Below are 115,343 nucleotides of genomic sequence, written 5' to 3' on the forward strand. Positions count from 1 at the left end.
CGCCGCCAAGCCGTACGTCCTGCTGCGCGAGGCGCTCAAGCGGAGCGACAAGGTCGCCATCGCCAAGTACGCGCAGCGCGGGCGGGAGCGGCTGGGCATGCTGCGGGTCGTCGGCGACACCATCGCGATGCACCGGCTGGTCTGGCCGGACGAGGTGCGCGACGCCTCCGGCATGGCCCCGACGGTGAAGGTCTCGATCAAGGACGCCGAACTCGACCTGGCGGACACCCTGATGGCCACCCTCGGCGAGGTGGAGCTGGAGTCGCTGCACGACGAGTACCACGAGGCCCTGGAGGAGCTGGTCGCGGCCAAGGTGTCCGGGGCGACGCCCGCTGTCGAGCCCGGCGAACTCCCGGAGACCGGCAAGGTGGTCGATCTGATGGCGGCGCTGAGAGACAGCGTGCGCACCGCCCGGAAGGCGCGCGGGGAGGAGGGCGAGGAGCGCGCCGGGGCGGAGGCGACGGTCACCGCGCTGCGGGACCGGAAGGCGGCGAAGAAGGCCCCCGCCAAGCGGGCGGCCTCCGGCGGCGAAGGCAAGAAGACGGCGGCCGCGAAGAAGGCCACGGCGTCCGGCGGCGCGCGGAAGACGGCCACCGGGAAGACGGCGGCCGCGAAGAAGACCGCCGCCAAGAAGGCGGCGCCGAAGAAGGCGGCCGCCGCCAAGCGCAAGACCGGGTGACCGGCGCGCGGCGCCCGAGGACGCCCGGGCGCCGGCCAGTCGGCCGGATACGGCCCAGGCGGCCGGTCAGGCGAAGAGGGCCGGGGCGCGGTCCGCTGCCCACTGGGCGAAGGTGCGGCCCGGGCGGCCGGTGATCCGCTCGGTCTCCGGCGAGATGTCGGCCGGGCGGCCGACCCCCGCCGCGAACACCCGCAGCAGCGACTCGGCGACCTCGGCCGTCATCCACCCGCCGGTCATCCGCTCCAGCGCCACCTCCGGCGCGATCTCCTCGTACCGCAGCGGGCGCCCGATGGCCTGGCCGATGAGGCGCACCTGCTCGGCTTGGGTGAGGGACTCCGGCCCCGTCAGCAGCGGGGTGCGGCCCACCAGCTCGTCGCCGAGCAGGGCGCGGGCGGCGACCGCCGCGATGTCGGCCTCGTGGATCGGGGCCAGCTGCGCCTGCGCGTACGGGCCCTCCACCACATCACCGGCCCGTATCTGGTCCGCCCACCCGGCGGCATTGGCGGCGAACCCGCCCGGCCGCAGGTGTGTCCACTCCAGGCCGGACGCCTCGATGGCCGCTTCCAGCTCCCGGTGGTGGGTGCCGATGGGGTTGTGCGGGCCCGCGTCGGCGGCGGCGGCCGAGGAGAGGGTGACCACGCGGCGCACGCCGTGCCACTCGGCCTGGCGCAGGAACGCCTCGGGGCCGTCCGCCCAGACCACGGCCGGGTTCAGGAAGACGGCCCGCACCTCGCACATCGGCAGGTCGCCGGCGCGCGCCACCAGCACCCCGGCGGGGAGCCGGGCCGACTCCGGATCGCGGCTCAGGGCACAGACCTTCGCGCCGGCCTCCACCAGCTCCCGCACCAGATGACGGCCGACGTTCCCGGTGGCTCCGGTCACCACGATCATGATCTTCTCCCCGCTGTCCGTGCTTGCGGCCGAAAGGACGGCCGCGTGCCCCGTTGACACAGCACTCAGGTTCAACCGTTTGGATGAAGCTGTCAAACAAATAGATGGTCAAGGCTTCCGGGGGGCCTGACCGGCCCGTTAACCTGAGCCGGTGACCGGAACCCCCCGCGCGCCGCAGCCACCGAAGCGGCCCCGCCGTACCCCCGCCCCCGAGGAGCGCAAGCTCGACGCCGAGCGCTCCCGGCGGCTGCTGCTGGACGCGGCCAAGGAGGAGTTCGCCTCCAAGGGGTTCGCGGGCGCCCGCGTCCAGGACATCGCGGACCGGGCCGGGCTCAACAAGCAGCTGATCAACTACTACTTCGGCGGCAAGGAGGGGCTGTACGAGGAGCTGGGCCGGCTGTGGCTGGAGAAAGAGGCCGCGATCAACGACCCGGCGCTCTCCCTGGACGAGCTGACCGCCGCCTACCTCCAGGACACCTTCGCCGACCCGCGCGGGGTGCGGCTGGCGGTCTGGCAGGCGCTCACCGGCGACCCGTGGGACCAGCGCCCGGAGGACCTGAGCGACCTGCGGCGGCGGCAGGCGGCGGGCGAGCTGGCCGAGGACCTCGACCCGGCGGCGGTGCTGCTGCTGCTCATAGGAGCGGTCAGCGTCCCGGTCAGCATGCCGCACGCGGTCCGCCGCATCTTCGGCGTCGGGCCCGACTCGGCGGAGTTCCAGGAGCTCTACACCGACCAGATCCGCCGCATCGTCCGCCGCCTCGCCCAGCCCTCGGCCCAGCCCGCGCCCCCACCCGGTCCGGAATCCGGTGATCGCCCGGCAGCGGACTCCCCCCGCTCGTAGAATGCCCGGATGACCTCCCCCGACCTGGCCGACGGACCCGTGACGAGCGAAGCCCTGCGGGTCCTGCGCCGCGTCTTCGGCTATGACGCCTTCCGCGGCGACCAGCAGGAGATCATCGAGCATGTGGCGGGCGGCGGTGACGCCCTCGTCCTCATGCCGACCGGCGGCGGGAAGTCGCTGTGCTACCAGATTCCCGCGCTCGTCCGGAAGGGCACCGGGATCGTCATCTCACCCCTGATCGCCCTCATGCAGGACCAGGTCGACGCGCTCCGGACGCTCGGCGTGCGGGCCGGATTCCTCAATTCCACGCAGGGCCCGGACGAGCGGCGCATGGTCGAGGCGGAGTTCCTCGCCGGCGAGCTTGACCTGCTCTACCTGGCGCCGGAGCGGCTGCGCGTCGAGCAGACCCTCGCGCTCCTGGACCGGGGCACCATCGCGCTCTTCGCCATCGACGAGGCGCACTGCGTCGCCCAGTGGGGCCACGACTTCCGGCCCGACTACCTGGCCCTGTCCGCGCTGCACGAGCGGTGGCCGGACGTACCCCGCATCGCCCTGACCGCGACCGCCACCGAGGCCACCCACGCCGAGATCGCCGCCCGGCTCCGGCTCCAGGACGCCCGGCACTTCGTGGCCAGCTTCGACCGGCCCAACATCCAGTACCGGATCGAGCCGAAGAACGACCCCAAGCGGCAGCTGCTGGAGCTGCTGCGCACCGAGCACCCCGGCGACGCCGGCATCGTCTACTGCCTCTCCCGGGCCTCGGTCGAGAAGACCGCCGCCTGGCTGGTGGAGCAAGGGGTGGCGGCCCTGCCCTACCACGCGGGGCTGGACGCGGCCGTCCGCGCCGAGCACCAGTCCCGCTTCCTGCGCGAGGACGGGCTGGTGATGGTCGCCACCATCGCCTTCGGCATGGGCATCGACAAGCCGGACGTCCGCTTCGTGGCCCACCTGGACCTGCCCAAGTCGGTCGAGGGCTACTACCAGGAGACCGGCCGCGCCGGGCGTGACGGCCTGCCCTCCACCGCCTGGCTGGCGTACGGCCTCCAGGACGTCGTCCAGCAGCGCAAGATGATCGGCACGTCCGAGGGCGACGACGCCCACCGCCGCCGACTGACCGCCCACCTCGACGCGATGCTCGCGCTCTGCGAGACGGTCGAGTGCCGCCGGGTCCAGCTGCTCGGCTACTTCGGCCAGCGCGGCACCCCCTGCGGCAACTGCGACAGCTGCCTGACCCCGCCCGCCTCCTGGGACGGCACGGTCCCGGCGCAGAAGCTGCTGTCGACCGTGGTCCGGCTGAAGCGCGAACGGAACCAGAAGTTCGGCGCGGGCCAGATCATCGACATCCTGCTCGGCAAGAAGACCGCCAAGGTCATCCAGTTCGACCATGACGCCCTCAGCGTCTTCGGCATCGGCACCGAGCTGCGCGAGGCCGAATGGCGCGGCGTGGTACGGCAGTTGCTCGCGGCCGGACTGCTGGCCGTGGAGGGCGAGTACGGAACGCTGGTGATCACCGAGGCCAGCGGCGAGGTGCTGCGCGGCCAGCGCCAGGTGCCGATGCGCCGCGAGCCGGAGAAGGCACCGCGCGCCGCGAAGGCGGGGAAGACGGCGGGCGGCCGCCGGACCGCGCCCGCCGCGGCCGACCTGCCCGAGGAGGCGGTGGAGGTCTTCGAGCGGCTGCGCGCCTGGCGGGCCGCGACCGCCAAGGAGCAGGGCGTGCCCGCGTACGTGATCTTCCACGACGCGACACTGCGCGGCATCGCGACGCTGGCCCCGGGAACCCTCACCGAGCTGTCCACGGTGAGCGGCGTCGGCGACAACAAGCTGACGAAGTACGGACAGCAGATCCTGGACGTACTGGGCGGCGGCCCGGCGAACGCGGAGACCGGCGCAGACACCGCTCCCCGAGTCCCCTCCCCCGGACGCCCGGGCGACGACCTCTTCCCGGACGACTTCGTCCCCGAAGACGAACCGGTCCTCGACGAGGAGCCTCCGCCGGAGGACGACATCGACTGGTGACGGGTGCCGGGCCGTCGGAGGGTCGGGGCCACCGGGGCGTCTCTCCCCCAGCTACCGCTGGGAGGTGCCCCCACGCCCGGTGAAGAACACTGGTCGACCGCTGGGTGCGGCTTCGATTACTTCACCGCGCTGCGGGGAGCGCCCCGATGTCCCCTTCCGCCGGGGGCAGCCGCGCGCGTGAGCGCCGGTAGCGGTCCGACGGGCGCACGCATCCGGCCACCGGGGCCTACCTCAGACCGCGATGCCCGCCTCCCGCAACCGCCGCTCGATCACGGACCAGGACGGATCCACCGGCTCCACCGGACGACCACCCACCCCGAGATCCTTGAAGCCGGACGAGGTCGAGACGCACACCACCGGCCCGTCGATACCGCTCCGGCCCAGCGCGCGCAGCGCGGCCAGTGACGCGGCGCTGGAGATCTCCGCCCACAGCCCCTGACGGGCCATCTCCGCCTGCGCCGCGGCCATCTGCTCATCGCTCACCAGCAGCGCCTCGCCCTGGCTCGCCCGGACCGCGACCTGGGCCCGGTAGCCGCTCACCGAGCAGTCGATGCCGTACGCCGCGGTCGGGCCGACAGCGATCCGGGCGGCCGGGCGGCCCTGGCGCATGGCGGCGGCGAGCGGGCCTCCGGCGGCCGGTTCGCAGGCGTGGATCCGGGGGACGTGGCCGGCCAGGCCAAGGCGTCGCAGCTCGGTGAAGCCTTTCCACACGCCGAAGAGCAGCTCACCGTAGCCGGTCGGCACGAACACCGCCGCGGGCACGGCGCCGAGTTCCGTGAAGATCTCGTACGCGACGGTCTTGTACCCCTCGGGCCCGAAGGGATGGCCGGTGTGCGTCTCGGTGAGGTTGCTGACCGGGTGGTAGCCGGCCCGCTCGGCGATCCGGCGCAGCAGCGGCCAGCGGTGCTCGGTCGGCACCGGCAGCACCACCGCCCCGTAGGCGTGCAGGAAGGACGCGACCGCCGGAGGCACGTCGGCCGAGGCCAGCAGCACGCAGCGGAGCCCGGCGCGAGCCGCGTAGGCAGCCGCGGCGGCACCGTGGTTGCCGGAGGAGGCCACCACCACACCCTCCGCGCCGACGGCGACCGCCGCGCTCACCGCGCACCGGTTCAGCCGGTCCTTGTGGCTCCAGGTGGGGTTGCGCGACTCGTCCTTGACGAAGACTCCGTCGCCCAGGTCGATCAGCGGGGTACCGCCCTCGCCGAGGCCGGGCGCGGCCAGCGGCGGAAGCAGCGGCGCCCAGCGGTCCAGCCCGCGCGGGCGAGGTCCCGCCCCGCTCGCGGGCGCGGCGTCGAAGAGGTCGGGCGGCACCTCGTCGTAGGCGTAGTCGATCTCCAGCGGGTAGGAGATCTCGGAGGTGCTGGTGCGCGGGCAACCGGCCGTCAACGGCGGCCACAGCGGGTAGGTGACGGCCGGATCGCCCAGCGAACGCTGGCCGATGGCGAGCGATTCCGATGCGGTCATTCCCCCGAGTCTAGGCAAGATCCGGGGCCGGAGCCCGGGCCGGCGCCGGGGACGGCGCCCGGGGACAGGGCACGTCGATCCGACCGGTCCGACCGCCGCCCCGCTACCCGCCCTTGACCACCGATCGCAGCCGTTTCGCCACGTCGTGGGCGATGGTGGCCCGGTCGGTGCCGTCCGTCAGCAGGGTGTGCACCTCGGCCTGGATCAGCTCGGTGAAGGCCGCGTAGTAGGGGGTGACGGGGCGGGGACGGGCGTTCGCCAGCGCCTGGCGCAGCGGCGCGGCGTACGCCGGCAGGCCGTCCTCGGAGCCGCCGGGCACCGCGTCGGGCTGCTCCTCCCCCCGCCCGCCCCCATCGCCGTCGCGGTCCCCGTCGCCGTCATCGGGCAGCGAGCAGGCGACGGCCTTGTCCGACGGGTCGTACGAGGACTTGAGCACCGGGGCGAATCCGGCGTCCAGCAGGCACCGTTGCTGCGCCGGCTGGGTCAGGTAGGCGAGCAGTTCGCGGGCGGCGGCGGACTGCTCGCTGTGGCTGGTGATCGCCAGATTCTGGCCGCCGAGGACCGAGGTGCCCGGCTTGCCGTCCCGGCCGGGCAGCGGCGCGACTCCGAAGTGGCCCTTGACCTTGGAGCCCTTGGCGGCCAGCAGGTTGTAGACGTAGGGCCAGTTGCGCATGAAGGGGACCTTGCCGTCGCGGAAGGCGACCATGCTGTCGTGCTCGTCGGCGTTGCGCGCCAGCGACTTCGGCATGATCTGCTCGTACTGCCGGTACAGATCCTCCAGCCCGTACGCCACTTCGGGGCTGTCCGCCTTCACCTCGCCCCGCTCGTCGACGAATTCACCGCCGCGGGCCCAGACCGCCTCCTGGGCGTTGACGGTCAGCCCCTCGTAGGGGGCGAGCTGGGTGATGTAGCCGTCCTCGAAGGTGTGGGTGACGCGCCCGGGAGTGCGCGCCTCGCCCACGTAACTCTCCAACTGGTCCCAGCTGCGCGGCGGCTGCCAGTCCTTGTCCTTCCAGATGTCGGTGCGATAGTAGAGCAGTCCGGCGTCGGTGTTGAAGGGCACCGCCCAGGTCTTGCCGTCGTAGCGCGCGGTGGCGGCGACGCTCTCCCACATGTCCTCGGGCAGTCCGCCGCCGAGCGGCCGGATGAGGCCGCCCGCCGCGAACTCCGCCGTCCACGCCACATCGATGTTGATCACGTCGTAGTCGGCGCTGCCGGACTGGAGCGCGGCCACCAGCTGGCTGCGTACGCCGTCGGCGGCCACCGGCAGCTTCACGATCTCCACGGTGTAGTCGTCGCGCTTGCGGTCCCATGCCTCGATCAGCCGCTCGCGCACCGGGCCGACGGACACATCGGAGGCGGTCGCCACCCGCAGGATGCGATGGGCACCTCCGGCATCCGGCGTGCCCTTGGGCGGGGGCACTTCGCCGTCGCCGGAGCCGCCCGAGGTGCAGCCGGCGCTCAGCTGGGCCAGCGCGGCCAGGGCGAGCAGCGCGGCGGCGGCTCGGCCCCGGCCACGACGGCGCCCCCGGCCACGCCTCCGGCCACAAGCACCGGGTCCGTTTCTCATCAGGCGCCGCCCCCTCGTACGTACTCGCTGATCCGGTCGGTCAGGGCGCGGGCCGCCTCCTCGGGGCGGCCGGAGAAGCAGGACGGCTCGCGGGCCTCGGTGAACAGCCGGGTCCCGGCGTCGCCGCAGCCGGATTCGCGCACCGACAGCACCAGCACATCGAGGTGGCCCAGGTGGTCCTTGGTCTTCTCCCACGCGCTGATCTCGTCCTCGGCACCGTCGCCGCCGGGGCGGTCGTCGCCGTCGGTGATCAGCACGATCAGCGGCTGGTCCTCCTCGCGCATGGCATCGACCGCGTCTTGGAGCACCTCGTAGACCGCCGCGCCCTTGTGGGACATCCGGTCCGGGGAGAGGGCGCCGAGCCAGTCCAGCGCCTCGCCCCGGTCGTCGCCCGGCGTGCCGGGCCGCACGACGGTACGGGCGGAGGCCACGTCGGCGGCGGACTTCGGGTAGGACCAGATGCCGTAACGGTCCTGGGGGCCGAGGGCCTTGAGGGCCCGGCGCAGCGCGCTGTCGACCGCGGCGAGCTTCCCGCCGGTGGCCATGGAGCCGGAGGTGTCGACGAGGAAGAGGACCTGGCCGGGTTCGAGGGTCTCGGCGTAGTCGGCGGCCGCGGCGGAGGCGGTGGCGCCGTCCGGCCGGCTCACGGTCAGCTCCGGCGTGGCCAGTACCCCGGCCTCCTGCTCCCACGCCTGGCCGCGTGCCGGGGCCGGCCGCTGGCCGGGGCCGACGCCGCGTACCAGCCCGTCCAGGAAGTGGTCGCGCCCGGTGTGGGTGAGCCACTGGTAGAAGCTGTCGATGGCGGCGGCGCGGCGGGCGCGGTCCAGGGCGCCGTCCCAGCGGACCTCGGCGAGCGGCATGTCCAGGGCGGGCACGCCCTTGGGGTAGTAGGCCAGCAGCCGCTCGCTGTCGTCGATCGGCTTGTTGTTGTCGCAGGCGGAGTTGCGCCGCTTGCCGAGGTTGAAGTCGGCGACGGACTTCTCCGACACCAGCAGGGCGGCCTTGCCCTGGGCGGGCAGCCCGCCGTCACCGGTGGACAGCTCGCACAGCAGGGTGTCCGCGTCCGGCGCCAGCGGGTGGCTGTTGTCCACCCACTTCTCGGCCCGCTCCGGATCACGCTCCTCGCCACCGGCAAGCGCCCCGTCCTGGGCCTCGTAGAGCCCGATGGTGTGCAGCAGGCCGGTCTCCGAGGAGGTCGGATCGGGGCGCAGCACCGGCATCTTCGGGTCGACCTCCGCCAGTGCGGTCATCAGCTCCGTCCAGGTGCTGCCGGTGCGCCGGGCGCCCTTCTCGCGCAGCCGGTCCGCGAGCTTCGCCGGGACGGCCAGCACCAGCGGGGAGTATCCGGCCGGGCCGAGCCGGGTGAGGGTGGCCGGCCCGTCGGCGCGCGCCAGCTGGTCCTCGATGCGGGCCAGTTCCGCGCTGGATCCGACGGCGACGATGTCGGGCTGCGGGCCGACGTCCTGCAGCGGGTCCTGGCAGGGTGCCGCCTCGTCGTCCGGGCCGCGCCGGCCCCGGCAGCCGCCGGCCGAGCCGGGCACGGCGGAGGTGCCGGCCCAGGCGTCGGCGGCGCCGAACGCGCCGACGATGTCGCCGGACGCGGCGTCGTAGACGGTGATGTTGGTGCGGCGGCAGCTGTCCGGCGCGTCGTCCTCGGCGTCCAGCGGCTGCCGGTTGTCGGCCGAGGCGGTGTACTCGGTGACGGCGCGGGTGATGGCGGCGCGGTTCTCCGTCGAGGACAGCAGCCGGAGCTCCAGGGGCGGCCGGCAGGCGGGGCCCGCCTGATCGTCGCCGGTCAGCAGAGCGGCCGTGGGGCCGGCGAGCACGGCCAGCGCGGTGATCAGCACGGTGGCCGTGCGGTGCCCGCGGCACCACCGCCGCACCGCGCCCGCGGCCCGGCGCCACCGGGCCGCTGCCACCGCGGCGGCAGCGGCCACGGCGGCGGCGATGCGCCCGAGGACGTCGCCGGGCGGAGTCGGTATCGGCGGCGGCGCGGGCGAGGTGGGCGGGGCGGTCGGCGGGGGCGCGGGCGGGGCCTCGTCCTGGCCGGACGCGGTGCGGCCGGTGAGCAGGATGTCCGGGCCGTCCCCGCCGCTGCCACCACGGGGGCCCCAGCGATCGGTGACCGCGGGGGCCGGCCAGCCGGGCATGAGGGCGTGCAGCCGGCTGAACAGCTCGTGCATGGTGAGGCCCTCGGCCTCGGCCGCACCGCCCTTCTCCATCGCGGTGATGATCGCGTCGGTGAAGCGGCTGCGCTTGTTCTTCAGCCCGGTCGAGGGCTGGGTGCTGGTCGCCGTCGCGGAGGCGAGGATGTAGTGGCCCCGCTCGGCCACGCCGCCGTGCGCCTCGGCCGCCATCCCGGAGTAGCAGCAGTCGAGGATGACCACCACCCTGGGCACCTTGGCCTTGCGGACCTCCGCCAGCACCTCGGACCAGGCCAGCGCCGTGCCGCCGAGATCACCGTCGAGCTCCGCCTCCTCGGTCAGCAGATACAGCACGTTCTCCAGCGCGTGCCGGTATCCGTGGCCGGTGAAGTAGAAGAGCAGCAGGTCGCCGGTGTCCTTGGCCGCGTCCCGTAACGCCTGGTGCCAGGTGCGGCGGCTGGGCCAGAGCAGCTTGGTGACCCGGTCGGGCGCGAGAAGCGCGTCCGGGCCGTGCGTCAGCGCGTGTTCCAGGTCGTCGAGGTTCTTCTCGACGTACTCGAGGGGATCGAATCCGCCCCTGCGCACCCATGGCACGCCGACGAGCAGCGCCCGGGAGCGGGCCCGGTCCGGCAGTCTCCCGGTCATCGCTCACTCCCCGCCGGCCGCGGCGGCTTCCAGCTCCTCCCTGATCCGCGCGACGAGGTCGGGCACCTTCTCGGGGGTGAGGTCGCTCTCGGTGATCTCCACGGGCTCACGCCCGGGCACCCGTACCACCACCACGGTCGGCTCGCCCCGGCTCAGCCGCAGCCGGGTGCGCAGCCAGCCCGCCAGCGCGTTGACCAGCGAACGGGCCGCCTCGACCAGCACCGTGGTGGTCACCGCGACGGCCAGCTCCCGCGCCACTCCGGCGGTGCCCGGGACCGGCCGGGTGGTGAAGGACCAGTGGCCGGTGAACTCGTCCTCGTCGACCAGCCAGCCCTCGATGCCGCGCAGCTCCGCCTCCGGGCCCTGCCCGCCCCTGACGTCGATCACGATGCTCTGTTGTGGCACTGCCTGTCCCGTCCCCTCGCCTCGCGCGCCTCCCCCGGCGCACGTCCGCACGCCCAAAGTCTCGGGCTGTACGCACGGTTGCGCCAGGGTCACGCAGCGAATGAGGCGGGCTCGTGACCCGATCGAGCGATGCCAGGACGGGGCTGGAGCCCCGGCGATGGTGTGGGGAACCGGAAGGCTCAGTCCACCATCTCGTCGGGGCAGGTCGTGCCGCGCGGGAACTGGTACGGGGCCGCGATCCGGTAGGTGCCGGGGTGCGGGGCGTGCAGCACGGTCCACTCGTCCTCCGGCTGGCCCTGCTCCGCTTCCTGCACCTGCTTGGTCAGGCAGCCGTTGCGGTTGACCGGCAGCCCGCCGTCCTGCTCCGGCTTGGGCGCCTTGTAGCCGTCGCCGTCGGCGTCCACCAGGCCCAGCCATGGCGAGTACGGGATGCGGATGAGCACCGGCCCCTCGGACTCGACGTCGAGGACCAGCTCGTCCGCGCCCGCGCGCACCACCGTGGCGGGCGAGTCGGCGATCGGGGTCGGGTCGTTGACCTGGTACAGCTTCCAGTTGGCGTCCGACCAGACCTCGTGCAGGAACGGCAGCCCGCCGGCGATCAGATCCGCCTCGGGGACGGACCAGACGTCGGGCTCGTCCTTGGGGAGTACGACATAGTGCACCGCCCAGCGGTCGAGCCAGGCGCGGTACTGCCCCGGGTCGAGGGGCTTGTCCTCCACATAGAAGATCGGGTTGCGCTTCATGTCGGCCTGGCGGTTCCAGCCGCGCGCCAGGTTGACGTAGGGGGCGAGGGCGGAGGACTCGCGGTGGCTGCGCACCGGGACCACCTCGACCCGGCCGCGGTCGGCCTCCACCCGCTCCAGCTGGTCGATGAGCGGCTGCGCCAGCTCCTTGTCCCACGCGGCGGCGGGGGTGGTGTGGATGATGTCGTCGGCGGTCTTCACCACCTGCCAGACGCTGACCATGATCAGCCCCATCACCAGCACCAGCCACTTGCGGCCGTACGCGCTGGTGCGGACCTCCTGGGTCGAGGGCCGCCGGCAGCCGGTGAGCGCCGCCGTCAGCACCACGCCACCGAAGATCATGCTGAGCCGGGTGATGTTGGTGCCGATCTGCGACGGGATCGCCCAGACCAGGATGGTCCCGATGCCGTACAGGACGGCGCCGACCCGGACCGTGCGCCACTGCTTCGGGGCGCAGAGGAAGACGGCGAAGGCGGTCAGGCACGGCAGGATCGTCGACCAGACGATCATCGGCTGGGTCCCGGAGAACGGGAACAGCCAGGCGCACAGCCCGACCACCACCACCGGGGTGATCCCCAGGGCGTATGCGGCGGGGCGGCGTTTGGTCAGCCAGAGCGCGGCGGCCACCACACCCACGAAGAGTCCGGCCACCGGGCTACCCATGGTGGCCAGCGCCGCCAGCAGGGCGGCCAGCAGCCAGCGCACGGTCCGGTGGGACCAGCGCCGGGAGCGCCAGCGGGTGGGCCAGGCGAAGATCACCGCTATCGCGCCCAGGCCGAACATCAGGCCGAGGCCGAAGGTCACCCGGCCGGAAATCGCGTTGCAGACCAGCGCCCCGGTGCCGTAGAGCGACGCCCACAACGGGCGCTGGACCTTGCTGCGCACGACCAGCAGCGCCAGCAGCCCGGCCGAGACCGTCCCGGCGATCATCATCGTGGTCCGGACGCCGAGGTAGGCCATCACATGCGGCGAGATGACGCTGTACGAGACCACGTGCATGCCGCCGTACCAGGACAGGTTGTACGCCCGGTCCGGGTGCTTGATGGCGAACTCCGCCCAGGCGTCCTGCGCGGCGAGGTCGCCACCGCTGTTGGCGAGCAGCGTGACCCACAGCAGGTGCAGCAGTGCTGCGAGGATCAAAGCGGCGGGCACAGGATGGAACACTACGCTCCGGATTCGCCACGCCCAGTGACGACGCCCGTCGGACTGCTGCTCGACATCGTTGTGAGGCCGCTTACGGCCGGCGCTCGGCGCCGGCTTGCGCTGCCCGGGAACTCGTATTCGCGCGGCGGTGCTCTGCGCGCCGCTACCGCTGTCCTCGGCCCGCGCCGGATCCACGGTCGTCACTGCGGCTCTCCCCGTCTTCCCCCGGAGGTCTCCCCCATTTTTCGATACTCACTTCTCGACACTCGCCGGGCTCCCCGCGGTTCCACTTCAGGGGAGGGTGGGCCGTACCAGGGGCGCTGGCGACGCTAGCACGGGTCGCCTCCCCGCCGCTGTGCGGGGCGGCGGCCGGCCACCTGGCGAAGGTGGTTTCCGGCCGCCGCGACCGGAAGGCAGCAGGCCCGCCCGGGATCCCTCAGGAGACCCGGGTCAGCTTGGCCGAGAACGACGGCTCCGCCAGGTCCTGCTGGAGCGCCACCGGGACGGTCGCCCGGCCCGGTCCGGTGCCGACCGTCAGCGTGCCCACGACGGTGCCCGCCTTGGCCGAGTGCGGCACCCCCTTGGCGTCCGCGGCCAGCGCGAAGTCCACGTTGTGGCCAGGCCACCCGGCACCCTTCAGATCCTTGGTGGCCACCACCGGGGTGGTGCCGCCCAGCCCGTCGTCCACCTCGCCGACGACCTGCCCCTTCTTCACCAGGGTCGCCGAGGTCAGCGCCCCGCGCACCGCCCTGATCTGCTCCTCGGCCTTCTGCAGGACGAGCGCGAGGTGGGCGTTGGAGTCGGTGCTGTTGGCGTGCTGGTCGAGGGTGACGCCGAGGATCAGCCGGTCCTTGCCGCCGACCGTGCGGTAGGTCGCCCACATCAGGGCGCCGCCGGCCGGGGTGCTGGAACCGGTCTTGATGCCGCGCACCCCGAGGCCCGGCTTCGCCAGCAGATGGTTGTTGTTGAAGATCCGGCCCACGCCCGGGATCTCGATGTCCGGGGTCGCCACGATCTTGCGGAAGGTCTCATTCTTCATCACCGCCCGCGCCAGCTTGAGCTGGTCGGTCGCGGTGCTCTTGCTGGTCGCCTTGAGGCCGCTGGGGTCGGTGTACGTGGTGTTCGTCATGCCCAGGGCCTTGGCGGCGGCGTTCATCTTCTTCACGAACGCCTCCTCACTGCCCGCGTCCCACCGGGCGAGCCGACGGGCGACGTTGTTACTGGACGGGATCATCATCATCTCCAGCATCTGGCGCTGGGTGAACTGCTGTCCCTCCTTGACCGTCGCCTTGGACTCGTCCTTGGCGTGGGACTCCTGGGCCGCCTGGGCGTCGATCTCGATCTTCTCGCCGGGCTCGTCGGGCTTGAGCGGGTGGTTCTTGAGGACGACGTACGCCGTCATGACCTTGGTGACACTGGCGATCGGCACCGGCTTCTGCGCGCCGTAGGTGCCCATGCTGCCGACCCCCTCGACCAGGACCGCCGCCTGGCCCTGGTCGGGCCAGGGCATGGCGAACTTGCCGCCCTCGAAGGTGAACGCGGTCTGCTCGGCCAGCCGGAGCTCGGGCTCGGGCAGCGGCCGCAGCGCCTGCGCGGTGCAGAAGACGATCGCCAGCAGGGCGACCAGCGGCGTCCAGATCTTGACCCGCCGCACGATGGTGCGCTTGGTGGTCTCCGGCGGCGGCGGGGTGTTGGTCAGCTGCGCCAGCAGATCCAGCGGCGCGGGCTCGCCCGGCGGCGGCAGCGGCTGCTGCTTGGTCCGCTCGGACTCCGGCAGCGGCCGCGGCGCGGCGGTGGCCGGAGCCGGGGAGGCCGCGGGGGCCGCCGGAGCACCGGGCTTCGCCGGGGTGGTCCGGGCCGCCGGAGCGGAGGAGCCGGACGGGCCCGCGGCCGGGGCGGCCGGGGCGTCGTCGGATCTCAGCGGCACGAAGGTGCTGGGGCGGCCGTTCGGAGCGGTCGGCACGGTGCCCGGGCGCGCGGGCGCGGCGGAGCCGCCCGTGCGGGCCTGCGCGGACGTTCCGGCGTCGCGGCCCTTGCCGCTCTTGCCGCTCTCGCTGCCCTTGTCAGCCTTGCCGGCTTCCTCGGCCTCGCCGGCCTTGCCGCTTTCGCCTGCCTTGCCGGCGTCGTCGGCGTCGCCGGCGTTGTCGGCGTTGTCGGCCCACTCCGGCGTCTTGGGGAGCCGGACGGCCCCGAAAACGGCGGTCGCCTGGTCCACCGGCCGCTCGGAGCGGCCGCCGCCACCCGAAGCCGCGCCCGGCTTCTCGGCGTCCGCCTCCTTTTCCTTGGTGCGTACGGCCGTGGCCCCGGCGGCTTCGCTCCGCTCGCCCAAGCCGTCGGCGCCCGGCCCGCTGTCACCGGCCGACGCCGCCTTCGGGTCGGCGGCCTTCGTCTCGCTCCCGGCGCCGGCCGGGGCGGCGGCGGTCGCCGAGTCCTCGGTCCGGTCCGCCTCCGGGGTCCTGGGCCGGATCGCGCCGAAGAAGGCGGTCGCCCGGTCGGCGGACCGCCGCGCGGGCGCGTCCTCGCCGTCCTCGGCGCCGTCGGCCTCCGGGGATCCGGGACGCAGGGCCCCGAAGACGGCGGTGGCCTGGTCGGCCGGACGCTCGGCGGACTGCTGGCGCAGCGTGCCGAAGGTCATGGTCCTGGTGTCCGCGCCCGGCGCCTTGCTCTCGCCGGAAGCGCTGTCCGGCTCGGCGCCGGTCGCGGCGTCCGTGCTCGGCGTCTTCTTCCCGGCGGTGGACCCGGTCGTCTTCTCGGCGTCATCGCCGCCGGAGGGCGAGGCGCTCGCGGCGTCCGCACCGCCGGCGTCCTCGGACTCGTCGCCGGACGTGCCGGAGACCCAGGCGGCCACCGCGTCGCGCAGCCGCTCGTCACGGCCCGCGGTCGCACCCTTCGCTCCACCCTCGGCGCGCTCTTCGCCGGCGCTGCTCTCGCTCTCGCGCGGCGTGCGGCCTTCGGCGCCGGTCGCGGGGGCGTTGCCGACCGCGGCACCGCCGCCCCGGGCGCCCGGGCGCACCGGCAGCCGTCCGGCGGCCGGACGCCCGTCCTCGTCGCCACTCACCGCGGCTTCACCATCGCGAACATCAGCGGCGTCCCGGTCGGCGTCGGTGCCCTGAGCTCCACCGGCCTCCGGTTCCGCTTGCGCTTCCGCTTCGGACCCTGCCGCAGGTGCTGCCGCGGAGCCCGCCGCCGACGGTCCCGAGGACTTCGCGGCCTCCGCGGATTCCGGGGTCTCCGACGCTTCCGCCGCCTTCGCCTCGCCCGTCTCCGAGCCCGTCCGGCCCGCGCCCACGGTCCGGAAGACCGCGGTCGCGCGGTCGGGCGACGCGGGCGCGGACGGCTCGTCCGGCGCCTGCGCGGACGCCTCGGCGTCCGCGTCCGCGGCGTCCTGTCCGGCGTCCCGTGCGGCGCCCCCGTCGGCCTCGGCGGCGTCCGGAGAAGATTCCGCTTCCCGGAAGACCGCGAGCCGCGGGTCCCGTGCATCCCCAGTCGTCTCCCCCGACGACTTCTGCTGATCCGACGTGTCGGGGGACTCGCCCGCCACCGATGCCTCCTCGCCATGCCTCGCGCGGGACGCCCGCCGTCTCCACGGCGTCATCCCGCAGTCATCCGTTAACAGTGTCCTGGGTCGCCGCGGCGGATTCGTGCAGCGGCACCGTCGACTAGCCCACCGAGGCCGCCGTCGCCGTGCTAGACGAGAACGACATACCTACCGGTTCCAGCCCGAACCCCCCACGCACTCTCGACAGACCAATGTGAGAGGGGTCACCCTGTCATTCATCCACGCGGGGAGGCATGGATGGGCAGGAGCCGCAGAACAATTCCGGAGGAGCTTCTGCTGCTCGCTTTGGACCCGGCCACGGGTACCACGGCGCAGCCGCAGTCGCTCGACCTCGGCCTTGCCGGGGCACAGCTAGTGGAGCTGGCTCTGGCAGGACGGATAGCCCCAGACGGGGATCGTATCGCCGTGGTGCTGCCACGGCCGACCGGAGATCCGACTTTGGACTCCGCGCTCGAGTTGCTGCGCCGCCGCGGCAGCCCGGTGCGCGCCGTCCACTGGATCGGCGGGCCCCGGCTGGGGCTGCGCCAGACGTACCTCACGCATCTGGAGCGGTGCGGCATGGTCCATGCCGTGGCGGGCCAGATGTGCGGAGTGCTGCCGACGACTCGCTACCAGGCGACGGACACGGCGATCAGCCGGGAGATCAGGACCCGGCTGGACAACGCGATCCGCACCGGCGTGCCGCCGGACCCGCGGACCGCGGCGCTTGCCGCCCTGGCCCACGCGGTCGGGCTCGGCAAGCACCTGTATCCCGGGAACGAGGGGCGCTCCTCGCGCTCCAGGCTCCGGGATCTCATAAGGCACGACCCGATGGGCGGGCTCGTGGCACACGCCGTGATGGACGTGCAGAACGGCGTCGCCGCGCAGCCACGGCGCGCACCGGGGACAGGACGGCAGGCCACCGCGCGCAGCGAGCCCGCGGCAGGCGTCCCGCAGCAGCCGATCCGCCGCGGGAGCATGGCCCGCGTCGGGGCCCGCTGAGGTTCCCGCGCCATCCGCCGGGCCGCACCCGGCGGCAGGAGTTCGGCAAGAGTTCACGCACCGCCCTCAGCGATCGCACCACCCGGAGCAACCGCACCACCGACCGCACCACAGTCCCCACTGACCGGTACGGGAGCCGCTGCCGAAACGCGGGGCGGTGGGCCGGCCGCCTCGGACGGCGACCGGCCCACCGCCCCGTGCGCATGCCCGCGCGGCCCGGCGCCCCGGCCTTCGGATTCGCGACTCCTCATCTGTCGCCGATCGTGCCCGCCCCGACACTGGGTGCAGCCATTTCCCAGCGCGGCCGAGGCCGATGGTGGCAGGCTGCCGACCAGCAGAAGAAGCAGTACGAAGCCGGAGGTGCACGTCCCGTGACGTCCAACGTCGGTCCCACCGTTCGACGACGCCGGTTGGGCCAGGAGCTGCGCAGGCTCCGCCAGGAGAAGGGGATGACGGCGGAGGAGGTGGCGGAGGAGCTGATGGTCTCCCAGTCGAAGATCAGCCGACTGGAGAACGGTCGCCGCAGCATCAGCCAGCGCGATGTGCGCGACCTCTGCCGGGTTTACAAGGTCGAGGACAAGCACCTCGTCGAGTCACTGATGCAAATGGCCAAGGAGTCCCGGCAGCAGGGCTGGTGGAACGCCTTCGGCGACGTCCCGTACAGCGTGTACATCGGGTTCGAGACGGACGCGGCGTCACTGCGCGTCTACGAGCCGCAGATCCTGCCCGGTCTGCTGCAGACCCCGCAGTACGCGGAGGCGGTGATCGGCGGTGCGCTTCCGGAGGCCCCGGCGGACCAGCTCGCACAGCGCGTCCAGGTCCGGCTGCGGCGGCAGGAGCGGATCACCGACCCGCTCAGTCCGCTGCGGTTGTGGGCGGTGGTCGACGAATCGGCGATGCGCCGGGTGGTCGGCAGCCCGCAGATCATGGCCGATCAGCTGGAGCATCTGGTCCGCATGAGTTACGAGCCGCATGTGACGGTGCAGGCGCTGCCGTTCGACATGGGCTCGCATCCGGGGATGACCGGGCAGTTCACCATTCTGGAGTTCTCGGATGAGTCGGACACCAGCGTGGTCTATCTGGAAGGCGTGACCAGCGATCTCTACCTGGAGAAACTCTCCGATGTGCAGAGCTACAGCATGATGTACGAGCATCTGCGGGCCCAGGCGCTGAACGTCGACCAGAGCCGGCAGTTCATCACCCGGGTGGCCGAGGATCACCGCGCGAGCATTACCTCGGACTGATGGTGAAGGAGGAAGCGGCGGCGGAGAGTACACCGCCTCCTGTGTCACACGGAAGACGACGATGGAATATGCCATCCGGTCGAGTGAACGCCCCATCTTCATGCGGAAGTTGCCGAGTAGTGTCGATCACACCTCCCCCAGGAGGCGAAACACACCGACCGAACGCATCGGAGTAAACGTGTCAATTCAGCTCGGAAATCAGAGTGCCTGGATGAAATCCTCGCACTCCGGCGGCAACGGCGCCTGCGTGGAGGTGGCGTCCCCCACCGCTCAGGCGATCGCCGTGCGCGACTCCAAGGACCCGCAGGGACCGGCCCTCAGCTTCGCCCCGGAATCGTGGACCTCGTTCGTCGCGGAGGTCTCCGGTGGCGCTTTCGACATCGATTGATCTTCTCTGAACAAACCGCACCACACCGCAGTACTCCCAGCGAGCCCTCTCGACCGGTCGCCGTCCCTGCCGAGAGGGCTCGCCCATTTCCCGTTGACGCCTGAACAATTGCGGCCGGTTTCCGGGAATTTCCCGCGGTCGGCTCGCGAAGTCCCGTCAAGGACCGCGGAATAGCCTTCCGCTGTCTTTTCTTGCCGGCCGCGACCGATGCCCGCATCGCGGACAACTCGTTGCCCCTGACAGCCTTCTCCGTAGGCTGCACCGTACGCCCGAACGGATCCCGGACGGGTGAACGAGCCCACGAGTGAAGGAGCCGCCCCATGCGCGCCGATGTCCCCGACCTCGCCTCCCGAGCCACCTCGGTCGCCGGCTCCCCGGTACGCGACATCCTCGCGCTGACCGCACGTCCGGAAGTCATCTCGTTCGCCGGCGGGCTGCCCGCGCCCGAGCTGTTCGACGCGGGCGGCATGGCCGCCGCCTTCCGCGCCGTCCTCGCCGAGTCCGCTCCCCAGGCGCTGCAGTACTCCACCAGCGAGGGGGACGCCGGGCTGCGCGCCCGGACGGCCGCCCGGCTGACCGCGCGCGGACTGCCGACCGAGGCGGACGGCCTGATCATCACCAGCGGATCCCAGCAGGCCCTGTCGCTGTTGTCGGCAGCGCTGCTGGAGCCGGGCGATGTGGTGCTGGTCGAGGCGCCGACGTATCTCGCCGCCCTCCAGTGCTTCCGGTTCGCGGGCGCGCGGATCGTCTCGGTGCCGTCCGACGAGGACGGGCTGGACCCGGTGGCACTGGAGGAACTGGTCGTGGCCGAGCGGCCCAAGCTGCTCTACACCATCCCGACCTTCCAGAACCCGACCGGCCGCACCCTGCCCGCCGAGCGGCGGCGGGCGGTCGCGGCGGTGGCCGAGCGGCATGGGATGTGGATCGTCGAGGACGACCCCTACGGGGAGTTGCGGTTCGCCGGAAGCCCGCGGCCGTGGATCGCCTCGTATCCGGAGGCCGCCGATCGCACCGTGCTCACCGGCAGCCTCTCCAAGACCATGGCCCCCGGGTTGCGGCTGGGCTGGCTGCGCGGCCCGGCCGCGCTGCGCCGCGCCTGCGTCATCGCCAAGCAGGCCGCCGACCTGCACACCTCCACGGTGGTGCAGATGGCCGCCGCCCGCTATCTGGCCGACAACGACCTGGACGCCCATCTGGCGCGGGTGCGCGGCGCCTACCGGGAGCGCCGCGACGCGCTGCTGGCGGGGCTGGGCGAGGCCCTGCCCGAGGGCTCGCGCTGGAACGAGCCGGAGGGCGGGATGTTCGTGTGGGCCTCGCTGCCCGGCGGTTTCGACGCCACCGACCGGCTGCGGGACGCGGTCGCGCACGATGTGGCCTACGTGCCGGGGGCGCCGTTCTTCGCGAGCGACCCCGACCCGGCAGCGTTGCGGCTGTCGTTCGTCACGCACACCCCGGAGGAGATCGCCGAGGGTCTGCGCCGGCTGGCGAAGGCGCTGAGCTAGTCGCTGGCGAGACCCCGTCATCCACCCAGGGCCGAGGGCACGTCACACGTCCTGGGCGGCCGGCGTCTCGGTGCGCTGCGGCTGGTGCGGCATCGTCGGCACGGCCGTCGGGCTGCTCGGGGGCGTCGAGGCGGCGGACTCCGGCGTGCGCGGGCCCACCGAGGAGCTGGGCGATCCCTGGGGGCCGGGCGTCGGCTCGGGCTCCTGGCTGCTGCCCGAGGAGTCGCCGATCCCGGGCAGCCAGGACAGCGTCTCCATCGGGTTCAGCACCAGCAGGCCGATCGAGAGGGTGAGCACCACCACGATCGGTGTCCGCCAGCGGTCCAGGAAGCTGCCGCCGCGCCGGGGTTCGCGACGCGTCCGGGGTGCCCGGGGTGCCTGGGATATCCGGAATGCCCGGCGCTTCCGCGGGGTCCGGGGCTTGCGCGGTGTCCGGCGCGTCCGGGGCAGATCGAAGCCCGCGCGGCGCGCCGCCCTGCGTTCCCGGAACGAGCGCTTCGGCGGCCGGGCCGGCGCCAGGCCGTCCAGCCTCGCCTGCTCGTCCTCGTCCCGCAGTCGACGGGTGACCATGCGCGCGCGGGCGGACGGCTCCTTGGGGGCGGTGGCCCGTATGGACGCCTCGGAGTCGTTGCTGAACTTCTCCCATACGTCGTCCGGGAGCGACGGGTCTTCGGGCGGTTGAGGCGTCGTGGTCACGGGCCGTCCTTCGAAGGCTCAGGTGGGCGGGCGGTCGGCGGTGGCCGGTCAGCCGCGCGGGTAGCGGGCCAGCCAGGCCGGAGCGGAGCCCGCCGGTCCGTGCAGGGCGGGGCCCTGGGTCATCTCCATCGCGAAGTCGTCGGCCAGTTGGAGGATGGTGGCGCGTCCCTCCAGCTCCGCCAGCCAGGCCGGGGGCAACGCCGTCTCGCCGTGCAGGGCGCCGAGCAGATTCCCGCAGATGGAGCCGGTGGAGTCGCTGTCCCCGCCGTGGTTGACGGCGAGCAGAAGTCCGTGGCGGATGTCCTCGGCGACCAGCGCACAGTAGAGCGCCATCGCCAGCGCCTCCTCGCCCGTCCAGCCCTCTCCCAGGGACTCCACCCGCTCCGGGGTGGGCAGCCCCTGCCGGACCGCGCCGAGCGCGTGCTTGAGGGCGTCGGTCGTCTCCTCGTGACCCGGCCGGGTCGCCAGATGGGCCATCGCCCGCTGGACGGCTCCGTCGAGGTCCTCGCCGCGCGCGATGCCGTGCACGATCAGCGCGAAGGCGCCCGCCGAGAGGTAGCCGGTGGGATGGCCGTGGGTCTGCGCGGCGCACTCGATGGCGAGCTGGAAGACCAGCTGCGGCTCCCAGCCCACCAGCAGCCCGAAGGGCGCGGACCGCATCACCGCGCCGCAGCCCTTGGAGTCCGGGTTCTTGGGCCGGTCCAGCGTGCCCATCGTCTCCTCGGCCAGCCCGGACAGGCAGGCCCGGCCGGGGGCCCGCTGGGCGTAGAGCCATTCCTCACGGGCCAGCCAGCCGTCGTCCTTCTTCCGCTCGTCGGGGCCCCAGTCGCGCTGGGTGGCGTACCAGCGGCGGTGCGCGGCGTGGATGTCGGTCGGCGGGTGCCAGGCTCCGGTGTCCCGGCGCACCTGGGCGCGTATCAGTCCGTCCACCGTGAACAGGGTCATCTGGGTGTCGTCGGTGACGCTGCCCCGCTTGCCGTAGGCCGGGACGAAGTCGGTCACCCCGCTCGCCCCGTGCTCATGGCGGATCGAGGTGAGCGAGGCGAACTCCACGCCGGCGCCCAGGGCGTCGCCGATCGCGCCACCGAGCAGACAGCCCCGCACCCGGCTCCGGAAGTCCTGCTGTTCAGCACGGCCCCACACGGCCGTTGCGCTGGCAGACGCGGTCACGACCTCGCTCCTCTCCGCGGGTGACGGGCACGGCGGTGCCGCCGGTGAACTGGCTCAGCACTGTAATGGACCGAGGGAAACGCGCTCCGTCCCGGTGGGGAATGTGAAGGACGTCATCAACGCGGCGGGTCAGTCCTCCAGCACCGGCAGCAGCTCCGGCAGGTGGCCGTCCGAGGCCAGGGCCGCCTCCTGGCGCTCGGCCGGGACCTGGCCGTAGGTGGTGGTGCGCGGGCGGGCGGGCCGGCCGGCGGCGTCGGCGATGGCGATCAGGTCGCGGATGGAGCGGTAGGAGCCGTAGGAGGAGCCGGCCATCCGGGAGATGGTCTCCTCCATCAGGGTGCCGCCCAGGTCGTTCGCCCCGGAGCGGAGCATTTCGGCGGCGCCCTCGGTGCCGAGCTTCACCCAGCTGGTCTGGATGTTGGTGATGTGCGGGTGGAGGAGGACGCGGGCCATCGCGGTGACGGCGCGGTTGTCGCGGGTGGTGGGGCCGGGGCGGGCGATGCCGGCCAGGTAGACCGGGGCGTTGGTGTGGATGAAAGGCAGGGTCACGAACTCGGTGAAGCCGCCGGTCTCCTGCTGGATCTCGGCCAGCAGCCGCAGGTGCCCGAGCCAGTGCCGGGGCTGGTCGACGTGGCCGTACATCATCGTCGAGGAGGAGCGCAGACCGAGCGAGTGCGCGGTCTTGACGACCTCGACCCAGGTGGCGGTGGGCAGCTTGCCCTTGGTGAGGATCCAGCGGACCTCGTCGTCGAGGATTTCGGCGGCCGTGCCGGGGATGGAGTCCAGACCGGCTTCCTTCGCCGCGCTCAGCCAGTCGCGGATCGACATGGCGGTGCGGGTGGCGCCGTTGACGACTTCCATGGGCGAGAAGGCGTGCACGTGCATGCCGGGGACGCGCTCCTTGACCGCGCGCGCGATGTCGAAGTAGGCGGTGCCGGGCAGGTCGGGGTGGATGCCGCCTTGCATGCACACCTCGACGGCGCCCACCTCCCACGCCTGCTGGGCGCGGTCGGCGACCTGGCTCAGGGAGAGGGTGTAGGCGTCGGCGTCGGTGCGGCGCTGGGCGAAGGCGCAGAAACGGCAGCCGGTGTAGCAGACGTTGGTGAAGTTGATGTTGCGGGTGACGATGTACGTCACTTCGTCGCCGACGGTGGCGCGGCGCAGGTCGTCGGCGATGCGGCACAAAGCGTCCAGCGCCGGGCCGTCGGCGTGCAGCAGGGCCAGGGCCTGGGGGTCGGTGAGCTTGGTGGGGTCGTCGGCGGCCTGGGAGAGCGCGGCCTTGATGTCCGCGTCGATCGCCTCCGGGGCCATGCCGGGGGCCGCCGCTTCGCGCAGCGCGTCCCAGTCTCCGTAGACCGCGTCGAAGTCGTCGCGGCGGTCGGTGGTGCGGCCCTCGGTGTCGATGGTGTGGTGCAGGTCGGTGCGTCCGGAGGAGACGAACGCGTCTTCGGGCTCCTGCCAGGGGTGGCCTTCGACCACGGCGTCCTCGCGGGCCAGGCCGGTGGCGGGGTCGGCCAGCGCGCGGACGTGCGGCAGCAGACGGGGGTCCAGCCAGGGCTCGCCGCGCTGGACGAACTCCGGGTAGACGCAGAGGCGTTCCTTGAGCTGGAAGCCGGCGGCGGCGGAGCGCTCGGCCAGCTCCTCGATCTGCGGCCACGGGCGCTCGGGGTTGACGTGGTCCGGGGTGATCGGGGAGACCCCGCCCCAGTCGTCGATGCCGGCGCCGATGAGCCGCGCGTACTCGGCGTCGACCAGGTTGGGCGGCGCCTGGAGGCAGGCGGAGGGGCCCATGATGTGCCGGGCGACGGCGACGGTGGCGACCAGGTCGTCCAGCTCGGCGTCCGGCATTCCGCGCATCGCCGTGTCCGGCTTGGCGCGGAAGTTCTGCATGATGAGTTCCTGGATGCCGTGGTAGGCGCGGGAGACGCGGCGCAGCGCGAACAGCGACTCGGCGCGCTCCTCGTAGCTCTCCCCGATGCCCAGCAGCAGGCCGCTGGTGAAGGGGACGGAGCTGCGGCCGGCGTCTTCCAGGGCGCGCAGCCGGACGGCGGGCTCCTTGTCCGGGGAGCCGTGGTGCGGGCCGCCGGGCTCGCTCCACAGGCGGGTCGCGGTGGTCTCCAGCATCATGCCCATGGAGGGAGCGACCGGCTTCAGCCGCTGGAAGTCCGTCCAGCTCATGACGCCGGGGTTGAGGTGGGGCAGCAGCCCGGTCTCCTCCAGGATGCGGATGGAGATCGCCCGGACGTAGGCGATGGTGTCGTCGTAGCCGTGCGCGTCGAGCCATTCGCGCGCCTCCGGCCAGCGGTCCTCGGGCTTGTCGCCGAGCGTGATCAGGGCTTCCTTGCAACCCAGTTCGGCGCCGCGGCGGGCGATGGCGAGGACCTCGTCCGGGGACATGAACATCCCCTGGCCCGCCCGGCGCAGCTTGCCGGGGACGGTGACGAAGGTGCAGTAGTGGCACTTGTCGCGGCAGAGCCGGGTGAGCGGGATGAAGACGCTCTTGGAGTAGGTGATGACGCCCGGGCGGCCCGCGGCTTCCAGGCCGGCGTCCCGCACCCGGGCCGCGGAGGCGCACAGGTCCTCCAGGTCCGCGCCGCGCGCCTGGAGCAGCACGGCGGCCTCGCCGACGTCCAGCGCGACCCCGTCCCGGGCGCGCTTGAGCGCGCGCCGCATGGCGTTGGCGGTGGGGGCGGGCGACTGGGATCCCTGCGCGCTCGTGGTCATCCTCCGAGGATACGAGCGGTCTGTGACACTGCCGGCTTCGGCGGGTCACGGAGGCTGTGCGGCTTGTCACGGGAGGATCCGGCCGGTGGCGGGAATAGGCGGGGCGCGGAGGTGTCGGCGCGTCGTCACGGGGTTATCCACAGGCGTTTCGCTTCCCGTCGCATCGGCGTAGAACGGTGTCACGCGGCACTTTTCGACCGAAGGGGTCCCGGATGCGACGACGCGATGTCCTCAGGTTCTCCGCGCTGGCCGGTGCGGGCGCGCTGACGCTCGATCCGGTGACGTTCGCGCACGCCGAGGAAGGGCCGAGCGAGCGGGCGGGCGGGGCGCCGGGGAGCGAGCGGACCCGGACGGTCACGGGGCATCTGCCCGCCGGGTCACCGGACTTCGTCTATCTGCCGGTCGAGGTCCCGCGCGGGGTGCGCGAGATCGCCGTCTCGTACCGGTACGACAAGCCGACCGTACCGGCCGGCACTCAGGGCAACACCTGCGACATCGGCGTCTTCGACGAGCGCGGCACGGAACTGGGCGGGCGCGGCTTCCGCGGCTGGTCCGGCGGAGCCCGCTCGGAGTTCGCGATCAGCGCGCAGCAGGCCACACCCGGCTATCTGGCCGGCCCGGTCCATGCCGGGACCTGGCATGTGGTGCTCGGCCCGTACACCGTCGCGCCGCAGGGCCTGTCGTACGCGGTGACCATCACGCTGCGGTTCGGCGAGCCGGGCCGGACGCCGGAGCCAAACTACCCGCCGCAGCGGGCGAAAGGGCGCGGCCGCGCCTGGTACCGGGGCGACAGCCATCTGCACACGGTGTATTCGGACGGCAAGCGCACCCCGGCCGAGCTGGTGGCGGCAGCCCGGGCCGCCGGGCTGGACTTCATCACCACCACCGAGCACAACACCACCTCCAGCCATGGCGCCTTCGAGGGGCTGTGGGGGGACGATCTGCTGATCCTCACCGGGGAGGAGGTCACCACGCGCAACGGCCATGTGGTGGCGATGGGCACCGATCCGGGGGTGTTCATCGACTGGCGTTACCGGGCCCGGGACAACGCCTTCGGCAAGTACGCGCGCAGGATCCGGGAGGCCGGCGGGCTGGTGATTCCGGCGCACCCGCACGGCGACTGCGTCGGCTGCAACTGGAAGTTCGGCTTCAACGACGCCGACGCGGTGGAGGTGTGGAACGGCACCTTCACCCCCGACGACGAGGTGACGATCGCCGAGTGGGACAACACCCTGGTCGCCTCGGTCCGTTCGCGCCGCCGCTGGCTACCGGCCGTGGGCCACAGCGACGCCCACCGGGAGCCGCAGGTGGTGGGGCTGCCGCAGACCGTGGTGCTCGCCGACGACCTGTCACGGCGCGCGATCCAGGCGGGGATCCGGGCCGGGCACTGCTGGATAGCGGAGTCCTCCCGCATCGAGCTGACCTTCGGCGCGGCGGGCGGCCGGGGGCAGCACGCGGGCATCGGCGGGCGGCTGCGGGTGGCCCCCGAGGAGCCGGTGACGGTCCGGCTGGAGGTGTCGGGCGTCGGCCCGGACTGCTCGGTGCGCTTCCTCACCGATCAGGGCCGGCTGCACACCACGGCGCTGGCTCCGGACGGGTCCGGGGTGGTGGAGTGGCGGACGACCGCCTCGTACGCGGCGTATGTGCGGGCCGAGGTGCGGCATGCCCCGGCGGACGGCGGGGCGTCCGGCATACCGGGGCCGATGGCGGCGATGACCAATCCGATCTTCCTGGGCAAGGACGAGGAGGACGACGAGGACGACTGACCTGTGCCGTCGGGCCGCTGCCGGGCCCGGCCGTCATCCGGTGGCGCGGCCATCCGGTGGCCCGCGTGCGGTGGCCGTCGTGCGGTGGCGCGGGCATCCTCCGGCGTCGTCATCCGGTGGCGTGTCATCCGGTGGCGGTCGTGGCGGCGGCCGCGCCACCGGACGAGGCGCGGAAGGTCTGCCGGTAGGCGGTGGGGGACACACCGATCGCGGCGGTCAGATGCTGGCGCAGCGAGGCGCCGGTGCCGAAGCCGGCCTCCGCGGCGACCCGGTCCACCGGGTGGTCGGTGGTCTCCAGCAGCCGGCGCGCCCGGTCCACCCGCTGCTGGGTGAGCCACTGACCGGGTGTCATCCCCACCTCGTCACGGAAGCGCCGGGAGAAGGTACGGACGCTCATCCCCGCGTGCCCGGCCATCTCGGCCAGCGGCACCGGGCGATGCAGCTGGGTGAGCACCCAGGCGCGGGTGGCGGAGGTGGAGGCCACCGTCGGCTCGGGCATCGGGCGTTCGATGAACTGCGCCTGACCGCCCTCGCGCCAGGGCGGCACGACGCAGAGCCGGGCGACGCGGTTGGCGACCTCGCTGCCGTGGTCCCGGCGGACCAGATGCAGGCACAGGTCGACGCCCGCGGCCACCCCGGCCGCGGTGAGCACCTCGCCGTCGTCGACGAACAGTACGTCGGGGTCGACCTGGACGCTCGGGAAGGCGCTCTGGAAGTGCGCCGCCTCCATCCAGTGGGTGGTCGCCCGGCGGCCGTCCAGCAGGCCCGCGGCGGCCAGGACATAGGAGGCGGTGCAGATGGAGACCACCCGGGTGCCGGGCCGGAGGCTGCCGAGCGCCGCCCGGACCGGCTCCGGGAGCCAGTCCCTGTCGGCCTGCGGGCCGCAGGTGAACGGGGGGATCACCACGGTCCGCGCGGTGCGGAGGATGTCGCTCCCGTGCTCCACGGCGACCGCGAAGTCGGCGCTGGTGCGGACCGGTCGGCCGTCGAGGCTGCAGGTGAGCACCTCGTACAACGGCTTTCCGTCCGCTCCTGCGGCGGTGCCGAAGATCCGCACCGGGATGCTCAGCTCGAACGGGTAGACCCCGTCGAGCGCCAGGACGACGACGCGATGCATGGCCAGATCCTTTCAGATGTTGACTATCTCGCCAATCGTCGGCCGCTGCCGGAGTCGGCATTGTTGATCACACCAGGCCGGACCACGGGGGACGGCCCACCGAGAGCAGAGGAACCCGCTCATGCGCGCCATCGCCCAGGACTCGTTCGGCGGCCCGGAGGTACTGAAGGTGGTCGAGGTGGACCGCCCCGAACCCGGGCCCGCCGAGGTGCTCGTCCGGGTCCACGCGGCGGGGGTCAACCCGACGGACTGGTGGCACCGGGCCACCGGAGGCCTCGCGGGTGACCAGGCGCCGGTCCGCCTGGGCTGGGACCTGTCCGGCGTGGTGGAGGCCGTCGGACCGGGGGTGACCCTCTTCGAGCCCGGCGACGAGGTGTTCGGCATGCCGCGTTCGCCCCGGCCGGCGGGCACCTACGCCGAGTACGTGGTCTCCCCCGCGCGGCACCTCACCCGCAAGCCGGCCTCGCTGACCCATGTGCAGGCCGCCGCGCTGCCGCTGGCCGCGCTCACCGCGTGGCAGGCGCTGATCGACACCGCGGGGGTCCGGCCCGGCCGGCGGGTGCTGATCCATGCCGCGGCCGGCGGTGTCGGCCATCTCGCGGTGCAGATCGCCAAGGCGCGCGGCGCGTACGTCATCGGCACCGCCCGGAGCGCCAAGCACGAGTTCCTGCGCGGCCTCGGCGCGGACGAGGTCATCGACTACACCCGGACCGACTTCGCCTCCGAGGTCGGGGACATCGACATCGTGATCGACACCATCGGCGGTGACTACGGGCCCCGTTCGCTGCGGACCCTGCGCGCGGGCGGCATCGTGGTCTCCCTCGCCTCTCCCGCCGAGGCGGAGCTGGCGGCCGAGGCGGCAGCCCTAGGACTCCGCTCCACCTTCATGATCGTGGAGGCCGACCAGGCAGGCATGCGGGAGATCGCCGCGCTCGTCGACGCCGGCCGGCTGCGCGTGGAGATCGACACGGTGCTGCCGCTGGAACAGGTCGCCAAGGCGCACGAGACAGGCGAGGCCGGCCGCACCACCGGAAAGATCGTCCTCACCGTCGCGGACTGACCGTCGCGGACTGACCGTCGCGGCCTGGCGGGCGCGGCCTGGCGGGCGCGGGCGGGAAGCCCGTCGCCGACAGACGACGGGCCAGCGCCCACCGAACGCCCGGCCCGGCTCAGCCCCGGGTGGTGACGGTGCTGGTGTCGCGACCGGAGCGCAGCACCCGGCCCGGCAGGGCTCCGGTCACCACGTCCTCCCGGAGGGTCTCCACCCCGCCCACCCGCACGCTCACCACGCCCACCGCGCGGGAGTCCAGCCGGGGGCTGTCCCCCGGCAGGTCGTGCACCAGGGTCGCCGGGCCCGCGTCGACGCGCTCGGGGTCGAAGAGGACCAGATCCGCGTGGTACCCCTCGGCTATCCGGCCCCGCTCGCGCAGGCCGAACAGCCGCGCCGGGTCGTCGGTGAGCATCCGCACCGCCCGCTCCAGTCCGACCAGCCGCCGGCCGCGCAGGCAGTCCCCGAGGAAGCGCGTGGTGTACGGGGCCCCGCACATCCGGTCCAGATGGGCGCCCGCGTCCGAGCCGCCGAGCAGCACGTCCTGGTGCTCCCAGGTGCGCCGCCGCAGCTCCCAGCTCTCCGGGTCGTTGTCGCTCGGCATCGGCCACAGCACGGTGCGCAGTTCGTCGGCGGCGCAGATCTCCACCAGGCAGTGGAAGGGGTCCATGCCGCGCTCGGCGGCGATGTCCCGCACCACCCGGCCGGTCAGCCCGGCGTTGGCCGGGGCGTAGGTGTCGCCGATGACGTACCGGCCGAAGTCGGCCAGCCGCCGGAAGATCCCGGCCTCCGGGCTGCGGGCGCGCCGCAGCATCCGCTCCCGGGTGGCCGTCTCGCGCAGCGCGGCGATCCGCTCCGGCACCGGGAGACCGAGCACCTCGCCCCAGCCGGGGATGAGGTTCAGCGCGCAGAAGGTGCCCAGCGACATGTTCATCGGGGTGAGGATCGGCATGGTCAGGGCGACGATCCGGCCGCCCGCCTTGCGGGCCCGCTCGCTGGGCACGAGCTGGCGCGGCACCCGGTCCGGCTCGGCGGCGTCGATGGTGAGCACGTTCCAGTTGAGCGGGCGTCCGGCGGCGGCCGTCAGCTCCACCAGCAGGTCGATCTCCTCGTCCGCGAAGCGGTCCAGACACCCGGCGACGATCGCCTCCAGCTGGGTGCCCTCGTGCTCGCCGACCGCGCGGGAGAGGGCGATCAGTTCCTCGGGGCGGGCGTGCCGGGAGGCGACCGGCCGGCCGTCACCGTCTGAGTGGGTGGCGGACTGCGTGGTGGACAGCCCCCAGGCGCCGGCCTCCAGCGACTCGTGCAGCAGCCGCAGCAGCTCGCGCAGCTGCTGCTCGTCGGGGTGCCCGCCCACCGCGGCCGGGCCCATCACCCGCCGCCGCAGCGCGCAGTGCCCGACCATGAAGCCCGCGTTGACGGCGATCCGGCCCTCCAGCGCGTCGAGGTAGTCACCGAAGGAGTGCCAGCTCCAGGGGGCGCCCTCGGCCAGCGCCCGTAGTGACATGCCCTCGACCTTGCTCATCATCCGGCGGGTGTAGTCGGCGTCCTCGGGCCGGTCGGGGTGGAGCGGCGCCAGGCTGAAGCCGCAGTTGCCGCCCACCACCGTGGTGACTCCGTGGTTCATGGAGGGGGTGGCGTAGGGGTCCCAGAACAGCTGGGCGTCGTAGTGCGTGTGCGGGTCGACGAAGCCGGGCGCCAGCACCAGCCCGGTCGCGTCCTCGGTGGTGCGGGCCGGGCCGGTGACGGCGCCGGGGTCCGCGACGGTGGCGATCCGGCCGTCGCGGATGCCGACGTCGGCGGCGCGGGCGGGGGCGCCGGTGCCGTCCACCAGGGTCGCTCCGCGGATGAGGTGGTCGAGCATGGCTTGACGCTCCTTTCCCGGGCGCGGGTTGGTGCCGGTCAGGCCGCCGCCGACTGGCGGAAGCGGGTGGTCCGGTGCACCGGGTCGGTGTCGATCTTCGGGATGACGTGTTCGCCGATCAGCTCGATGGTGCGCAGGGTGTCCTGCCGGGAGATGCCGATCGGCAGGCCGAAGGAGAGCTGGTCGGCACCGGCCTGCTCCCACCGCTTGCACTGCCGGAAGACCTCGTCCGGGTCGCCGCAGATCATCAGCTCCTCGGCGATCAGCAGCTCGATGACCTCCTCGGTGTACTCCGGGATCAGCTCCGGCCAGGCCGGGATGGAGTCGGGGCGCGGGAAGGTGTCGTGGTAGCGGAAGAGCAGCGACTGGAGGTGGTTCAGGCCGCCGCCGGCCGCGATCCGGACCGCCTCGGCGTGCGTCTCGGCGCAGACGGCCGTCGAGGTGACCATCACGTTGTCGTTGACGAAGGCCCCGACCGGCCGGGCCCGCTCGATGGCGGTCTTGTACGAGTCGACGACCCACTCCATGTCGGAGACCTTCTGGACGCTGAAGCCCAGCACGCCGAGCCCCTTCTCCGCCGCCATGGCGTAGGAGGAAGGCGATCCGGCCGCGTACCACATCGGGGGGTGCGCGGGGCCGTACGGTTTGGGCAGCACCTTGCGGGCGGGCAGCGACCAGTGGGTGCCGGTGAACCCCTCGTACTCCTCCTGGAGCCACATCCTGGGGAACTCCGCGATGGTCTCCTCCCAGATCTCCTTGGTGTGGTTCATGTCGGTGATGCCGGGCAGGAAGCCGAGGATCTCGTGGCTGCCGGCGCCGCGCCCGGTGCCGAACTCGAAGCGCCCGCCGCTGAGGTGGTCGAGCATGGCGGCCTTCTCGGCGACCTTGGCCGGGTGGTTGACCTGCGGCAGCGGGTTGAAGATCCCGGAGCCGAGGTGGATGCGCTCGGTGGCGTGCGCCAGGTAGCCCAGGAACACCTCGTTGGCCGAGAGGTGGGAGTACTCCTCCAGGAAGTGGTGCTCGGAGGCCCATGCGTACTTGAAGCCGGACCGGTCGGCCTGGATGACGTACTCGGTCTCCTCGATCAGCGCGTGGTGCTCGGCCTGCGGATCGCTCCGGCGGCGGCTGTCCGGCACGTATCCCTGGACGAATATCCCGAATTCCACGGTGACTCCTCGGGGTTACGGATGGCGCGAGGCAATGGTTCGAGGGAAGCGAAGGAAAGCGGAGGGAAACTGAGCTAATCTGACGGTCCGTCAGATTCTAGAGCACGGAGACTCCGGCGAGCCAGCCGCCGTCGATGACGAACGGCTGCCCGGTGATGTACGAGGAGTCCTCGCAGGAGAGGAAGAGCGCCAGCCGGGCGACCTCCTCCGGCCGGCCGATCCGCGCCAGCGGCACCAGCTTCCGGTACAGACCGTCCACCGCCTCGGCCGCCTGGACCGGGTCGGCCTGCGGGTCCAGCCGCGCCGGGTTGCTCATCGGGGTGTCCACCGCGCCCGGGCACATCGCGTTGACCCGGATACCCCGCGCGGCCAGCTCCAGCGCGGCCACCCGGGTCATCCCGACGATCGCGGCCTTGCTCGCCGCGTACGCGGTCAGGAAGGCCATCCCGGACAGCGCGGCATAGGAGGCGGTGTTGACGATGGTGCCGCCGCCCGCGGCGGCGATCTCGGGCGCCACCGCCCGCATTCCGAGGAACGCCCCCACCTGGTTGACCCGTACGACCTCGGAGAACTCCTCCAACGGGGTGTTCACCAGCTCGTTGAAGCGCAGGATGCCGGCGTTGTTGACCAGCCCGTCGATCCTGCCGAAGGCGTCCCTCGCGGCGGCCACCACGGCCGCCCACCCGGCTTCGTCGCCCACGTCGTGGTGGACGTAGGCCGCGGCCCCCCGGCCCAGCTCCTCGGCGAGCGCCTCGCCCCGGTCGTCGAGGATGTCGGTGAGCACCACCCGCGCACCCTCCGCGACGAACAGCCGCGCCTCCTGCTCGCCCTGGCCGCGCGCCGCACCGGTGACGACGACGACCCGCCCGTCCAGCTTGCCCACCACTGCCTCCTTCGGCCCCGGCCGGTCGGCCGGATACGGCTCGGTCAGCCGATACGGCTCAGCCGGCCGGATACGGATCAGTCGGTCAGATACGGTCAGATGCGGTCAGTCGGCCAGATGCGGCGCGACCTCGGCGGCGAACGCCGCCATCTGGTCGGTGAGTTCGGACCGGCTCCGGCTGCGGAACCGCACCTGGATCTGGTCCACGCCCATCGCCCGGTACTCCCGCAGCGACTCCGCCAGCCGCTCGCCCGGCCCGGTCAGGGTCCGGCGGCCGACCGGCCGTCCCGGGTCGCCGACGTACAGCGGTTCGGTGATCGCGCCGATCTCGGCGGGCTCCTCGATCCCGGCCCGCTCCCGCAGCGTGCGCAGCCGGGTGATCTGGCGCGGCAGCCGGTCCCGCGGGTCGCCCTGCGGCAGCCAGCCGTCGCCGCGCACCGCTGCCCGCCGGACCGCGGCCGGGGAGGAACCGCCCACCCACACCGGCGGGCGCGGCAGCTGAGCGGGGCGGGGCGCCTGCCCGAGCCCGGCGAAGGAGAACCGCTCCCCGCCGAACTCGGGGAACTCCTCCGGCCCCAGGGCGGCCTTCAGCGCGTCGATCGTCTCGTCCAGCAGCGCCCCGCGACTGTCGAAGTCCACCCCGAGCAGGTCGAACTCCTCCCGGACGTGCCCGGCGCCGACGCCGAGGATCAGCCGTCCGCCGCTCAGATGGTCGAGGGTGGCGTAGCTCTTGGCGGTGAGCAGCGGGTGCCGCAGTCCGGCGACGGCCACGTGGCTGAGCAGCCGCACCCGCTCGGTGGCCGCGGCCAGGAAGGCGAGGGTGGCCACCGGGTCGTACCAGACGGTGCTCATGGCGGCCGCCAGCCGCCGCGGGATCGCGACGTGGTCGCAGACGGCGATGTAGGCGAAGCCGTGCCGGTCGGCGGCCCGGGCGATCTGGAGCAGGTCGGCGGGCCCGGCCTCGGCCTCCCACGGCTCGGCGAAGAGCGTGCTCTGCGCCTGGACCGGAAGCTGCAGACCGTAGGCAAGCCTCCCTCGCGGCAGTATCCGTACGCTCTTCGCACCCACGACGCCTCCCTCGGCAGCCCGCGACGGACCGCCATCGTCGTATCTGACGGTCCATCAGACAAGGCCCGGGGCCGCACCGGTCAGGGCCGATCGACGGCCATCAGCTGGAGTTGGGCCTTGCCGCCCTTGACCTGCGTCTCGCGGACGAGTCCCACGTTCTTGGCGTAGAACTTGTGCTCGGCCACGTCGGGCTCCAGGGGTGAGAAGTCCTTGGTCTTCAGCACTCCGGTGAACGAGCCGTACGGCACCGCGACGCGCTCGGTCAGGGCCAGCACCTCGCCCATGTCCTCGGCCACGCCCTTGGCGTACTCCTGGCGGTAGACGTCGCCGACCCTGGGGCGGGCCTCCATGATGATGCCGGGCTCGGCGCCGTCCTTGCCCGCCTGCCAGGAGCCCTCGTGGCTGACGACCTTGCCACCCTCGAGCTCCCGGGAGTCCTCGCCGAAGTACCAGACATTGCCGTCGCGGTCCTGGGCGTACCAGTCGAAGGTGTCCTCGGTGACCTCGCCGTCCTCGCGGACGGTGTCGTGGACGACCACGGTCCGCACCCCGAGGATCTCCTTGGTCCGCCGGGTGACCTCGACGGTGCTCTCCTCCTTCTGCCCCTCGTCCCCGACCCCGGCGTAGCGGAAGGTGGTGCCGGGAACGAGCGGGAAGTAGGGGTTGTCGATCCCGCTCACGAAGGTCGCGGCGTCCGGGATCCCGGTCGGCGAGGGGCTCGCCGTCGCGGTGGTCTCCCCCTCCTCCGGCTTCTCCTCGTCGTCATCGCCGCAGCCCGCCACGGCCAGCGCCATGAGCACCGCGCAGGCACACCCGGCGATCCTCCGTCTCCGCCGTGCCGACCAGGTCATGAACGCCTCCGGGGCTGCCGCGCGTGATGGACATCGCCATCATGCGCCGCCGGTGCCGGGCGGGCGGCGAGGACCACGCCCCGCCGCCGCCGGCGCCGCACTCCGCCACCCGGATGGACGTGGCTCGCGCCGAAGAGGTGCCCGATGGGACCTGCGCGGCGTCCCGTCGGACACCCCTTACGGGCCGGGCCAGAGTCCGTCGTCCGTCAGGCCGAGCAGTTCGATGGCGTTGCCGCGGACGACGCGTTCCACCACCTCGGGCGCCAGGTGCCCCATCTGCTCCTCGCCGATCTCGCGGGACCGGGGCCAGGTGGAGTCCGAGTGCGGGTAGTCCGTCTCGTAGAGGACGTTGCCCACGCCGATCGCGTCGAGGTTGCGCAGGCCCACCGGGTCGTCGAAGAAGCAGCCGTACACGTGCTCGGCGAAGAGCTCGGAGGGCGGGCGCAGCACCTTGTCGGCCACCCCGCCCCAGGCCCGGTTCTCCTCCCAGACCACGTCGGCCCGCTCCAGGATGTACGGGATCCAGCCGATCTGGCCCTCGGCGTACATGATCCGCAGCTCGGGGAAGCGGTCGAAGGCCCCGGACATCAGCCAGTCGACCATCGAGAAGCAGCAGTTGGCGAAGGTGATGGTGGAGCCGACGGCCGGCGGCGCGTCCGCCGAGGTCGACGGCATCCGGGAGGAGGAGCCGATGTGCATGGCGATGACCGTGCCGGTCTCGGCGCAGGCGGCGAAGAACGGGTCCCAGGCACGGGTGTGCACCGACGGCAGCCCCAGATGCGGGGGTATCTCGGAGAAGCACACCGCGCGCACCCCACGGGCGGCGTTCCTGCGCACCTCGGCGGCGGCCAGCTCCGCGTCCCACAACGGGATCAGGGTGAGCGGGATGAGCCGGCCCCGCGCCTGCGGCCCGCACCACTCCTCGACCATCCAGTCGTTGTAGGCGCGCACTCCCAGCAGCCCCAGTTCGCGGTCCTTGGCCTCGGTGAAGGTCTGGCCGCAGAAGCGCGGAAAGGTCGGGAAGCACAGCGCGGACTGGACGTGGTTGACGTCCATGTCGGCCAGCCGCTCAGGGACCGAGAAGGATCCCGGCCGCATCTGCTCGTAGGTGATCGCCTCCAGGCGCACCTCCTCCCGGTCGTAGCCGACGGCGGTGTCCAGGCGGGTGAGCGGCCGGCGCAGGTCCTCGTACACCCACCAGTCCGCGAGCGGGCCGTCGTCGCCGGGCGCGCCCATCACCGGGGTGAACCGGCCGCCCACGAAGGTCAGCTCCTTCAGGGGCGCCCGGACCACCCGTGGGCCGAGGTCGCGGTACTTCGACGGAAGCCGGTCCCGCCAGACGTGGGGCGGTTCGACCGTGTGGTCGTCCACCGAAATGATCTTGGGGAAGCTCTCCATGGCTGCCACGGTAGCGCTGATCTGACGGTGCGTCAGCTGGCGGGATGCGAACGCCGCGCGGACACGGAGCGCAGGCGGCCGGTATCCGCCCGCTACCGCCGGTACGACCGGCCCGAGGTGGCCCCCACACCCCCTTGCGGCCACCGCCTGCCCGCATCCGCGAACACCGTCCGGTTCCGGCCTGTCACCGGCGGATCACCAGCGAGAACTCCCCTCCCCTCGCGGGTGACGCCGCCGGGCGCGACAAGGCAGACTGGCCAGCGCAGCGAGAAGGCACGCGCAGGGGGAAACCATGGCCCAGGACGACGGGCAGGGATTCGGGCAACCGCCGCACTCCGCCGTGGTGGGCCCGCCCGGGGCCTGGCACGGCGGCGGGGAACGGGAAGAGGAGCACCTCGCCCTCACCGAGGCGCGGCTGGATCTGGCCCTTGAGCGCGGCCTGCACGCGGAGGCCGTCTCGGAGCTGACCGCGCTGACCGCCGCCCACCCGCTGCACGAGCGGCTGCGCGAACTGCTGATGCTCGCCCTCTACCGCAGCGGGCGGCGGGCCGAGGCGCTGGCGGTGTACGCCGACACCCAGCGGCTGCTCGCCGAGGAGCTGGGCGTCGCCCCCTCCGCCCGCCTCACCGAGCTGCAGATCCGGATGCTGCGGTCGGACGCGGGGCTGTCCGGCGCCGACGGATCGGCGTCCCGCCCGCCGGCCGGGGCCGCCCTGGTGCCACCCGCCCAACTCCCCGCCGTCGTCGCGGACTTCACCGGACGGGAGGCGTGCGTCGCCGAGCTGACCGAGCAGCTCGCCACCGCCCGGCAGCGCGGCACCTCGGTGGTGTCGGTGGCGGGCACCGGCGGCATCGGCAAGACCGCCACCGCGGTGCACGCCGCGCACGCCGCCCGGCACCACTTCCCGGACGGCCAGCTCTATGTCGACCTGCGGGGCGCGGGCTCCTCCCCGGCCGAGCCGGAGGCCGTCCTCGGCGGATTCCTGCGCGCCCTGGGCACTCCGGACGCCGCGATCCCGGAGGGCATCGAGGAACGTTCCGCGCTCTTCCGCTCGACCCTGGACGGCCGCCGGGTGCTCGTGCTGCTGGACAACGCCCGCGACGCCGCCCAGATCCGCCCCCTGCTGCCCGGCACCGAGGGCTGCGCGGCGCTGGTCACCAGCCGGGCACGGATGGCCGATCTGGAGGGCGCCCACCTCATCGACCTCGACGCCATGCGGCCCGACGAGGCGTACCGGCTCTTCTCGCGGATCGTCGACCCCGAGCGCGCGGCCCTGGAACCGGAGGAGTCGATGCACGTGGTGGCCGCCTGCGGCTATCTGCCGCTGGCCATCCGGATCGCCGCCTCCCGGCTCGCCGCCCGCCGCACCTGGACCGTCTCGGTGCTCGCCCGCAAGCTCGGCGACGAACGGCGCCGGCTGGACGAGCTGCGCGCCGGCGACCTCGCCGTCAAGGCCACCTTCGAGCTGGGATACGGCCAGCTGGACCCGGCCCAGGCCCGCGCCTTCCGGCTGCTCGGCCTGGCCGACGGCCCGGATGTGTCGCTGGCCGCCGCGGCCGCGCTGCTGGGGTTGGACACCGTGGAGACCGAGCGGCTGCTGGAGTCGCTGGTGGACATCTCGCTGCTGGAATCCGCCGCCCCCGGCCGCTACCACTACCACGACCTGGTCCGGCTCTACGCCCGGGCGTGCGCCGAACGCGACGAGGCGGGCCCGGGCGGCGGGCGGGCCGACGAGGCGGCGGACGGCGAACCGGGCGACGGGCGGGCCGGCGAGGCGGCCCTCTCGCGGCTGCTCGACTTCTACCTGGCGACGGCGGCACGCGGGTACGCCGCGGAGCGGCCCGGCGACCGGACCGTGGACCATCTGGACCTGCGTACCTCCACCGGAGCCCCCCTGAACTTCTCCGACTCGGCCGAGGCGGTCGAGTGGCTGTTCACCGAGGCCGACTGCCTGATCGCGCTGGCCCGGCAGTGCACCGGGCCAGGCGTCTGCCGGCGGGCCGCGGACCTGCTCATCGCGATCCTCGACGTGGCCGAGTCGGGCGCCAAGTCCCGCCCGTACGAGAGCGCGGCGCGGGCCGTCCGGGAGGCCGGTCAGGCGGCCGGGGACTTCCGGGCCGCCGGGCGCGCCGGGGCCATGCTGGGCCACCTCTACAACTTCACCGGCCGGTTCGAGGAGGCAGACCGGGAGCTGCGGCGGGCCAGGGAGCTGGGGCGGCTGGCGGGCGACCCGATCGTCGCCTGCCGCACCGCCACCATGCTCGGCATCACCGCCCTCTACCGGGGCCGGATGCCGGACGCGGAGAAGCACTTCACCCGGGCGCTGGACGCCTCGCGGGCGCTGGGGGACGAGCCGAGCGAGGCCAGCACGCTGTCCAACCTCGCCCGGACCCGGCTGAACCTGGGGGACACCGAGGCGTCGCTGGAGCTGGCCGAGCAGGCGCTGGCGATCTACCGGCGGCTGGGACACTCCTGGCGGCTGGCCAACGGGCTGTACGCGCTGGGCATCACACTGACCCGGACCGACCGGCTGGATGAGGCGGTCACCCATCTCACCGATGCCCTGGGCATATTCCGCGAGTGCCGCCAGCAACGCTGGGAGGGCATGGCGCACTTCCGGTTGGCCGAAACCCACCTGGTCGCGGGGCGCGCCGCACAGGCGGCCGAACACGCCGAGCTGGCACTGGCGTTGCGCGGGCTGGGCGGTGAGTGGCGCCGGGCCACCGTGCTGACGGTCCTCGGCCGGGCGCTGAGCGCCATGGGGCAGACCGATCGGGCGCATGCCTGCTGGCGGGAAGCGCTCTCCATCCACGAACGCCTCAGGTCCAGCGAGCGCGAGGAGGTGCGCGAACTGCTCGCCTCCGCCGGGAAGATGGAGGGCGCCGGCGAGCGGCCCGGCGGCGCCCAGGACCACCGCAGGCCACCCGGACCGGGACCGGAAACGCCACAGAGCAGATAAGCCGGGATAAAACTGACGGACCACCAGCTGTGTGAGTTCGGACAACTCTGCCGGGCCGTGCGCAGACCGTGGGCCCCTACTGACGTAACGGGTGCGGACAAGGCAAACTGACCGGTGCGACTGGCAAGCACAGGCAGGGGGAGAGGATGACCGGCGACAAGGGGCACGGGCTGAGGTTGCGCTTCGCCGTGCTCGGACCGGTCCGCGCGTGGCGAGGCGAGCAAGCGCTCAACCTTGGTTCACCACAGCAGCGTTCCCTGCTCGCCGCCCTGCTGCTGCGCGGCGGCCGTACCGCGACCGCGCCGGAGCTGGTGGACGGGCTGTGGGGCGAGGAGCCCCCGGCCGCCGCGATCGCGGCGCTGCGCACCTACGCCTCCCGGCTGCGCAAGGCGTTCGGGCCGGACGCCGCGGACACCCTGGTCAGCGAGTCCGGCGGGTACGCGGTGCGGACCGGCCTGGGCGCGGTGGACACCGACGTGGCCCAGCAGTTGGCGACCGAGGCGGACAAGGCCCGGCACTCCGGGGACCGCGAGGGGGCCCGCGAGCTGATCAACCGGGCGCTCGCGCTCTGGGACGGCGAACCGCTCGCCGGCCTCTCCGGACCGTACGTCGAGACGCAGCGCATCCGGCTCCAGGAGTGGCACCTGACCCTCATGGAGACCCGGCTTGAGCTGGACCTGGAGGTCGGCCACCACGCGGACGCGGTCTCCGAACTCACCGCGCTGACCGCCGCCCACCCGCTGCGCGAGCGGCTGCGTGAACTGCTGATGCTCGCCCTGTACCGCAGCGGGCGGCAGGCCGAGGCGCTGGCGGTGTACGCCGACACCCAGCGGCTGCTCGCCGAGGAACTGGGGGTGGACCCCTGCGCGGAGCTGACCGAGCTCCACCAGCGCATCCTCCAGGCGGACGCGGACCTGGCGGTGCCCATCGCCATCGCCCCGGAGCAGCCCGCCGGGGTCGGCCCGGCCTTCGTGCGCCCCGCTCAACTACCCGCCACTGTCGCCGACTTCACCGGCCGCTCCTCGCTGGTGGACGAGCTGAGCGCGCAGCTCGCCCTCGCCGACGGGCATGTCATGGCCGTGTCCGCCGTCGCGGGCATCGGGGGTGTGGGCAAGACGACGCTGGCGGTGCACGTCGCACACACCGCCCGCGAGCACTTCCCCGACGGCCAGCTCTACGTCGACCTCCAGGGCGCGGGCCCGGTGCCCGCCGAACCGGAGGCGGTGCTCGGCGCCTTCCTGCGCGCGCTGGGCACCCCCGACGCGGCCATCCCGGACGGCGTCGAGGAGCGCGCCGCGCTGTACCGCTCCACCCTCGACGGCCGCCGCGTCCTGACCCTGCTGGACAACGCGCGGGACGCGGCGCAGGTCCGTCCGCTGCTGCCGGGCACCAAGGGGTGCGCCGCGCTGGTCACCAGCCGGATCCGCATGGTCGACCTGGAAAGCGCGCATCTGGTCGACCTCGATGTGATGAGCCCCGAGGAAGCGCTTGTGCTCTTCACCCGGATCGTCGGCGAGGACCGGGTCGGCGCCGAGCGCGAGGCGGCCATGGACGTCGTCGCGGCCTGCGGCTTCCTGCCGCTGGCCATCCGGATCGCCGCCTCCCGGCTGGCCGCCCGCCGCACCTGGACCGTCTCCGCGCTGGCCCGCAAGCTGAGCGACGAGCGGCGCCGGCTGGACGAGCTGCGCGCCGGCGACCTCGCCGTCAAGGCCACCTTCGAACTTGGGTACGGCCAGCTGGAGCCGGTCCAGGCCCGCGCCTTCCGGCTGCTGGGGCTGGCCGACGGGCCGGACATCTCGCTGGCCGCCGCCGCGGCCGTGCTCGATATGGACCCGCTGGACGCCGAGGACCTGATCGAGTCCCTGGTCGACACCAGCCTGCTGGAGTCGGCGGCGCCCGGCCGCTACCGCTTCCACGACCTGGTGCGGCTCTTCGCCCGTGCCTGCGCCGAGCGCGATGAGCATCCGCCGGCCGAGCGCCGGGCCGCGATGTCCCGGCTGCTGGACTTCTACCTGTCCTCGGCGGCCCAGGTGTACGCCCTGGAGCGGCCCGGCGACCGGCTGGTGAGGCACCTGGCGCCCACCGAGGGCACCGGGATGACCTTCCGCGGCAAGGACGCGGCGCTGGACTGGCTGTTCGCCGAGGCCGAATGCCTGCTGGCCTGCGCGCACCAGTCGGCCGCCGACGGCACCTTGAACCGCGCGGTGGATCTGCTGCTGGCCGCCAAGGACCTGGCCGAGTCCGGTGCCAGCGGCCGCCGGTACGAGCAGGCCGCCGCGTCGATCCGGGACGCCGCGCAGCTCGCCGGAGACCCGCGCTCCGAGGCCCGCGCCCGCACCGCGCTGACGTATGTGCACAGCATCACCGGGCGCTTCGACCGGGCGGACATCGAGGCGCAGCACGCCATGCTGCTGGGCGTGGTCGCCGACGATCCGCTGGTGCAGGGGCACGCGCCGATCGAGCGCGGCATCGTGGCGTTCTACGAGTGCCGTTACGAGGACGCCGAGGCGTATCTCTCGCAGGCCCTGGCCGCGTTCCGCGCGGACAGCAACGAGCCGGGCGAGGCGAGCGCGCTGAGCAACCTGGCCCGCGTCCACCTGGACATGGGCCATGTCGACCTCGGCGTGGAGCTGGCCGAGCAGGCGCTGAACATCTACCGCAGGCAGGGTGTCTCGCTGCGGCTGGCCAACGGCATGTACGCCTTCGGCATGGCGCTGACGCGCGCCAAGCGGCTGGAGGAGGCGCTGGACCACCTCGACCAGGCGCTGGCCATCTTCCACGAGAGCCGGCAGCGGCTCTGGGAGGGCATGACCCACTACCGGCTGGCGGAGGCGCAGTTGGCGGCCGACCGTCCGGCACGGGCGGCCGAACACGCCGAGCAGTCCCTCGCCTTGCGCGGCCTGGGCGGCGAATGGCGGCGCGGCGGCTTCCTGACGGTGCTGGGCCGGGCGCTGGACGCGATGGGGCAGACGGACCGGGCCCGCGCCTGCTGGACGGAGGCGCTGTCCATCTACGAGCGCCTGGGCTCGCCCGAACGCGACGAGATCCGCCGCCTGCTGACGCCGACGGCGGTCGCCTGACCTCGGCATTCGGCGCGGGTGCGGGCGAGTCGGCCCGGCCGGTCTCGACCGCCTATCCACCGTTCATCGATCGTTTATCGCACCCCGGCACTCTCTTATGCATCGACCCGCCGCGTCGGGGGGGCAGGTGGGTCGACGTGAGGGCTCACCTCTTAGGGTGAACGGCCCTGAGACACCCGTCCGGCGACCCACGGGGGAGTTGCCGGGCGGGACTCGCCGACCCCCTTGCATCGCTAGCCAGGAGATGACAGAGATGAGCGACACGAAGAAGCCCGAGTCCGACGAGTACCGCCCGATGGACAGCCACGCGGGCCTCGGCACCGGCGCGATCACTCCGCAGGACAGCCATGCGGGAGGCGCCACGAGCGCTGCGGTGACCACCAAGGACAGCCACGCCGGGGTGCCCGGCAGCGGAGTCGTCAGCCCGCTGGACAGCCACGCCGGCAGCTCCGGCGCCGGTGCGCCGCTGGCCAATCCGCTGGACGCCCAGGCGGAGACCACCGAGTCCGAGGGTGACCAGGCCGGCACCAAGGAGAAGATCACCACCAAGGACAGCCACGCGGGCAGCGTCGGATCCGGCGCCGTCACCACGCAGGACAGCCACGCGGGTTCCACCAGGCCGTGAGCTGAGCCGGCGCGGCCGGTGCCTTCGGGCCACGGGGGAATCGGGGGCCACGGGGGAACGGGGGCCCCGGGGAAACCCGGGGGAAAGCAACGGGGGAAAGTCCACGGGGGAACCGGCCGGCGGGTCACGGGGGATACGGGGGACCGCCGGAAGGACACGGGGCCACGGGGCTGCGGGGGAAGCACCGGGGGAAACGGGGGGATCGCAGGGATCGGCGGCGGTGGCCGGGAGGGGGAGCCATCGGCGCTGGTCCCTGCACTCACAAGAAGCGGGGGACATACGGGGACTCGGCTTGATCAGGCCAACAATGCGCATGTTTTTGGTCGGTTGGCCAAACATGTATTCCCATGCGCACTGATGTTCCCATGATGGATTGCAATATCGTGGCTTTTGCAAAGGAGTTGGAATGAACCGCACCAAGAAGGCCGCAGCGGCACTCACCCTCGCCATAGCCGCAGTCCTCGGCACCGCGGCTGCCGCGGCCGCCGACTCCCATGCCACGGGAGAAGGCGCCTTTACCCAGAGCATCCAGGGCAATGGAGGCGACGTGACAAGCCCGCAGGACTCCCACGCGACCGCGACCCCGCTGGAGGGACACGCCTCCTGAGAGCGGCGGGAGACCGCGCGCGGGGCCGGGCGGCCAGCCCGGCCCCGTTCGCATTCGCAGATTCCTCCCTTCCGGTTTGAACCGGCCACGCGCTCTCGCCCGCGGGGCGCCGGCGGTCAGCCCCGCGCACGCAGCTCGTTCTTGAGGACCTTGCCGCCCGCGCCGCGCGGCAGTTCGGCGACGAACTCGACCTGCCGGGGCACCTTGTAGTTGGCCATCTCCCGCCGCGCCCAGGCGATCAGATCGTCGGCGGTCAGCGGCGCACCGCGCCTGCGGACCGCGTACGCCTTCGCCACCTCGCCCAGCCGCGGATCCGGGACGCCCACCACCGCGACCTCGGCGATCTGCGGGTGGCGGGCGATGAGCCGCTCGATCTCGGCCGGATAGGCGTTGAAACCGCCGACGATGAACATGTCCCCCAAGCGGTCGGTGATCCGCAGATTGCCCCGCTCGTCGAGCACCCCGACGTCGCCGGTGCGCAACCAGCCGTCCGCGGTGAGGGCTCGCGCGGTGGCCTTGGCGTCCTCGAAGTAGCCGGACATCACGTGGTAGCCGCGGACCAGGACCTCGCCCTGGACTCCCGGCGGCAGTCCCGCGCCGTCCGGGCCGGCGACCTTCACCTCGGTGCCCGGGATGGCGCGGCCGGAGGTGTGGGCGATGACCTCGGCCGGGTCGCCGCGGCGGCACATGGTGACCGTGCCGGTCGCCTCGGACAGCCCGTAGGCGGTGAGCACCGTAGCCACCCCCAGCTCCGCCCCCAGACGCCTCACCAGGTCCAGCGGGACCGTGGTGGCGCCGGTGACCACCAGCCGCAGCGTGGACAGGTCGTGCGTGTGGCGGGCCGGGTGGTCGAGGATCGCCTGGTGCAGGGTGGGCGGTCCGGGCAGCACGCTGATCCGCTCGGCGGCGATGTTGGCCAGCGCGGTGTCGACGGTGAACACCGGTTGCGGCACCATCGTCGCGCCCCGGGTGAGACAGGCGATGATCCCCGCCTTGTAGCCGAAGGTGTGGAAGAAGGGGTTCACGATCAGATAGCGGTCACCGCGGACCAGGCCGGCGAGTTCGCTCCAGGTGTCGTAGACCCGCAGGGTCTGCTGATGGCTGGTGACGACGCCCTTGGGGTGGCCGGTGGTACCCGAGGTGAAGACGATGTCGGCCGCATCGCCGGGCCGGATCGCCGCCGCACGGGCCCGCACCCGGTCCCCGGGCACCCGCTCCCCCGCCGCGAGGAACTCCTGCCAACCGCGGAAGCCGGGCGGAGTGGCGCCGGAGAAGACCACCACCTCGCGCAGCCCGGGCAGCCCGGGCAGTGGCCCCGTCCCGGCCGGTTCCCCGCCGGCACCGCCGGAAGCCGCCGGGGCCGCCCCCGCCGCCCGGCGCAGCGCGGCGACATAGGAGGTGCCCAGGAAGGTGCCGGTGACGAAGAGGACGGCGGCGCGTGTGCGGCGCAGCACCTCCACCGCCTCGGCCCCCTTGAAGCGGGTGTTGACCGGGACGAGCACCGCCCCCGCGCTCACCGCGCCCAGCGCGCTGACCACCCAGTCGGTGCTGTTCGGCGCCCAGACGGCGACCCGCTCCCCCGGCCGGACCCCGGCCGCCAGGCAGGCCGCGGCGGCGCGGTCCACCCGCTCGCCCAGCTCGGCGTAGGTCAGCCGGGCGCGGCCCTCCACGACCGCCTCGGCCGGCCCGTACGCGGCGGCGGCCGCCCGCACCAGCTCCGGGATGGTCCGCCACGCAGTGCGCTCCGGCATCGGGATGCCTCCCCTCGTCGCCGCCCCGCGCCGCCGGCGGAGCCGACCCGGCCAACTTTGCTGACACCCCGTCAGATTAACGGTAGCCTTCCCGGCTGTCAGCACCTGTGGGGCCGGCCTGGGAGGTGGGCGATGGGGGCAACAGCCGCAACTCGCACAGCACCCGCGACACTCAAGGACGCGGCGGCGATCGCCGGTATCGGCCAGACCCGCTTCGCCAAACGCCTCCCCGAATCCGAGAAGACGCTCGCCTGCCGCGCCATCCTGGCCGCCCTCGACGACGCCGGGATCGCCCCCTGCGAGGTGGACGCCTTCGCCTCGTACACCATGGAGGAGACCGAGGAGGTGGAGATCGCCAAGGCCATCGGCACGGGCGACGTCACCTTCTTCAGCAAGGTCGGCTACGGCGGTGGCGGCTCCTGCGCGACCGTCGCCCATCTCGCCGCCGCGATCGCCACCGGGCAGGCCAGCGTCGGTGTGGCCTGGCGGTCCCGCAAGCGCGGCAGCGGCCCGCGGCCGTGGACCGACACCCGCGTCCAGCTGCCGACGCCGGCCCAGTGGACCCGGCCCTTCGGGCTGCTCCGCCCCGCCGACGAGATCGGCATGCTGGCACGCCGCTACATGCACGAGTACGGCGCCACCCGCGACCACCTGTTCAATGTGGCGCTGGCCTGCCGCAACCGCGCCAACCAGAACCCGGCCGCGATGATGTACGAGCGGCCGCTGACCCGCGAGATGTACATGACGGCCCGCTGGATCAGCGAGCCGCTGTGCCTCTTCGACAACTGCCTGGAGACCGACGGCGCCCTGGCCTGTGTCGTGGTCTCCGCCCAGCGGGCCCGCGACTGCCGGCAGCGGCCGGTCTATGTGCACGCCGCCGCGCAGGGGATGCCGGCCCAACACCACGGAATGGTCAACTACTGGACCGACGACCCGCTCACCGGCCCGGCCTGGACCGCCGCCCGCCGACTGTGGAAGTCCGCCGACCTCACCCCCGAGGACGTGGACGTCGCTCAGATCTATGACGCGTTCACCCCGCTGATTCCCCTGTCGCTGGAGGGCTACGGCTTCTGCGGGCGCGGCGAGGGGGCGGCCTTCACCGAGGGCGGCGCGCTGGAGACCGGCGGGCGGCTGCCGATCAACACCGGTGGCGGCGGGCTCAGCGAGGCGTATGTGCACGGCTTCAACCTGATCACCGAGGGCGTCAAGCAGCTGCGCGGCACCAGCACCGCCCAAATCCCCGACGCCGCGGCCTGCCTGGTCACCGCGGGCGAGGGCGTCCCCACCTCGGCGCTGCTGCTGCGCAATTGAGGCTCGGCCCGAGGAGTGGAGAAGGGGACGAGACCGCGTTGAGAGGAGTCCAGACGGCGATGGAGACGGCGTCCTGGCTGCTGCCGGTACCCGACGAGGACGGCGCGCCCTTCTGGGAGTACGCGGCGCGCGGCGAGCTGCGCGTCCAGACCTGCGGGGGGTGCGGAACGCCCCGCTTCCCGCCCCGGCCCTGCTGCCCTCGCTGCCAGTCCTTCGACAGCGAGTGGCGGCGCCTGGGCGGGCGTGGCCGGATCTGGTCGTATGTGGTGCCCCATCCGCCGCTGCTGCCCGCCTACGCCGCCCAGGCGCCGTACCCGGTGGTCCTGGTGGAGCCGGCGGACGCGCCGGGCATCCGGCTGGTGGGGAACCTGGTCGCCTCGGTGGACGCGGCCCTGGGCTCGGTCGACCGGGGGCGCCTGCGGATCGGCGCCCCGGTGAAGGCCGTCTTCCACACCATGGCCGAGGGCGTGACCGTCCCCCGCTGGCTGCTGGAGCGGCCATGAGCGGCGGCGACGCGCGCCCCGGCGCCGGTACCGGCGCGGACGCCGGCGTCCGGCTGGAGCGCGACGACGCGGGCGTCGCGGTCGTCACCCTGGACCGGCCCGCCCGGCACAACGCCCTCGACCTGGCGGCCGCCGAGCGGCTCACCGCTCTGTGGCGGGAGCTCCGGCGGGATGAGTCGGTGCGGGTGGCGGTGGTGACCGGCGCGGGCGGCCGGGCGTTCTGCACCGGCCTGGACCGCTCGGCGACGGTGCCCCAGCCCCCCTCGCCGTACGCGATCGACGACCCGCTGCTGGCCATCGGCCCCAAGGCGAACGACCTGTGGAAGCCGGTGATCGCCGCGGTCTCCGGGATGGCCTGCGGCGGGGCCTTCTATCTGCTGGGCGAGGCGGAGTTCATCATCGCCGACGAGACCGCCGCCTTCTTCGACCCGCACACCAGCTATGGCATGGTCAGCGCCTACGAGGCCGTCTTCATGGCGCAGCGGATGCCCGCCGGGGAGGTCGCGCGGATGGCCCTGATGGGCACCGCCGAGCGGCTGTCGGCCCGGCGTGCCTACCAGACGGGCCTGGTCAGCGAGGTGACCCCGGCCGGTGAGGCGCTGGCCGCGGCGGTCCGCGCCGCCCGCGTCATCGCCTCGTACCCGACCGGGGCGGTGCAGGGCACGGTACGCGCCGTGTGGGCGGCGAAGGAGGCGGTGCGGGCGCAGGCGGTGGCCCACGCCCCGCAGCTGATCGCCCTGGGGAACCTGCCGCCCGAGCGGCAGGCGGAGCTCTTCGCGGCCCGGACCCGGGACTTCCGGACGCGCTGAGCCAGCCCGCTGCCCGGGGCCGCGCCTCAGCCGACCGGGCTCTTGGTGGCCGAGGTCAGCTGGCAGTTGAAGTACGTGTAGGTGTCGAGCCGGTGTACGGCCTTGGCGGTCACCGTCTGCGAGGAGTTCGGCAGCACGGTGACGTACTGGGTGTCCGAGCCCATGAAGCTGCCGTCGTCCTTCTTGGTCCACTTCACGTTCAGGGAGTAGCGGAAGCTGCGCGTGGAGTCGGTGTTGGTGACGGTGATGTCGTACACGAGCATGCTGTCGGACTCGTCGTAGTCGCAGTTGCTCGCGGTGCTCTCGTTGATCGCGTCCGGGTTGTAGGTGGGGGACGGCGAGTACGAGGGCGTATCGGTGGTGTACGCCGGTGTCGGCGTGTCCGAGCCGCCGTAGGACGGGGCGCTGCTCGGATAGCCGCTCGGCAGGTCCAGATCGGTCGGGAAGCCCGACGGCACATCGGTCGGGACACCGGAGGGCGCCACGCCCTCGGCACCGGAGGTGACGCTGCCGCCGTGGTCGCCGAACGCCCCGCCCCGGCCCTTCTTCTTCCCGCAGCCGGTCAGCCCGGTGACGGCGAGCGTTCCGATGATCACGGCAGCGAGCACCCGCGTGTGGCGGCGATGCATGGATTTACCCCCGTTGAACAGGCAAAAATCGGCCAACCAGGACCCGGTTGACAAGTGCACGCCACCCTAGCAACGGGGTCTGCTACCCCCAAGTCACCTGACAGGGCGTCCGGAAGGGCTCCGCACGCGCCGCGGCATCACGGCCTCAGACGACCTCGCAGCGGGTGATGGTTCCCGCGACGGACTGCTTCTCGGGCCGGATTTCGACGATCTTCGTCTCCCCCGCCGGGACCGTCAGGTCGAAGGCCTCGCCGGTGGTCACCTGCTTCCCGGACTTGTCGTAGAAGCGCATCTCCAGGGCGTAGACCCGCCCCTCCTCGGTGCCGGGGTTGTACAGCTTCACGGTCGCCACATAACCGGCGCTGCCGTCCTTGTACACACAGCGGTCGACGCTCTCCTCGACCCGGGCCTGGCCCGTGGAACCGTCGCCACCGGAATCGACGGTGTCGTCGGTGGTGGGGGTGTATCCGCCCGACGACGAGCCGAGATAGGGGTCGTCATCGTCGTCGTAGTCGTCGCGGTAGCCGCCCGAACCGCCGGAGCTCGAGGACGAACTGGAGTGGTGGGAGCCGGAGCACCCACCTCCGCCGCCGTCGCCCCCGTGACCGTGACCACGGCCCTTGAACCCGGTCAGCGAGATCAGCACCACGGCACAGACAGCCGTCAGCCGCAACCGGCGACGCATCACGTTCCATCCCCCCGAGGAATCGGACGACACAACTCCTGACAGGTTCGCGTCAGGAGTTGCTCACCGTACCAAGGACCTCAGGCGCACCACGCGCGGGGGACCGGCGTGTCGAGGCGTCAACGCGCCTGCCGTGACTGGCCGGTGCCCTTCACCGCGTCCAGCGCGTAGACGCACCGGTCCTTGCTGCACGCGTAGACCACGCCCGCGACCGCCACCGGCGAGCCGGTGATCTCGCCGCCGGTCGCCAGCTTCCAGCGCAGCTGCCCGCCGCCCGCGTCCACGGTGTAGAGGCAGTGGTCGGCCGAGCCGAAGTGCACGCGTCCATCCGCGACCACCGGGGCACCGATGACCTCACCGCCCGCCGCGAACCGCCACTTGGGCGTGCCGGTGACCGCGTCCAGGGTGTACAGCCCGGTGCCGCTGCCCAGATGCACGGAGCCGTCGGCGATCAGCACCGGCTCATTGGACTGCCGGGACTCGGTGGCGATCCGCCAGCGGTCGCGGCCGGTGGCGGCGTCCAGCGCGTAGACCATGCCCAGATAGTCGGCGATGTAGATACCGCCGCCGGTCACCGCGGGACCGGGCGCGTACGCCGGGGCGCACAGGAAGACCGCGGGCGCCTCGAAGCGCCAGCGCACCTCGCCGCGCGCCACGTCGATGGCGAGCACCCGAGTCCCCGCCGCGACGTAGACCGCCCCGTCCGGGGCGGGCAGCAACCGGATCGGGACACCGCCGCAGGAGGCCGCGTCACCCACCGGGTACGACCAGCGCTCGACGCCGGTACGCGCCTCCAGCGCGCGCAGCCGCGCGTCCGACCACACATAGACCGTGCCCTCGTGGACCACCGGGCCGGACTCCGGCGTCTCGAAGTCGGTCTGCGCGCCCCGCAGCTCCCACAGCAGCTCGCCGTTGGCGGCCTCCCACGCCTGGACGCCGCCGCCGCGGGTGCCGGTGACGACGGTGCCGCGGTCGACCTTGAGGGAGTAGACCCAGCCGTCCATCGACAGCCGCCAGCGCTCCGCGCCGTCCGCCGCGTCCAGCGCGTAGAGGGTGGGACCGTCCGAGGCGTGGATGCGGCCGTCCGCGACCGCCATCGCCCAGGCCACGTCCCGGGTCTTGAACTGCCGGCGGCCGGTGGCCACGTCCAGGGCGTGCACCTCGAAGGAGGTCACATACAGCAGGTCGTCCGCGACGACCGGGGTGCCCCAGACGTCGTTCGACATCCGGAACCGCCAGGGCCGCCAGCGCGCCTGCCCCGGCGGCTCCGCCGGCGGCGCGGCGTCCGGCGCCGGCCCCGGGGCCGGGGGCTGCTGCGGAACGGCGGCCAGCGGTGAGCCGCCCTGGACGCCCTCCGGCGGGCGCACCCAGTCGGTGCCGACCACGGCGTCCTGCCGCGGCTGCTGCTCGTGCGCGTCGGCGGCCCGCGGCCCCGGCCCGATCGGCACCTGGGAGCCGGGCAGCCGGACCGGGCCGTCGGCCGGGCCGACCGCGGCCGGCAGCGGCGCGGAGCTCTGCGGCGCCTGCGGGGCGGAGGCGTGCGCGGCGACGGGCTGCGCTCCATGGCGTCCGGGCGGGCTGGCCGAGCTGACCTGGCTGGCCGGGCTCGCCGCCTCCGGCGCGCGCAGCCCGCCGCGCGGGTCGGCGGCGGGCTCCCAGCCGGTGCCGCCGGCCGGGCCGGCGCCGCGACCGGCGTCCTGCCGGGGCGGGTAGCCGGAGGGGAGCTCGGCGGGGTGCCCGGGCCTGCCGTCGCGGGAGGCGGCCGACGACCGGGGCGCCGGGGCGGCGGCCGCGGGACGGCCGCCCCGCCGACTCTCGATCAGCGCGACGGCGCGGTCCGGCAGCCAGGCCGAAGCGGTGCCGCTGTCATCGCTGCCGGAGGCGAACAGGTGCGGTGCCAGCTGCGACTGGAGGTCGGCGGGGCTGGGCCGCCGGTCGGCCTCCATCTGCATACAGGACTCGATCAGCGGCCGCAGCTCCTCGGGCAGTCCGGACAGGTCCGGCCCCTCGCGCAGCAGCATGAAGACGGTCTCGACCGGATTGGCGCCGTGGAAGGGCGCGTGCCCGGTGGCCGCGAAGGTCAGCGTGGAGCCGAGCGAGAAGATGTCACTCGCGCCGGTCACGCTGCGCGAGTCCCGGGCCTGCTCGGGTGACATGTAAGCGGGCGTGCCGACGGCCACGTTGGTCATGGTCAGCCGGGTGTTGGAGACGCCGGAGGCGATACCGAAGTCGATCACCCGCGGGCCGTCCTCGACGACCAGCACATTCGACGGCTTCAGGTCGCGGTGGACCAGGCCCGCGCCGTGGATGGACTGCAGCGCCTCGGCGATACCGGCGGCCAGCCAGCGCACCGCCTGGGCGGGCAGCGGCCCGCACTCGTTGACGATCTCCTCGAGGGAGGGTGCGGGGACGTAGGCGGTGGCCAGCCACGGGACCGGGGCGCGGGGATCGGCGTCGACGACGGCAGCTGTGTAGAAGCCGCTGACCGCGCGGGCCGCCTCCACCTCGCGGGTGAAGCGGACCCGGAACAGCTGGTCCTCGGCGAGCTCGGTCCGCACCGTCTTGATCGCGACGCGCCGGCCGGACGCCGAGCGCGCGAGATAGACCAGACCCATGCCGCCCGCGCCGAGCCGACCGAGCACCTCGAACGGGCCGATCCGCCTCGGGTCGTGCTGCGTCAGCTGCTCCACCACTTTGCCTGCCACCTCCCCGTAGGGCTCGAAGCTAACAGCCCCGCGTCGCGTCTCACCGACAAACCAACCGGCGGCACGCAAGCTGCATTCTCTCTGCCGAACGCGGCCGTTGCGAACCCGGGGCCGATTCGTCATGTCATCGGTGAATATCTAGCGTTCCGGGATGGTGCACAGTTCGTGCCGTTCTGTAACTCTATGCGGTCTTGGTGGTGTCGAGAACGGCGAAGCTGGCGCCCTGATTGTCGACAACGATCGCGAATCTGCCGTACGGCGTGTCCCGCGGCTCGGTCACCGGGCGGCCGCCCAGCAGCCGTACCGCCCGCACCGCATCGTCACAATCGGTCACCGAGAAATAGACCAGAAAGTGCGCCGGCATCTCGGGCGGAAAGGTGTCACTCAGCACGGCCCGCCCGCAGACGGCCGTTTCGGGGCCGGGCCGCTCACCGGCGGGCGACCACATGAGGAAGTCGACACCCTCCAGCCCGACGCTCTGCCCGGTGTAGCCGAAGACCTCGGCGTAGAAGGCGTCCACGGCCTCCTTGTCCCGGGTGTAGACCTCGGTCCAGATGTACGAGCCGGGCCGGCCCTGCTTCTCGAAGCCGCCGTGACTGCCCGCCTGCCAGAGGCCGAAGACCGCGCCACCGGGGTCGGCGGCGGTGGCGATGACGCCGAAGTCGCCGATCGGCACCGGCGAGGTGATCACCTGGCCCCCGGCGTCCCGGACGCGCCTCGCGGTGGCGGCGGCGTCGTCGGCCGCGAAGTAGATGTTCCAGACTGTCGGCATCCGGCCGTCGGGCTTGGGAGCCAGCGCGGCGACGTTCTCGCCCTCGTGGAACGCCTGCACATAGAAGCCGGGCCCGGCGGCCTCGCCCGGCTCGTAGGTCCAGCCGAACAGCTCGCCGTAGAAGCGCTTGCCCGCCTCGACGTCGGGGAGTGTCGCATCCGCCCAGCAGGGCACGCCTTCCTGGAATGCGGCCATGGCCTGTCGGTCCTCCCGTGCGGGAATGTTCCTGATCGCCACGCTATCGGGGGATGAGGGATACCGCCCGCCGTCCGCCAGGGTTATCCACAGGCTGTTGACAATCGGATTCATCCGTCCGGCGCAGCCCGCCACCCATTCGAACGCCACCCGCCGACCGCTCTTCCCGCGCCCTCGAATCCGCTCCGTACATCACCGGGAACTGCCTGTTCACAGCCGCTCCGACCAGCGCCGAAGCTCGCTAACCCCATTTGCACGCAGTCGAATAGCGCTCCGATCACCCCTCGGTAAGCTGACGGCATGACAGGACAAGTACGAACCGTCGACGGCCGGGTGGCCGGGCGTCGCGGGCAGGCAACGCGGCAGAAGCTGCTCGACTGCCTCGGCGAGATGCTCAGCACTTCCCCGTACCGAGACGTCAAAGTCATCGATGTCGCGCGCAAGGCCGGCACCTCGCCCGCGACGTTCTACCAGTACTTCCCCGACGTCGAAGGCGCCGTCCTCGACATCGCGGAAGAAATGGCGAAAGAGGGCGCGGCCCTCACCGATCTGGTCTCCGGGCGATCCTGGGCCGGCAAGTCCGGCTGGCAGACCGCCGAGGAGCTGGTCGATGGGTTCCTCACCTTCTGGCGCAAGCATGACGCGATCCTGCGCGTGATCGACCTCGGTGCGGCCGAGGGCGACAAGCGCTTCTACAAGATCCGCATGAAGATCCTCAACGCGGTGACCAATTCCCTGACCGACTCCGTCAAGGAGCTCCAGGCCAAGGGCAAGGTCGACAAGGAGGTCAGCCCGGCGGCGATCGCCGGCTCCCTGGTGGCGATGCTCGCCGCCGTCGCCTCACATCAGAAGGGCTTCACGAGCTGGGGCGTCAAGCAGGCGGAGCTCAAGCCGAGCCTGGCGCTGCTGGTGCACCTGGGCATCACCGGCCGCAAGCCGACGAAGTAGGCCGCTCAAGGCCCGCGGCACACCGACTTCGAGGGCATCTGACACCGATCGGCCAGTGGGCCGGGCGATCGGCACGGGCCCCTCGCGCGCCTTCCGCCCTCTTCCCCGCCCCTTCTCTTCCCCGCCCCGTCGCTCGACCCCGGATCATCGGTGAGCCTCTCCGGTGTCCGATGAGCCTTCCGCTCCCGTCCGCCCACCGGCTCCCAGCGCCCGCTCCCGGCGACCCGCCCGTCCTGTCATTCACGCAGCGGGCCGCCCGGAGCGGGCGCCTCGGATCGGGCCCGGTACGCGCGCGGGTCGCGCCACCACTCGCGTGGACAGCGCCGTCAATCGAGGGGGCCACACGGCCACTCTCGTGGGTCGCGCCACCGCTCGCACGAGCCGCACCGTCACTCCGCGCGGACAGCACCGTCACCAGGCGTGGGCCGCACCGTCACTCGCGGCGGGTCAGCCGGAACAACCGGATGCGGCGCTCCACCCGCCGCTGGTACGTCCCGTAGGGCGGCCAGAAGGCGAGCACCGCCTGCCAGACCGCCTCCCGCTCCGCGCCTTCCAACAGCCGGGCCCGCACCGGGATCTCCTCGCCCCGCCAGCTGATCCACGCGTCGGGGTGGGCGAGCAGATTGCCGGTCCACGCCGGTTCCGCGGGCCGCCCGAAATTGCTGCCGACCAGCACCCAGCTGCCGCCCTCCTCCGGCATGCAGGCCAGCGGAGTGCGCCGGGGCAGCCCGCTCCTGGCGCCGGTCGCGGTGAGGATCAGCCCCGGCAGCATGGTGGCGGCGGGCAGCACCCGCCCACCGGTGAGCCGGTGCACCGTCCGGTCGATCACCGGGACGACATGGGGTGCGACCTTGGCGAACGCCCGGGTCGAGGACACCTTCTGCACCATCCGTCGTAGCAGTCCCTTGCGCCTCACCAGCCTCACCAGCCCCATCGACCTCGCCTTGGTTGTGGACGTGTACGCGGATGCCTTCGTGGACGGTTCCGGGGATCTCCGCGCCATCAGACCGACACCACCTCTCGCCCGTCGTCCGCCGGGGCGAACAGCCCGGCCCGCTCCGCCGCCCAGCCACGCAGCCGGTGCACCGGTCCGAACAACAGCTCGTCCCCGGCCGCCCGTTTGAGGAAGAGATGGGTGTCGTGCTCCCAGGTGAAGCCGATGCCCCCGTGCAGCTGGACCGCCTCTCCCGCCACCGCGCGCAGCGTCTCCAGCCCCTGGGCGAGGGCGAGCCCGGCGGCAGGGCCGGTCCCCGCCCAGGCCGCGTAGTACGCCGCCGAGCGGGCCGCCGACAGCCGTACGTACAGGTCCGCCAGCCGGTGTTTGACCGCTTGGAAAGAGCCGATGGCCCGGCCGAACTGCTCGCGGGTCAGCACATGGCCGACGGTCCGGGCCAGCGCCTGGTCCGCCGCGCCCACCGCTTCGGCGGCGAGTGCGGCACCGGCCGTCGCCCCCAGCCCCTCGAAGGCGTCCCCGACCTGTGCGCCCAGCTCACCACCCCCCTCCCCCCGCTTCTCCACTCCCTCCTCGCCCAGCAACTCGGCCGGGGTGTCACGGAGTTCGACGCGGCCCTGCGGGCGGGTCTCGTCCAGCGCGGTGTGGCGGGCCCGCAGCAGACCGGCGGCCCCGGCCCGGACCAGGAACAGCAGGGTGCGGCCGTGTGTGTAGCCGCCGGTGCGGGCCGGGACGATCAGCAGCCGCGCGCTGTGCCCGTCGAGGACCTGCGTCGCACCGCCGTACAGCCGCCAGCCGTCGGCCACCGGGCGCGCCTGCACGCCGCCCGCGCGACCGCCGCCCGCCCAGTCCTCGGGGCACGGCCCGAGGAGGCCGAGCACCGCGGGCAGCACCGCGCCGGGCACGGCGACCGCGGCCGTCAGTTCGCCGTTCGCCAGACGGGGCAGCAGTGCGCCGCGCTGTGCCGGAGTGCCCAGGGCGGCCAGCAGCGGAGCCGCGAGCACGGCCGAGGCGAGAAACGGCGAGGGCAGCAGCGCGCGCCCGGTCTCCTCGCAGGCCAGCGCCAGCTCGATGGGCCCGCAGCCCGCGCCGCCCCACTCGCCGCCGATGGCGAGGCCCGGCAGCCCGAGCTGCCGGGCGAGCAGCCGCCAGAGCGCCGGGTCGTACCCGGCGGGGGTGCGGACCGCCGCCTTGACCTCGTCCGGGCCGCACTGCCCGGCGAGCAGTTCCCGCAGGGCGCGGCGGATCTCCCGCTGTTCGGGGGTGAAGGTGGCATCCATCGGCAAGCTCCTCCCGAATCTGACGGGGCGTCATAGTAGGGAGGTCGAGCGCACTTTCCCAGCCTTGGGCCGCCGCGCTCGCCCGCGTCCCCTCTGTCCCCGACCGCACTCTCCACGCTCGCGCCGTCCCAGGCCCGCGCTGTTCACACCCGCGCGCCGCCCATCGGAGTGAGGCGGGGGCGCGACGCCAGCGCGTTCCGCGTCCCGCGCGCGGGACGGTGCCACCATGGGCGCCGCGTCGAGGATTGATGAGCATCGAGGATTGATGAGCGAGGTCACCTCCTATCTCCAGGGCACCCCCTGCTGGGTCGAGCTCAGCACCTCCGACCGTCCGGCGGCGATGGAGTTCTACGCCGCGGTGTTCGACTGGGAGTACCAAGTGGCGCCGCCCGAACTCGGCCACTACACCCGCGCGACGCGGCACGGAAAGGCGGTGGCGGGCATCGTGCAGCCACCGGTGGAGCCGGGCGAGCGGCCCGCCGTCACCTGGACCACCTATTTCAGCTGCGACGACGCCGAGGCGACCCGGGCGGCGATCGAGGCGGCGGGCGGACAGCCGGTCACCGGGGTGCTCGACGTGCTCCCGCTGGGGCGGGCACTGGTCGCCACTGACCCCACCGGGGCCGAGTTCGGGATCTGGGAGCCGGGCGAGTACATCGGCGCGGAACTGGTCAACGAACCGGGCGCCCTGGTGTGGAACGAGCTCGCCACCCCCGATCCCGTCACCGCCCGGGACTTCTACACCCGCGCCCTCGGTGTGACCATCGGCGACCCGGTCTCCGCCGAATTCGACTACACCCCTGTCGCGGTGGGCGGCCGCGACGTCGCCGGGATCATGGCGCTCGGCGAGACGTTCCCGCCGGAAACGCCCGCGCACTGGACCGCGTACTTCTCGGTGACCGACACCGACGCGACGGCGGCGCGGGTGGCCGAGCTGGGTGGCGGCGTCGTGCGCGCGCCCGCCGACTCCCCGTACGGACAGCTGGCCGTGCTCCGGGACCCGCAGGGCGGCACCTTCACGGCGATCACCGCGCCCTGAGGGCACCCCGCCCTCCCCCGCCTATCGCCCCGCGCCGGCCCGCTGGGCGCACCCTTGCCCGCCTCCTCGAAATCTGATGTACCGTCAGATCTATGACCGCTGACGGCATCCGCGATCGCCCTGGCGCCATATCCACCGGCCGACGCCGGGTGGCCATCGTCGGCGTCGCACTCTCGGACTGCGGCCGCGTCGATGCCGCCACGCCGTATACCCTGCACGCCCAGGCTGCCCGGCGCGCCCTCGCCGACTCCGGGCTCGACCGGTCCGTCATCGACGGCTTCGCCTCCGCCGGCCTGGGCACCCTGGCCCCGGCCGAGGTCGCCGACTATCTCGGGCTGCGGCCGACCTGGACCGACTCCACCTCGGTCGGCGGCGCCACCTGGGAGGTCATGGCCGCCCACGCCGCCGACGCCATCGCCGCCGGTCACGCGCGCGCCGTACTCCTGGTGTACGGATCCACCGCGCGCTCCGACATCAAGGCGGGCCGCCGCACCGCCAACCTCTCCTTCGGCGCCCGCGGCCCGCTACAGTTCGAGGTGCCTTACGGGCACACCCTGATCGCGAAGTACGCCATGGCCGCCCGCCGCCATATGCACGAGTACGGCACGACGCTGGAAGAGCTCGCCTCCATCGCCGTACAGGCGCGCGCCAACGCCGCACACAACCCCGAGGCGATGTACCGCACCCCGATCACCGTGGACGAGGTGCTCGGCGGCCCGCTGATCGCCGACCCCTTCACCACCCTGCACTGCTGCATCCGCTCGGACGGCGGCTGCGCGGTGCTGCTCGCCGCGGCGGACTGCGTGCCGGACACCGCCAAGGCCCCGGTGTGGGTGCTGGGCTCCGGCACCAGCGTCTCCCACACCGCCATGTGCCAGTGGGAGGACTTCACCGTCTCGCCCGCGGCCCGGTCGGGGCAGCTGGCCTTCGCCCGGGCGGGGGTGCGGCCGTCGGACATCGACGTCGCGGAACTCTACGACGCTTTCACCTATATGACCCTGGTGACCTTGGAGGACCTCGGCTTCTGCGCGAAGGGCGAAGGCGGCGCGTTCGCCGGACAGGACCGGCTGACCCTCACCGGCGAGCTGCCCACCAACACCGACGGCGGGGGGCTTTCCGCCTGCCACCCGGGTATGCGGGGACTGTTTCTGCTGGTCGAGGCGGTCCGTCAGCTGCGCGGGGAGACGGGCGACCGGCAGGTGCGGAAGGCGGGTGGCCGGCTGCCCCAGCTGGCGGTGGTCTCGGGGACGGGCGGCTGGTTCTGCTCCTCCGGCACCCTCGTCCTCGGCCGGGACTGACCCGAGCCCGCCCGGCCGGGACTGACCCGAGCCCGCCCGGCCGGGACTGACCCGAGCCCGCCTCCGGGCCGCCGGCCCCGGCCCCGGCCGCCGCCGGCTCCGGCCGCTCCCGGAGTCGGCCGCCTACGCTGGGCTCCCCCACCGCCCGACCCGCGAGGAATCCCATGAGCGACCAGGAGCCCGTGCGCGGCCAAGCGCCCGTGAGCAGCGAAGAGTCCACCGCGGCGCACGGAACCGGCATGGACGCGGACGCGGAGACCCGGGCCTTCCGCGCGCTGCTGCGTTCCCTGCGCGCCGGCGTCGGCGAGTTGCCCGTGTTCGACCCCGCCACCGCCCCGGAGGAGCCGCTTCCGCTTTTCCGGCGCTGGCTGCGTGAGGCCGCCGAGGCCGGGGCGCCGGAGCCGCACACCATGACGTTGGCGACTGCCGACACCGCCGGCCGGCCGTCGCTGCGCACGGTGATGCTGCACGACGCAGATGAGCGGGGCTGGCACTTCGGCACCCATCGCACCAGCCGCAAAGGCCGGGAGCTGGCGGACCGCCCGTATGCCGCGCTGGGTTTCTACTGGGCGGCCGTCGGTCGTCAAGTGCGCCTCTCGGGACCGGTCGTCGCCACCTCCCCCGCGCAGAGTGCCGCCGATCTGCGCCGGCGTTCGCCCGACGCGCTCGTCGCCGCGCTGGTCGGGCGGCAGAGCGAGGTGCTCGGTTCACGGCAGGAACTGGACCGGGCCTTCGAAACGGCGCGGGCGCGGGTCGAGCACGAGCCCGACGCGGTCGCTCCCACCTGGACCCAGTACGTCCTGGCCCCGGAGGAGGTCGAGTTCTACCAGGGCGACCGGCACCGGCGGCATGTACGGCTCCGCTACCTCCGGGAGACCGCCCCAGGCGGCGGCCCGGGAGGCGGCCCAGGCGGCGGCTGGCGCCGCGACCTGCTCTGGCCCTGAACCGTCCCGCCGGCAGGGACGCCCCCGGCTGCCGTCAGCTCCGCCGCCGCGGCGCCACATCGGCCAGCCTCGGCACGGGGTCGCCCGCGAGGCGGCCGTGCAGATGGATGTCGCGCGGCGTGCCGGTGGTGTCGAACATCGCGCCACGCAGATCGCCTTCATGGCGGTAGTGGGCGCGCTCCGCGACCACGCAGGAGGCGTCGTTGCCGATGGCGTGGCCCAGCTCCAGCCGGTGTATGCCGAGGTCCTGGAACACCCAGCGGCTCATGGCGTCCAGGGCCCGGGTCGCCACGCCGCGGCCGCGTGCCTCCGGGAGCACCCAGTAGCCGACCCGGCCGCTGCGATGCGCGTCGAAGTCGAGCATGCCGACATTGACATGCCCGAGGACGGTGCCGGAGCCCTGCTCGGTGATGGCGAACGAGGCCATGTCGCCGCACTCCCAGCCCGCGTTACGGGTCTCCAGGAAGTCGCGAGCCCCCGCCTCGTCGGGGGTGGGCACGTTGACGCTGTTCCAGCGCCGGAAGTCGGGGTCTGACAGGCCGCGGCGGATCGTCTCCAGGTCGCGCCCTCCCCAGGGGCGGAGCCGCAGTCCGTACATCTGCAGATCGACCGGTTTCAGCATCCCCGTCTCCTTTGTTCTCCCACCCGTTGCCGCCATTCAACACGGGCGGAAGACCGGAACGACCACCGGGGGATCGGCCGTACGGGTACGGAAGGCGACGCTCAGCGGCATGCCGATCCGGAGGTCGTCCGCGGCACAGTCGACGATCTCGGTCATCATCCGCGGGCCCTCGGCGAGGTCGACGACGGCCGCCGCATAGGGGACCCGGTCGCCGAACGGCGGCAGGTCGTTCCGGTGCACGACGGACCAGGTGTAGAGGGTGGCCGCGCCCGAGGCCGGTTCCCAGTGGACCTCGTCACTCCAGCAGTGCGGGCAGTGCTCACGCGGATAGTGGTGGGCACGGCCGCAGCGCGCGCAGCGGCGGATCAGCAGCCGGCCATGAGCGGCGGCCTCCCAGTACGGCCGGGTGAACGCATCGGCCTCGGGCAGATCGAAGCGCGGCGACGAAGACGCCGCCGCAGGTAACGAAGACGGCGCCGATGACGCCGATGACGACGGCGACGACGGTGTTCCACTCACGGCACCGGCCCTTCTCCCACTGACCTGACGACCAGTCAGTTATCGCGAATACGGCAACCGCGCACAAGAGGGAGTCCGACACAAGGGGGCCTTCTTCGTGATCCATCCGCAACCGATTCGGAATCGTTTTGACCGATACCCGTCAATTACCCGACTACGCTCAGTCCCATGGCCGACATATCGCATCCCTACCCCGCGCCCGTCTTTGTCGTCGGTGCCGGACCGGGCGGCCTCGCCACCGCGGCGGCCCTGGGCGAACGCGGCATCCACGCCATCGTGCTGGAGCGCTCGGGCGCGGTCGGCGCGTCCTGGCGCACGCACTACGACCAGCTGCGACTGCTCACGACCCGCCGCCTCTCGGCACTGCCGGGCCTGTCCATCCCGCGCGCGTACGGGCGCTGGGTCGCCCGCGACGACCTGGTCAGCTATCTGGAGCGGTACACCGAGCACCATGAGCTGGAGATCGTCACCGGCGTGGAGGTCTCCCGGGTGGACCGCGCCCCGGACGGCTCGGGATGGCTGCTGCACGGCTCCGGCGGGCGCAGGCTGATCTCGCCCACCGTGATCGTCGCGACCGGCCGCAACCACACCCCTCGACTGCCGGACTGGCCCGGCCGCCAGGAGTACACCGGCGAACTGCTGCACGCCGCCGACTACCGCAATCCCGAGCCGTACCAGGGCCGCGACGTCCTCGTGGTCGGCGCGGGCAACACCGGCGCGGAGATCGCGACCGAACTGGCCGAGGGCGGCGCGGCACGGGTGCGGCTGGCGGTGCGCACCGCGCCGTACATCGTCCGGCGCTCCACGGCCGGCTGGTCCGCCCAGGGCGCCGGCGTGCTGGCCCGGCGCCTGCTGCCCCCGGTCACTCGCGACCTGGCCTCGCGGGCACTGGTGAAGGCGTCGGTGCCGGACCTGGCCGAGCACGGCCTGCCCCGGCGCACCAAGGGCCTCTACACCCAGGCCAGGGCAGGTGCCGCGCCGGTGCAGGACACCGGGCTGCTGGACGCGGTGCGAGCGGGGCGCGTCGAGGTCGTCCCCGCGCTCGATTCCTTCGACGGCGACAAGGTCGTGCTGGCCGACGGCTCGCGGATCGACCCGGACGCGGTCATCGCGGCGACCGGGTACCACCCCGACCTGGATCGGCTCGTCGGGCACCTGGATGTCCTCGACGACCACGGCAACCCGCTCGCCCACGGCCCACGCACCGTTGCCTCAGCACCGGGACTGCACTTCACTGGGTACACCAGGCCGATCAGCGGCACCCTGCGGGAACTGGCCCTTGACGCCGAGCGCATCGCCAAGGCGGTCGCCCGCTCCCGCGTCGCCGCTGCCGCGTAGGGCACCGCCCGGCGAGCTCCGGCGCCAGGACGAGCCCGGCGCCCGGCAGCCGCCGTAGCACGGCGGGGGCACGGCGGGGGCACGCCAGAGGCACAGCCGGCGACCCGGTCGGGGGCACGGCAGAGACGCGGTCGGCGACCCGGTCGGGACGTGGCGGGGACTCGGCGGACACAAGCCGTCCACATCCCAGCCATTCCTGACTGGTCGTCAGTTCAGTAACCTGACTAGTCGTCAGCTACTCGGCCGACCAGCAGGAGTGGGCGAGAACGATGCTTGGATCGACTCACGGCACCCTCACCACCACCTCCCGTCATTCCCGCGCCATCGCCTGCGGCGAGCATCCCGGCCCCGCCGTCCGCGTCCACAGCGCGACCGAGCCGGCCGACGATGTGGACGTCAGCGGCCGGCCGCTGCAGCGTGCCATCCCCGACCTGGACCGTCTCTTCCGGCCCGGGTCGGTGGCGGTCATCGGCGCCTCCGACACCGAGGGCCGGCCAGGCGCCGGCATCACCCGGCAGCTGATCGGCTGGGCCGAGCGCGTCGGCGCCCGCATCCACTGCGTGCACCCCACCCGCAGCAGCGTCTTCGGCCTGCCCTGCTGTCCGTCCGTCGCGGCACTTCCCGAGCAGCCCGACCTCGCCGTGCTGCTGGTCAGCGACCCCCTTCCGCTCATCGAGCAACTCTCCGAAGCCAAGATCGGATTCGCCGTCGCCTTCGCCTCCGGTTTCGCGGAGACCGGCCCCGAAGGCGCCGAGGCCCAGGAACAGCTGGCCGCCGCCGTGCGCCGCTCCGGCCTGCGACTGCTGGGCCCCAACACCAACCTCAACGCCTTCGAGAACTTCCGCGAGGACCTCGACGGCCCGGCCATCGCCCTGATCACCCAGTCAGGCCACCAGGGGCGTCCGGTCTTCACCCTCCAGGAACTCGGCATCCGGCTCAGCCACTGGGCACCCACCGGAAACGAGGCCGATCTGGAGTGCGCCGACTTCCTCTCCTACTTCGCCGCCCGCCCCGAGGTCGGCGCCATCGCCATGTATGTGGAAGGGCTCAAGGACGGCCGCGGCTTCCTGCTCGCCGCCGACCACGCCGCACGCGCCAAGGTGCCCGTCGTCGCGGTCAAGGTCGGGCGCACCGAGGCCGGGGCCCGCACCGCCGCCTCGCACACCGGCAAGCTCACCGGCGCGGACGCCGTGGTGGACGCGGCGATGCGGCAGTTCGGCGTGATCCGGGTGGATGGCCTCGACGAGCTGCAGGACACCACGGCCCTGCTCGCCCGCGCCCGGCCGCCGCGCGCCGACGGCGTCGCCGTGTATTCGATCTCCGGCGGCACCGGGGCGCACTTCGCCGACCTGGCGACCGCGGCCGGCCTCACCCTGCCCGTCCTCGGCGCCACCAAGCAGGCCGAGTTGCACCAGTGGATACCGGACCAGCTGAGCGTCGCCAATCCGATCGACAACGGCGGGCACCCGGTCGGCGACTGGCGCGGCCGCAAGATCATCGACGCCATTCTCGCCGACCCTGCCGTGGGCGTGCTGATCTGCCCCATCACCGGCCCCTTCCCGCCGATGAGCGACAAGCTGGCACAGGACCTGGTGGACGCGGCGGAGCAGACGGAGAAACTGGTCTGCGTGGTGTGGGGTTCCCCGGTGGGCACCGAGGACGCCTACCGCACCACCTTGCTCGGCTCCTCCCGAGTCGCCACCTTCCGGACCTCTCGCAACTGCATCACCGCCGTCCGCGCCTACCTGGACCACCACCGCTTCACCGCCGGCTACCGGTCTCCCTTCGACGATGCCCCGCGCACCGCCTCGCCCTCCGCACGTAAGGCCCAGGCGCTGCTGCGCCCCGGGGAGCGGCTCAGCGAGCACACGGCGAAGCAGCTGCTGCGGGCGTACGGCATCCGGGTGCCGCGCGAACAGCTGGTGACCAGCGCCGCCGCGGCGGTGCGCGCCGCCGGACTGGTCGGCTATCCGGTCGTCTTGAAGGCGTCGGCGCCGCAACTGGCGCACAAGACCGAGCTGGGCCTGGTCAAGGTCGGTCTCACCTCGGCCAGCCAGGTCCGCGACAGCTACCGGGAGCTGCTCGACATCGCCCGCTACGAGGGCGTCGGCCTGGACGGCGTGCTGGTCTGCCAGATGGTCGAGCCCGGGGTCGAGATGGTCGTGGGCATCAGCCAGGACAGCCTGTTCGGTCCCACGGTGACGGTGGGCCTCGGCGGGGTGCTCGTCGAGGTGCTGGACGACGTGTCCGTGCGGGTGCCGCCGTTCGGCGAGGGGCAGGCGCGCGCCATGCTCGGCGAACTGCGCGGCCGCGCGCTGCTCGACGGCGTCCGGGGCGCGCCGCCCGCCGACGTCGACGCGCTCGTCGAAGTCGTGCTGCGGATCCAGCGGATGGCGCTGGAACTCGGCGACGACCTCGCCGAACTCGACGTCAACCCGCTGATGGTGCTCCCGCGCGGCCAGGGCGCGGTGGCCCTTGACGCGCTCGCCGTCTGCCGGTGATCCACGGGCCCGCAGCGGACCGGCCCGCCACCTCGCCTTGAGCACACCCCAGAGCACCGCCGTGGCGATCGCGGCCGCAAGCACCGCCGCGATCACCGCCCGGAGCATCGCCCGCAGGCCAAGGAGTGCCCTCATGATGTCCTCCCCCGAAGAAGCGTCCGAGTCCCAGGAATCACCTGAGTCCGTTGTACGGCACGCCACTGACAACGCGGTCGCCTGGATCACCTTGGACCGCCCCGCCGTCCTCCACGCTCTCACCCCTGACCAGCGGGAACGCATCATTTCGCTGCTTTTTCAGGCCTCCGCGGATCCGGCCGTGCGCGCCGTGGCGATCACGGCGACCGGCGACCGGGCGTTCTGCGCGGGCGCGGACCTGCGCGCCCACGCGGAAGGCTCCGGACCGCGGCTCCCGGGGGACGTGGCCCGTACGATCCGGTGCGGGGCACAGCGGCTGATCGGCGCCGTCCTCGACTGCGAGAAGCCCGTGCTGGCCGCGGTCAACGGCACCGCCGCCGGGCTCGGCGCCCACCTGGCGCTCGCCTGCGATCTGGTGCTCGCGGCCGAATCGGCGGTGTTCGTCGAGGCGTTCGTCAGGCGCGGCCTGGTTCCGGACGGGGGTGGCGCCTATCTGCTGCCCCGCCTGGTCGGCCCGCAGCGGGCGAAGGAGCTGATGTTCTTCGGCGACGCGCTCACCGCCGCCGAGGCCGAACGCCTGGGACTGGTCAACCGGGTGGTTCCGGACAGTGAGCTGAGAAAGACGGCACGGGCCTGGGCGGAACGTCTCGCCACCGGCCCGACCCGGGCCATCGCCCTCACCAAACAGCTCGTCAACGCCTCCGTTGACGCCGATCGGCAGACCGCTTTCGCCGCCGAGGCCGCCGCCGTGGAGATCGCCATGTCCACGGCCGACGCCCAGGAGGGCGTGCGCGCCTTCGCCGACCGCCGCACGCCTCGCTTCCAGGGCCGTTGACGCCCCGGGCACCGGTCGGAGCCGCGCCGCCTCACTTCCTTTCTGACGGCCCGTCACTTTCAATGGACGCATGATGGGACATGCCGCCATGGCGGCCACCGCGGTCCGCTACCTGCGCTCGGTGGGCCCGCCCCCGCCGCCCGCCCGGGCTCCGCTCGATCCGCTGCCACCCCCTGAGCTCCGCGCCGTACGGGACGATGAACGGCCCCCTCTGGAACCGGCGGAATTCCGCCGGGTGCTGGGCCATTTCGCCACCGGGCTGACCGTCGTCACCGCGCCGGCCGCCGAGGGCGAGAGCGGGCCGGCCGGATTCGTGTGCCAGTCCTTCACCTCGCTCTCACTCGACCCGCCACTGATCGCCTTCATGGTCGGCCGCACCTCCACGACCTGGCCGCGCATCGCGCGGGCCGGGGTCTTCTGCGTGAACGTCCTGGGTGCGGGGCAGGCGGCGTTGTGCCAGGCGTTCGCGGTGAGCGGGGCGCGGACCGGCGACAAGTTCGCCGGGATCGGCCACGGGCCCTCCCCGGTGACCGGCTCGCCGCTGCTGGACGGGGTCCCGGCCTGGATCGACTGCGCCATCCACGCCGTGCACACCGGGGGTGACCACCTGGTCGTGGTGGGCCGGGTCGCGGCCCTTGGCACGGACGAGGCCGCCGCCGAGGCCGGCCCGCTGCTCTTCCATCGCGGCACCTTGGGTACTTTCAGCCCCTTTTGATCCCTTCGGCATCCGACCGCGGGAGCCGTCCCGTCGGGGTGCCCCGGCACCTGGAAAGCACCCGGCAACGGCGAGTTCAGGCCACCGGCAGAGGCACCATGCCACCGAACCGGACCTATCACGCCGCCAGTGGCACGGCCGTGCCGGGTTGCGGCCGGCGCCGGATCACCAGAGCCATCAGCGCGGCCACCGCGCACAGCCCACCCGAGGAGTACCAGACCACGTCGTACGAGCCGAGGGCGTCCCGCGCGACACCGCCGAGGAAGGCGACCAGTCCGGCACCCACCTGGTGCGAGGCCAGCACCCAGCCGAAGACGATCGCGCTGTCCTCGCCGTACTGCTCACGGCAGAGCGCGATGGTGGGCGGCACGGTCGCGACCCAGTCGAGGCCGTAGAAGACGATGAAGAAGATCATCGGTGGGTGGACGCTGTCGGAGAGCAGCATCGGCAGGAACATCAGGGACAGGCCCCGCAGCGCGTAGTACACCGCCAGCAGCCGCCGCGCGTCGAAGCGGTCGGTGAACCAGCCGGAGGCGATGGTTCCGACGATGTCGAAGACGCCGATCACGGCGAGCAGACCGGCCGCCGCCTGGACCGACATCCCGTGATCATGAGCCGCGGGCACGAAGTGGGTCTTGACCAGGCCGTTGGTGGAGGCACCGCAGATCGCGAAGGTTCCGGCGAGCAGCCAGAACGGGCCGGTCCGCGCGGCCGAGACCAGAGCCCGGACGGCGCGCCGGGCCGCCTCCGGGCGGGGTTCCGGACGGGGCTCGGGCGGCCCTTCCGCCCCGTACGCCGCCAGGCCCACGTCCTGGGGGTGGTCGCGCATCAGGAGCCAGACGAAGGGCACCACGGCGAGCGCGGCGAGGGAGACCGTGACCGCGGCCGGGCGCCAGTCATGGTGGTCGACGATCCAGGACAGCAGGGGAAGGAAGATCAGCTGTCCGGAGGCGCCGGCGGCGGTGAGAATGCCGGTGACCAGGCCGCGCCGCTTCACGAACCACCGGTTGCTGATGGTGGCGGCGAAGGCCAGCGCCATGGAGCCGCTGCCGAGGCCGACGAGTACGCCCCAGCAGAGCACGAGTTGCCAGGCGGCGGTCATGAAGACGGTCAGGCCCGCTCCCGTGGCGATCACGGTGAGCGCGCCGGCCACGACCTTGCGGATACCGAATCGATCCATCATCGCGGCAGCGAAGGGCGCGGTGAGTCCGTACAGCGCGAGGTTGAGGGAGACCGCGAACCCGATGGTGCCGCGTGACCAGTGGAACTCCTCGTGCAGCGGCTCGATCAGCAGGCCGGGCAGGGAGGCGAAACCGGCCGCGCCGATGATCGTCACGAACGCGACGGCGGCCACGAACCAGGCGCGGTGGACACGGGGTGTACGGCGGGGGCCCGGCGTCCGGTCACGCCGCCCGGAGATCTCTGCTGTCTGGGTCACCGGACCAGGATCGGGGCGGCCCTGGCCGGCTTCGAGCGGCCCGAGGGACAGCATTCGTCAGGATCGGGCCATCATGATCGAGCCATGGTGCAGGGGCTGAGATCAGGCCATGCCGGCGGGGCGGGAATGCGCCCGGCCCCGGATGCCTTCTCACAGATGTCACGCACGACGGCGGGCGGAGGGCGGAATGGCGGAGATCGACGAGGCCGGACGGCCGCACCGGGTCGTCGTGCTCGCGCTGACCGGCGTCATCCCCTTCGAACTGGGCATTCCGTACCGCATCTTCGGCAAGGCCCGCTCCGCCGCCGGCCGGCCGCTGTACTCCGTCCGGACCTGCGCACTCGTCCCGGGCCCGGTCCGGACCGACGCCGACTTCACCGTCAGCGTGGAGCACGGCCCCGAGGCTCTCGCCGAGGCGGACACGGTCGTCGTGCCCGCCTCCTACGGACTCGGGCCGGTGTACACCGAAGGCCGGCTCACCGAGCCGCTGGCCGCCGCGTTGGCCGGAATCCGGCCGGGCGCGCGCATGATGTCCATCTGCACCGGAAGCTATGTGCTGGCCGCGGCCGGGCTGCTGGACGGTCGTCCCGCCACCACCCACTGGCACAACACCGACCATTTCCAGCGCCTCTTCCCAGCCGTGCTGGTCGACCCCGATGTGCTGTTCATCGACGACGGCGACATCCTCACCTCCGCCGGCGTCGCCTCCGGCATCGATCTGTGTCTGCACGTGGTCCGGCGCGACCACGGAGCGGCGGTCGCCAACGACGTCGCACGGCGCAGCGTGGTGCCGCCGCACCGGGACGGCGGCCAAGCGCAGTACGTCCACCGTCCCGTTCCGGAGCCGCAGGTGGCCACCACGACGACGGCTCGTGCCTGGGCCTTGGCCCGCCTGGACCGTCCGATATCACTGCGGGAGCTGGCCGCTCAGGAGTCGATGAGCGTGCGGACCTTCACCCGCCGTTTCCGCGAGGAGGTCGGGGTCAGCCCCGGCCAGTGGCTGGTGCGCCAGCGGGTGGAGCGGGCGCGGCATCTGCTGGAGAGCTCGGACCTGTCGGTGGACCAGGTGGCGCGGGACGCCGGGTTCGGCACGGCGGCGTCGATGCGGCTGCATCTGCAGTCGGCGCTCGGCGTCTCCCCGACCGCCTACCGCCGCACCTTCCGTCGCCCGCCGGCCCCCGCCGAGGCACTCGCTGGGACACCCGCCGGGATACGTGCGGAGATACGCGCCGAGACAGGCGCCGGCCCCGCCGCTAGAAGGTGAGGACCGCGCGCGCCACCCGCCCGTGGTGCGTGTCGTCGGCCGCCTTGGGAAAGTCGGTCACCGGATAGGTCCTGCTGGCCAGTTCGTCCAGCAGCAGCCGGCCCTCGCGGTAGAGGTCGGCGTAGCGCGCGATGTCGCGCTGGGGGCGGGACGATCCGTACCGGCAGCCGAGGATCGCCTTGTCCAGATACATGGAGGCGACCCGGAAGGACGCCTCGGCGGTGGCGGGCGGGACACCGAGCAGCACCGCCTGTCCACGCCGGTCGAGCAGGTCGACGGCCTGCCGGATGAGCCGGGTGCTGCCCACGCACTCGAAGGCGTGGTCCGCGCCGTTGGGCAGGATGCCGCGGACGGCGGCGGTGGTGTCGTCCACTGCGGAAGCGTCGATGAAGTGGGTGGCCCCGAAGCGTCGGGCGAGCTCCTCCTTCGCCGGATTGGTGTCGAGGGCGACGATGGTCAGCGCACCGGCGATACGCGCCCCTTGGAGGACGTTGAGGCCGATGCCGCCGACGCCGATGACCAGCACGGTGTCGCCGTGGTCGACCCGGGCCCGGTTGAGCACCGCGCCGACACCGGTGAGGACGCCGCAGCCGAGGAGCGCGGCCGAGGTCAGCGGCACGTCCGCCGGGATGCGCACCGCCTGGACGGCCTTGACGACGGTGCGTTCGGCGAAGGCGGAGTTGGCGGCGAAGGCGTGCAGCGGCTCGCCGCGGCGGGTGAAGGGCCGGGCCGGGCGGCCGATCGCGGCCCGGCACATGGTCGGCCGGCCGCGGTCGCAGTCGCCGCAGGCACCGCAGTTGGCGAGGGTGGACAGCGCGACGTGGTCTCCTGGGGTGACGTGGCTGACGCCGGGGCCGACCGCCTCGACCACGCCCGCGCCCTCATGCCCGAGGACCACCGGCAGGGGATACGGAATGCTGCCGTCGACCACGGACAGGTCGCTGTGGCACAGTCCGGCGGCGGCGACGGCCACCAGCACCTCGCCGGGCCCGGGGTCCCGTACCTCCAGGTCATCGACGACCTGGACCTGTGCACCGTCGAAGATGACGCCTCGCATACCCCTCGCTCCTTGACTGGGAAAGGCCCGCGGGGCGCCGCGCTCGGCCGCGCCCCGGCGGTTGGTCGAACGACGCTGGTCAGGAAGGCCAGACGACCGACTGGAGTTCGCTGTACGCGTGCAGGCCGAAGGAGCCGCCGTCCCGGCCCACCCCGCTCTCCTTGAAACCGCCGAACGGCGTCTCGGGGTGCCGCTGGACGGTGTTGATGCCGATGTTGCCGCTGCGCAGCCGGGCGGCGAGGTTCCAGGCGTGGCCGGCGTCGGCGCTGAAGACGTAGTCGTAGAGGCCGTAGGGGGTGCTGTTGGCGATCCGGACCGCCTCGTCCTCGTCGTCGAAGGGGAGGGCGACGACGACCGGCCCGAAGATCTCCTCGCGCGCCACCGCCATACCGGGGTCCGCGTCGGTGATGAGTGTCGGCGGGACGTAGAAGCCGGGCTTGAGGTCGGGGCGATCGCCGCCGGCCGCGATCCTGGCGCCCTGCTCGCGGGCTCCGGCGATGTAGGCCTCGACCCGGTCGCGCTGGGCGGCGGAGATCAAGGGGCCGACGATCGTGGAGTTATCCACAGGGTCCCCGACTGTCAGTGACTCAGCGTAATGTGTGAGTACGGCGACGGCCTTCTCGTACAGCGATCGATGGACGAGAACGCGGGTCGGAGCCGTGCAGATCTGCCCGCTGTGGAAGGCCCAGACCGAGCCGACGCCCCTGACCGCTTGCCCCAGGGTCTTCTCGTCGGCGTCCGCCAGGATGATGGCCGCGCCCTTGCCGCCCAGCTCCATCAGGGTGCGTTTCATCGACCTGCCGGCGGTCTCGGCGATCTCTTTGCCCACCGCGGTGGATCCGGTGAAGCTCACCATGTCCGTGTCCGGGTGAGCGACGAGCGCGGCGCCGGCGTCCGCGCCCGAACCGGTGACGACGTTGAACACGCCGTCGGGAAGCCCAGCCTCCTGGAGTAGCGGGCCCAGCTCCAGGCAGGTCAGGGGGTCCTGAGGCGCGGGTTTGGCGACCACCGTGTTGCCCATGGCGAGGGCCGGGGCGGCCTTGCCGACGAGATTGACCAAGGGGAAGTTGTAGGAGGTGATACATGCGACGACACCTACCGGGCGGCGGACCGCGGCCGCGCCGATGAGGCCGCCGGGGGCGAGCGGACTCGCCCCGACGGGCTGCGGGGCGAGCGGAAGGGTGCCGGGCTCCACCGCGCCGCGCGCGTAGCGGCGGAGGCGGTCGGCAGCGGTGGGCAGCTGCATCGTGACCGTCAGGCGGAGCGTCGCGCCGGTCTCGGCCTGGAGCAGCGGCACCAGTTGGTCGGCGCGGGCGGTCAGCAGGTCGGCCGCGCGGTCCAGCACGGCGGCACGGTCGCGCGGGTCCGTGCGCGACCACTCGGTGAAGGCGGCGCGGGCGGCACGGACGGCCGCGTCGACCTCCGCCGGGGTCCCCTCGGGGGCCTGGCCGACCGGTTGCTCGGTGGCAGGGTTGATGATCGGGTAGTGGCCTCGGGCGGGGGTCACCCAGGCGCCGTCGATCCAGTGGCCGTAGCTCTTCGTCATTCCGTTGCGTCCTTCGGGTGCGGGGTCGGCCGGGGCTCCTTGGGGAGGTGCAGGACACGCTCGGCGATGATGCCGCGCTGGATCTCGTCCGAGCCGCCGTAAATGGTGTCGGCGCGGGTGAACAGGAACAACCGCTGGAGGGCGTCCAGTTCATACGGGCTGTCCTCGGCCCAGTCCGCGGGGCCGAGTGCCGCCGCCGCGCCGCGCACCCGCAGTGCCAGTTCGCCGAGCCGCTGATGCCAGCCGCCCCACAGCAGCTTGGCGACGCTGGGGGCGCCCGGGTCGCCTGCGGTGCCCAGGGTCCGCAGGGCGTTCCAGCGCATCGTCTGGAGTTCGGCCCACAGCTGGACGAGCCGGTCCCGCAGCACCGGGTCGTCAGCGGCGCCGGTCCGCAGTGCGAGCCACACGAGGTGGCCCAGCTCCTGGGCGAAGCCGATCTGCTGCGCCAGTGTGGAGACGCCCCGCTCCACCGCCAGCAGCTCCATGGCGACGCGCCAGCCGTCGCCCGCACCGCCGACGAGGTGGTCGGAGCGGGCCACCGCGCCGTCGAAGAACACCTCGTTGAATTCCGCCGTCCCGGTCAGCTGCCGGATCGGGCGTACCTCGATCCGGCCCGGCTGGTCCATCGGCACCAGCAGAAAGGAGAGTCCATGATGGCGTGGCGCCCCGTGCTCGGTGCGCGCCAGCACGAAACACCAGTCGGCCTCCTGGGCCTGCGAGGTCCAGATCTTGCTGCCGGTGAGGCGGTAGTTGCCGTCGCCGGGGTCGCGGACGGCGGTGGTGCGCAGCCCGGCGAGATCGGAGCCGGCGTCCGGCTCGCTGTAGCCCTGGCACCACAGTTCCTCGCCGCGGGCGATCGGGGGCAGGAAGCGGGCACACTGCGCGTCGTCGCCGGAGGCGAGCAGCGTGGGGGCGAGGAGGTTCTCACCGATGTGGCCGAGCCGCACGGGCGCCCGGGCCCGGGCGTACTCCTCGGCCCAGACCACCTGCTGGGTCAGGGTCGCGGCGCGGTTGCCGTAGCTGCCACGCGTGCGGTCCCAGCCGAGCCCGATCCAGCCGTCGGCCCCCAGTTCCCGCTCCCAGGCGCGCCGTCCGTGGAGACACGCCTCGTCGCGGTGCGCGCTGAGCCAGTCCCGGGCCTCGCCGCGGAAGTGCTCGTCCGCCGGCCCGAATGCGAAGTCCACGACGTCTCCCCTTCACCGTCTCGCGTCACCGTCTCCCCCGCCCTGCCCGTGTGCCGGAGCGCCGTCAGGCGTTGGGGCGCTTGGCGGCGGCCGCGGCCGCCGCCATCTCCTCCAGCCGCGCCAGCAGGGGCATCGGGTCGGTGCCGACCGTCCCGGGCAGGAAGTCGGCGATCTTCTCCGGGGTCCAGGAGCCCTCCGCGTATCCGGCGCGCAGCTCGCGAGGCTGGGCCCAGACCGCGATCTTGGGGCCGGCGATCGTGTAGACCTGCCCGGTGATCCGCTCCTGGGCTGCCCGGTCGCTGAGGAGGTAGACCACCAGCGCGGCGACGTCCTCGGGTTCGCCGATCTCCGTGAGCTCCATCGGCACGTTCGCGGACATCCTGGTGCGGGCCACGGGGGCGACGCAGTTGGCGGTGACGCCGTATTTGTGCAGGCCCAGGGCGGCGCTGCGGACCAGGGAGATGATGCCGCCCTTGGCCGAGGCGTAGTTGGCCTGGGCGACGCTGCCCTGGTGGTTGCCGCTGGTGAAGCCGATCAGGGTGCCGGAGCCCTGGCTGCGCATGATCGCGGAGGCGGCTCGGAAGACGGTGAAGGTGCCCTTGAGGTGGGTCGCGATGACCGGGTCCCATTCCTCTTCGCCCATGTTGAACAGCATCCGTTCGCGGAGGATCCCGGCGGCGCAGACCACTCCGTCGATCCGGCCGAAGCGTCGCACGGCGGTCTCCACGATCCGGGCGCCGCCCGCCATGGTCGACACGTCGTCCACCACGGCCACGCCCTCGCCGCCTGCTGCCTCGATCTCCTTGACCACGGCCGCCGCGATCTCGCTCGTCGGCTCGCCGCCCGCGATCGAGACTCCGAAGTCGTTGACCACGACCTTGGCTCCTTCGCCGGCGCAGGCGAGCGCGACGGCCCGCCCGATGCCGCGCCCGGCCCCGGTGACGGCGACCACCTTGCCTGCCAGGAAGCTGCCCACGCCGCATCCCCTCCCGAAGAATCTGACGGTCCGTTAGATTTTTGGGGAGGCCGGGCAGGAGCACAACCCCTGGGCCACAACCGGCGCACCACGAAGCGGACGCCAGAGCCGACCGAGGAGGCCTGATGCCACTGCCGCCGGAATTCCACGAGCTGGCCAAGCGCGTCAACAACTGGGGCCGCTGGGGCGCGGAGGACGAGATCGGCACCCTCAACCTGATCACCGGGGAGGTGGTCAGGGCGGCCGCCGCCACCGTGCGGACCGGGCACCGGGTCCCGCTGGCCGTCCCGCTCCGGCAGGACGGGATCCAGACCGGCCTGATACCCGGGCGGGTCAACCCCCTGCACACCATGACCGCGGTGAACGCCGAGCTGTTCGGCCCGGGCACCGTGGCCACCAGCGATGACGTGGTGACCATGGGGCTCCAGGCAGGCACCCACTGGGACGGCCTGACCCACGTCTCCCACTCCGGGCGGATCTACAACGGGCGGCCCGCCCACTCGGTGACCGCTCACGGCCGGGCGCAGTTCAGCGGCATCGCCACGGCTCGGCACATCGTCTCGCGCGGCGTGCTCCTCGACGTGGCGAGGGCGCACGGCGTCGACCGCCTGCCCGGCGGACACGCCGTGACGCCCGAGGACCTGGACGCGGCCGCGGAGCTGGCCGGGGTCTCGGTCCGCTCCGGCGACATCGTGCTCGTGCGGACCGGGCAGATCCGGAGCTACCTGGCAGGCGACAGGGAGGGGTACGCCTTCCCGTCACCGGGCCTGTCGGTCCGTACGCCCGAGTGGTTCCACGCCCGGGACGTCGCCGCGGTGGCCAACGACACGCTGACCTTCGAGATCTTCCCGCCGGAGATCGAGAACGGCTGGCTCGCCGTGCACGCCCTGGACCTCGTCGAGATGGGCATGCCGCAGGGCCAGAACTGGAATCTGGAGGAGCTGGCCGAGATCTGCGCGGCCGAACGGCGCCACGCCTTCCTGCTGTCGGCGACACCCGAGCCGTTCATCGGCGGGACAGGGGCACCGGTCGCGCCCGTCGCCATCCTGTGAATCCGCAGGCGTTTCCCGGTACGCCGCACACTTCCCGATGCGCCGCGCACTTCCCGTTGCGCCGCGCCGGGTTTCGCCGGGTCCGCCGCCCGCGAGGGGACGGCGGGCCGGCCGGGCGATGGCGCGCCCATGCGCGCCCCGAGCACGGCATCGCGCACCACCACCCGACTCCGACGCCGATGCCCCGCACTCGCGCCGGACGCGACCCGCACTCGCCAAGGAGCAACCCTGCCGCGCGCAACGAACACAGAGCCCTCGGCGTCCCCTCACAACGAATCGCTGCGTCCTAGGGTGATCAAGCGAACACGCTACGTCAATACCTGGTCTGGACTTTACCGGTCTAAAACTGATTTATAGCGGCACGCGGGGACTCGCACGCGGGCGCGAGCACGGGCTCGCAGCGGTCCACCTCGCACCAGATCCGCTTTCCCGTGCCTTCCCGCTGCCAACCCCACCGGTCGGCCAGGCCGTCGACCAGCTCCAGGCCCCGGCCACTGGTGGCGGCCTCGTCGGCATGCCGCTGACGGGGGGCACGGGCACTGACATCGGCGACCTCGACCCGGACCGTGCAGACCGCGACACCCGCGGCGGCACCCGGCCCCAATCCGGCGCCCGGTCCGGCAGTCGATTCCGCGCCCGATGTCGCGCCGGGGATCAACCCTGGAACGGCTCCCGGGTTCACTCCCGGGCCCGTTCCGCCGCCGGAGAGCCCGACGGCCTCAGCCTCCATGACGGCGCCGGGTGCGGCATCGGCGCCGGGCTGCCTCGGCAGGAGCATGCGCAGCACCGCTGGGCAACCGGTGTGAACGACCGCGTTGGTCACCAGCTCGGAGATCAGCAGGATCAGCGTCTCGGCCAGCGGCTCGTCCACGCCTATCCCGGACCCGGCGAGCCGCGAGCGGGCCCACTTGCGGGCACGGCCCACTTCCGCGGGGTCGGGCCGGACCTCCATCTGCACCTGAAGCACCTGCACCGTTCACACCATCCGAACCGGCGGACACATCGCCTTGCGCCTCGAAGGGGTCGTCACGGAATGTGATTCCCCATCGACACAGCATGGTTGACGTACAGTCACCCCAACAAGCGCTTCGGGCATATACCAACACCAAGGAGTACGTGCGCCACCTACTGTGCGACGCGCACGGCGGGGAGTCGAACAATGCGGCGCCGAGCGCTCCCACCCCTCACGAGCGGCGCGCATTCGATCCACCGGGGCCGCCACATGGGCCGCTCCGGGATCGCTGCGCATCGGAACCACTCGCATCCCACGGAGGGTACCCGAGCAAGGCCCTGACTCCCCCCTGTGACGAGTCACACCTAGGACACAAGGCGATATCAACGCTGGGTGACCTAGCGCGTCGATGGGCGCCGCGCGCCAAGTAGCCGGAGAGACAAGGCGGGCACCCGGTGCACCAAACGCCACTATTTGCGACATCTCAGGCATTTCGGTCGACCAGCAGCCCTGCGGCCAGGGCCTCTTCGGCTTCGGCCCCGGTCAGCCACTGCTCGGAGCGCACCCAGGCGCGCTTGAGATGCAGATGCACCTCCGCTTCCCAGGTGAACCCCATGCCGCCATGGACCTGCAGACAGTCGCGGGCGTTGCGGACGGCGGCCTCGTCGGCGAGCAGTTTGGCGGCCGCGATCTCCTCGTCGGCCTCGGTGAGGGCGGCGGCGTAGACCGCGCATCGGGCCACCTCAGCCCGTACCAGCATCCCTGCGCAGCGATGCTGGACGGCCTGGAACGCACCGATCGGGCGGCCGAACTGGGTACGCCGCCGCGCATGGTCGACCGCCGCCTCGACGGTGCGGAACGCGCTGCCCAGCTGCAGGGCGGCGGTCAGCAGCGCGGCCTCCCGCCGGATCGCGGCCGCGCCCCTGCCACCCGGGTGGGCCTCCACCGCCGGGCGGTGGCCGCGCGGGTCCGGAAGGGGCGGTGGGGGGATCGTGTCGCGCGACAGGGAGTGCAGCGGGGTAGTCGGGTCGACGGAGCGGATCGGCCGCGCGGACGGCGCGACGGCGCGCGCGGGGTGGAGGCGGGCGGACTCGCCGTCGAGCACGAGGACGGCATCGGCGGCGGGCAGATGTTCCACCAGGGTGGGGACGGGGGCGGGGAGGCGAGCAGGGACGGGGGCGGGGAGCGGAGAAGCCGGGACGCCTGCGTCGGACGGGCCGAGGTCGGCCGCGGTGATCACCGCCTCGCCGGTCGCTGCCGTGCGGATCAGCCCGGCGGCGAGCTCCGTCGCGACCAGCGGCCCGGGCAGCAGTGCCCGGCCGGCCTCCTCGAAGACCAGCACCGCCTCGGCCAGGCCGAGCCCGAGTCCGCCGTCCGCCTCGGGCAGCCGCAGCGCGAAGAACCCGGCATCGCCCAGTTCACGCCAGCGGACAGGGTCCACCCCGCCCGGCGCTTGCCCGGTCACCGCTTCCGCGTCCGGTAGGCCGGTGGCCGCGGCCTGGTGCAGGCGCTCGATGGGGAAGCGGCGGGTGATCAGTTCGCGCATCCCGTTCCGCAGGGCCTGCTGGTCGTCGGTGAGTCGGAAGTCCATGGCGCGGTTCACCGCCCCTTCGGCAGGCCGAGGATCCGCTCGGCCACGATGTTCCGCTGGATCTCCGAGGTGCCGGCGGCGATGGTGTACGAGAGGGAGGAGAGCCGGTCCGCGATCCAGGGATGGTCCGCGTCCAGCGCGAGCGGGCCCAGCACCTCGGCCGCCACGTCGTACAGCTCCTGCCGCGCCTGGGCGTAGCGGAGCTTGAAGACCGAGCCGCCCAGGCCCGGCACCCCACCGCCGACACTCCCCCGCGACGGCCCGGGCGGTCCCGACCGACCCAGCCCGACCGACGACCCCGCCCCGCCCGAGGCCCCCGGCCGGCCCGGGCCGCCCGTGCGTCCCGGGCCGGACCGCCGCGCCTCGCTCACCGTCCACTGGGTGAGCCGCCACAGCGCGGTGAAGTCGGCGGACAGCCGCCCGAGGCGGCGCCGGAGCACCGGGTCGTCCCAGCGGCCGGCGGCGCGCGCCGCCCGCGCGACCTCGCCCAGCACCCGGCGGCAGGCCACGACTTCGCCGACGAAGGCGGTGCCGCGCTCGAAGGAGAGGGTGATCATGGTGACGCGCCAGCCGTCGTTCTCCGCGCCGACCCGGTTGGCGACCGGCACCCGCACCTCGTCCAGGAACACCTCGGCGAACTCCGCCGTGCCGGCGAGCGTGCGCAGCGGCCGCACGGTCACCCCCGGCGCGTCCATCGGCATGGCCAGCCAGCTGATGCCCTGGTGCCGGGGTACCCCCTCGCGGACCGGGTCGGTCCGGACGAGGAGTTCGCACCAGTCGGCGATCTCGGCGTGTGAGGTCCAGATCTTGCTGCCGCTGACGACATAGCTGTCGCCGTCCCGGACGGCCCGGGTCCGCAGGGCTGCCAGATCCGATCCGGCCTCCGGTTCGGAGAAGCCCTGGCACCACACCTCGTCGCCGCGCAGGATCGGCGGCAGCCAGCGGGCCCGCTGCGCCTTGGTGCCCTCGGCCGCGATGGTGGGCCCGGCGTGCAGCAGTCCGACGAAACCCGCGCCGACGTAGGGCGCGCCGGCCCGTTCGGTCTCCTCCAGGAAGATCAGGTGCTGGGTGGGGGTGGCGCCCTGCCCGCCCGCCTCCACCGGCCAGTGCAGCCCGGCATACCCGGCGTCGTGCAGCATGCGCTGCCAGCCGCAGTCGTACGCCCGCCGGCCGGGCCAGTCACGCGGATCGGGCCGGTCCGGCAGCTTCGGCAGCACCTCGGCGAGCCAGCGGCGCAGCCGGGCCCGGAACTCCTCTTCTTCCTCGGTGTACGTCAGGTCCATCCCGAGCCCCGCTTGCCTGGATGGAGGCCGAGCAGGAAGTCCGTCATCGACGCCGTCACATTGTCTTCGTCGACGCTCGGGATGCGCGGCGGTGGCTGCTCCATGGGCATCTCCTTCGCTCCTCCCCGAGGCGACCGAGATGGCAGATCTGACGGTGCATCAGATCTGGCTCCCCTTGAGGCTAGCCCCGCACCCCTGGACCGACAAGGCGCGGCGCCCTACGCTTCCCGCGGGATCTGACGCTACGTCAGCCAGGAGGCCGGCATGTCCGACACCGCACGGGCCCGACAAGTCCCCCCGGCCTTGAGCGCCTCGGTGACCCTGTGGCAGCTCCTCACCCGCCGCGCCGCTCTCACCCCGCACGCGCCGGCGCTCCTCCAGGAGGAGCGGAGGATCACCTTCGAGGGACTGCGTGGTGGTGCCGAGCGGGTCGCCGCCGGGCTGTACGAGCTGGGAGTACGGCCCGGCAGCCGGTTCGCCTGGCAGCTCCCCACCCGCATCGAGACCGTGGTGCTCTGTCTGGCGCTGGCCCGCCTCGGCGCCGTGCAGAGCCCGCTCATCCCGTACTACCGGGAGCGCGAGGCCGGGTTCGCGCTGCGCGCCGCGGAAGCGGAGTTCTTCGCCCACCCCGGCACCTGGCGCGGCTTCGACCACGCCGCGATGGCGCACCGGCTCGCCGCCGGGCTGCCCGCGCCGCCGCGGATCATCGAGGCGTACCGCGCGCTGCCCGAGGCGGATCCCGCGACGCTGCCCCCGCCGCCCGCCGACGGCGCCGCGGTGCGCTGGATCTACTGGACCTCCGGCACCACCTCCGACCCCAAGGGCGTGCTGCACACCGACCGCAGCCTGATCGCGGCCGGCGCCTGCCTGGCCGACGCGCTGCGGCCGGGCCCTGAGGACGTCGGTTCGATGGCCTTCCCGTACGCCCATGTCGCCGGGCCGGACTACACCGTGATGCTGCTGCTCCGCGGCTTCCCCGCACTGCTGCTGGAGCACTTCGCGCTGCCCGCCTCGCTCGACGCCTACCGCCGGCACGGCGTCACCCTCGCGGGCGGCAGCACCGCCTTCTACTCGATGTTCCTGGCCGAGCAGCGCAAGGACCCGGGCCGCCCGCTCATCCCCTCGCTGCGGCTGCTGGCCGGCGGCGGCGCGCCCAAACCGCCCGAGCTCTACCACGAGGTGGTGCGCGAGCTGGGCTGCGCGCTCACCCACGGTTACGGAATGACCGAGGTGCCCATGATCACCATGGGGTCACCGGAGGACACCGCCGAGAACCTCGCCACCACCGAGGGCCGCCCGCCGGCCGAGATGGAGATACGGATCACCACCGAGGACGGGGCCCCGCTGCCCGCCGGGACACCGGGCGAGGTGCGGTTGCGCGGCGAGGCGGTGTGCGCGGGCTATCTCGACCCTGCCCAGACCGCCGAGGCGTTCGACGCCGACGGCTTTCTGCGCACCGGGGATCTCGGCCATCTCACCGAGGACGGCCATCTGGTGCTCACCGGCCGGGCCAAGGACATCATCATCCGCAAGGGCGAGAACATCTCCGCCAAGGAGATCGAGCAACTCCTCTACGGGCATCCCGCCATCGAGGACGCCGCGGTGATCGGGCTGCCGGACGCGGCGAGCGGCGAGATCGTGTGTGCCGTGGTGGAGCAGCCGGCGGGCGCCCCGGCGCTGACCCTCACGGCGGTGACGGACTATCTGCGCGACGCGGGGCTGGCCGTGCACAAGCTCCCCGAGCGGCTGGAGGTCATCGACGCGCTCCCGCGGAATGACACCCTCCGCAAGGTGCTCAAGTACCGGCTGCGGGAGCGGTTCGCGGGCCACGGAGCCCCAGCGGCCCCGGACCAGCAGACGACCGTGAGCGGGTGCGAGTGAGCGGCGACGGGCCGGGCGGCTGATCAGCTGTCGGCGGCGTAGGTGGCCGTGGCCTGCTCGAAGTACCGGCCCACGGCGTCGCACTCATCAGCCGGGCCGATCACCTGCACGATGTGGTAGCGGCCGTCCAGCAGCATCGCGAGATTGCGTGTGCACACCTCGCGGCCGCTGCTGTCCCGCCAGCGGAACTCGCCCTCCGCCGTCGCCGTCCCCCCGACGTCGGTCCGCCGCAGACCGGAGTTCGAGCTCCAGGCGGAGGACCGGAAGGCCGCCAGCTCGGGCTCCTTGGACTGCTGGTACGCCATCGGGTCGGTGCCCACGTCCGACGCCTTGTCCCGGCCCGCCACCACCACCAGCTCGAAGTCGCCGCCGAGGTACCGGACCTGACCCCGGGCGTTCTCGCCCCGGCGCGACCAGCCCTCGTCCACCGCGACCCGGAAGCCCGCCGGATCCTCGCGCACCACGAATCCCTCGGCGAGGTCGCCGGGCGTGGTGGACTGCGGTGACCGACCGCCCACCTCACCGGTGCGGCTCGCCTCGCCGCTGCCTCCCTGGGGGGCGGCCGGTGTCCGCTGCCCGGCCGGGCCCCGGCCCTCGCCGCCGGTGTCCTTCTCCGCCTTGGGCAGGAACACCGCCGCGAACAGCACCGCCGCCACCATCAGCAGCAGGATGACCAGCAGCAGGATCCGGCCCAGATGACGCGGCCCTGGGCCCTCCCGCCGCCCCGGCTCCGGCTCGCGATCCCCGCGGGCCCGTCGGGGTTCACGGGACAGACGCGGTTCACGGGACAGACGGGGTTCACGGCGCGGGTGGGCTTCACGGGGCAGGCGGGGTTCACGGCGCAGGCGCGGCGCGCGGGTCAGCCGTGGTTCGCGGGACTCCCGGGCCTCGTGCCGCTCCCGAGGCGGTGCCCCGGCCCGGCCACCCCGCTTGTGCCGTCCGTGCGGGACGGCCGCACCGGCCCGGCCCCGGCCGCGGCGCACCAGCCAGCCGCGCCGCCGCACCACCGGCAGCCGCCGGGGGTCGGCCGGGCCACCCGGCCCGAGTGAGGGAACCACGACCGTCCGGCTGCCGACATCGGGCTCCGGCGCGGACCGTATGAGCGAGCGCAGCCAGCCGCGCAGCTCCTCGAAGTCCGGCCGCTCGGACGGGTCCTGGCGCAGCAGCGACTCGACGACCGGACGGAGCGGACCGCACTCCTCCGCGTACGCCGGGCTCTCGGCGCACACCAGTCGCACCAGCTCGGTGGCGTCCTCCTCCGGGTAGGGGGCGTGGCCCTGGACCGCGCGGAAGAGCAGGGCGCCGAGCGCCCACAGATCGGTGGCGGGGGTGATGGGCGGCGCCAGCCGCCAGTTGGCGTGCACCGGCCCGGCCAGCTCCGGCGCCCACCGCTCGGTGACCCCGCCGACCAGCAGGATCCGCGCCTGGCGTGCGCGCTCGGCGGCGAGCACGGTGGCCGGTGCTCCGTCAGCGGTCCGGCCGCCCGCCGGGCCGGCCGGCGGGGCCTCGGACGATGCCGTGGAGCCCGGTCGCGGGGGCGACAGCGGGGAGGGCGGCTCGGTGGGCAGCGGATCGTAGCCGCACAGCGCCTCCTGGGCGGCGCCGGCCGCCAGCCCGGTGAGCATCGCCCGCCCGTCCTCGCAGATCAGGACCGTACGGGCGGTGACGTTCCGGTGCACCCAGCCATGCGCGTGCAGGGCGCGGAGCGCGGTGAGGACGTCGGCGGCGATCTCGGCAGCCCGGTGGGCGGACAGCGGCCGCTCGGCGAGCAGTGCGGACAGCGGCCGCCCGGCCACGAACTCACTGATGATCCAGAGGCTTCCGGCCTCCGCGAAGACATGGAAGACCTGGTCGAGCCGGGGGTGGTCGGGCAGGGCAGCCGCGGCGGTCGCGGCGTCGATGGCCCTCCGCACGGCCGGATCGTCGCTGCCGCGCTGGGCCGCCCGGCCGGAGCCCGCGGACCGCCCGCCGGTGCCGGGGGCGTCGCCGAGCAGCTCCGCCTCGACGACCTCGGGCAGCGGTATCTGACGGACCCGCACCTCCTGCCCGCTGTAGGTGTCGAAAGCGCGGGTCTCGACCGGTTCGTACTCATCGGAAGGCGGCAGCGGCAGGCGGTAGCGGCCGGCGAGCACCTGCCCCGCGTATCCCGCGTAGTCGTCCACGACGCCTCCTCAGCGCGCGTCGTTTCCGCGCAATTCCGGTCGTTTTTCCCCGCATTACGGCCGTCTGCGGTCCATGGGCCTCACCATACGGGCCGAAGGCGCGCGGCGCCGAGCGGTCCGCGCACCTCGTTTTCACCCTCCCGGCGGCCCGTCCGGACAACTCGACCCGGCCACTCAACCCGGCGGCTCAGTCCGGCACCTCAGCCCGACGGCCTCAGCCTGACGACGTCAGCCCGGCGACCTCAGCCTGACGGCCTCAGTCCGTCGGCTTGAAGGTCGCGAAGGCGGTCTGCCGGATGGTCCGGCACTCCTTCTCGTCCCACTTGTCCTTCTCGCAGGTGATCATGATCGCGTAGCCGTGGCTGTCGTCGACCTTGAAGCCGCGGTTGAGCACCCGCACGGTCGTGCCGCCCTGGCGCCGCTCGAAGCTCCAGTCGGCGACGGTGGGGTACCCGCGCCAGTCGATCGCCTTGATGCCCAGCCCCCGGTAGCCGGGCATGCTGCTCCGCGCGCCGCCCTCGGCGGCCCGCCAGTCGGCGGCCGCGTCCGACCTGGGGCTGTCGTTGAAGTCGACCTGGACGCGCGGGAAGTCGGAGCTGCGGTAGATCCGGCCGCCGCTGTAGCTGGGGATGGGGTGTCCGGTCCAGCCTTCGGGCAGCGCGATGGAGAAGTGGTGCGGGCCGTACTTCAGGCGCTGGAAGCCGTCCGGAACCGCGTCCTTGGCCGGTTCCTTCTTCTTCTCCTCCGGCGGGGTGCCGGAGCCGGCGCCGGTCTGCTCACCGGACTCGCCGGATCCGGTCGTGCCGTCCGTCCCGGCCGGCTCTTCCTCGCCCCGGCCCTTGTCCTTGCCGTCGCCCTTGTTCTCGTGCCCGTCCTTGCCCTGACCGGCGGTGGCCGTGGTGCCCTTGGCGTCCGAGCCCTTGCCTCCGTCGTCCTTGCCCTTGGTCAGGGCGAAGGCGAGGACCGTGCCGAGGATGGCGAGCGCGACCACCACCGCGACGATGACCAGGGTGCGGCGCGGCACCACATCGGTGATCGAGGCGCGCGGCGGCGCCGGCGGGGCGGCGTCCGGCCCGGCAGAACGGCCGGCCGCCGACGCCTGCGGCCGCTTGGCGCCGGTCGCGGCCTTCCGCACCGACTGCAGCGCGCCGCGCATCCGGTCCGCGGCCTCCGGAGCCACCGGCTTGCGGGGCGGGGCGGAGGGCGCCGGCGGGGTCGCCGGCACGCTGGGCGGCAGGCTCATGGTGCGGGTGGGTTCGACCACCGCCGGGCCGGCCGTCTTCTGCGGGGTGCTGAGCGCGACCTCCAGCAGCGCGCGGGCGCCCGCGTCGTCCAGCCGCCGCTCGGGGTCCTTGGTGAGCAGCCCGTAGATGAGCTCCTCCAGCGGGCCCGCGTTCTTCGGCGGGTCGACCGGCTCGGTCATCACCGCGGTCAGCGTGGCGATGGCCGTGCTCTTGTCGTACGGAGGGGTGCCCTCCACGGCCGCGTACAGCAGTCCGCCCAGCGACCACAGGTCGGCCGGCGGGCCCGGCTTCTGGCCGCGCGCCCGCTCCGGCGAGATGTAGGAGGGCGCGCCGACGAGCATGCCGGTGGAGGTGACGGACGGGTCGCCCTCGACCTGCGCGATACCGAAGTCGGTGAGCACCACCCGGCCGTCGTCGGCGATCAGCACGTTGGACGGCTTCACGTCGCGGTGCAGGATGCCCTGCCGGTGCGCGGCGCGCAGCACGTCGAGGACGGCGAGCCCCACCTCGGCGGCCCGGTGCCAGGTGAGCGGGCCGTCGTCGCGGACGACGTCGGCGAGCGAACGGCCCTCGATCAGCTCCATCACGATCCACGGCCGGTCGTCCTCGTCGACCACGTCGTAGACGGTGACGGCACCGTTGCTGCGGATCCGGGCGATGGCCTTGGCCTCGCGCAGCGTCCGGGTGACGAGCCGTCTCTTCTCGTCCTCGTCGACGCTGGAGGGGAAGCGCAGCTCCTTGACCGCGACCGTGCGGCCCAGCGTCTCGTCATTCGCGCGCCAGACCGTGCCCATGCCGCCTCGGCCGAGGACCTCCCCGAGCCGGTACCGCCCTGCGAGGAGGCGCCCGGTCGTGTCCTGCGTCTGCTCCGCCTCCGACATGCGACCCCTCTGCAAATCAACTCTGCAAATCAACCCACCCTGGCAGAGCGACCATTGTCTCTCATCCGCGGACCGGCGGAAGTCCCGGGTCCGGCCCCGGTCACGCCGGTGATGAAGGGACTGACACCATCAGGGAGTTCAACGTCCCAACCGGCGGTAACGCCCGTCACGGACGGGTTTCGGGCAGGCTACGGACCGGCTTCGGACCGGGCTCGGGCGCAGCCTGGGACCCACGCCGGAGCAGGACGGGACGGAGGAGGACATGGTGGCGAAAAGCACCCATGGCCGCCGGCAGGCGGCGCGTGTGGCCTGTGCGGCCGCCCTGGCGACGGCGCTCCTCGCGGTGCTGCCCGGCTGCGGCTCGAGGCCGGGCGGGGCGCCGCTGCCCCACCGGGGGCGCGCCGCGGCGGACCGTCCCCCCGGCCTCCGCGCCGAGCTGCGGCGCATGGTGTCCGAGGGCACGGCGCCGGGCGGTGCGGTGCTGGTCCGGACGGAGGGGCACATCCGGTTCGGCACGGCCGGCGTCTCGGACGTCCGCACCGGACGAGCCGTCCGACGGGCGGACAGATTCCGCGCGGGCAGCCTGACCAAGACCTTCATCGCCACCGTCGTGCTCCAGCTGGCCTCCGAGCGGCGGCTGGGGCTGGACGACCCGGTCGAGCGGTATCTGCCCGGGCTGCTGCGCGGGCCGGGCTACGAGCACGGCCGGCGGGTCACGATCCGTCAGCTGCTCGCCCACACCAGCGGGCTTTTCGACTATCCGCAGGACCGGGAGCTGGCGCGGCAGCTGTTCGGCGCCGGTTTCACCGAGCACCGGTACGACACCCGCACGCCGGGGGAGCTGGTGCGCACCGCGCTCGCCCACCGCCCGGCCTTCACCCCGCCCGGCTCCCACTGGCACTACTCCAACACCGGATACGTCGTGCTCGGCATGGTGATCGAGCGGGTCACCGGCCGGAGTTACGCGGCCGAGGTGCGGCGCCGCATCCTCGGGCCGCTCGCCCTGACCGGCACCTCCTTCCCCGGCACGCACGCCTCGCTGCCCGATCCGCACGGGCGCGGCTACTCCGCGGTACGGGCCTCGGACGGTGCCCGGCGCGATGTCACCGAGCTGGATCCGTCCACGGCCGGCGCGGCGGGCGAACTGGTCTCCACCCTGGACGACCTGACCCGCTTCCAGGCCGCGCTGCTCGGCGGTGAGCTGCTGAGCCCGGCCGGGCTGGCGCAGATGCGGGACACCCGGGGCACCGACGACCAGTACGGCCTGGGCATCTTCCCGGTGCGGCTGCCGTGCGGGCGGGTGTGGGGGCACAACGGCATCATCGCCGGTTCCTCCGCACTGGTGGTCGGCGACAGCTCCGGGCGGCGGGTGCTCGCCTACCACCTCAACGACGACTCAGGCGCCCCCCGGGAGGCGGAATCCGCGTTGCTGCGGGCGGTGTTCTGCGCGCCGAAACGGTCGGTACGGCGACCCTGACGGTGGACCGACAGCCACCTGACAGCCACCCTGACGGCCACCCTCGCGACCGTGGCGGCGACCGCCGTGACCAGCCGGCCGTCGTCAGACCGGCTGGATGTCCGGGGCGCCGAGGCGGGCCGCGTCGGCGGTGAGGTCGTCCGGCTGCCGCTGGGACTCGCGTTCGGCCTCCACCCGCTTCTCGTAGTGCTGGATCTCCTTCTCGATCTGGTCGGTGCTCCAGCCCAGCACCGGCGCCATGAGGCCGGCCGCCTCGCGGGCGCAGAGGGTGCCCCGGTCGAAGGTCTCGATGGAGATGCGGGTGCGCCGGGTGAGGACGTCGTCGAGGTGGCGGGCGCCCTCGTGGGAGGCGGCGTAGACGACCTCGGCGCGCAGATAGTCCTCGGCGCCGGTGAGCGGCTCGCCGAGCCCGGGGTCGGCGGCGATCAGCTCCAGGATCTCCTCGGTCAGCGAGCCGTACCGGCCCAGCAGGTGCTCGATGCGCGCGACGTGCAGGCCGGAGCGGTGGGCGAGGCGGGCGCGGGTGTTCCACAGCGCCTTGTAGCCCTCGGCGCCGGCCAGCGGGACGTCCTCGGTGCAGCAGTCGGCGACCCGGCGGTCCAGGCCGTGCACGGCCTCGTCGACCGCGTCCTTGGCCATCACCCGGTACGTGGTGTACTTGCCGCCCGCGATCACCACCAGGCCGGGCGCCGGGTGGGCGACGGTGTGTTCCCGGGAGAGTTTGCTGGTGGCGTCCGACTCGCCGGCCAGCAGCGGGCGCAGCCCGGCGTAGACGCCCTCCACGTCCTCCCGGCTCAGCGGCACCGCGAGCACCGAGTTGACGTGTTCCAGCAGGTAGTCGATGTCGGCGCTGGAGGCGGCCGGGTGCGCCTTGTCCAGGTCCCAGTCGGTGTCGGTGGTGCCGATGATCCAGTGCCGGCCCCAGGGGATGACGAACAGGACGCTCTTCTCGGTGCGCAGGATCAGCCCCGTGGTGGAGTGGATGCGGTCCTTGGGCACGACCAGGTGGATGCCCTTGGAGGCGCGGACGTGGAACTGGCCGCGCTCGCCGATCATCGCCTGGGTGTCGTCCGTCCACACTCCGGTGGCGTTGACGACCTGCCGGGCCCGTACGTCGAACTCGCCGCCCTGTTCGAGGTCGCGGACCCGGGCGCCGACCACCCGCTCGCCCTCGCGCAGGAAGCCCACGACCCGCGCCCGGTTGGCGACGTGGGCGCCGTAGGAGGCGGCGGTGCGGACCAGGGTGGTGACGAAACGGGCGTCGTCCATCTGGGCGTCGTAGTACTGAAGCGCGCCGACCAGGGCTTCCCTGCGCAGGCAGGGAGCGACGCGGAGGGCGCGCTTGCGGCTGAGGTGGCGGTGCACGGGCAGTCCGCGACCGTGCCCGGAGGAGACCGACATGGCGTCGTAGAGCGCGACGCCGGATCCCGCGTAGAGCCGCTCCCAGCCCCGGTGCTGGAGCGGATAGAGGAAGGGCACCGGCCTGACCAGGTGCGGGGCGAGCCGCTCCAGCAGCAGTCCGCGCTCCTTCAACGCCTCCCGGACGAGGGCGAAGTCCAGCATCTCCAGGTAGCGCAGGCCGCCGTGGATGAGCTTGCTGGACCGGCTGGAGGTGCCGGCCGCCCAGTCCCGCGCCTCGACCAGCGCGGTGAGAAGCCCGCGGGTCGCCGCGTCGAGAGCGGTGCCCGCGCCGACCACTCCGCCGCCGACGACCAGCACGTCCAGTTCCTGGTCCGCCATCCGGGTCAATGCCGTCTCGCGTGCCGTCGGCCCCAGGGTCGGTGTCCTCACCACTACCTCCCGATGTGATCGCGGTCACGTAGCCCGTGAAGTCGATTCTGGCGGCGCTCCGCGCGGTCAGCCAGCCGACGGGTCGAGACGAACTCCCCGCCAAACACCGACCGCCAATACTGAATACGAGTCATATTTCCGCTTAGTCTGCATTTGCGCCATCCGGAATCGTCCCCGGGAAGGACGGCACACGACATGCCCGCTGACCTCGCCGTCATCGGCCTCGGCCACCTCGGCCTCCCGCTCGCCCAGGCCGCCACCGCCGCGGGCGTCCGCACCATCGGCTACGACCCCGATCCGGCGGCCGTGGCGGAGCTGCGGGCCGGCAGACCCCCGGAAGAGGGCTCGCTCTCCGCGGCCGCGATCCGCCGGATGGTCTCCGCCGGCTTCCGGGCCACCACCGACCCGGCCGAGCTCAGCCCGGTCCGTACCGCCGTGATCTGCGCGCCGACCCCGCTGGGCGAGGACCGGGCGCTGGACCTGACCGCGGTGGGCGAGGCGGCCCGCACGCTCGCCGCGCGGCTGCGCCCGCACACCACCGTCACGCTGGAATCCACCGTCTACCCGGGCGCCACGGAGGACTTCGTGCGGCCGATCCTGGAGCAGGGCTCCGGGCTGCGCGCCGGGCGCGACTTCCACCTGGCCTGCGCCCCCTGCCGGCTCGACCCGGGCAACCGGACGTACGGAATCGCCAACACCCCCAAGGTCATCGGGGGGCTCACCCCCGCCTGCACCGAGGCCGCCGCCGCCTTCTACGGGCGGTTGACGGAGAAGGTGGTGCGCGCCCGGGGCACCCGCGAGGCCGAGACCGTCAAGGTGCTGGAGACCAACTACCGGCACGTCAACATCGCGCTGGTCAACGAGATGGCGGTGTTCTGCCACGACCTCGGGATCGACCTGTGGGACGTGGTGCGCTGCGCCGAGACGAAACCTTTCGGCTTCCACGCCTTCCGGCCCGGCCCTGGGGTCGGCGGCCACGGCGTGCCCATCGACCCGAACCACCTCACCTACCCCGGCCGCAGCCTCGGCTACCCGCTGCGCATGGTGGAGCTGGCGCAGGAGGTCAACGGGCGGATGCCGCGCTACGTCACCCAGCGCTGCGCGGCGCTCCTCAACGAACACGGCAAGTCGGCGCGCGGCGCGCGGGTGCTGCTGCTCGGCGTGGCATACAAGGCCGACGTCGGCGAGCAGGAGGGGGCGCCCGCGCAGGAGATCGCCTCGCGGCTGCTGGAGCTGGGCGCCCAGCTCAGCTTCCACGACCCCTTCGTCGCGCAGTGGGAGGTGCTCGGCCGGCCGGTGCCGCGCGCCGACGCGCTGTACGAGGCGGCGGCGGAGGCGGATCTGACGGTGCTCCTCCAGCACCACCGCAGCTACGACCTCCAGGGGCTGGTGGTGAAGGCGCAGCTGCTGCTCGACACACGGGGCGCGAGCCCGGCGGGAGCCGCGCACCGCCTGTGAGCGCGGCCGCCGCCGGCAGGCGTCCGGCGGGCCGCCGCGACGCCGCGAAGGCCCATCAGGCATCTCCTCACGGCCGAAAGGCGCCGTTGTACGCCCGGAACGCCGGGTGTAAAATTCAATATCAGGTGAATTTTCGTCACCGATTCTGTCATCGATGAGGTACTGCCGGCCGAGGAAGGTACCGACGCGATGGACTGGCTGAGCGATCTGCTGCTGACCCTGCCGGGGTGGAGCGTCCTCGCCCTGGTGTTCCTCGTACCCGCCCTGGAAGCCGCCGCGATGCCCGGCGTGCTGATGCCCGGTCAGTCCACCGTCCTGATCGGCGGCGCGCTCGCCCACCTCGGCCGCGCCCCGCTCGCCTCGGTGCTGGTGGCGGCGGCCCTGGGCGCCATCGTCGGCCCCAGCGTCGGCTTCCTCATCGGCCGCCGGTGGGGGCACCGGATGACCGAGCGGCTCCCGCGCCGCCTGGTGTCCCCCGCCGACATGCGGCGCGCCGAGGCCCTGGTGCGCAAGCTCAGCGGTCCGGCGCTGATCGCCGCCCGGTTCGTCGCCCTGCTGCGCACCCTGGTGCCCGCGCTGAGCGGCCTGGCCGGCGTGGACTACCGGCGCTTCCTGCTGTGGAACACGGTCGGCGGCGTCATCTGGGCCGTCGGCAGCACGCTCGCCGGATTCCAGCTCGGTGACAGCTGGGCACAGCTGCGGGCCGGCGCCACCCTGGCCGGCTGGGCCGCCGCCGCGGCGCTGATACTCCTGCTGCTCCTCGGCTACGCGGCCCGCCGGGCGCGCCTGCGCCGGGCCCGACCCACCTGAACCACCACGACCAGCACGATCAGCGCGACCCCGCCCAGCACGATCGCGACCGCACCCGAGGAGACCGAGCGGACGTCGGCGACGAAGGTGGTCGGCTCACCCCACGGCTTGCCGTCCGCGGCGGTGTAGAGCTGCGCGGTCAGCCGGACCGGACCGTTGGCGTGCGCCCGCACCTCCACCCGCACCGTGCGGCTCGCCGCCCTGGACACCCGCGCGGCCACCGATCCGTCCACCACACTCAGCCGCTCCGGGCTGCTGGAGGTCACACGCACCTGCACGCCCGAGACGGACTGCTGCAGGGCGTTCTCGACGGTCACCGGGATGGTCGCGGAGTCCCCGGCCACCGTCACGGTCGACTTCGGCACCAGCCGCACCGAGGCCATCGACCCGGTCAGGAAGCCCGTCAGACCACCGATGTACGCCCGGCTCCCGGCGGGCCGCCCGCGCCAGGCGGTGGAGACCGCGCGCGCCAGGGCGGCCCGCACCGACGCGGTGGTGCGCTCCGCCTCGTCCAGCACCCTGGCCAGCGACCGCAGCCGCCGCTCGTCCCGGGCCACCGCCGCGAGCCGCCGGGAAGACAGCTCGGTGTGCCGCAGCGCGGACGGATACCCCGCCACCGGCACCACCGTGCCGGGCACCGGTCCGCGCAGCGCCGCCGACAGCCGGACCGGCTCCAGCCAGCCGGCCCGGGCACCATCGGTCAGCGCCCCGCCCAGCGCCCGGGCCGCGGTGGCGGTCATCCGGCGCGGCGGTACGACGACCAGCGCGCGCCGGGCGTTGGGGGCCTCCCTGACCACCGTCAGCGTCTCGGCGAGCAGCCGCTGCCGCCCGGGCACCACCGCCTTGCCGACGCCCTCGGCGAGCGCCTGGGTCAGCGTGGTGTCGTACGTCAGCGCCGTCAGCGTGGCGTCCGCCCCGCCACCGGACGCGCCGCCCGGCCGGGCACGTGGCCCGGGGCCCGAGCCGCCCACTGGCCAGGGGCCTGATCCAGCGCTTCGCTCGCCGCCCGAACCGGCACCCGAGCCGCCACCTCGCCCGCCGCCCGAGCCACCGCCTGACCCGCCACCTGGCCCGGGGCCCGAGCCGGGGCCCGGCCCGGCGTTCAGCGCCACCGGAGCGTCCTCGGTGGCGCCGGTGGCGCCTGGCTCGCCGATCAGCCCCTGCCCGGAGGCGAGCAGCGACCGCAGCCCCAGCTGCCCGGCCAGGGCGGTGATGGAGGCGTCCAGCGCCCCGTCCTCCGGCCACGCCAGATCCTGGCGCGCCTGGGTCCCCAGTGCCTCGTCGACCACCGTCCTACCCCACCGCAGCTGCCGGGCCCAGGCCGGCCGCGGCAGCCGCGGCGTCTGCCGGACCTCGCTGCCCTGCCTGCTCTGCCGGGCCTGCCGGGCCAGCTCGGCGCGGCCGCGGTGCGCCAGCGAGGCCAGGTCCGGATCGGCATACGGCAGCGCGACGACCTCCCGCCCCCGCACCGCGTCCTTGAGCTCGGCCAGCCAGTCGGCCGCGTCGCCGCCGCCCCGGCCCGCGGTGCTGTTCCGAGGGTCGGTGGTGTCCGGTGTGCGGGCCACCCGGTAGCCCTCCGCCATGGCCTCCGCCTGAACGATCAGATCCGGATCGACCACCCAGGTGACCGGCCGGCCCGCGCCGGCCCGGACCAGGTCGCGCAGCCGCCCGCCGGGCGCGAAGGAGTCCGCCAGCGCGTCGTCCCGGAAGACCGGCTGGGCGCCCTCCCCGGCGCCGAGCGTCAACGCCTGCATGTGCGGGACCTCGGTCAGCGGCCACAGCACCGTCGTGCGCAGCGGCTCGGCGGAGGCCGCGTCGCTCGGATACCAGGGCAGAAAGGTGCGGGCCAGCCCGCGGACCGCGTCCTTCCGGCCGGTCAGCGCCACGGTGAGGGGGTACGCGCCGGGTGTGTCCAGGCCCAGGGCGTCGACCGGCACCCGGAGCCGGAAGCCGGCCCGGGCGTGCGGTCCCAGTCGGGCCACCGGGTCCACCGGTTCGGCGATCTCCTTGCCGTCCGCAGCCGACAGCGCGCCGCGCGCCGCCACCGCGGCCAGCTCGCTGCGCGTGCCCAACGGCCCGGCCGGCCCGATCCGCACCCCCACCCGGGCCCCGGTGATCTCCTTGCCCGACCGGTTGACCAGCGTCCCGCTGACCGTGACGTCCCCTTCGTCCGCTCCCCCCGCCGCTCCCTCCGCGCCGGCCCCCTTCACCCCCGCCGCGCCCGGCACCGATGGAGTCACCGCCTCCAGCACGATCTCCACCGGGTACGGCGGCCGGCGCACCGCCCGGCGCGCAGGCGGCGCGAGCGGTGCGCCCGCAAGCGCCGCCCCCGGCGCGGGGGGCGCGCCGGGGGCGGTGGGCGGCGGAGACAGGTGCGCGGGGCCGAGCGCGCGGGGCGCCGTCGACGGGCGCGCGGGGGCGGGCGGCCCGGCGGACCGGGTGGGCGCGGCGCAGGCGGGCACCAGGAGCAGCGCGAGGGCCGTCAGCACCGCCCGCGCGCACACCCCGTCATGCGCCATCGCCGTCACCTCGACGTCCATCCGACCGGCCTTCCCCGGTATGGAACGAGCATGGCCAGCGGGCCGGAGCCGCGCGCGCCGACTACGGCAAACGCCATGCGCCGGACGACGACGCGGACGCGCGCGGCGGACGCGTCACAGACGCGCGCTCACGCCCATCGTCCGGGGCTTGGCGTCCAGCACCGTCTTGAGCGCGGCGAAGTCCTCCACGCAGCGGCCGGTACCCACCGCCACGCAGTTCAGCGGGTCGTCGGCGACGAGTACCGGAATGTCCAGCTCCTGGCTGAGCCGTACGTCCAGGCCACGCAGCAGCGCACCGCCGCCCGTCAGGACCATGCCCCGGTCCATGATGTCGCCGGCCAGCTCCGGAGGGGTCTCGTCCAACGTGGCGCGCACCGCCGCGACGATCGCGTCGACCGGCTCGGACAGCGCGTGCCGCACCTCGTCGGCGGTGATCTCCAGGAGCTTGGGCAGACCGCTGGCGTGGTCCCGGCCGCGGATGGTGCAGCGCTCCGGCGGCAGCAGACCCTGGGTCCGCTCCGCGTCGCTCTCCCCGCCGCCCTCGGCCTCACCGGCACCGGCTCCACCGAGGTCATCCGCCCCGACAGCACCGGCACCAGGGACGGAGTCCGGCAGCGTGATGTGCCGGGAGAGCGCCCGCTGGGCGAGGCCGGCCGCCGTCCAGCGGCCACCGGGCGAGGCCGAGCCGATGGTCATCTTGACCTCCTCGGCGGTGCGTTCGCCGATGGCCATGGCGTACTGCTTCTTGATGTACGCGATGATCGCCGCGTCCATCGCGTCGCCCGCGGTGCGCACCGAGCGGGCGGTGACGATGCCGCCCAGCGAGATGACGGCGACCTCGGCCGTGCCGCCGCCGACGTCCACCACCATGCAGCCGGTCGGCTCGCTGACCGGCAGCCCGGCGCCGATCGCCGCCGCCATCGGCTCCTCGACGAGATGCACCTGGCGGGCACCGGCCAGCGAGGCGGCCTCGATCACCGCGCGCCGCTCCACCCCGGTGATCCCGGACGGCACACAGACGACGACGCGCGGGCGGGCGAGCGCCCGGCCCCCGGTCACCTTCCGGATGAAGTGCCGCAGCATCCGCTCGGCGATCTCGAAGTCCGCTATTACGCCGTCCCGGAGCGGCCGGACGGCGACGATGTTCGACGGGGTGCGGCCGATGGTCTCCTTCGCGTCCGACCCGACCGACAGCACACTGCCGTCGACCGCGTTGACCGCGACCACCGACGGCTCGTTGAGCACCACTCCCCTCCCCCGTACGTACACCAGCGTGTTCGCTGTGCCGAGGTCGATACCCAAGTCTCGTCCGCTGAACGTCTTGCTTTGCGCCATAAGTTGACATTATTGCTTATGCCCGATTCCCCTCCCACCCCCGCCTCCCCCGGACTGCCCCGCGCTCTCACTCGACAGGGCGACCCCTGCTAGCGTTCGATCATGATCACGTCGACCGGAATCGCCCGCTCCCCCCTCGGCGTGTCGCCGGCCCAACCGGCGAGCGACGCGGTGCGGATGGGCGGCGCCGGTGTGGCACCCACCACGGATCCCCTCTTCCGGCGCTTCGACCTGGTGCTCGATTATTGGCGTGATCGCGCCTGGGCCGGAACGATCTGACGTTCTACCTCGTTGCGGGAGTGGAGAGTTACCTGGTCGTGTGACGCGGTGCCGAATAGCACCACTGAATCCCCATATACCGGACGGCATGTATCCGTCCGGTCCCAGGCGTGTCACGGACGCCTAGTACGACTTGTTGGATTGTCATGCCCTGCTGTTAGTTTGTGGCACGCACTTTCGCGCCGCACTCCACACCAACGTCCCCGGAGCGCGCGCGGTCCATCACCTTCTTCCCCGGGGGATTCTCGTGAGCCAGAACTGGCAGCAGCCTCAGCAGCCCCAGCAGCCGGGCGGGTACGGCTACCCGCAGCAGCCGCAGCAGCCCCAGTACGGCGGCGGCTTCCCGCCGCCCCCGCCGCCGGCCCCGCAGCCCCAGGGCAACGCCGGTCTGGCCATCGTCGCCGGCCTCGTCGCCGCGATCGTCGGCGGCTTCCTCTACGCGTTCCTGCTGAGCACCTTCGCCGACACCGATGGCCCGGAGCCGGAGGTCACCCAGTTCGCCTACGCCGGTGTCGCCCTCGGTGCACTGGTCGGCCTCGCCATCGCCAAGATCGGCGGTCGCAACACCGGCCTCTGGGTGGTCGGCGCCATTCTGGCCACCATCGGCGTATTCATCGGCGAGCTCTTCGGCTACGCCATGATCATGGCTGACGTCTTCGGCAACCACGAGCAGGAGCTGAAGATGATGGGCGAGGAAGCGCCCTCCGCCTTCGACCTCTTCACCCACCTCACCTCGCCGGTTCTCGACGCGAAGCTCCCGGACGGCTCCAGCTGGCCGAGCCTGTTCGACGGCTGGAAGGAAGACGCGGACGGCATCACCTGGGTGTTCATGGCCCTGTCGCCCGTCGCCGCCATCGGCACCGCCTACCGGGTCAGCAACAGCTGACACACCAGCACAAGAGGGAGGCCCCGGCCGATTCGGCCGGGGCCTCCCTTTTCGCTATAGGGGCTTCACCTGGTGGTCGTAGCAGAGGCCGACCGCCTTGTAGGATTTCCCGTCGGCGAAGGGCGCACGCCCGCCACCTATCTTCAAATAGGCTTTATATGACCTCACCTCGTAGAGCGGATGAGCCCACAAGTAACCGCGCTTGCCCCGCGGGACATGGAACGTGCCGGACATCGTCATGGTGCGCGTCTTGGTCACGTCGTACCCGACAGAGACCGAGAGCTCCTTGATGTCGACGCCAAACTGCGATGAGACCGTGTTGCTGACGCTCGTCGAGCCAGTCAATGTCAGGTCCATGGGACCGGGCCCGCGATCCTCTCCCACACGCTTCTTGCCACAGGTTCTGCCGAGGTACTTGATGTTCTTGTACTTGTATATATGCACCGTCCGCCGCGCCACATCCTCGTGACCGGCAGCGATAACCGCGGACTCGGACTTCTTCACCGGCTGGGCGTTCGCCGCGACTCCGGTGCCCATGGCTCCCGCGAGCACAGCTCCCGCAACCAACGTAGCCTTCGCTGCGCGGGTCGATATCAACCGCTTCGCTTTCACTGCCTCTTCCCCGTTTCACATGGCGAGGCTGCGGCCACCTGACGTGGCCGCTCCCCGAAGCTGATCAGTGAACACTTTCCCATCCCTGGTCACGGACGGGTTCATGGCAGACACACTATGCAATCGAGCGATCAAACGCCAAAGAGATCCGTCAAGTTTGAGGGTCACTTGAGCAATTCATCCTTCAAGTGAAAGTGACATTGCCCGAGTTGCATAAACGCCCGGCCGAGAAAATCTCGGCCGGGCGTTTGACGGAGAAAACCGCGCGCTCGCTCGTCGCGTCAGCGCTTGCCGTGCTCCGCGGAGGGGGCGACCGTCACCTCGACGCGCTGGAATTCCTTGAGGTCGGAGTAACCGGTGGTGGCCATCGCGCGGCGGAGGGCGCCGAAGAAGTTCATCGAGCCGTCGGGGGTGTGGGAGGGGCCGAGGAGGACCTCCTCGGTGGTGCCGACCGCGCCGAGGTTCATCCGCTTGCCGCGCGGCACGTCCTCGTGGACCGCCTCCATGCCCCAGTGGTGGCCGCGGCCGGGGGCGTCGGTGGCGCGGGCGAGCGGGGAGCCCATCATGACCGCGTCCGCGCCGCAGGCGATGGCCTTGGGCAGGTCGCCGGACCAGCCCACGCCGCCGTCGGCGATCACGTGGACGTAGCGGCCGCCGGACTCGTCGAGGTAGTCGCGGCGGGCGGCGGCGACGTCGGCCACCGCGGTGGCCATCGGGACCTGGATGCCCAGGACGTTCCGCGTGGTGTGCGCGGCGCCGCCGCCGAAGCCGACCAGGACACCGGCCGCGCCGGTGCGCATCAGGTGGAGGGCGGCGGTGTAGGTGGCGCAGCCGCCGACGATCACCGGCACGTCGAGCTCGTAGATGAACTGCTTGAGGTTGAGCGGCTCGGCGGCGCCGGAGACGTGCTCGGCGGAGACGGTGGTGCCGCGGATGACGAAGATGTCGACGCCGGCGTCCACCACGGCCTTGGAGAACTGGGCGGTGCGCTGCGGGGAGAGCGCGGCGGCGGTCACCACGCCGGAGTCGCGCACCTCCTTGATGCGCTGTCCGATCAGCTCTTCCTTGATCGGCTCGGCGTAGATCTCCTGCATCCGGCGGGTGGCGGTGCGCTCGTCCAGCTCGGCGATCTCGGCCAGCAGCGGCTCGGGGTCCTCGTACCGCGTCCACAGACCTTCGAGATTGAGCACGCCGAGGCCGCCCAGCTCACCGATCCGGATGGCGGTCTGCGGGGAGACCACCGAGTCCATGGGGGCGGCCAGGAACGGCAGCTCGAAGCGGTAGGCGTCGATCTGCCAGGCGATGGAGACCTCCTTCGGGTCCCGCGTCCGGCGGCTGGGGACGACGGCGATGTCGTCGAAGGCGTACGCCCGGCGGCCGCGCTTGCCGCGCCCGATCTCGATCTCAGTCACGTTCTGTGGCCTTTCCCTGAAAGTGTCTGCGGGTCCAGTATCCCCGACACGCGTGACGAAGCCCGCGACTGTCCACAGTCGCGGGCTTCCAGTCATACAAACTGGTTGTTACCGGCGCGAGTAGTTGGGCGCCTCGGTGGTCATCTGGATGTCGTGCGGGTGGCTCTCCTTGAGCCCGGCCGCCGTGATCCGCACGAAGCGGCCCTTCTCCTTCAGCTCCGGCACCGTGGCCGAGCCGACGTAGCCCATGGAGGCGCGGAGGCCGCCGACCAGCTGGTGGGCGACGGAGGACAGCGGGCCGCGGTAGGGCACCTGGCCCTCGATGCCCTCGGGGACGAGCTTGTCCTCGGAGAGCACGTTGTCCTGGAAGTAGCGGTCCTTGGAGTACGAGCGGGCCTGGCCGCGCGACTGCATGGCGCCCAGCGAGCCCATGCCCCGGTAGGACTTGAACTGCTTGCCGTTGATGAAGACCATCTCGCCCGGCGACTCCTCGCAGCCGGCGAGCAGGGAGCCCAGCATCACGGTGTCCGCGCCGGCCGCGATCGCCTTGGCGATGTCGCCGGAGTACTGCAGGCCGCCGTCGCCGATGAGCGGCACACCGGCCGCCTGGCAGGCCAGCCCGGCCTGGTAGATCGCGGTGACCTGGGGGACGCCGATGCCGGCGACCACGCGGGTGGTGCAGATGGAGCCCGGGCCAACGCCGACCTTGACGCCGTCCACGCCGGCGTCGATCAGCGCCTGGGCGCCGTCCCGGGTGGCGACGTTGCCGCCGACCACGTCGACGTCGATGTTGGACTTGATCTTGGCGATCATGTCGAGGATGCCGCGGCTGTGGCCGTGCGCGCTGTCCACGACCAGGAAGTCCGCACCGGCCTCGACCAGCGCCTGGGCCCGGTCGTACGCCTCGTCACCGACACCGACCGCGGCACCGACGATCAGCCGGCCGTCCGCGTCCTTGGCGGCGTTCGGGTACTTCTCGGCCTTGACGAAGTCCTTGACCGTGATCAGGCCCTTGAGCACGCCCGCGTCGTCGACCAGCGGCAGCTTCTCGATCTTGTGCCGGCGGAGCAGCTCCATGGCGTCCTCGCCGGAGATCCCGACCTTGCCGGTGACCAGCGGCATCGGGGTCATGACCTCGCGGACCTGACGGCTGCGGTCCAGCTCGAAGGCCATGTCGCGGTTGGTGACGATGCCCAGCAGCTTGCCCGCCGGGTCGGTCACCGGCACGCCGCTGATCCGGAACTTCGCACAGAGCGCGTCCGCCTCGTGCAGCGTGGCGTCCGGGCCGACCGTGATCGGGTCGGTGACCATGCCCGACTCGGAGCGCTTGACCAGGTCGACCTGGTTGGCCTGGTCCTCGACGGACAGATTGCGGTGCAGCACGCCGGCGCCGCCCTGGCGGGCCATCGCGATGGCCATCCGGGACTCGGTGACCTTGTCCATCGCGGCGGAGAGCAGCGGCACGTTGACCCGTACGTTCCGGGTGATCCTGGACGAGGTGTCGACCGCGTTCGGGAGCACCTCGGAGGCGCCCGGCAGCAGCAGCACGTCGTCGTACGTCAGCCCGAGCATCGCGAATTTCTCAGGCACCCCGTCGACGTTGTCAGTCATGACACCCTTCCAAATGGTCTTGCCCAGCGCGGACTCCCATGCTAACGGCCTGAGCAGGTGTCCCATTCCACAGCCGATGAGGACCGCGTCACTTGTATGTTTCTACGGAACCGCGGGGGCGTGCCGCGCCGTGCCGGACCGACTACTGCTCGGCGAGGGCGCGCAGCCTGCTCAGCGCACGGTGCTGGGCGACGCGCACCGCGCCCGGCGACATCCCCAGCATCTGACCGGTCTCCTCAGCGGTGAGCCCGACCGCCACCCGCAGCAGGACCAGCTCGCGCTGGTTCTCCGGGAGGTTGGCCAGCAGCTTCTTCGCCCACTCGGCATCGCTGCTGAGCAGCGCCCGCTCCTCGGGGCCGAGCGAGTCGTCCGGCTGCTCCGGCATCTCGTCCGAGGGCACCGCGGTGCTGCCCGGGTGGCGCATCGCGGCCCGCTGGAGGTCGGCGACCTTGTGCGCGGCGATGGCGACGACGAACGCCTCGAACGGCCGCCCGGTGTCGCGGTAGCGCGGCAGCGCGCACAGCACCGCCAGGCAGACCTCCTGGGCCAGGTCGTCCACGAAATGCCGGGCGTCTCCGGGAAGCCGGGAGAGCCGGGTCCGGCAGTAGCGGAGGGCGAGCGGGTGCACCCGGGCGAGCAGATCGTGGGTGGCGCGCTCATCCCCCTCGGCAGCGCGGCGAACCAGGGCACCGATCTCACCCCGGCCTGTGGCCACGGCTGACCCCAGGCTCTCGTCGTCACGCATCGGTCCATGGTGCCTTGGCATCAAACGTTCCACGGCACCGCCCTCGTAGTTGTGCACCGAACCGTTACGCGCCGGTGTCTTCGCACTCACGTCCCACGCCTCCCCCTTTCGGGTAAGCCCAACCCCGCGCCCAGAACTTCGCCGATACCTTGTGACCGTGCCGCACGGCGGCGGGCAGGTCGTGTCCGTCATGAGGTTCTTCCGGCCGAGTGAGTTTCCTCGGCCTGTGCCAGGGAGGGAGTCACACCTCAAGGATGCGGCATCGGATGAGCTTTCGGCGTATGCCCTCGACGTGACGAGGTCGCGGTGCGGGCCGCCGGGCGGCCGACTCGCACCGCGACCTCATCGCGCTGGACCCCGCACTGGGCTAGCGGACCAGGCCCCAGCGGAAGCCGAGGGCCACCGCATGGGCCCGGTCCGAGGCGCCGAGCTTCTTGAAGAGACGCCGGGCGTGGGTCTTCACGGTGTCTTCCGAGAGGAAGAGCTCCCGGCCGATCTCGGCATTGGACCGGCCGTGGCTCATGCCCTCCAGCACCTGGATCTCCCGGGCGGTGAGCGTCGGGGCGGCGCCCATCTCGGCGGACCGCAGCCGACGCGGGGCGAGCCGCCAGGTCGGGTCGGCGAGCGCCTGGGTCACGGTGGCGCGCAGCTCGGCGCGGGACGCGTCCTTGTGCAGATAGCCGCGGGCGCCCGCGGCGACCGCGAGCGCGACGCCGTCCAGGTCCTCGGCGACCGTCAGCATGATGATGCGCGCGCCCGGGTCCGCCGAGAGCAGCCGACGGACGGTTTCGACACCGCCCAGGCCGGGCATGCGCACGTCCATCAGAATCAGGTCCGAGCGGTCGGCGCCCCAGCGGCGGAGGACTTCCTCGCCGTTGGCCGCCGTGGTCACACGCTCGACGCCGGGCACGGTCGCGACCGCGCGCCGCAGCGCCTCTCGGGCAAGCGGGGAGTCGTCGCAGACGAGGACGGATGTCATGGCCGCCCTCCGCAGCTGATGCGCGTCACCTTGAGCCTCCAGGCTGGTACGTATCGTCACCGAGCGATTGATCGACTCGGACATCCGTCCGAGCGCTTGATCCATCAACCGCCTCCGCACTCTCAACGACGGTCACCCGAAAGAGTTACGGGGTCCGGCGGCCACCTTGAACACTCTACGTGAGGGAGTGGACACAGAGCAGCTTCATCGCATCTGTCGCGCCCGTTTCGAAGCCATGCCCGGTTCGGTGGCATTTGAGGACTTTGCTTCCAATCTGGTGCCATGTGTGGCTAGATTCGCCATGAGTCATATTTTCATCTGCTCACACAGCGGATGGGCGGTCCTGAGCACCGCGTCCACCGACCAGAACCACGAGGGGATAAGAAGCAATGGCCGATTTCTCCCGCCTACCCGGCCCCAACGCCGACTTGTGGGACTGGCAGCTGCTCGCCGCGTGCCGCGGGGTCGACAGCTCACTCTTCTTCCACCCCGAGGGCGAGCGAGGCGCGGCCCGCAGCGCCCGTGAGGCCTCGGCGAAGGAGGTCTGCATGCGCTGCCCGGTACGCGCCCAGTGCGCGGCGCACGCGCTGGCGGTGCGTGAGCCGTACGGCGTGTGGGGCGGCCTCACCGAGGACGAGCGCGAGGAGTTGATGGGGCGCGCCCGGCATCGGGTGATCGCGGCATCGGGTGCGTCGAATCCCTGAGGGGGTCGACGCACCTTCGCAGTGAAAAATCGTTTCTGCGCCTGACTGGAAGCGCCCGCCAGGAGCCGCGCTCGCCTGGACCCGTTCCTGCCTGGGCCCGCGTCCGCCGGGGCCACTTCGGCCCCGGCCCGCGGCTCAGCGGCGGGCCGCCAGCTCCAGGCGCTCCAGCGTGGCCGCCACCGCCGGCACCCGGGCGAGATCCGGCAGGGTCAGCGCGACCACCTCGCGCTGCACGGCGGGCTCGACCCGCACCGCCCGGGCGCCCTTGGCTCGTACCGACTCCAGCGCCAGCTCGGGGAGGACCGCCACCCCGAGCCCGGCGCCCACCAGGCCGATCACCGCCGGGTAGTCATCGGTCGCGAAGTCGATCCGGGGGGTGAAGCCGGCGTTCTCGCAGACCTCCACCAGGTGGCGGCGGCACCGCAGGCAGCCCGCGATCCACGGCTCCCCGGCCAGCTCGGCGATGCCCACCGACTCGGCCTCGGCGAGCCGGTGCCCCTCCGGGACGACCCCGACCAGCCGGTCCGAGAGCAGCGGGCGCACCACCAGGTCATCCCATTCGGCCTCGGCCGCCGGGTCCGAACCCCGGACCTCCGGGTAGCGGAAGGCCAGGGCGATCTCGCAGTCGCCCGCGCGCAGCATCTCCGCCGAGCGCGGCGGTTCGGCCTCGACCAGCGAGACCCGGGTGCCCGGGTGCGCGGCGCGCAGCCCGGCCAGCGCGGTGGGCACCAGGGTCGAGCTGCCGCTGGGGAAGGAGACCAGCCGGACCCGGCCGGCCCGCAGCCCGGCGATGGCCGCGACCTCCTCCTCCGCCGCGGTGAGCCCGGCGAGGATCCCGGCCGCGTGCCGCACCAGCGCCTCGCCCGCCTCGGTGAGCCGCATCTCGCGTCCGGTGCGGACCAGCAGCGGGGTGCCCACGGACTGTTCGAGGGCCTTCATCTGCTGGCTGACGGCGGGCTGGGTGCAGCCCAGGTCGCGGGCGGCGGCGGAGAAGGAGCCACTGGCGGCCACCGCGCGCAGCACCCGGAGATGACGTGCCTCGATCATGGCTCGAGCATAAGCGCCGCTTGGGGGTGGGCGGGAAAATCGGCCGGTCGCTTTTAGCCGGCGATCTTCGCCCGCGCCGCCGTGATCGTGCTCGGCGATCCCCGCCCGGCGGCTCCGCACACCGCTTGGGCGTGCGATTACCCGTTGGCGAGGGCGGGCGGGCGCCGCTTACCGTGCGGTCATGCACCTGATCTCCGTGAACCTCGCGCACCCGTACGCCTCGGAACACACCGACCTCGGCCTCACCGGCATCGACAAGCGACCCGCGACCGGGCCGGTGGCGGTGGCCGCGCCCGGCCCCAAGGGCGTCGGCGGCAGCGGCGTGGCCGGGGACACCATCTGCGATCTGCGTCACCACGGCGGCGAGCACCAGGCGGTCTACGCCTACGCCCGGGAGGATCTGGACGACTGGGAGCGGGCGCTCGGCCGCGAGCTGCCCGGCGGGGTGTTCGGCGAGAACCTCACCACCAGCGGCCTGGAGGTGAGCGGCGCGCTGATCGGCGAGCGCTGGCGGATCGGCCGCGATCTGGTGCTGGAGGTCACCTCGCCCCGCATTCCGTGCCGCACCTTCGCCGGCTGGCTCGGCGAGAAGGGGTGGGTGAAACGGTTCACGGAGGCCGCCGCCCCGGGCGCGTATCTGCGGGTGGTCCAGCCGGGCGAGATCCGGGCCGGGGATCCGATCGAGATCGTGCACCGGCCGGACCACGAGGTGACGGTGGCCTTCCTGTTCCGCGCCAGGACCACCGAACGGGCGCTGCTGCCCCGGGTGCTGGCGGCCGGTGAGGCGCTGAACCCCGAGTCCCGGCTGAAGGCGGAGGCGTACGCGGCGAAGACGTCGCCCGGACCCATGTCGCCCGGATCCACGTCGTCCGGAAGCATGCCGTCCGGAAACTGAACCTTTCACCCGGTCCGGGCCCCGGGCCGCGGGCGTGTCAGCCGTCCATCGAGCTGACAGCCCGCCAAGTCCCGGGCCCTGCCCCGCCTGCCGCACGACCGGCACGGCTACCGTGCGTCCATGACGACTGCACTGATTACCGGATCCACGGCGGGCATCGGCGCCGCGTTCGCGCGCCGGCTCGCCGCCGAAGGGCACGACCTGGTGCTGGTGGCGCGGAATGAGCCGCGGCTGCGGGAGCAGGCCACCGAACTGCACGACCGGCATGGCGTGGAAGTGGAGGTACTGCGGGCCGACCTGTCCGAGGACGACGGGATCGCGGCGGTCGAGGCCCGGGTGTCGGACGCCAAGCGTCCCGTCGATCTGCTGGTGAACAACGCGGGGTTCGGCCATCGCGGCCACTTCCTCGAAGTGCCGGTGGCCGACGAGCTGACGATGCTGAAGGTGCACTGCGAGGCGGTGCTGCGGCTCACCACCGCGGCCCTGGGCCCGATGCGGGAGCGGGGGCGCGGCGGGATCGTCAACGTCGCCTCGGTGGCGGCGTTCGTGCCGCGCGGCACCTACGGGGCCAGCAAGGCATGGGTCGTGCAGTTCACCCAGGGGGTGGCCCGGGACGTGGGCGCTCCCGGGGTCCGGCTGATGGCGCTCTGCCCCGGCTTCGTTCGGACCGAGTTCCACGAGCGGGCCGGGATGGGCACCGACAACGTGCCCAACTGGATGTGGCTGGACGCGGACAAGCTGGTCGCCACGGCGCTGAAGGACCTGGCGCACGGCAAGACGCTGAGCATTCCCGACCCTCGGTACAAGGCGCTGATGGGCGTGGTGAAGCTGGTGCCGCGCCGGGCGCTGACCGGGGTCTCCTCGCGCGCCGGGCGGCGTTACGGACCCGGCAGGCCCTGATCCGAGCGGGCTACCGGGCCGGGCATACCGCCATAGACTGGTCATGGGGCATCCCGTACCAGGAGGCGCCATGACATTCGTACAGATCATCGATTGCAAGACCGACAAGCTGGAAGAGCTCAACCGGCTCATGGACACCTGGGTCGAGCACACCCAGGGCAGGCGGACGGCGACGCACTCGATCGTCGGCTCGGACCGGTCCGATCGCTCGCATGTCATCGAGATCGTGGAGTTCCCGTCGTACGAAGAGGCGATGCGGAACTCGCAGATGCCGGAGACGGATCGGATCTTCCGGGAGATGGTCGCGCTCTGCGACGAGATGCCGATGTTCACGGACCTCGATGTGGTCCGGGACGAGCAGCTCAACAAGGCGATGGCGCGCCGCTTCTTCGAGGAACTGGCCGGGGGCGACTACGTCGGGTTCGACGAGGTGGTCGCCGAGGACTACCACGACCACGACCAGGCCAACGAGCGGGACACGATGGGCCGCAACGGCTTCCGCCAGGAGGTCGCCGGCTACCGCCAGGCGTTCGACTTCGACTTCCTGGTCGAGGACCAGATCGCCGAAGGCGACCGGGTGGTGACCCGGTGGAGCTGGCGCGGGACCCACACCGGCGACTTCAAGGGGATACCGGCCACCGGCCAAGAAGTGACGATGACCGGCACCACGACCTTCCGCTTCCAGGACGGAAAGATCGCGGAGGGCTGGTGGAACTGGGACAACCTCAAGCTGATGCGCGAGCTGGGCGCCGTGCAGACGCGGTGAACCCGCCCGCCGGGCACCGCGCGCACGGCGGGCGCGGCACGCGGTGACGCGGCCCGGGCGCGGGTGGCGCGGACATGGGCGAGGCCCGGATTCCCGTGCGGGAATCCGGGCCTCGGCCGGATGAGTGCCTGGCTCAGTGAGAGCGCCGGCTCAACTGAAGCGCCTGGCTCAGTGGGCGTGGCCGTGACCGTGGCCGTGGCCCGCGGCGGCCTCTTCCTCTTCCTTCTTCTCCACCACGAGGGTCTCGGTGGTGAGCAGCAGGGAGGCGATGGAGGCGGCGTTCTCCAGCGCGGAGCGGGTGACCTTGACCGGGTCGATGACGCCGGACTTCACCAGGTCGCCGTACTCGCCGGTGGCGGCGTTGAAGCCCTCGCCCTTGTCGAGCTCGGCCACCTTGGCGGTGATCACGTAGCCCTCGAGGCCGGCGTTCTCGGCGATCCAGCGCAGCGGCTCGACGGCGGCGCGGCGGACCACGGCGACACCGGTGGCCTCGTCGCCGTCCAGGCCCAGGTTGCCCTCGAGCACCTTGACGGCGTGCACGAGCGCGGAGCCACCGCCGGAGACGATGCCCTCCTCGATCGCGGCGCGCGTCGCGGAGATGGCGTCCTCCAGACGGTGCTTCTTCTCCTTGAGCTCGACCTCGGTGGCGGCACCGACGCGGATCACGGAGACACCGCCGGCCAGCTTGGCGAGGCGCTCCTGGAGCTTCTCGCGGTCCCAGTCGGAGTCGGTGGCCTCGATCTCGGCCTTGATCTGCGCGACGCGACCGGCCACGTCGTCCGCGTTGCCCGCACCGTCGACGATGGTGGTGTCGTCCTTGGTGACGGTCACGCGGCGGGCGGTGCCCAGCACGTCCAGACCGGCCTGGTCGAGCTTGAGGCCGACCTCCTCGGCGATGACGGTGGCACCCGTGAGGGTGGCGATGTCACCGAGGATCGCCTTGCGGCGGTCGCCGAAGCCGGGGGCCTTGACGGCCACCGCGTTGAAGGTGCCGCGGATCTTGTTGACGACCAGCGTGGACAGCGCCTCGCCGTCCACGTCCTCGGCGATGATCAGCAGCGGCCGGGAGCCACCCGCCTGGATGACCTTCTCCAGCAGCGGCAGCAGGTCCTGGATGGAGGAGATCTTGCCCTGGTTGATCAGGATGTACGGGTCGTCCAGGACGGCCTCGAGACGCTCCTGGTCGGTGACGAAGTACGGGGACAGGTAGCCCTTGTCGAAGGCCATGCCCTCGGTGAAGTCCAGCTCCAGGCCGAAGGTGTTGGACTCCTCGACGGTGATGACACCGTCCTTGCCGACCTTGTCGATCGCCTCGGCGATCAGGTCGCCGACCTGCTTGTCCTGGGCGGACAGCGCGGCGACGGCGGCGATGTCGGACTTCTCGTCGATCGGGCGGGCGGTCGCCAGGAGGTCCTCGGAGACGGCCTTGACGGCCGCGTCGATGCCCTTCTTCAGGGCGGCCGGGGAGGCGCCGGCGGCGACGTTGCGCAGACCCTCGCGGACCAGCGCCTGGGCCAGCACGGTGGCGGTGGTGGTGCCGTCACCCGCGATGTCGTTGGTCTTGGTCGCCACCTCCTTCACCAGCTGGGCGCCGAGGTTCTCGTACGGGTCCTCGACCTCGACCTCGCGGGCGATGGTGACACCGTCGTTGGTGATGGTCGGGGCGCCGAACTTCTTGTCGATGACGACGTTGCGACCCTTGGGGCCGATCGTCACCTTCACGGTGTCGGCAAGCTTGTTGACGCCACGCTCGAGGGCGCGACGGGCGTCCTCGTCGAACTTCAGGATCTTCGCCATGGGAGCTCTCCAGGTCCTCTCACAAAGAACTGCGCCCCTGCCCCCGGCCACGCATTGAGCGGCAGACGCGGGAACCAGGGGCGCAGATCACAAGCAAACTTCGGTGACTTACTTCTCGATGATCGCGAGCACGTCGCGAGCCGAGAGGACGAGGTACTCCTCGCCGTTGTACTTCACCTCGGTGCCGCCGTACTTGCTGTAGAGCACGACGTCGCCGACGTTGACGTCGAGCGGAAGGCGGTTGCCCTCCTCGAAACGGCCCGGGCCCACGGCCAGGACGACGCCCTCCTGGGGCTTCTCCTTGGCGGTGTCCGGAATGACCAGGCCAGAGGCCGTGGTCTGCTCGGCGTCCAGCGGCTGGACCACGATGCGGTCCTCGAGCGGCTTGATGGCAACCTTGGAGCTGGCGGTCGTCACGATCCGACCTCCCCCTTCGGAGATCTCACGGGGTTAACTGTCTGAGGTGGCGACCAGGTGGATCCGTCGTCGCGGGTGCCGGACCTGCCCGTCGCGCTGCTGGCACTCCACGGTGTGGAGTGCCAGCCCCGAGACTAGGACGCGGTTAGCACTCAGTCAACTAGAGTGCCAATCCGTCGGGCGCGTCACGATCCGCGCGCGCCCCCACCACGGCCGCGCACGGGGAGAATGAGCGGGTGGATGTTGACGCCTTCGAACGACTGCTCACCCCCGAGGGGCAGCGGCTGCTGACCGAGCTGCGGGACTTCGACCCCGGCCAGGAGCTGGCCACCGCCACCCGGCTGCGCCGCGAGCACCCGGCCGAACTGGTCTCGGCGGCGCTCGGCCAGGCCCGGCTGCGGCAGCGGGCGGAGGCGAAGTTCGGGGACGACGCCTACCGGATGTACTTCACCCCGAACGGCCTGGAGCAGTCCACCCGCGTGTCGGTGGCCCGCTACCGCGCCGAGCGCTTCGCCGCGCACGGACCGGTGGAGGTGCTGGACCTGTGCTGCGGCATCGGCGGTGACGCGCTCGCCCTCGCCCGGCGCGGCTTCGTCGTCCCGGCCGTCGACCAGGACCCGCTGACCTGCGCGGTGGTGCGGGCGAACGCGGCGGCGCTGGGCGTGTCGGAGCTGCTGATCCCGGTCTGCGCCGATGTCACCACCTACCCGGAGGCCAGGGGGTACGAGGCGGTCTTCATCGACCCCGCGCGGCGCGGCGGCCGCGGCCGGATCTTCGACCCGGAGGCGTACTCACCGCCGCTGTCCTGGGCGGTGGAGACCGCCCGTACGGCCCAGTTCGGCGCCATCAAGATCGCGCCGGGCATCCCGCACGAGGCGATCCCGGACGAGGCCGAGGCGGAGTGGATCTCGGACGGCGGCGACGTGAAGGAGGCCGTGCTGTGGTTCGGCGCCGAACCCGGCGTGCGGCGGGCGACCCTGCTGCCCCAGGGCGCCTCGCTGGTCGGCCGCGGCCTCCCCGATCCGCAGGTACGCCCGGTCGGCCGCTATCTGTACGAGCCGGACGGCGCGGTGATCCGCGCGCACCTGGTCGCCGAAGCCGCCGAAGAGGTGGACGGCGGGCTGATCGACCCGACCATCGCCTACATCACCTCCGACACGCTGCGGCCCACCGCCTGGTCGACGCCGTACGAGATCACCGATGTGCTGCCGTTCAACGTCAAGCGGCTCAAGGCACTGCTGCGGGAGCGCGAGGTGGGCGTGGTGACGGTGAAGAAACGCGGCTCGGCGGTGGAGCCGGAGGAGCTGCGCAGGAAGCTCAAGCTCGCCGGTCCCAAGGCGTGCACCGTCTTCCTCACCCGGGTGGCCGGTGCCCCGAGCATGCTCCTGGGCCACCCCGCCGCGCCCTGACCGGACCGCCAGGGCCGGCCGTGGGCGCGGGCGGTCAGCGGTGGGCGCCGCCGCCGGGGCGGGGCGGGAGACTGAGCTCGCGGACCACCAGGCGGTAGTAGTCGACGGCCTTGACCAGGCCCAGCGTGCCGCAGGACGCGAGGATGACCGCCAGACCCAGGCCGGCCGGGTAGACGGCCTGCTCGTCGAGGGTGGCGGCCAGGGTCACCGCCCCCAGGGTCGCACCGGTGCAGGCGAGCGCCATCGAGCACAGCAGCCAGAGCAGGGCGCGCCCGGGGCGGTGCCAGCGGGGGCGATGCTGCGGCCGGCGGGCCGCCACCGCCCAGCCGCGCAGCGCGGCCCGTACCCCGAGGTCCTCCCGGACACCGTCGGCGAGGGCGAGCGCGGACGGCACCATCATGGCCGCCGCGAGGAGCAGCAGCATCCCGCCGACCACCACGTTGAACAGGTCGCCTTCGAGCAGATAGCCGATGCCCGGCGAGGCGATCGACCAGCCCAGCGCCAGCAGCCCGGTCAGCAGCAGGAACCACAGGGCGCGCAGCCGGTCCAGGTACCGGTGGGCCAGCCCGGCCAGAACACGGCTCCGGTCGGCGAGCAGCGCCTCGCGTTCGGGCCCGTCGGCGGGTATCTCCGACGGCGGCGATATCTCCGGGTCCGACGGGTCGGGCAGGTCGAGGTCCGATATACCGGGGTCCGATATGCCGGGGTCTGCTGTGCCGGGGTCCGACGGCGACGGCGGGAGGGGCGTGCTGGCGGTCATCCGGTCAGTCTCTCTGTGCCCCCATCCGGGCGCGCAGCCGGGCCCCCGCATGGAGCGCCTTCCTCCGGTGGCTGCTCCCCTACGGCTTCCCTACGACTCCCCCACGGCCTCGAACCGCCACCGGTGCACCGGGCGCGTGGTCAGCCCGGTCTCCGGCTCGGGGAGCTCGGGCAGGGGCGCGTCGTACGCCGCGTCCCACCAGGTGATGACCAGGACCCGGTCCTCGGGGGCGCGGAAGGTCTCCCGGCGCAGCGGGGCGGGGCGCAGCGGCTGGCGATCGACCCAGGCGAGCAGCTCCGCGCCCCGGCTCTCCGGGGCGCGGGCCTCCCACATCAGCGCGACGGTCATGCGGCCCTCATGAGTACAGGTTGTCCTTGCTCAGCTCGTGGAAGTGGTCGTGCGAGTGGGCCGCCCCGGAATGCGCGTGACCGTCGTCGTCGTGGTGGTGGGTGCCGGGGACGTGCGGGTCGGTGACCGGCAGGGAGGAGTCGGCCGACAGGTCCCAGCTGGAGGCGGGGCGGTTGCGGGCGACCATCTCGGCGCCCAGTGCCGCGACCATCGCGCCGTTGTCGGTGCACAGCTTGGGGCGCGGGACGCGCAGGGTGATGCCCGCGTCCTCGCAGCGGCGCTCGGCCATCGCGCGCAGCCGGGAGTTGGCCGCCACGCCACCGCCGATCATCAGGTGGTCGACGCCGTTGTCCTTGCAGGCGCGGACCGCCTTCCGGGTGAGGACGTCGACGACGGCCTCCTGGAAGGAGGCGGAGACGTCGGCGACGGGGACCTCCTCACCGGCGGCGCGCTTGGCCTCGATCCAGCGGGCGACGGCGGTCTTCAGGCCGGAGAAGGAGAAGTCGTAGATGGGGTCGCGGGGGCCGGTGAGCCCGCGCGGGAACCTGATCGCGTCCGGGTCGCCGTCGCGCGCGATGCGGTCGATGACCGGGCCGCCGGGGAAGCCGAGGTTGAGCACCCGGGCGATCTTGTCGAACGCCTCGCCGGCCGCGTCGTCGATGGTCGAGCCGAGCGGCCGCACGTCGCTGGTGATGTCGGGCGCCAGCAGCAGCGAGGAGTGGCCACCGCTGACCAGCAGGGCCATGGTGGGCTCCGGCAGGGCGCCGTGCTCCAGCTGGTCGACGCAGATGTGCGAGGCGAGGTGGTTGACGCCGTAGAGCGGCTTGCCCAGCGCGTAGGCGTACGCCTTGGCGGCGGAGACGCCGACCAGCAGGGCGCCGGCGAGGCCCGGGCCGGCGGTCACCGCGATGCCGTCGAGGTCGGAGGCGGCGACGCCGGCCTCCTTCAGCGCCCGCTGGATGGTGGGGACCATGGCCTCCAGGTGGGCCCGGGAGGCCACCTCCGGGACGACGCCGCCGAAGCGGGCGTGCTCGTCCACGCTGGAGGCGACCGCGTCGGCGAGCAGGGTGTGTCCGCGGACGATGCCGACGCCGGTCTCGTCGCAGGAGGTCTCGATGCCGAGGACGAGAGGCTCGCTGCGGAAGCGGCGTGAGTCAGCCATGGTTCTGTGTTCCTTGCGCTTCTGGATCAGGGACCGAGGGCGGGGTGGCGGGATCCGGCCGGGCCGGGGTGGCGGGGCCCGGCAGTCGGGCCGGGGTGACGGCGTCCGGCGGCCCGGCCGGGGCGGCGGGCGCGGGCGGGCTCGCGGGGTCGGACAGGCGCATCACCAGCGCGTCGACGTTGCCCGGCTGGTAGTAGCCCTTGCGGATGCCGACGGGGGCGAAGCCGAAGCGTTCGTAGAGGCGCTGGGCCCGTATGTTGTCCACGCGCACCTCCAGCAGCACCTCATGGCATTCGAAGTCGGTGGCGGCCTGGATGAGGTCGGTGAGGAGCCGGGCGCCGAGGCCGGTGCCCCAGTGGTCGCGGGCGGCGCCGATGGTCAGCACGTCTCCGGTGCCGTCGATGGCGGCCAGTCCGGCGTACCCGACGATCCGCCCGCCGGCCTCGGCGACGACGTAGTGCCGGGTGGCGAACGGGCCGCGCGACTGCGCAAGATCGGACCAGAACATGCCCGCGGACCAGGCGTCCTCGGGGAACAGGTCCAGCTCCAGCTCCAGCACCGGCTCGATGTCCCACCAGCGCATCTCGCGCAGTACGGCGCTCTCGCCACCGGCGGCGGAGCCGGTCACCCCCTCCGCGCCGCTCACGACGGGGTGACCACCTTGTAGTTGGCCGGCACCTGCGCGTCCGGGCGGCGCAGATACAGCGGCCGGTCCGGCAGGAAGCCGCCGGAGGCCACCGACTCGCCCGCGGCGAGCTTCTCGGCGGCCAGCGAGGCCAGCGCGCCCGCCGACTGGTGCTCCGGGCTCCCCGGCGGCACCTCGCCGAAGGAGTCCGGGTAGAGCAGGGCGCCCGCGCCGACCGCGGGCAGCTCCGCGACCCGCTCGGCGATCTCGGCGGGCCGGTCCACCGCGGGCTCGGTCACGCGCTCGCGCGGCGAGTCGTAGCGGGCCCAGTAGACCTCCTTGCGCCGCGCGTCCGTCGCGACGACCAGCGGCCCGTCCAGGCCCGCCTGCCCGGCGGCGTAGGCGATGCCGTCCAGGGTGCACAGCCCGAGGACCGGGACGTCCAGGGCCGCTCCGAAGGTGGCCGCGGTGACCAGGCCGACGCGCAGCCCGGTGTAGGGGCCGGGGCCGACGCCGACGACGATGCCGGTCAGCTCCGCGAGGGTCCGGCCGGCCTCGCTCAGCACCTGGTCGACGGCGGGCAGCAGCAGCTCGCCGTGGCGCCGGGCGTCGGTCCGGGTCACCTCGGCGATGACGTGCGTGCCGTCGTGCAGGGCGGCGGTGACGGCTGGGGTGGCGGTATCAAGGGCGAGCAGCAACACGAGAACAAGCCTACGGCGCGCCGGACACCGCCAGTCGCCTGGCATGAAAGAGCACACAAGCCGTACAAGCACATCGGTGGGGCCGCCGAGTGCTACGGTCACCGTTGGGAGTTACGGGAGTACGGTCGCAGAGAAGGTGACGGAGCGTGGGACGCAGTAGCGCCGGGCCGGCCGTCGCGGGGCTCACCGCGGTGGCGCTGGCAGCCGTCGGCTTCCTCGCCTATCAGGCCCAGGCGACCGCCCCGGACCACCCCACCCAGGCCCGCGCGGATTCCCACACCAGCAGCCCCAAGGGCGGCGGCAAGGACAAGCAGGCGGCGAAGAAGGTGCCCGCCGACTCGGGCACCGGCAAGCGCGTCGTCTACTCGCTCGACGCCAAGCGGGTGTGGCTGGTGGGCGCGGACGGGCGCCTGCAGCGGTCCTTCCCGGTGGCGCCCAGCTCGGTGGACCCCGACCCGGGGGCGTACGGGGTGACCTCGCGCTCGCTCGGCCTCGTCGGCTCGGACGGTGTGCAGGTCGAACATGTCATCGTCTTCCACCAGGAGGACGGCATAGTGTTCGGCTTCAGCGCGTCCCTGGACGGCTCCACGCCCAACCCGAACGCGAAGAAGAAGACCGGTGGTATCCGGGAGAGCCGGGTCGACGGCAACGCGATGTGGGACTTCGCGGTGGTCGACACCAAGGTGGTCGTCGTCCCGTAGTTCCACCCGTGTGGGTTACGCGGCGTCCCGGTCCTGGCGCCGGTCCTGCGCCTGCCCGTGGCCGTGATCCTGCCGGTGGCCCTGATCCGGCCCGTGGTTCTGGTTCCGCCCGTGCCCCTGGCTGCGTCCCTGCTCCTGATCGCCGGGCCCGTGGCCGAGGTGCTCGCCCCGCGCTTCCGCGCCCTTGGGCGGCGTGGAGACGGCGGTGGCCGCGGCACAGGAGGCCAGCAGATCCCGCATCGAGGGCTGCTCGTCACGCGCCTGGTCGCGCGCGTCGTCATGGTCGCGGTCCCGGCCGGGCCGGACCGGCGCGGCAGGGGGCTTGTGCGCCGACATGGATGCCTCCTGGGAGCCGGGAAGTCCTTGAGGGGCCTGGGAAGCCCAGACTGCTAAGTTAGGCACACCTAACTAAGCCCTCTCTCCATGTGACCACGCCCGGCGCCGCCTGCGCAACATCTTCCCGACGGCTTGTCGGAATCTATGAGAGGCGCGGGGAGCCGGGCACGCGCCCGGGACTCATCCGGCGAGCCGGGCTCTCGGGCGAGCCCGGCTCATCCGGACAGTGCGGCCCCGGGTCATCCGGCGAGTGCGGACAGCTCCGTACCGGCCCACCGCTTCCCGATCCCGGTCAGCGTGACCTCGCGCAGGTCGTCGGCGGTCGGATCGTCGGCGGCGACGGCGTCCGCGCCGACCGCCCGCGCGATGACCACGTGCAGCCGGTCGTCGGAGAGCTCCTCGACCTTGCCCTCGCCCCACTCCACCGCGATCACCGAATCCGGCAGCGACACGTCCAGGTCGAGGTCCTCCATCTCATCGAGCCCACCACCGAGCCGGTAGGCGTCGACGTGGACCAGCGGCGGGCCGTCGACGAGGGAGGGGTGGACGCGGGCGATGACGAAGGTCGGGGAGGTGACGGCGCCCCGGACCCCCAGGCCCTCGCCCAGGCCCCGGGTCAGCGTCGTCTTGCCGGCGCCCAGCTCGCCGGTGAGCAGCACCAGGTCACCGGGGCGCAGCAGGGTGGCGAGTCTGCGGCCCAGCTCACGCATCTGCTCGGCGGTGGTGATGGTGAGCCGCGCGGTGGCGCGGCCCGGCTCGGCGCCCGTCGCGGGCTCGGGGATGGTCACGGGCGCGGCCTCGGGGGCGGATCCGGCCGGGCCGGCGCCGGATGCGGCGGGCGCGGTGCCGGATTCGACAGGGGCGGTTCCGGATGCGGCGTGCGGGTGGTCCATATCGGCCGATGGTACGGCCCTGGGGCGGTACGGAAGGATTCGCTCAGGCCGCGGTGGTTCGCAGCGCGGCGGTGCGCGGGGATCCGCTCAGCCCGCGGCCGGGCCCGCGGGGGTCCGCATGGCCGCCAGGGCGGCGCCCGTGGCGGCGGTGGTGCCGGCTCCGGCGCGCTCCAGCAGTTCGGCCAGGTGTGCGTTGACCACCTCGGGGTGCTCCAGCATCACCAGGTGCCCGGAGCCCTCCACGATCACCAGCCGCGCGCCCGGCAGGGCCTCCGCGATGACCTCGCTGTGCTCGCTCGGCGTGATCAGGTCCTTCTCGCCCGCCAGCACCAGCACCGGCAGGCCGGCGAAGACCGGCAGCGCACCGGCCTTGTCGTGCTCCATGAACCCCGGGTAGAACTCGGCGACCACGTCGATCGGCGTCGCCTCTATCAGGCGCTCGGCGAAGCGGCCCACCGCCGGGTCGACGTCCCTGGACCCGAAGGAGTACCGCTTGATCAGTCCGGCGAAGAGATCGGCGGTGGCGCGGCGGCCGCGCTCGACCAGCTCGGTCTGCGAGCCCAGGGCGCGCAGCAGGCCGGGCAGCACCCGGCGGGCCGCCTTCACCCCGGCCGCCGGCAGCCCGAAGCTGACCTCGCTGAGCCGGCCAGCCGAGGTGCCGAGGAAGGCCGCGGCCGCCACCCGTTCGCGCACCAGCTCCGGGTACTGGTCGGCGAGCGCCATCATCGTCATGCCGCCCATCGAGTGACCGACCAGGACCAGCGGGCCCTCGGGCGCGGCGGCGTCGATGACGGCCTTCAGATCGCGGCCGAGCTGGTCGAAGCCGAGCGGAATGCCGTCGTCGAGCTGCGCCCGGCCGCGCTCGGAGCGGGCGTGGCTGCGCTGGTCCCAGTAGACGGCACGGACCACCCCGCGCAGCGCCGCGCGCTGGAAGTGCCAGCAGTCCTGGGCCAGGCAGTAGCCGTGGCTGAAGACGACCGTGACCGGGGCGGCCGGCCGTCCGCTCCGCAGCCGGGACGAGGCGGGCCGCGCCTCCTCGACCTCGTAGTACAGCTCGGTGCCGTCGTCGGCGAGCGCCGTCCCCGGAGTGCCGCGCAGGGTGCCGAAGGGGCCGGAGGCGTCCAGTTCCAGCCGCGCCTTGCGGCGCACCTCGCGGCCGACGGTGAGCCGCTCCAGGGCGACGCCGGCCGCCGCGCCGGCCGCGACCACGCCTATCGCGGCACCGGCCAGCCCGGCGCCCCGCCGCCAGCCGCCGCTGCCCGACGGCGTCCCGATCGTGGTCTCGCCCATGCTCAAGCCCCCGTGGTCGGTCGCTCGGTACCCGGCCTGGGCCGTGGTTCCCGTGCTCGGTCTCCCGGTCCCGGTCGCGTACGCCTGCTCACGTCTCGTCGGTGTCGTGCTCGGTGGTCTCACCCACGTAGACGCGCGGCACCCGGGTCCCGATCCGGGTGACGATCTCGTACGCGATGGTACCGACGGCGCGGGCCCAGTCCTCGGCCGTCGGCTCGCCCCGGTCGCCCGGTCCGAAGAGCACCGCCTGGTCGCCGGGGGCCGCGGTGTCGCCGCCGAGGTCCACGACGAACTGGTCCATCGCCACCCGCCCGGCCACCGTCCGCCACTTGCCCGCGACCAGCACCGGGCCGGTGCCCGAGGCGTGCCGCGGGATGCCGTCCGCGTAGCCGACCGGGATCAGGGCCAGGGTGGTCTCGCCGG

General features: G+C 73.0%; 94 protein-coding genes (2 of these 94 only partly in view). 38 read left to right on the top strand and 56 right to left on the bottom strand.

The window, feature by feature from the left end:
* Positions 1-679, top strand: the 3' portion of a protein-coding gene (gene ku / locus AC4BDD_RS10890; protein WP_490691741.1) for a non-homologous end joining protein Ku. 356 nt of this gene lie to the left of the window's left edge; only the last 679 of its 1,035 coding nucleotides appear in the window; its start codon lies off the left edge, out of view; it ends in the stop codon at positions 677-679.
* 66 nt (positions 680-745) lie between these two features.
* On the opposite strand, the gene AC4BDD_RS10895 is transcribed toward ku, so the two are convergent.
* Complete coding sequence (locus tag AC4BDD_RS10895) at positions 746-1,570, bottom strand: SDR family oxidoreductase (protein ID WP_490690795.1); 825 nt, start codon at positions 1,568-1,570, stop codon at positions 746-748.
* Between the two features lie 151 nt (positions 1,571-1,721).
* Here AC4BDD_RS10895 and AC4BDD_RS10900 point away from each other — a divergent pair, with 151 nt between their 5' ends.
* Positions 1,722-2,411, top strand: coding sequence for a TetR/AcrR family transcriptional regulator (locus tag AC4BDD_RS10900; protein ID WP_490690796.1), 690 nt, complete (start codon positions 1,722-1,724; stop codon positions 2,409-2,411).
* A 9-nt stretch (positions 2,412-2,420) separates the two neighbouring features.
* A complete protein-coding gene (gene recQ, locus AC4BDD_RS10905) occupies positions 2,421-4,427 on the top strand; it encodes a DNA helicase RecQ (protein ID WP_490690797.1) in 2,007 nt (668 codons plus the stop codon).
* 231 nt (positions 4,428-4,658) lie between these two features.
* On the opposite strand, the gene AC4BDD_RS10910 is transcribed toward recQ, so the two are convergent.
* The 6 genes from AC4BDD_RS10910 to AC4BDD_RS10935 all read right to left on the bottom strand — a co-directional run bounded on the left by AC4BDD_RS10910 (position 4,659) and on the right by AC4BDD_RS10935 (position 16,082).
* On the bottom strand, positions 4,659-5,891 hold the full coding sequence (locus AC4BDD_RS10910) for a threonine synthase (RefSeq protein ID WP_490690798.1): 1,233 nt from the start codon (positions 5,889-5,891) through the stop codon (positions 4,659-4,661).
* A gap of 103 nt (positions 5,892-5,994) precedes the next feature.
* Positions 5,995-7,461, bottom strand: a complete 1,467-nt coding sequence (locus tag AC4BDD_RS10915) for an extracellular solute-binding protein (protein ID WP_490690799.1) — start codon at positions 7,459-7,461, stop codon at positions 5,995-5,997.
* Positions 7,461-10,250 (bottom strand): VWA domain-containing protein, encoded by a 2,790-nt coding sequence (locus AC4BDD_RS10920; protein ID WP_490690800.1) that lies wholly within the window; start codon positions 10,248-10,250, stop codon positions 7,461-7,463. The genes AC4BDD_RS10915 and AC4BDD_RS10920 overlap by 1 nt, the downstream gene beginning before the upstream one ends.
* A gap of 3 nt (positions 10,251-10,253) precedes the next feature.
* Positions 10,254-10,637, bottom strand: a complete 384-nt coding sequence (locus AC4BDD_RS10925) for an effector-associated constant component EACC1 (protein ID WP_490690801.1) — start codon at positions 10,635-10,637, stop codon at positions 10,254-10,256.
* A gap of 197 nt (positions 10,638-10,834) precedes the next feature.
* Positions 10,835-12,745, bottom strand: coding sequence for a DUF8823 domain-containing protein (locus AC4BDD_RS10930; RefSeq protein ID WP_490690802.1), 1,911 nt, complete (start codon positions 12,743-12,745; stop codon positions 10,835-10,837).
* 232 nt (positions 12,746-12,977) lie between these two features.
* Positions 12,978-16,082, bottom strand: a complete 3,105-nt coding sequence (locus tag AC4BDD_RS10935; RefSeq protein WP_490690803.1) for a serine hydrolase — start codon at positions 16,080-16,082, stop codon at positions 12,978-12,980.
* Positions 16,083-16,337: 255 nt separating this feature from the next.
* Here AC4BDD_RS10935 and AC4BDD_RS10940 point away from each other — a divergent pair, with 255 nt between their 5' ends.
* From AC4BDD_RS10940 to AC4BDD_RS10955, 4 genes are all read left to right on the top strand, one after another.
* Positions 16,338-17,081 carry a GOLPH3/VPS74 family protein gene (locus AC4BDD_RS10940; RefSeq protein ID WP_490690804.1) on the top strand — a complete coding sequence of 248 codons (744 nt, stop codon included), beginning with the start codon at positions 16,338-16,340 and terminating at the stop codon, positions 17,079-17,081.
* Positions 17,082-17,452: 371 nt separating this feature from the next.
* Positions 17,453-18,325 carry a helix-turn-helix domain-containing protein gene (locus tag AC4BDD_RS10945; protein WP_490690805.1) on the top strand — a complete coding sequence of 291 codons (873 nt, stop codon included), beginning with the start codon at positions 17,453-17,455 and terminating at the stop codon, positions 18,323-18,325.
* 178 nt (positions 18,326-18,503) lie between these two features.
* Positions 18,504-18,713, top strand: coding sequence for a DUF397 domain-containing protein (locus AC4BDD_RS10950; protein ID WP_490690806.1), 210 nt, complete (start codon positions 18,504-18,506; stop codon positions 18,711-18,713).
* 320 nt (positions 18,714-19,033) lie between these two features.
* Positions 19,034-20,215: an aminotransferase-like domain-containing protein gene (locus AC4BDD_RS10955; RefSeq protein ID WP_490690807.1), complete on the top strand. Its 1,182-nt coding sequence runs from the start codon at positions 19,034-19,036 to the stop codon at positions 20,213-20,215.
* A gap of 42 nt (positions 20,216-20,257) precedes the next feature.
* On the opposite strand, the gene AC4BDD_RS10960 is transcribed toward AC4BDD_RS10955, so the two are convergent.
* From AC4BDD_RS10960 to AC4BDD_RS10970, 3 genes are all read right to left on the bottom strand, one after another.
* Positions 20,258-20,911 (bottom strand): hypothetical protein, encoded by a 654-nt coding sequence (locus AC4BDD_RS10960; protein WP_490690808.1) that lies wholly within the window; start codon positions 20,909-20,911, stop codon positions 20,258-20,260.
* Positions 20,912-20,959: 48 nt separating this feature from the next.
* On the bottom strand, positions 20,960-22,081 hold the full coding sequence (locus tag AC4BDD_RS10965; RefSeq protein ID WP_490690809.1) for an ADP-ribosylglycohydrolase family protein: 1,122 nt from the start codon (positions 22,079-22,081) through the stop codon (positions 20,960-20,962).
* Between the two features lie 129 nt (positions 22,082-22,210).
* Positions 22,211-24,805: a bifunctional FO biosynthesis protein CofGH gene (locus tag AC4BDD_RS10970; RefSeq protein WP_490690810.1), complete on the bottom strand. Its 2,595-nt coding sequence runs from the start codon at positions 24,803-24,805 to the stop codon at positions 22,211-22,213.
* Between the two features lie 212 nt (positions 24,806-25,017).
* On the opposite strand from AC4BDD_RS10970, the gene AC4BDD_RS10975 reads away from it, so the two are divergent.
* Complete coding sequence (locus AC4BDD_RS10975) at positions 25,018-26,571, top strand: CehA/McbA family metallohydrolase (RefSeq protein ID WP_490690811.1); 1,554 nt, start codon at positions 25,018-25,020, stop codon at positions 26,569-26,571.
* A 124-nt stretch (positions 26,572-26,695) separates the two neighbouring features.
* Here the strand turns inward: AC4BDD_RS10975 and AC4BDD_RS10980 are convergent, their stop codons facing one another.
* Positions 26,696-27,688 (bottom strand): GlxA family transcriptional regulator, encoded by a 993-nt coding sequence (locus AC4BDD_RS10980; RefSeq protein WP_490690812.1) that lies wholly within the window; start codon positions 27,686-27,688, stop codon positions 26,696-26,698.
* A 121-nt stretch (positions 27,689-27,809) separates the two neighbouring features.
* Between AC4BDD_RS10980 and AC4BDD_RS10985 the strand changes: the two genes are divergently transcribed.
* Positions 27,810-28,748, top strand: coding sequence for an NADP-dependent oxidoreductase (locus AC4BDD_RS10985; protein ID WP_490690813.1), 939 nt, complete (start codon positions 27,810-27,812; stop codon positions 28,746-28,748).
* Positions 28,749-28,857: 109 nt separating this feature from the next.
* On the opposite strand, the gene AC4BDD_RS10990 is transcribed toward AC4BDD_RS10985, so the two are convergent.
* The 6 genes from AC4BDD_RS10990 to AC4BDD_RS11015 form a co-directional block, all read right to left on the bottom strand.
* Positions 28,858-30,600 carry an N-acyl-D-amino-acid deacylase family protein gene (locus AC4BDD_RS10990; RefSeq protein ID WP_490690814.1) on the bottom strand — a complete coding sequence of 581 codons (1,743 nt, stop codon included), beginning with the start codon at positions 30,598-30,600 and terminating at the stop codon, positions 28,858-28,860.
* A gap of 38 nt (positions 30,601-30,638) precedes the next feature.
* The gene (locus tag AC4BDD_RS10995; RefSeq protein ID WP_490690815.1) at positions 30,639-31,766 is read right to left on the bottom strand and encodes an LLM class flavin-dependent oxidoreductase; all 1,128 of its coding nucleotides are present in this window, start codon (positions 31,764-31,766) and stop codon (positions 30,639-30,641) included.
* A gap of 97 nt (positions 31,767-31,863) precedes the next feature.
* Entirely contained in the window at positions 31,864-32,649 is a 786-nt protein-coding gene (locus AC4BDD_RS11000; protein ID WP_490690816.1) for an SDR family NAD(P)-dependent oxidoreductase, read from the bottom strand.
* A gap of 105 nt (positions 32,650-32,754) precedes the next feature.
* The gene (locus tag AC4BDD_RS11005) at positions 32,755-33,717 is read right to left on the bottom strand and encodes a TIGR03619 family F420-dependent LLM class oxidoreductase (protein WP_490690817.1); all 963 of its coding nucleotides are present in this window, start codon (positions 33,715-33,717) and stop codon (positions 32,755-32,757) included.
* 80 nt (positions 33,718-33,797) lie between these two features.
* Complete coding sequence (locus tag AC4BDD_RS11010) at positions 33,798-34,568, bottom strand: hypothetical protein (RefSeq protein WP_490690818.1); 771 nt, start codon at positions 34,566-34,568, stop codon at positions 33,798-33,800.
* 177 nt (positions 34,569-34,745) lie between these two features.
* Entirely contained in the window at positions 34,746-35,966 is a 1,221-nt protein-coding gene (locus tag AC4BDD_RS11015) for an amidohydrolase family protein (protein ID WP_490690819.1), read from the bottom strand.
* 292 nt (positions 35,967-36,258) lie between these two features.
* On the opposite strand from AC4BDD_RS11015, the gene AC4BDD_RS11020 reads away from it, so the two are divergent.
* The 4 genes from AC4BDD_RS11020 (at position 36,259) to AC4BDD_RS11035 (ending at position 43,237) form a co-directional block, all read left to right on the top strand.
* Entirely contained in the window at positions 36,259-38,925 is a 2,667-nt protein-coding gene (locus tag AC4BDD_RS11020; protein ID WP_490690820.1) for an ATP-binding protein, read from the top strand.
* Positions 38,926-39,071: 146 nt separating this feature from the next.
* Positions 39,072-42,005 (top strand): SARP-family global regulator AfsR, encoded by a 2,934-nt coding sequence (gene afsR, locus AC4BDD_RS11025; protein WP_490690821.1) that lies wholly within the window; start codon positions 39,072-39,074, stop codon positions 42,003-42,005.
* Positions 42,006-42,258: 253 nt separating this feature from the next.
* On the top strand, positions 42,259-42,630 hold the full coding sequence (locus tag AC4BDD_RS11030; protein WP_490690822.1) for a hypothetical protein: 372 nt from the start codon (positions 42,259-42,261) through the stop codon (positions 42,628-42,630).
* Between the two features lie 406 nt (positions 42,631-43,036).
* The gene (locus AC4BDD_RS11035; RefSeq protein WP_490690823.1) at positions 43,037-43,237 is read left to right on the top strand and encodes a hypothetical protein; all 201 of its coding nucleotides are present in this window, start codon (positions 43,037-43,039) and stop codon (positions 43,235-43,237) included.
* A 116-nt stretch (positions 43,238-43,353) separates the two neighbouring features.
* On the opposite strand, the gene AC4BDD_RS11040 is transcribed toward AC4BDD_RS11035, so the two are convergent.
* Positions 43,354-44,988: an AMP-binding protein gene (locus AC4BDD_RS11040; protein ID WP_490690824.1), complete on the bottom strand. Its 1,635-nt coding sequence runs from the start codon at positions 44,986-44,988 to the stop codon at positions 43,354-43,356.
* 132 nt (positions 44,989-45,120) lie between these two features.
* Here AC4BDD_RS11040 and AC4BDD_RS11045 point away from each other — a divergent pair, with 132 nt between their 5' ends.
* The 3 genes from AC4BDD_RS11045 to AC4BDD_RS11055 are packed head-to-tail and all read left to right on the top strand — an operon-like array spanning position 45,121 to position 47,611.
* Positions 45,121-46,299: a lipid-transfer protein gene (locus AC4BDD_RS11045; RefSeq protein WP_490690825.1), complete on the top strand. Its 1,179-nt coding sequence runs from the start codon at positions 45,121-45,123 to the stop codon at positions 46,297-46,299.
* Positions 46,300-46,358: 59 nt separating this feature from the next.
* Positions 46,359-46,802: a Zn-ribbon domain-containing OB-fold protein gene (locus tag AC4BDD_RS11050; RefSeq protein WP_490690826.1), complete on the top strand. Its 444-nt coding sequence runs from the start codon at positions 46,359-46,361 to the stop codon at positions 46,800-46,802.
* Complete coding sequence (locus AC4BDD_RS11055) at positions 46,799-47,611, top strand: enoyl-CoA hydratase/isomerase family protein (RefSeq protein WP_490690827.1); 813 nt, start codon at positions 46,799-46,801, stop codon at positions 47,609-47,611. The genes AC4BDD_RS11050 and AC4BDD_RS11055 overlap by 4 nt, the downstream gene beginning before the upstream one ends.
* 26 nt (positions 47,612-47,637) lie before the next feature.
* Here the strand turns inward: AC4BDD_RS11055 and AC4BDD_RS11060 are convergent, their stop codons facing one another.
* From AC4BDD_RS11060 to kbpA, 4 genes are all read right to left on the bottom strand, one after another.
* Positions 47,638-48,207 (bottom strand): hypothetical protein, encoded by a 570-nt coding sequence (locus AC4BDD_RS11060; protein ID WP_490690828.1) that lies wholly within the window; start codon positions 48,205-48,207, stop codon positions 47,638-47,640.
* 178 nt (positions 48,208-48,385) lie between these two features.
* Positions 48,386-48,925 (bottom strand): hypothetical protein, encoded by a 540-nt coding sequence (locus AC4BDD_RS11065; RefSeq protein ID WP_490690829.1) that lies wholly within the window; start codon positions 48,923-48,925, stop codon positions 48,386-48,388.
* 119 nt (positions 48,926-49,044) lie between these two features.
* Complete coding sequence (afsK, locus tag AC4BDD_RS11070; protein WP_490691742.1) at positions 49,045-51,618, bottom strand: protein serine/threonine kinase AfsK; 2,574 nt, start codon at positions 51,616-51,618, stop codon at positions 49,045-49,047.
* A gap of 193 nt (positions 51,619-51,811) precedes the next feature.
* Entirely contained in the window at positions 51,812-52,597 is a 786-nt protein-coding gene (gene kbpA / locus AC4BDD_RS11075; protein WP_490690830.1) for an AfsK-binding protein KbpA, read from the bottom strand.
* Positions 52,598-52,897: 300 nt separating this feature from the next.
* Here kbpA and AC4BDD_RS11080 point away from each other — a divergent pair, with 300 nt between their 5' ends.
* Positions 52,898-53,545: a TetR family transcriptional regulator gene (locus AC4BDD_RS11080; RefSeq protein ID WP_490690831.1), complete on the top strand. Its 648-nt coding sequence runs from the start codon at positions 52,898-52,900 to the stop codon at positions 53,543-53,545.
* Positions 53,546-53,978: 433 nt separating this feature from the next.
* On the opposite strand, the gene AC4BDD_RS11085 is transcribed toward AC4BDD_RS11080, so the two are convergent.
* Positions 53,979-54,479: a nitroreductase family deazaflavin-dependent oxidoreductase gene (locus AC4BDD_RS11085; RefSeq protein ID WP_490690832.1), complete on the bottom strand. Its 501-nt coding sequence runs from the start codon at positions 54,477-54,479 to the stop codon at positions 53,979-53,981.
* A gap of 68 nt (positions 54,480-54,547) precedes the next feature.
* Entirely contained in the window at positions 54,548-55,777 is a 1,230-nt protein-coding gene (locus AC4BDD_RS11090) for an acyl-CoA dehydrogenase family protein (RefSeq protein WP_490690833.1), read from the bottom strand.
* Between the two features lie 265 nt (positions 55,778-56,042).
* Here AC4BDD_RS11090 and AC4BDD_RS11095 point away from each other — a divergent pair, with 265 nt between their 5' ends.
* From AC4BDD_RS11095 to AC4BDD_RS11105, 3 genes are all read left to right on the top strand, one after another.
* Positions 56,043-56,816: a VOC family protein gene (locus AC4BDD_RS11095; protein ID WP_490690834.1), complete on the top strand. Its 774-nt coding sequence runs from the start codon at positions 56,043-56,045 to the stop codon at positions 56,814-56,816.
* A 92-nt stretch (positions 56,817-56,908) separates the two neighbouring features.
* The gene (locus AC4BDD_RS11100) at positions 56,909-58,114 is read left to right on the top strand and encodes a thiolase C-terminal domain-containing protein (RefSeq protein WP_490690835.1); all 1,206 of its coding nucleotides are present in this window, start codon (positions 56,909-56,911) and stop codon (positions 58,112-58,114) included.
* 164 nt (positions 58,115-58,278) lie between these two features.
* Entirely contained in the window at positions 58,279-59,058 is a 780-nt protein-coding gene (locus AC4BDD_RS11105) for a pyridoxine/pyridoxamine 5'-phosphate oxidase (RefSeq protein ID WP_490690836.1), read from the top strand.
* 34 nt (positions 59,059-59,092) lie between these two features.
* On the opposite strand, the gene AC4BDD_RS11110 is transcribed toward AC4BDD_RS11105, so the two are convergent.
* Complete coding sequence (locus AC4BDD_RS11110; RefSeq protein ID WP_490690837.1) at positions 59,093-59,680, bottom strand: GNAT family N-acetyltransferase; 588 nt, start codon at positions 59,678-59,680, stop codon at positions 59,093-59,095.
* A 36-nt stretch (positions 59,681-59,716) separates the two neighbouring features.
* The gene (locus AC4BDD_RS11115) at positions 59,717-60,109 is read right to left on the bottom strand and encodes a Zn-ribbon domain-containing OB-fold protein (RefSeq protein WP_490691743.1); all 393 of its coding nucleotides are present in this window, start codon (positions 60,107-60,109) and stop codon (positions 59,717-59,719) included.
* Positions 60,110-60,367: 258 nt separating this feature from the next.
* On the opposite strand from AC4BDD_RS11115, the gene AC4BDD_RS11120 reads away from it, so the two are divergent.
* The 4 genes from AC4BDD_RS11120 to AC4BDD_RS11135 all read left to right on the top strand — a co-directional run bounded on the left by AC4BDD_RS11120 (position 60,368) and on the right by AC4BDD_RS11135 (position 65,723).
* On the top strand, positions 60,368-61,537 hold the full coding sequence (locus AC4BDD_RS11120) for a flavin-containing monooxygenase (protein ID WP_490690838.1): 1,170 nt from the start codon (positions 60,368-60,370) through the stop codon (positions 61,535-61,537).
* A gap of 269 nt (positions 61,538-61,806) precedes the next feature.
* Complete coding sequence (locus AC4BDD_RS11125; RefSeq protein ID WP_490690839.1) at positions 61,807-64,038, top strand: acetate--CoA ligase family protein; 2,232 nt, start codon at positions 61,807-61,809, stop codon at positions 64,036-64,038.
* A gap of 133 nt (positions 64,039-64,171) precedes the next feature.
* The gene (locus tag AC4BDD_RS11130) at positions 64,172-65,008 is read left to right on the top strand and encodes an enoyl-CoA hydratase/isomerase family protein (RefSeq protein WP_490690840.1); all 837 of its coding nucleotides are present in this window, start codon (positions 64,172-64,174) and stop codon (positions 65,006-65,008) included.
* A gap of 70 nt (positions 65,009-65,078) precedes the next feature.
* Complete coding sequence (locus AC4BDD_RS11135) at positions 65,079-65,723, top strand: flavin reductase family protein (RefSeq protein WP_490690841.1); 645 nt, start codon at positions 65,079-65,081, stop codon at positions 65,721-65,723.
* Positions 65,724-65,841: 118 nt separating this feature from the next.
* Here AC4BDD_RS11135 and AC4BDD_RS11140 read toward each other — a convergent pair whose 3' ends face one another.
* Positions 65,842-67,215, bottom strand: a complete 1,374-nt coding sequence (locus tag AC4BDD_RS11140) for an MFS transporter (protein WP_490690842.1) — start codon at positions 67,213-67,215, stop codon at positions 65,842-65,844.
* A gap of 133 nt (positions 67,216-67,348) precedes the next feature.
* Here AC4BDD_RS11140 and AC4BDD_RS11145 point away from each other — a divergent pair, with 133 nt between their 5' ends.
* Positions 67,349-68,425, top strand: a complete 1,077-nt coding sequence (locus AC4BDD_RS11145; protein ID WP_490690843.1) for a GlxA family transcriptional regulator — start codon at positions 67,349-67,351, stop codon at positions 68,423-68,425.
* Here AC4BDD_RS11145 and AC4BDD_RS11150 read toward each other — a convergent pair.
* The 4 genes from AC4BDD_RS11150 to AC4BDD_RS11165 all read right to left on the bottom strand — a co-directional run bounded on the left by AC4BDD_RS11150 (position 68,415) and on the right by AC4BDD_RS11165 (position 73,188).
* Positions 68,415-69,482: a Zn-dependent alcohol dehydrogenase gene (locus AC4BDD_RS11150; RefSeq protein ID WP_490690844.1), complete on the bottom strand. Its 1,068-nt coding sequence runs from the start codon at positions 69,480-69,482 to the stop codon at positions 68,415-68,417. The genes AC4BDD_RS11145 and AC4BDD_RS11150 overlap by 11 nt on opposite strands.
* Before the next feature lie 79 nt (positions 69,483-69,561).
* Positions 69,562-71,028, bottom strand: coding sequence for an aldehyde dehydrogenase family protein (locus tag AC4BDD_RS11155; RefSeq protein ID WP_490690845.1), 1,467 nt, complete (start codon positions 71,026-71,028; stop codon positions 69,562-69,564).
* Complete coding sequence (locus AC4BDD_RS11160) at positions 71,025-72,212, bottom strand: acyl-CoA dehydrogenase family protein (RefSeq protein ID WP_490690846.1); 1,188 nt, start codon at positions 72,210-72,212, stop codon at positions 71,025-71,027. Before AC4BDD_RS11160 ends, AC4BDD_RS11155 begins: the two co-directional genes overlap by 4 nt.
* Positions 72,213-72,276: 64 nt before the next feature.
* Positions 72,277-73,188 (bottom strand): SDR family oxidoreductase, encoded by a 912-nt coding sequence (locus AC4BDD_RS11165; RefSeq protein WP_490690847.1) that lies wholly within the window; start codon positions 73,186-73,188, stop codon positions 72,277-72,279.
* Between the two features lie 125 nt (positions 73,189-73,313).
* Here AC4BDD_RS11165 and AC4BDD_RS11170 point away from each other — a divergent pair, with 125 nt between their 5' ends.
* Positions 73,314-74,240, top strand: a complete 927-nt coding sequence (locus AC4BDD_RS11170) for a cyclase family protein (RefSeq protein WP_490690848.1) — start codon at positions 73,314-73,316, stop codon at positions 74,238-74,240.
* Positions 74,241-74,580: 340 nt separating this feature from the next.
* Here the strand turns inward: AC4BDD_RS11170 and AC4BDD_RS11175 are convergent, their stop codons facing one another.
* The 3 genes from AC4BDD_RS11175 to AC4BDD_RS11185 form a co-directional block, all read right to left on the bottom strand.
* Positions 74,581-75,213 (bottom strand): ATP-binding protein, encoded by a 633-nt coding sequence (locus AC4BDD_RS11175; RefSeq protein WP_490690849.1) that lies wholly within the window; start codon positions 75,211-75,213, stop codon positions 74,581-74,583.
* Between the two features lie 463 nt (positions 75,214-75,676).
* Positions 75,677-76,783 (bottom strand): acyl-CoA dehydrogenase family protein, encoded by a 1,107-nt coding sequence (locus AC4BDD_RS11180; protein WP_490690850.1) that lies wholly within the window; start codon positions 76,781-76,783, stop codon positions 75,677-75,679.
* A gap of 8 nt (positions 76,784-76,791) precedes the next feature.
* Entirely contained in the window at positions 76,792-78,066 is a 1,275-nt protein-coding gene (locus tag AC4BDD_RS11185) for an acyl-CoA dehydrogenase family protein (protein WP_490690851.1), read from the bottom strand.
* Positions 78,067-78,330: 264 nt separating this feature from the next.
* Here AC4BDD_RS11185 and AC4BDD_RS11190 point away from each other — a divergent pair, with 264 nt between their 5' ends.
* Complete coding sequence (locus AC4BDD_RS11190; protein ID WP_490690852.1) at positions 78,331-79,947, top strand: class I adenylate-forming enzyme family protein; 1,617 nt, start codon at positions 78,331-78,333, stop codon at positions 79,945-79,947.
* A 23-nt stretch (positions 79,948-79,970) separates the two neighbouring features.
* On the opposite strand, the gene AC4BDD_RS11195 is transcribed toward AC4BDD_RS11190, so the two are convergent.
* Both AC4BDD_RS11195 and AC4BDD_RS11200 read right to left on the bottom strand, forming a co-directional pair.
* Positions 79,971-82,109: a serine/threonine-protein kinase gene (locus AC4BDD_RS11195; protein WP_490690853.1), complete on the bottom strand. Its 2,139-nt coding sequence runs from the start codon at positions 82,107-82,109 to the stop codon at positions 79,971-79,973.
* Positions 82,110-82,365: 256 nt separating this feature from the next.
* Positions 82,366-84,234 carry a serine/threonine-protein kinase gene (locus tag AC4BDD_RS11200; protein ID WP_490690854.1) on the bottom strand — a complete coding sequence of 623 codons (1,869 nt, stop codon included), beginning with the start codon at positions 84,232-84,234 and terminating at the stop codon, positions 82,366-82,368.
* A gap of 262 nt (positions 84,235-84,496) precedes the next feature.
* Between AC4BDD_RS11200 and AC4BDD_RS11205 the strand changes: the two genes are divergently transcribed.
* Positions 84,497-85,711 (top strand): serine hydrolase domain-containing protein, encoded by a 1,215-nt coding sequence (locus AC4BDD_RS11205; protein WP_490690855.1) that lies wholly within the window; start codon positions 84,497-84,499, stop codon positions 85,709-85,711.
* A gap of 84 nt (positions 85,712-85,795) precedes the next feature.
* Here the strand turns inward: AC4BDD_RS11205 and AC4BDD_RS11210 are convergent, their stop codons facing one another.
* Positions 85,796-87,502: a glycerol-3-phosphate dehydrogenase/oxidase gene (locus AC4BDD_RS11210; protein WP_490690856.1), complete on the bottom strand. Its 1,707-nt coding sequence runs from the start codon at positions 87,500-87,502 to the stop codon at positions 85,796-85,798.
* A 195-nt stretch (positions 87,503-87,697) separates the two neighbouring features.
* Here AC4BDD_RS11210 and AC4BDD_RS11215 point away from each other — a divergent pair, with 195 nt between their 5' ends.
* Both AC4BDD_RS11215 and AC4BDD_RS11220 read left to right on the top strand, forming a co-directional pair.
* Positions 87,698-88,960, top strand: a complete 1,263-nt coding sequence (locus AC4BDD_RS11215) for a nucleotide sugar dehydrogenase (protein ID WP_490690857.1) — start codon at positions 87,698-87,700, stop codon at positions 88,958-88,960.
* A gap of 189 nt (positions 88,961-89,149) precedes the next feature.
* A complete protein-coding gene (locus AC4BDD_RS11220; protein ID WP_490690858.1) occupies positions 89,150-89,770 on the top strand; it encodes a DedA family protein in 621 nt (206 codons plus the stop codon).
* On the opposite strand, the gene AC4BDD_RS11225 is transcribed toward AC4BDD_RS11220, so the two are convergent.
* Together AC4BDD_RS11225 and AC4BDD_RS11230 are read right to left on the bottom strand one after the other, a co-directional pair.
* Positions 89,725-92,310, bottom strand: a complete 2,586-nt coding sequence (locus AC4BDD_RS11225; RefSeq protein ID WP_490690859.1) for a DUF6049 family protein — start codon at positions 92,308-92,310, stop codon at positions 89,725-89,727. The two genes, AC4BDD_RS11220 and AC4BDD_RS11225, sit on opposite strands and share 46 nt — an antisense overlap.
* A gap of 114 nt (positions 92,311-92,424) precedes the next feature.
* The gene (locus tag AC4BDD_RS11230) at positions 92,425-93,645 is read right to left on the bottom strand and encodes a rod shape-determining protein (RefSeq protein ID WP_490690860.1); all 1,221 of its coding nucleotides are present in this window, start codon (positions 93,643-93,645) and stop codon (positions 92,425-92,427) included.
* A gap of 102 nt (positions 93,646-93,747) precedes the next feature.
* Between AC4BDD_RS11230 and AC4BDD_RS11235 the strand changes: the two genes are divergently transcribed.
* Positions 93,748-93,924: a hypothetical protein gene (locus tag AC4BDD_RS11235; protein WP_490690861.1), complete on the top strand. Its 177-nt coding sequence runs from the start codon at positions 93,748-93,750 to the stop codon at positions 93,922-93,924.
* A gap of 247 nt (positions 93,925-94,171) precedes the next feature.
* Positions 94,172-94,810, top strand: coding sequence for a hypothetical protein (locus AC4BDD_RS11240; protein ID WP_490690862.1), 639 nt, complete (start codon positions 94,172-94,174; stop codon positions 94,808-94,810).
* 54 nt (positions 94,811-94,864) lie between these two features.
* On the opposite strand, the gene AC4BDD_RS11245 is transcribed toward AC4BDD_RS11240, so the two are convergent.
* The 5 genes from AC4BDD_RS11245 to AC4BDD_RS11265 all read right to left on the bottom strand — a co-directional run bounded on the left by AC4BDD_RS11245 (position 94,865) and on the right by AC4BDD_RS11265 (position 100,169).
* Entirely contained in the window at positions 94,865-95,347 is a 483-nt protein-coding gene (locus AC4BDD_RS11245) for a hypothetical protein (RefSeq protein WP_490690863.1), read from the bottom strand.
* 356 nt (positions 95,348-95,703) lie between these two features.
* Positions 95,704-96,834 carry a GuaB3 family IMP dehydrogenase-related protein gene (locus tag AC4BDD_RS11250; protein ID WP_490690864.1) on the bottom strand — a complete coding sequence of 377 codons (1,131 nt, stop codon included), beginning with the start codon at positions 96,832-96,834 and terminating at the stop codon, positions 95,704-95,706.
* Positions 96,835-96,942: 108 nt separating this feature from the next.
* Positions 96,943-98,445: an IMP dehydrogenase gene (guaB, locus tag AC4BDD_RS11255; protein WP_490690865.1), complete on the bottom strand. Its 1,503-nt coding sequence runs from the start codon at positions 98,443-98,445 to the stop codon at positions 96,943-96,945.
* Between the two features lie 142 nt (positions 98,446-98,587).
* Positions 98,588-99,190, bottom strand: coding sequence for a sigma-70 family RNA polymerase sigma factor (locus AC4BDD_RS11260; RefSeq protein WP_490690866.1), 603 nt, complete (start codon positions 99,188-99,190; stop codon positions 98,588-98,590).
* Between the two features lie 367 nt (positions 99,191-99,557).
* On the bottom strand, positions 99,558-100,169 hold the full coding sequence (locus AC4BDD_RS11265) for a response regulator transcription factor (RefSeq protein WP_003948568.1): 612 nt from the start codon (positions 100,167-100,169) through the stop codon (positions 99,558-99,560).
* A gap of 389 nt (positions 100,170-100,558) precedes the next feature.
* Here AC4BDD_RS11265 and AC4BDD_RS11270 point away from each other — a divergent pair, with 389 nt between their 5' ends.
* Entirely contained in the window at positions 100,559-100,873 is a 315-nt protein-coding gene (locus tag AC4BDD_RS11270; RefSeq protein ID WP_490690867.1) for a WhiB family transcriptional regulator, read from the top strand.
* A gap of 135 nt (positions 100,874-101,008) precedes the next feature.
* On the opposite strand, the gene AC4BDD_RS11275 is transcribed toward AC4BDD_RS11270, so the two are convergent.
* Positions 101,009-101,920, bottom strand: a complete 912-nt coding sequence (locus AC4BDD_RS11275) for a LysR family transcriptional regulator (protein ID WP_490690868.1) — start codon at positions 101,918-101,920, stop codon at positions 101,009-101,011.
* 181 nt (positions 101,921-102,101) lie between these two features.
* On the opposite strand from AC4BDD_RS11275, the gene AC4BDD_RS11280 reads away from it, so the two are divergent.
* The 3 genes from AC4BDD_RS11280 (at position 102,102) to AC4BDD_RS11290 (ending at position 104,481) form a co-directional block, all read left to right on the top strand.
* Positions 102,102-102,815 carry an MOSC domain-containing protein gene (locus tag AC4BDD_RS11280; RefSeq protein WP_490690869.1) on the top strand — a complete coding sequence of 238 codons (714 nt, stop codon included), beginning with the start codon at positions 102,102-102,104 and terminating at the stop codon, positions 102,813-102,815.
* A 120-nt stretch (positions 102,816-102,935) separates the two neighbouring features.
* Positions 102,936-103,715 carry an SDR family NAD(P)-dependent oxidoreductase gene (locus tag AC4BDD_RS11285; RefSeq protein ID WP_490690870.1) on the top strand — a complete coding sequence of 260 codons (780 nt, stop codon included), beginning with the start codon at positions 102,936-102,938 and terminating at the stop codon, positions 103,713-103,715.
* A gap of 70 nt (positions 103,716-103,785) precedes the next feature.
* On the top strand, positions 103,786-104,481 hold the full coding sequence (locus AC4BDD_RS11290) for an ester cyclase (RefSeq protein WP_490690871.1): 696 nt from the start codon (positions 103,786-103,788) through the stop codon (positions 104,479-104,481).
* A gap of 168 nt (positions 104,482-104,649) precedes the next feature.
* Here the strand turns inward: AC4BDD_RS11290 and groL are convergent, their stop codons facing one another.
* Positions 104,650-106,278, bottom strand: coding sequence for a chaperonin GroEL (gene groL / locus AC4BDD_RS11295; protein ID WP_490690872.1), 1,629 nt, complete (start codon positions 106,276-106,278; stop codon positions 104,650-104,652).
* 108 nt (positions 106,279-106,386) lie between these two features.
* On the bottom strand, positions 106,387-106,695 hold the full coding sequence (groES, locus tag AC4BDD_RS11300; RefSeq protein WP_058046787.1) for a co-chaperone GroES: 309 nt from the start codon (positions 106,693-106,695) through the stop codon (positions 106,387-106,389).
* 236 nt (positions 106,696-106,931) lie between these two features.
* Between groES and AC4BDD_RS11305 the strand changes: the two genes are divergently transcribed.
* Positions 106,932-108,104: a THUMP-like domain-containing protein gene (locus AC4BDD_RS11305; protein ID WP_490690873.1), complete on the top strand. Its 1,173-nt coding sequence runs from the start codon at positions 106,932-106,934 to the stop codon at positions 108,102-108,104.
* Positions 108,105-108,138: 34 nt separating this feature from the next.
* Here the strand turns inward: AC4BDD_RS11305 and AC4BDD_RS11310 are convergent, their stop codons facing one another.
* From AC4BDD_RS11310 to tsaB, 5 genes are all read right to left on the bottom strand, one after another.
* Positions 108,139-108,864 (bottom strand): hypothetical protein, encoded by a 726-nt coding sequence (locus AC4BDD_RS11310; RefSeq protein ID WP_490690874.1) that lies wholly within the window; start codon positions 108,862-108,864, stop codon positions 108,139-108,141.
* Between the two features lie 90 nt (positions 108,865-108,954).
* Positions 108,955-109,212, bottom strand: coding sequence for a hypothetical protein (locus tag AC4BDD_RS11315; RefSeq protein WP_490690875.1), 258 nt, complete (start codon positions 109,210-109,212; stop codon positions 108,955-108,957).
* A gap of 7 nt (positions 109,213-109,219) precedes the next feature.
* Positions 109,220-110,374: a tRNA (adenosine(37)-N6)-threonylcarbamoyltransferase complex transferase subunit TsaD gene (gene tsaD / locus AC4BDD_RS11320; protein WP_490690876.1), complete on the bottom strand. Its 1,155-nt coding sequence runs from the start codon at positions 110,372-110,374 to the stop codon at positions 109,220-109,222.
* Positions 110,367-110,957, bottom strand: coding sequence for a ribosomal protein S18-alanine N-acetyltransferase (gene rimI, locus AC4BDD_RS11325; RefSeq protein WP_490691744.1), 591 nt, complete (start codon positions 110,955-110,957; stop codon positions 110,367-110,369). The genes tsaD and rimI overlap by 8 nt, the downstream gene beginning before the upstream one ends.
* 59 nt (positions 110,958-111,016) lie before the next feature.
* Positions 111,017-111,700 (bottom strand): tRNA (adenosine(37)-N6)-threonylcarbamoyltransferase complex dimerization subunit type 1 TsaB, encoded by a 684-nt coding sequence (gene tsaB / locus AC4BDD_RS11330; protein WP_490690877.1) that lies wholly within the window; start codon positions 111,698-111,700, stop codon positions 111,017-111,019.
* A 146-nt stretch (positions 111,701-111,846) separates the two neighbouring features.
* On the opposite strand from tsaB, the gene AC4BDD_RS11335 reads away from it, so the two are divergent.
* On the top strand, positions 111,847-112,401 hold the full coding sequence (locus AC4BDD_RS11335; protein WP_490690878.1) for a hypothetical protein: 555 nt from the start codon (positions 111,847-111,849) through the stop codon (positions 112,399-112,401).
* Positions 112,402-112,416: 15 nt separating this feature from the next.
* Here the strand turns inward: AC4BDD_RS11335 and AC4BDD_RS11340 are convergent, their stop codons facing one another.
* The 4 genes from AC4BDD_RS11340 to alr all read right to left on the bottom strand — a co-directional run.
* Entirely contained in the window at positions 112,417-112,737 is a 321-nt protein-coding gene (locus AC4BDD_RS11340; protein WP_490690879.1) for a hypothetical protein, read from the bottom strand.
* Between the two features lie 239 nt (positions 112,738-112,976).
* On the bottom strand, positions 112,977-113,630 hold the full coding sequence (gene tsaE / locus AC4BDD_RS11345; RefSeq protein ID WP_490690880.1) for a tRNA (adenosine(37)-N6)-threonylcarbamoyltransferase complex ATPase subunit type 1 TsaE: 654 nt from the start codon (positions 113,628-113,630) through the stop codon (positions 112,977-112,979).
* An 87-nt stretch (positions 113,631-113,717) separates the two neighbouring features.
* Positions 113,718-114,920 carry an alpha/beta fold hydrolase gene (locus AC4BDD_RS11350; RefSeq protein ID WP_490690881.1) on the bottom strand — a complete coding sequence of 401 codons (1,203 nt, stop codon included), beginning with the start codon at positions 114,918-114,920 and terminating at the stop codon, positions 113,718-113,720.
* Positions 114,921-115,008: 88 nt separating this feature from the next.
* On the bottom strand, positions 115,009-115,343 hold the 3' portion of the coding sequence (alr, locus tag AC4BDD_RS11355) for an alanine racemase (protein WP_490690882.1). Its footprint extends 862 nt past the window's final position; only the last 335 of its 1,197 coding nucleotides appear in the window; its start codon lies off the right edge, out of view; it ends in the stop codon at positions 115,009-115,011.

Source organism: Streptomyces sp. JLBT605 (assembly GCF_058215555.1).

Coding starts and splice junctions, on each gene's coding strand:
- AC4BDD_RS10920 (WP_490690800.1), bottom strand. CDS start 10,250: ATGACCGGGAGACTGCCGGACCGGGCCCGCTCCCGGGCGCTGCTCGTC.
- AC4BDD_RS11350 (WP_490690881.1), bottom strand. CDS start 114,920: ATGGGCGAGACCACGATCGGGACGCCGTCGGGCAGCGGCGGCTGGCGG.
- guaB (WP_490690865.1), bottom strand. CDS start 98,445: ATGACTGACAACGTCGACGGGGTGCCTGAGAAATTCGCGATGCTCGGG.
- AC4BDD_RS11135 (WP_490690841.1), top strand. CDS start 65,079: ATGATGGGACATGCCGCCATGGCGGCCACCGCGGTCCGCTACCTGCGC.
- AC4BDD_RS11120 (WP_490690838.1), top strand. CDS start 60,368: ATGGCCGACATATCGCATCCCTACCCCGCGCCCGTCTTTGTCGTCGGT.
- AC4BDD_RS11110 (WP_490690837.1), bottom strand. CDS start 59,680: ATGCTGAAACCGGTCGATCTGCAGATGTACGGACTGCGGCTCCGCCCC.
- AC4BDD_RS11230 (WP_490690860.1), bottom strand. CDS start 93,645: ATGGCGCAAAGCAAGACGTTCAGCGGACGAGACTTGGGTATCGACCTC.
- AC4BDD_RS11020 (WP_490690820.1), top strand. CDS start 36,259: ATGGCCCAGGACGACGGGCAGGGATTCGGGCAACCGCCGCACTCCGCC.
- AC4BDD_RS11035 (WP_490690823.1), top strand. CDS start 43,037: ATGAACCGCACCAAGAAGGCCGCAGCGGCACTCACCCTCGCCATAGCC.
- AC4BDD_RS10990 (WP_490690814.1), bottom strand. CDS start 30,600: ATGCTCGACCACCTCATCCGCGGAGCGACCCTGGTGGACGGCACCGGC.
- AC4BDD_RS11125 (WP_490690839.1), top strand. CDS start 61,807: ATGCTTGGATCGACTCACGGCACCCTCACCACCACCTCCCGTCATTCC.
- AC4BDD_RS10980 (WP_490690812.1), bottom strand. CDS start 27,688: ATGCATCGCGTCGTCGTCCTGGCGCTCGACGGGGTCTACCCGTTCGAG.
- AC4BDD_RS11190 (WP_490690852.1), top strand. CDS start 78,331: ATGTCCGACACCGCACGGGCCCGACAAGTCCCCCCGGCCTTGAGCGCC.
- AC4BDD_RS11180 (WP_490690850.1), bottom strand. CDS start 76,783: ATGGACTTCCGACTCACCGACGACCAGCAGGCCCTGCGGAACGGGATG.
- AC4BDD_RS11260 (WP_490690866.1), bottom strand. CDS start 99,190: ATGCGTGACGACGAGAGCCTGGGGTCAGCCGTGGCCACAGGCCGGGGT.
- AC4BDD_RS11215 (WP_490690857.1), top strand. CDS start 87,698: ATGCCCGCTGACCTCGCCGTCATCGGCCTCGGCCACCTCGGCCTCCCG.
- AC4BDD_RS11010 (WP_490690818.1), bottom strand. CDS start 34,568: ATGACCTGGTCGGCACGGCGGAGACGGAGGATCGCCGGGTGTGCCTGC.
- AC4BDD_RS11290 (WP_490690871.1), top strand. CDS start 103,786: ATGACATTCGTACAGATCATCGATTGCAAGACCGACAAGCTGGAAGAG.
- AC4BDD_RS11055 (WP_490690827.1), top strand. CDS start 46,799: ATGAGCGGCGGCGACGCGCGCCCCGGCGCCGGTACCGGCGCGGACGCC.
- AC4BDD_RS11245 (WP_490690863.1), bottom strand. CDS start 95,347: ATGGGCACCGGAGTCGCGGCGAACGCCCAGCCGGTGAAGAAGTCCGAG.
- AC4BDD_RS10970 (WP_490690810.1), bottom strand. CDS start 24,805: ATGACCACGAGCGCGCAGGGATCCCAGTCGCCCGCCCCCACCGCCAAC.
- AC4BDD_RS11225 (WP_490690859.1), bottom strand. CDS start 92,310: ATGGACGTCGAGGTGACGGCGATGGCGCATGACGGGGTGTGCGCGCGG.
- AC4BDD_RS11050 (WP_490690826.1), top strand. CDS start 46,359: ATGGAGACGGCGTCCTGGCTGCTGCCGGTACCCGACGAGGACGGCGCG.
- AC4BDD_RS11045 (WP_490690825.1), top strand. CDS start 45,121: ATGGGGGCAACAGCCGCAACTCGCACAGCACCCGCGACACTCAAGGAC.
- rimI (WP_490691744.1), bottom strand. CDS start 110,957: ATGCGCTGGTGGGACATCGAGCCGGTGCTGGAGCTGGAGCTGGACCTG.
- AC4BDD_RS11220 (WP_490690858.1), top strand. CDS start 89,150: ATGGACTGGCTGAGCGATCTGCTGCTGACCCTGCCGGGGTGGAGCGTC.
- AC4BDD_RS11015 (WP_490690819.1), bottom strand. CDS start 35,966: ATGGAGAGCTTCCCCAAGATCATTTCGGTGGACGACCACACGGTCGAA.
- AC4BDD_RS10985 (WP_490690813.1), top strand. CDS start 27,810: ATGCGCGCCATCGCCCAGGACTCGTTCGGCGGCCCGGAGGTACTGAAG.
- AC4BDD_RS11235 (WP_490690861.1), top strand. CDS start 93,748: ATGATCACGTCGACCGGAATCGCCCGCTCCCCCCTCGGCGTGTCGCCG.
- AC4BDD_RS10955 (WP_490690807.1), top strand. CDS start 19,034: ATGCGCGCCGATGTCCCCGACCTCGCCTCCCGAGCCACCTCGGTCGCC.
- AC4BDD_RS11095 (WP_490690834.1), top strand. CDS start 56,043: ATGAGCGAGGTCACCTCCTATCTCCAGGGCACCCCCTGCTGGGTCGAG.
- AC4BDD_RS11280 (WP_490690869.1), top strand. CDS start 102,102: ATGCACCTGATCTCCGTGAACCTCGCGCACCCGTACGCCTCGGAACAC.
- AC4BDD_RS11040 (WP_490690824.1), bottom strand. CDS start 44,988: ATGCCGGAGCGCACTGCGTGGCGGACCATCCCGGAGCTGGTGCGGGCG.
- AC4BDD_RS11275 (WP_490690868.1), bottom strand. CDS start 101,920: ATGATCGAGGCACGTCATCTCCGGGTGCTGCGCGCGGTGGCCGCCAGT.
- AC4BDD_RS11140 (WP_490690842.1), bottom strand. CDS start 67,215: ATGCTGTCCCTCGGGCCGCTCGAAGCCGGCCAGGGCCGCCCCGATCCT.
- AC4BDD_RS11265 (WP_003948568.1), bottom strand. CDS start 100,169: ATGACATCCGTCCTCGTCTGCGACGACTCCCCGCTTGCCCGAGAGGCG.
- AC4BDD_RS11205 (WP_490690855.1), top strand. CDS start 84,497: ATGGTGGCGAAAAGCACCCATGGCCGCCGGCAGGCGGCGCGTGTGGCC.
- AC4BDD_RS11200 (WP_490690854.1), bottom strand. CDS start 84,234: ATGTCGGAGGCGGAGCAGACGCAGGACACGACCGGGCGCCTCCTCGCA.
- AC4BDD_RS11340 (WP_490690879.1), bottom strand. CDS start 112,737: ATGTCGGCGCACAAGCCCCCTGCCGCGCCGGTCCGGCCCGGCCGGGAC.
- AC4BDD_RS11310 (WP_490690874.1), bottom strand. CDS start 108,864: ATGACCGCCAGCACGCCCCTCCCGCCGTCGCCGTCGGACCCCGGCACA.
- AC4BDD_RS11090 (WP_490690833.1), bottom strand. CDS start 55,777: ATGGATGCCACCTTCACCCCCGAACAGCGGGAGATCCGCCGCGCCCTG.
- tsaD (WP_490690876.1), bottom strand. CDS start 110,374: ATGGCTGACTCACGCCGCTTCCGCAGCGAGCCTCTCGTCCTCGGCATC.
- groL (WP_490690872.1), bottom strand. CDS start 106,278: ATGGCGAAGATCCTGAAGTTCGACGAGGACGCCCGTCGCGCCCTCGAG.
- AC4BDD_RS11155 (WP_490690845.1), bottom strand. CDS start 71,028: ATGACGAAGAGCTACGGCCACTGGATCGACGGCGCCTGGGTGACCCCC.
- AC4BDD_RS11145 (WP_490690843.1), top strand. CDS start 67,349: ATGGCGGAGATCGACGAGGCCGGACGGCCGCACCGGGTCGTCGTGCTC.
- AC4BDD_RS11285 (WP_490690870.1), top strand. CDS start 102,936: ATGACGACTGCACTGATTACCGGATCCACGGCGGGCATCGGCGCCGCG.
- AC4BDD_RS11100 (WP_490690835.1), top strand. CDS start 56,909: ATGACCGCTGACGGCATCCGCGATCGCCCTGGCGCCATATCCACCGGC.
- AC4BDD_RS10915 (WP_490690799.1), bottom strand. CDS start 7,461: ATGAGAAACGGACCCGGTGCTTGTGGCCGGAGGCGTGGCCGGGGGCGC.
- AC4BDD_RS10895 (WP_490690795.1), bottom strand. CDS start 1,570: ATGATCGTGGTGACCGGAGCCACCGGGAACGTCGGCCGTCATCTGGTG.
- AC4BDD_RS11080 (WP_490690831.1), top strand. CDS start 52,898: ATGACAGGACAAGTACGAACCGTCGACGGCCGGGTGGCCGGGCGTCGC.
- tsaE (WP_490690880.1), bottom strand. CDS start 113,630: ATGGACCACCCGCACGCCGCATCCGGAACCGCCCCTGTCGAATCCGGC.
- AC4BDD_RS10975 (WP_490690811.1), top strand. CDS start 25,018: ATGCGACGACGCGATGTCCTCAGGTTCTCCGCGCTGGCCGGTGCGGGC.
- AC4BDD_RS11105 (WP_490690836.1), top strand. CDS start 58,279: ATGAGCGACCAGGAGCCCGTGCGCGGCCAAGCGCCCGTGAGCAGCGAA.
- AC4BDD_RS10940 (WP_490690804.1), top strand. CDS start 16,338: ATGGGCAGGAGCCGCAGAACAATTCCGGAGGAGCTTCTGCTGCTCGCT.
- AC4BDD_RS11150 (WP_490690844.1), bottom strand. CDS start 69,482: ATGCGAGGCGTCATCTTCGACGGTGCACAGGTCCAGGTCGTCGATGAC.
- AC4BDD_RS11270 (WP_490690867.1), top strand. CDS start 100,559: ATGGCCGATTTCTCCCGCCTACCCGGCCCCAACGCCGACTTGTGGGAC.
- AC4BDD_RS10910 (WP_490690798.1), bottom strand. CDS start 5,891: ATGACCGCATCGGAATCGCTCGCCATCGGCCAGCGTTCGCTGGGCGAT.
- AC4BDD_RS11030 (WP_490690822.1), top strand. CDS start 42,259: ATGAGCGACACGAAGAAGCCCGAGTCCGACGAGTACCGCCCGATGGAC.
- AC4BDD_RS11085 (WP_490690832.1), bottom strand. CDS start 54,479: ATGGGGCTGGTGAGGCTGGTGAGGCGCAAGGGACTGCTACGACGGATG.
- AC4BDD_RS11065 (WP_490690829.1), bottom strand. CDS start 48,925: ATGCGTCGCCGGTTGCGGCTGACGGCTGTCTGTGCCGTGGTGCTGATC.
- AC4BDD_RS11130 (WP_490690840.1), top strand. CDS start 64,172: ATGATGTCCTCCCCCGAAGAAGCGTCCGAGTCCCAGGAATCACCTGAG.
- AC4BDD_RS11185 (WP_490690851.1), bottom strand. CDS start 78,066: ATGGACCTGACGTACACCGAGGAAGAAGAGGAGTTCCGGGCCCGGCTG.
- recQ (WP_490690797.1), top strand. CDS start 2,421: ATGACCTCCCCCGACCTGGCCGACGGACCCGTGACGAGCGAAGCCCTG.
- AC4BDD_RS11315 (WP_490690875.1), bottom strand. CDS start 109,212: ATGACCGTCGCGCTGATGTGGGAGGCCCGCGCCCCGGAGAGCCGGGGC.
- afsR (WP_490690821.1), top strand. CDS start 39,072: ATGACCGGCGACAAGGGGCACGGGCTGAGGTTGCGCTTCGCCGTGCTC.
- kbpA (WP_490690830.1), bottom strand. CDS start 52,597: ATGGCCGCATTCCAGGAAGGCGTGCCCTGCTGGGCGGATGCGACACTC.
- AC4BDD_RS11170 (WP_490690848.1), top strand. CDS start 73,314: ATGCCACTGCCGCCGGAATTCCACGAGCTGGCCAAGCGCGTCAACAAC.